The organism is Leptospira wolffii serovar Khorat str. Khorat-H2 (assembly GCF_000306115.2).
Lineage (GTDB): Bacteria > Spirochaetota > Leptospiria > Leptospirales > Leptospiraceae > Leptospira_B > Leptospira_B wolffii.
This window is the reverse complement of the sequence record NZ_AKWX02000004.1, coordinates 288,357-403,699: the sequence shown is the minus strand read 5'-3', so window position 1 is coordinate 403,699 and position 115,343 is coordinate 288,357. Positions and strand designations below refer to the sequence as shown.

The 115,343-nt window shown below is 46.4% G+C and carries 104 protein-coding genes and 2 tRNA genes (2 of these 106 cut by a window edge); 50 read left to right on the top strand and 56 right to left on the bottom strand.

Annotated elements, in window-relative coordinates:
* The 3 genes from LEP1GSC061_RS01895 to queG all read right to left on the bottom strand — a co-directional run.
* Positions 1-970 carry the 5' portion of a UbiD family decarboxylase gene (locus LEP1GSC061_RS01895; protein WP_016543962.1) on the bottom strand. 788 nt of this gene lie to the left of the window's left edge, so only the first 970 of its 1,758 coding nucleotides appear in the window; it begins with the start codon at positions 968-970; its stop codon lies beyond the left edge, outside the window.
* Positions 970-1,977 (bottom strand): A/G-specific adenine glycosylase, encoded by a 1,008-nt coding sequence (locus LEP1GSC061_RS01890; protein WP_232218344.1) that lies wholly within the window; start codon positions 1,975-1,977, stop codon positions 970-972. The genes LEP1GSC061_RS01895 and LEP1GSC061_RS01890 overlap by 1 nt, the downstream gene beginning before the upstream one ends.
* A gap of 224 nt (positions 1,978-2,201) precedes the next feature.
* Positions 2,202-3,134 carry a tRNA epoxyqueuosine(34) reductase QueG gene (gene queG / locus LEP1GSC061_RS01885; RefSeq protein ID WP_016543350.1) on the bottom strand — a complete coding sequence of 311 codons (933 nt, stop codon included), beginning with the start codon at positions 3,132-3,134 and terminating at the stop codon, positions 2,202-2,204.
* A 5-nt stretch (positions 3,135-3,139) separates the two neighbouring features.
* On the opposite strand from queG, the gene LEP1GSC061_RS01880 reads away from it, so the two are divergent.
* Positions 3,140-3,523, top strand: a complete 384-nt coding sequence (locus LEP1GSC061_RS01880) for an LIC_11502 family protein (protein ID WP_016543364.1) — start codon at positions 3,140-3,142, stop codon at positions 3,521-3,523.
* On the opposite strand, the gene LEP1GSC061_RS01875 is transcribed toward LEP1GSC061_RS01880, so the two are convergent.
* The 4 genes from LEP1GSC061_RS01875 to LEP1GSC061_RS01860 form a co-directional block, all read right to left on the bottom strand.
* Positions 3,524-4,447: a DUF350 domain-containing protein gene (locus LEP1GSC061_RS01875; RefSeq protein WP_016544133.1), complete on the bottom strand. Its 924-nt coding sequence runs from the start codon at positions 4,445-4,447 to the stop codon at positions 3,524-3,526.
* A 10-nt stretch (positions 4,448-4,457) separates the two neighbouring features.
* Positions 4,458-5,216, bottom strand: a complete 759-nt coding sequence (gene map, locus LEP1GSC061_RS01870) for a type I methionyl aminopeptidase (protein WP_016543436.1) — start codon at positions 5,214-5,216, stop codon at positions 4,458-4,460.
* A 7-nt stretch (positions 5,217-5,223) separates the two neighbouring features.
* Positions 5,224-5,457 carry a hypothetical protein gene (locus tag LEP1GSC061_RS01865; RefSeq protein WP_010419029.1) on the bottom strand — a complete coding sequence of 78 codons (234 nt, stop codon included), beginning with the start codon at positions 5,455-5,457 and terminating at the stop codon, positions 5,224-5,226.
* A gap of 237 nt (positions 5,458-5,694) precedes the next feature.
* Positions 5,695-9,123, bottom strand: coding sequence for a SpiroCoCo family coiled-coil protein (locus LEP1GSC061_RS01860; RefSeq protein ID WP_040507592.1), 3,429 nt, complete (start codon positions 9,121-9,123; stop codon positions 5,695-5,697).
* Positions 9,124-9,182: 59 nt separating this feature from the next.
* On the opposite strand from LEP1GSC061_RS01860, the gene LEP1GSC061_RS01855 reads away from it, so the two are divergent.
* The 7 genes from LEP1GSC061_RS01855 (at position 9,183) to lmtA (ending at position 15,613) form a co-directional block, all read left to right on the top strand.
* A complete protein-coding gene (locus LEP1GSC061_RS01855) occupies positions 9,183-9,968 on the top strand; it encodes a class I SAM-dependent DNA methyltransferase (RefSeq protein WP_016543946.1) in 786 nt (261 codons plus the stop codon).
* Between the two features lie 79 nt (positions 9,969-10,047).
* Positions 10,048-10,350 (top strand): STAS domain-containing protein, encoded by a 303-nt coding sequence (locus LEP1GSC061_RS01850; RefSeq protein WP_016543796.1) that lies wholly within the window; start codon positions 10,048-10,050, stop codon positions 10,348-10,350.
* A gap of 48 nt (positions 10,351-10,398) precedes the next feature.
* Positions 10,399-11,313: an ABC transporter ATP-binding protein gene (locus tag LEP1GSC061_RS01845; protein ID WP_016544130.1), complete on the top strand. Its 915-nt coding sequence runs from the start codon at positions 10,399-10,401 to the stop codon at positions 11,311-11,313.
* Positions 11,310-12,062 (top strand): ABC transporter permease, encoded by a 753-nt coding sequence (locus LEP1GSC061_RS01840; protein ID WP_016544041.1) that lies wholly within the window; start codon positions 11,310-11,312, stop codon positions 12,060-12,062. The genes LEP1GSC061_RS01845 and LEP1GSC061_RS01840 overlap by 4 nt, the downstream gene beginning before the upstream one ends.
* Positions 12,059-13,732 (top strand): GldG family protein, encoded by a 1,674-nt coding sequence (locus LEP1GSC061_RS01835; protein WP_016543910.1) that lies wholly within the window; start codon positions 12,059-12,061, stop codon positions 13,730-13,732. Before LEP1GSC061_RS01840 ends, LEP1GSC061_RS01835 begins: the two co-directional genes overlap by 4 nt.
* Positions 13,729-14,748, top strand: coding sequence for a DUF4340 domain-containing protein (locus tag LEP1GSC061_RS01830; RefSeq protein WP_016544050.1), 1,020 nt, complete (start codon positions 13,729-13,731; stop codon positions 14,746-14,748). The genes LEP1GSC061_RS01835 and LEP1GSC061_RS01830 overlap by 4 nt, the downstream gene beginning before the upstream one ends.
* Before the next feature lie 106 nt (positions 14,749-14,854).
* Positions 14,855-15,613 carry a lipid A Kdo2 1-phosphate O-methyltransferase gene (lmtA, locus tag LEP1GSC061_RS01825; protein WP_016544121.1) on the top strand — a complete coding sequence of 253 codons (759 nt, stop codon included), beginning with the start codon at positions 14,855-14,857 and terminating at the stop codon, positions 15,611-15,613.
* A gap of 34 nt (positions 15,614-15,647) precedes the next feature.
* Here the strand turns inward: lmtA and LEP1GSC061_RS01820 are convergent, their stop codons facing one another.
* Complete coding sequence (locus LEP1GSC061_RS01820; protein WP_016543837.1) at positions 15,648-16,361, bottom strand: LIC_11490 family protein; 714 nt, start codon at positions 16,359-16,361, stop codon at positions 15,648-15,650.
* A gap of 107 nt (positions 16,362-16,468) precedes the next feature.
* Here LEP1GSC061_RS01820 and LEP1GSC061_RS01815 point away from each other — a divergent pair, with 107 nt between their 5' ends.
* Positions 16,469-17,686 (top strand): hypothetical protein, encoded by a 1,218-nt coding sequence (locus tag LEP1GSC061_RS01815; RefSeq protein ID WP_016543892.1) that lies wholly within the window; start codon positions 16,469-16,471, stop codon positions 17,684-17,686.
* Positions 17,686-18,150, top strand: coding sequence for a chemotaxis protein CheX (locus tag LEP1GSC061_RS01810; protein ID WP_016543578.1), 465 nt, complete (start codon positions 17,686-17,688; stop codon positions 18,148-18,150). Before LEP1GSC061_RS01815 ends, LEP1GSC061_RS01810 begins: the two co-directional genes overlap by 1 nt.
* A 30-nt stretch (positions 18,151-18,180) precedes the next feature.
* On the opposite strand, the gene LEP1GSC061_RS01805 is transcribed toward LEP1GSC061_RS01810, so the two are convergent.
* Both LEP1GSC061_RS01805 and LEP1GSC061_RS01800 read right to left on the bottom strand, forming a co-directional pair.
* Positions 18,181-19,143, bottom strand: coding sequence for a tetratricopeptide repeat protein (locus LEP1GSC061_RS01805; RefSeq protein WP_016543782.1), 963 nt, complete (start codon positions 19,141-19,143; stop codon positions 18,181-18,183).
* Complete coding sequence (locus LEP1GSC061_RS01800; protein ID WP_016543379.1) at positions 19,140-19,745, bottom strand: LIC_11485 family protein; 606 nt, start codon at positions 19,743-19,745, stop codon at positions 19,140-19,142. Before LEP1GSC061_RS01800 ends, LEP1GSC061_RS01805 begins: the two co-directional genes overlap by 4 nt.
* Before the next feature lie 167 nt (positions 19,746-19,912).
* Between LEP1GSC061_RS01800 and LEP1GSC061_RS01795 the strand changes: the two genes are divergently transcribed.
* Positions 19,913-21,634 carry a DUF342 domain-containing protein gene (locus tag LEP1GSC061_RS01795; protein ID WP_016543376.1) on the top strand — a complete coding sequence of 574 codons (1,722 nt, stop codon included), beginning with the start codon at positions 19,913-19,915 and terminating at the stop codon, positions 21,632-21,634.
* Here LEP1GSC061_RS01795 and LEP1GSC061_RS01790 read toward each other — a convergent pair.
* The 3 genes from LEP1GSC061_RS01790 to xerD all read right to left on the bottom strand — a co-directional run bounded on the left by LEP1GSC061_RS01790 (position 21,631) and on the right by xerD (position 23,503).
* Entirely contained in the window at positions 21,631-22,032 is a 402-nt protein-coding gene (locus LEP1GSC061_RS01790; RefSeq protein ID WP_016543525.1) for an LA_2478/LA_2722/LA_4182 family protein, read from the bottom strand. The two genes, LEP1GSC061_RS01795 and LEP1GSC061_RS01790, sit on opposite strands and share 4 nt — an antisense overlap.
* Positions 22,033-22,163: 131 nt before the next feature.
* Positions 22,164-22,610, bottom strand: a complete 447-nt coding sequence (locus LEP1GSC061_RS01785) for an ATP-binding protein (protein ID WP_016543965.1) — start codon at positions 22,608-22,610, stop codon at positions 22,164-22,166.
* Positions 22,607-23,503 carry a site-specific tyrosine recombinase XerD gene (gene xerD, locus LEP1GSC061_RS01780; protein WP_040507921.1) on the bottom strand — a complete coding sequence of 299 codons (897 nt, stop codon included), beginning with the start codon at positions 23,501-23,503 and terminating at the stop codon, positions 22,607-22,609. Before xerD ends, LEP1GSC061_RS01785 begins: the two co-directional genes overlap by 4 nt.
* Before the next feature lie 178 nt (positions 23,504-23,681).
* On the opposite strand from xerD, the gene LEP1GSC061_RS01775 reads away from it, so the two are divergent.
* Both LEP1GSC061_RS01775 and LEP1GSC061_RS01770 read left to right on the top strand, forming a co-directional pair.
* Complete coding sequence (locus LEP1GSC061_RS01775; protein WP_016543406.1) at positions 23,682-24,224, top strand: tetratricopeptide repeat protein; 543 nt, start codon at positions 23,682-23,684, stop codon at positions 24,222-24,224.
* On the top strand, positions 24,221-25,273 hold the full coding sequence (locus LEP1GSC061_RS01770) for an LA_2486 family SGNH/GDSL-type esterase (protein WP_016544029.1): 1,053 nt from the start codon (positions 24,221-24,223) through the stop codon (positions 25,271-25,273). Before LEP1GSC061_RS01775 ends, LEP1GSC061_RS01770 begins: the two co-directional genes overlap by 4 nt.
* On the opposite strand, the gene LEP1GSC061_RS01765 is transcribed toward LEP1GSC061_RS01770, so the two are convergent.
* On the bottom strand, positions 25,270-26,703 hold the full coding sequence (locus LEP1GSC061_RS01765) for an MBOAT family O-acyltransferase (RefSeq protein ID WP_016544098.1): 1,434 nt from the start codon (positions 26,701-26,703) through the stop codon (positions 25,270-25,272). The genes LEP1GSC061_RS01770 and LEP1GSC061_RS01765 overlap by 4 nt on opposite strands.
* Complete coding sequence (locus tag LEP1GSC061_RS01760) at positions 26,693-28,006, bottom strand: LA_2490 family SGNH/GDSL-type esterase (protein ID WP_016543924.1); 1,314 nt, start codon at positions 28,004-28,006, stop codon at positions 26,693-26,695. Before LEP1GSC061_RS01760 ends, LEP1GSC061_RS01765 begins: the two co-directional genes overlap by 11 nt.
* Positions 28,007-28,172: 166 nt before the next feature.
* Between LEP1GSC061_RS01760 and trxB the strand changes: the two genes are divergently transcribed.
* Positions 28,173-29,117, top strand: coding sequence for a thioredoxin-disulfide reductase (gene trxB, locus LEP1GSC061_RS01755; RefSeq protein WP_040507586.1), 945 nt, complete (start codon positions 28,173-28,175; stop codon positions 29,115-29,117).
* A gap of 197 nt (positions 29,118-29,314) precedes the next feature.
* Here the strand turns inward: trxB and LEP1GSC061_RS01750 are convergent, their stop codons facing one another.
* Both LEP1GSC061_RS01750 and LEP1GSC061_RS01745 read right to left on the bottom strand, forming a co-directional pair.
* Positions 29,315-30,040 carry a hypothetical protein gene (locus LEP1GSC061_RS01750; RefSeq protein ID WP_016543347.1) on the bottom strand — a complete coding sequence of 242 codons (726 nt, stop codon included), beginning with the start codon at positions 30,038-30,040 and terminating at the stop codon, positions 29,315-29,317.
* 92 nt (positions 30,041-30,132) lie between these two features.
* Entirely contained in the window at positions 30,133-31,005 is an 873-nt protein-coding gene (locus tag LEP1GSC061_RS01745; RefSeq protein WP_016543676.1) for an early set domain-containing protein, read from the bottom strand.
* 128 nt (positions 31,006-31,133) lie between these two features.
* Here LEP1GSC061_RS01745 and LEP1GSC061_RS01740 point away from each other — a divergent pair, with 128 nt between their 5' ends.
* On the top strand, positions 31,134-34,844 hold the full coding sequence (locus tag LEP1GSC061_RS01740) for a tetratricopeptide repeat protein (protein WP_016543846.1): 3,711 nt from the start codon (positions 31,134-31,136) through the stop codon (positions 34,842-34,844).
* A 115-nt stretch (positions 34,845-34,959) separates the two neighbouring features.
* On the opposite strand, the gene LEP1GSC061_RS01735 is transcribed toward LEP1GSC061_RS01740, so the two are convergent.
* The 3 genes from LEP1GSC061_RS01735 to thiS all read right to left on the bottom strand — a co-directional run bounded on the left by LEP1GSC061_RS01735 (position 34,960) and on the right by thiS (position 36,769).
* Positions 34,960-35,790: a WecB/TagA/CpsF family glycosyltransferase gene (locus tag LEP1GSC061_RS01735; protein ID WP_040507918.1), complete on the bottom strand. Its 831-nt coding sequence runs from the start codon at positions 35,788-35,790 to the stop codon at positions 34,960-34,962.
* 77 nt (positions 35,791-35,867) lie between these two features.
* Positions 35,868-36,566: a thiamine phosphate synthase gene (locus LEP1GSC061_RS01730; protein ID WP_016543922.1), complete on the bottom strand. Its 699-nt coding sequence runs from the start codon at positions 36,564-36,566 to the stop codon at positions 35,868-35,870.
* Between the two features lie 2 nt (positions 36,567-36,568).
* Positions 36,569-36,769 carry a sulfur carrier protein ThiS gene (gene thiS / locus LEP1GSC061_RS01725; RefSeq protein WP_016543536.1) on the bottom strand — a complete coding sequence of 67 codons (201 nt, stop codon included), beginning with the start codon at positions 36,767-36,769 and terminating at the stop codon, positions 36,569-36,571.
* 103 nt (positions 36,770-36,872) lie between these two features.
* Between thiS and LEP1GSC061_RS01720 the strand changes: the two genes are divergently transcribed.
* Positions 36,873-37,211, top strand: a complete 339-nt coding sequence (locus LEP1GSC061_RS01720; protein WP_040507916.1) for a hypothetical protein — start codon at positions 36,873-36,875, stop codon at positions 37,209-37,211.
* A 7-nt stretch (positions 37,212-37,218) separates the two neighbouring features.
* Here LEP1GSC061_RS01720 and LEP1GSC061_RS01715 read toward each other — a convergent pair whose 3' ends face one another.
* From LEP1GSC061_RS01715 to guaB, 3 genes are read right to left on the bottom strand one after another with little or no spacing between them, the layout of a single operon-like run.
* Positions 37,219-37,917: a 16S rRNA (uracil(1498)-N(3))-methyltransferase gene (locus LEP1GSC061_RS01715; protein WP_016544157.1), complete on the bottom strand. Its 699-nt coding sequence runs from the start codon at positions 37,915-37,917 to the stop codon at positions 37,219-37,221.
* Position 37,918: 1 nt separating this feature from the next.
* Positions 37,919-38,707 carry an outer membrane lipoprotein-sorting protein gene (locus LEP1GSC061_RS01710; protein ID WP_016543785.1) on the bottom strand — a complete coding sequence of 263 codons (789 nt, stop codon included), beginning with the start codon at positions 38,705-38,707 and terminating at the stop codon, positions 37,919-37,921.
* 34 nt (positions 38,708-38,741) lie between these two features.
* The gene (guaB, locus tag LEP1GSC061_RS01705) at positions 38,742-40,268 is read right to left on the bottom strand and encodes an IMP dehydrogenase (protein WP_016543479.1); all 1,527 of its coding nucleotides are present in this window, start codon (positions 40,266-40,268) and stop codon (positions 38,742-38,744) included.
* Positions 40,269-40,356: 88 nt separating this feature from the next.
* On the opposite strand from guaB, the gene LEP1GSC061_RS01700 reads away from it, so the two are divergent.
* Both LEP1GSC061_RS01700 and LEP1GSC061_RS01695 read left to right on the top strand, forming a co-directional pair.
* The gene (locus tag LEP1GSC061_RS01700) at positions 40,357-41,523 is read left to right on the top strand and encodes a DUF1577 domain-containing protein (protein WP_016543411.1); all 1,167 of its coding nucleotides are present in this window, start codon (positions 40,357-40,359) and stop codon (positions 41,521-41,523) included.
* A 103-nt stretch (positions 41,524-41,626) separates the two neighbouring features.
* Complete coding sequence (locus LEP1GSC061_RS01695; RefSeq protein ID WP_040507583.1) at positions 41,627-41,947, top strand: hypothetical protein; 321 nt, start codon at positions 41,627-41,629, stop codon at positions 41,945-41,947.
* A 108-nt stretch (positions 41,948-42,055) separates the two neighbouring features.
* Here LEP1GSC061_RS01695 and LEP1GSC061_RS01690 read toward each other — a convergent pair whose 3' ends face one another.
* On the bottom strand, positions 42,056-43,348 hold the full coding sequence (locus LEP1GSC061_RS01690) for an EAL domain-containing protein (protein WP_040507581.1): 1,293 nt from the start codon (positions 43,346-43,348) through the stop codon (positions 42,056-42,058).
* 380 nt (positions 43,349-43,728) lie between these two features.
* Here LEP1GSC061_RS01690 and LEP1GSC061_RS01680 point away from each other — a divergent pair, with 380 nt between their 5' ends.
* Positions 43,729-45,258, top strand: a complete 1,530-nt coding sequence (locus tag LEP1GSC061_RS01680) for an LA_3751/LA_3752 family putative glycosyltransferase (protein WP_016543358.1) — start codon at positions 43,729-43,731, stop codon at positions 45,256-45,258.
* Between the two features lie 45 nt (positions 45,259-45,303).
* On the opposite strand, the gene LEP1GSC061_RS01675 is transcribed toward LEP1GSC061_RS01680, so the two are convergent.
* The 3 genes from LEP1GSC061_RS01675 to LEP1GSC061_RS01665 form a co-directional block, all read right to left on the bottom strand.
* Positions 45,304-46,794, bottom strand: a complete 1,491-nt coding sequence (locus LEP1GSC061_RS01675; protein WP_016543663.1) for an FAD-binding oxidoreductase — start codon at positions 46,792-46,794, stop codon at positions 45,304-45,306.
* Positions 46,795-46,807: 13 nt separating this feature from the next.
* On the bottom strand, positions 46,808-47,536 hold the full coding sequence (locus LEP1GSC061_RS01670) for an SDR family NAD(P)-dependent oxidoreductase (protein ID WP_016543585.1): 729 nt from the start codon (positions 47,534-47,536) through the stop codon (positions 46,808-46,810).
* A 76-nt stretch (positions 47,537-47,612) separates the two neighbouring features.
* Complete coding sequence (locus LEP1GSC061_RS01665) at positions 47,613-48,377, bottom strand: arginyltransferase (RefSeq protein WP_016543896.1); 765 nt, start codon at positions 48,375-48,377, stop codon at positions 47,613-47,615.
* Between the two features lie 197 nt (positions 48,378-48,574).
* On the opposite strand from LEP1GSC061_RS01665, the gene LEP1GSC061_RS01660 reads away from it, so the two are divergent.
* The 5 genes from LEP1GSC061_RS01660 to LEP1GSC061_RS01640 all read left to right on the top strand — a co-directional run bounded on the left by LEP1GSC061_RS01660 (position 48,575) and on the right by LEP1GSC061_RS01640 (position 52,872).
* Complete coding sequence (locus LEP1GSC061_RS01660) at positions 48,575-48,877, top strand: hypothetical protein (RefSeq protein ID WP_232218343.1); 303 nt, start codon at positions 48,575-48,577, stop codon at positions 48,875-48,877.
* Entirely contained in the window at positions 48,874-49,263 is a 390-nt protein-coding gene (locus LEP1GSC061_RS01655) for a ribonuclease HI family protein (protein ID WP_016543318.1), read from the top strand. The genes LEP1GSC061_RS01660 and LEP1GSC061_RS01655 overlap by 4 nt, the downstream gene beginning before the upstream one ends.
* Positions 49,264-49,329: 66 nt before the next feature.
* Positions 49,330-49,677, top strand: a complete 348-nt coding sequence (locus LEP1GSC061_RS01650; RefSeq protein WP_016543420.1) for a hypothetical protein — start codon at positions 49,330-49,332, stop codon at positions 49,675-49,677.
* Entirely contained in the window at positions 49,677-50,963 is a 1,287-nt protein-coding gene (locus LEP1GSC061_RS01645; RefSeq protein WP_016543909.1) for a CCA tRNA nucleotidyltransferase, read from the top strand. Before LEP1GSC061_RS01650 ends, LEP1GSC061_RS01645 begins: the two co-directional genes overlap by 1 nt.
* 298 nt (positions 50,964-51,261) lie before the next feature.
* Entirely contained in the window at positions 51,262-52,872 is a 1,611-nt protein-coding gene (locus LEP1GSC061_RS01640) for an outer membrane beta-barrel protein (protein ID WP_016544058.1), read from the top strand.
* 188 nt (positions 52,873-53,060) lie between these two features.
* Here the strand turns inward: LEP1GSC061_RS01640 and LEP1GSC061_RS21615 are convergent, their stop codons facing one another.
* The 11 genes from LEP1GSC061_RS21615 to LEP1GSC061_RS01590 all read right to left on the bottom strand — a co-directional run bounded on the left by LEP1GSC061_RS21615 (position 53,061) and on the right by LEP1GSC061_RS01590 (position 65,814).
* Positions 53,061-53,204, bottom strand: a complete 144-nt coding sequence (locus tag LEP1GSC061_RS21615) for a hypothetical protein (RefSeq protein WP_016543750.1) — start codon at positions 53,202-53,204, stop codon at positions 53,061-53,063.
* 416 nt (positions 53,205-53,620) lie between these two features.
* The gene (locus tag LEP1GSC061_RS01635) at positions 53,621-54,022 is read right to left on the bottom strand and encodes a hypothetical protein (protein WP_016544102.1); all 402 of its coding nucleotides are present in this window, start codon (positions 54,020-54,022) and stop codon (positions 53,621-53,623) included.
* Between the two features lie 156 nt (positions 54,023-54,178).
* Positions 54,179-57,475: an efflux RND transporter permease subunit gene (locus LEP1GSC061_RS01630; RefSeq protein ID WP_016544114.1), complete on the bottom strand. Its 3,297-nt coding sequence runs from the start codon at positions 57,473-57,475 to the stop codon at positions 54,179-54,181.
* Positions 57,472-58,233: a hypothetical protein gene (locus LEP1GSC061_RS01625; protein ID WP_016543326.1), complete on the bottom strand. Its 762-nt coding sequence runs from the start codon at positions 58,231-58,233 to the stop codon at positions 57,472-57,474. Before LEP1GSC061_RS01625 ends, LEP1GSC061_RS01630 begins: the two co-directional genes overlap by 4 nt.
* Positions 58,234-58,238: 5 nt before the next feature.
* Entirely contained in the window at positions 58,239-59,234 is a 996-nt protein-coding gene (locus LEP1GSC061_RS01620) for an efflux RND transporter periplasmic adaptor subunit (protein WP_016543328.1), read from the bottom strand.
* Complete coding sequence (locus LEP1GSC061_RS01615) at positions 59,231-60,646, bottom strand: TolC family protein (RefSeq protein ID WP_016543605.1); 1,416 nt, start codon at positions 60,644-60,646, stop codon at positions 59,231-59,233. Before LEP1GSC061_RS01615 ends, LEP1GSC061_RS01620 begins: the two co-directional genes overlap by 4 nt.
* A 112-nt stretch (positions 60,647-60,758) precedes the next feature.
* Entirely contained in the window at positions 60,759-61,067 is a 309-nt protein-coding gene (locus LEP1GSC061_RS01610; RefSeq protein ID WP_016543734.1) for a hypothetical protein, read from the bottom strand.
* 150 nt (positions 61,068-61,217) lie between these two features.
* Positions 61,218-61,697 carry a hypothetical protein gene (locus LEP1GSC061_RS01605; RefSeq protein ID WP_016543579.1) on the bottom strand — a complete coding sequence of 160 codons (480 nt, stop codon included), beginning with the start codon at positions 61,695-61,697 and terminating at the stop codon, positions 61,218-61,220.
* The gene (gene secA, locus LEP1GSC061_RS01600) at positions 61,694-64,411 is read right to left on the bottom strand and encodes a preprotein translocase subunit SecA (protein WP_016543703.1); all 2,718 of its coding nucleotides are present in this window, start codon (positions 64,409-64,411) and stop codon (positions 61,694-61,696) included. Before secA ends, LEP1GSC061_RS01605 begins: the two co-directional genes overlap by 4 nt.
* A gap of 72 nt (positions 64,412-64,483) precedes the next feature.
* Positions 64,484-65,179: a type 1 glutamine amidotransferase gene (locus tag LEP1GSC061_RS01595; RefSeq protein ID WP_016543382.1), complete on the bottom strand. Its 696-nt coding sequence runs from the start codon at positions 65,177-65,179 to the stop codon at positions 64,484-64,486.
* Positions 65,176-65,814, bottom strand: a complete 639-nt coding sequence (locus LEP1GSC061_RS01590; protein WP_016544135.1) for a TlpA family protein disulfide reductase — start codon at positions 65,812-65,814, stop codon at positions 65,176-65,178. Before LEP1GSC061_RS01590 ends, LEP1GSC061_RS01595 begins: the two co-directional genes overlap by 4 nt.
* Positions 65,815-65,944: 130 nt before the next feature.
* Between LEP1GSC061_RS01590 and LEP1GSC061_RS21610 the strand changes: the two genes are divergently transcribed.
* The 12 genes from LEP1GSC061_RS21610 (at position 65,945) to LEP1GSC061_RS01530 (ending at position 78,513) form a co-directional block, all read left to right on the top strand.
* Positions 65,945-66,442 (top strand): hypothetical protein, encoded by a 498-nt coding sequence (locus tag LEP1GSC061_RS21610; RefSeq protein WP_016543803.1) that lies wholly within the window; start codon positions 65,945-65,947, stop codon positions 66,440-66,442.
* 414 nt (positions 66,443-66,856) lie between these two features.
* Positions 66,857-67,831, top strand: coding sequence for a 6-hydroxymethylpterin diphosphokinase MptE-like protein (locus LEP1GSC061_RS01580; protein WP_232218342.1), 975 nt, complete (start codon positions 66,857-66,859; stop codon positions 67,829-67,831).
* Positions 67,832-67,927: 96 nt separating this feature from the next.
* Complete coding sequence (locus LEP1GSC061_RS01575) at positions 67,928-68,419, top strand: response regulator (RefSeq protein ID WP_040507570.1); 492 nt, start codon at positions 67,928-67,930, stop codon at positions 68,417-68,419.
* Positions 68,352-69,779 carry a HEAT repeat domain-containing protein gene (locus tag LEP1GSC061_RS01570; RefSeq protein WP_040507568.1) on the top strand — a complete coding sequence of 476 codons (1,428 nt, stop codon included), beginning with the start codon at positions 68,352-68,354 and terminating at the stop codon, positions 69,777-69,779. The genes LEP1GSC061_RS01575 and LEP1GSC061_RS01570 overlap by 68 nt, the downstream gene beginning before the upstream one ends.
* A gap of 3 nt (positions 69,780-69,782) precedes the next feature.
* Positions 69,783-70,277 (top strand): LIC_11959 family protein, encoded by a 495-nt coding sequence (locus LEP1GSC061_RS01565; protein WP_016543606.1) that lies wholly within the window; start codon positions 69,783-69,785, stop codon positions 70,275-70,277.
* Positions 70,274-70,771, top strand: a complete 498-nt coding sequence (locus LEP1GSC061_RS01560) for a hypothetical protein (RefSeq protein ID WP_016543560.1) — start codon at positions 70,274-70,276, stop codon at positions 70,769-70,771. The genes LEP1GSC061_RS01565 and LEP1GSC061_RS01560 overlap by 4 nt, the downstream gene beginning before the upstream one ends.
* Positions 70,772-70,815: 44 nt before the next feature.
* Positions 70,816-70,889, top strand: a tRNA-Ile gene (locus LEP1GSC061_RS01555).
* Between the two features lie 1,280 nt (positions 70,890-72,169).
* Positions 72,170-74,032 (top strand): PAS domain S-box protein, encoded by a 1,863-nt coding sequence (locus LEP1GSC061_RS01550; protein WP_016543828.1) that lies wholly within the window; start codon positions 72,170-72,172, stop codon positions 74,030-74,032.
* A gap of 110 nt (positions 74,033-74,142) precedes the next feature.
* Complete coding sequence (locus LEP1GSC061_RS01545) at positions 74,143-76,020, top strand: alpha/beta fold hydrolase (protein ID WP_016543918.1); 1,878 nt, start codon at positions 74,143-74,145, stop codon at positions 76,018-76,020.
* A 60-nt stretch (positions 76,021-76,080) separates the two neighbouring features.
* Positions 76,081-76,656 (top strand): bifunctional nuclease domain-containing protein, encoded by a 576-nt coding sequence (locus LEP1GSC061_RS01540; RefSeq protein ID WP_016544032.1) that lies wholly within the window; start codon positions 76,081-76,083, stop codon positions 76,654-76,656.
* Positions 76,657-76,773: 117 nt separating this feature from the next.
* Complete coding sequence (locus tag LEP1GSC061_RS01535) at positions 76,774-77,127, top strand: phasin-related domain-containing protein (protein WP_040507566.1); 354 nt, start codon at positions 76,774-76,776, stop codon at positions 77,125-77,127.
* Positions 77,128-77,205: 78 nt separating this feature from the next.
* Positions 77,206-78,513: an MFS transporter gene (locus LEP1GSC061_RS01530; protein ID WP_016544095.1), complete on the top strand. Its 1,308-nt coding sequence runs from the start codon at positions 77,206-77,208 to the stop codon at positions 78,511-78,513.
* Between the two features lie 109 nt (positions 78,514-78,622).
* Here the strand turns inward: LEP1GSC061_RS01530 and LEP1GSC061_RS01525 are convergent, their stop codons facing one another.
* From LEP1GSC061_RS01525 to LEP1GSC061_RS21605, 7 genes are all read right to left on the bottom strand, one after another.
* Positions 78,623-79,231: a hypothetical protein gene (locus LEP1GSC061_RS01525; RefSeq protein WP_016543467.1), complete on the bottom strand. Its 609-nt coding sequence runs from the start codon at positions 79,229-79,231 to the stop codon at positions 78,623-78,625.
* A gap of 141 nt (positions 79,232-79,372) precedes the next feature.
* Positions 79,373-80,590, bottom strand: coding sequence for an Lsa36 family surface (lipo)protein (locus tag LEP1GSC061_RS01520; RefSeq protein WP_052006465.1), 1,218 nt, complete (start codon positions 80,588-80,590; stop codon positions 79,373-79,375).
* A 34-nt stretch (positions 80,591-80,624) separates the two neighbouring features.
* Entirely contained in the window at positions 80,625-81,755 is a 1,131-nt protein-coding gene (locus tag LEP1GSC061_RS01515; RefSeq protein WP_016543564.1) for an acyl-CoA dehydrogenase family protein, read from the bottom strand.
* Between the two features lie 15 nt (positions 81,756-81,770).
* Complete coding sequence (locus LEP1GSC061_RS01510) at positions 81,771-83,924, bottom strand: cAMP/cGMP-dependent 3',5'-cyclic-AMP/GMP phosphodiesterase (RefSeq protein ID WP_016543544.1); 2,154 nt, start codon at positions 83,922-83,924, stop codon at positions 81,771-81,773.
* Positions 83,925-83,961: 37 nt separating this feature from the next.
* Positions 83,962-84,276 carry a thioredoxin gene (trxA, locus tag LEP1GSC061_RS01505; protein ID WP_040507564.1) on the bottom strand — a complete coding sequence of 105 codons (315 nt, stop codon included), beginning with the start codon at positions 84,274-84,276 and terminating at the stop codon, positions 83,962-83,964.
* A gap of 50 nt (positions 84,277-84,326) precedes the next feature.
* Positions 84,327-85,136, bottom strand: a complete 810-nt coding sequence (locus LEP1GSC061_RS01500; RefSeq protein ID WP_016543815.1) for a hypothetical protein — start codon at positions 85,134-85,136, stop codon at positions 84,327-84,329.
* A 4-nt stretch (positions 85,137-85,140) separates the two neighbouring features.
* The gene (locus LEP1GSC061_RS21605; RefSeq protein ID WP_016544127.1) at positions 85,141-85,305 is read right to left on the bottom strand and encodes a hypothetical protein; all 165 of its coding nucleotides are present in this window, start codon (positions 85,303-85,305) and stop codon (positions 85,141-85,143) included.
* A gap of 96 nt (positions 85,306-85,401) precedes the next feature.
* On the opposite strand from LEP1GSC061_RS21605, the gene LEP1GSC061_RS01495 reads away from it, so the two are divergent.
* The 4 genes from LEP1GSC061_RS01495 (at position 85,402) to LEP1GSC061_RS01480 (ending at position 88,875) form a co-directional block, all read left to right on the top strand.
* The gene (locus tag LEP1GSC061_RS01495) at positions 85,402-85,641 is read left to right on the top strand and encodes a Sec-independent protein translocase subunit TatA/TatB (protein ID WP_016544004.1); all 240 of its coding nucleotides are present in this window, start codon (positions 85,402-85,404) and stop codon (positions 85,639-85,641) included.
* Positions 85,642-85,704: 63 nt separating this feature from the next.
* Positions 85,705-86,505, top strand: coding sequence for a twin-arginine translocase subunit TatC (gene tatC / locus LEP1GSC061_RS01490; protein ID WP_016543414.1), 801 nt, complete (start codon positions 85,705-85,707; stop codon positions 86,503-86,505).
* A 2-nt stretch (positions 86,506-86,507) separates the two neighbouring features.
* Positions 86,508-87,611, top strand: coding sequence for an Arg-Lys translocation region protein phosphatase RktP (gene rktP, locus LEP1GSC061_RS01485; RefSeq protein WP_016543380.1), 1,104 nt, complete (start codon positions 86,508-86,510; stop codon positions 87,609-87,611).
* Between the two features lie 211 nt (positions 87,612-87,822).
* On the top strand, positions 87,823-88,875 hold the full coding sequence (locus LEP1GSC061_RS01480; RefSeq protein ID WP_016543784.1) for an NAD(P)-dependent alcohol dehydrogenase: 1,053 nt from the start codon (positions 87,823-87,825) through the stop codon (positions 88,873-88,875).
* 128 nt (positions 88,876-89,003) lie between these two features.
* Here LEP1GSC061_RS01480 and clpX read toward each other — a convergent pair whose 3' ends face one another.
* The 4 genes from clpX to LEP1GSC061_RS01460 form a co-directional block, all read right to left on the bottom strand.
* Entirely contained in the window at positions 89,004-90,275 is a 1,272-nt protein-coding gene (gene clpX / locus LEP1GSC061_RS01475; RefSeq protein ID WP_016543674.1) for an ATP-dependent Clp protease ATP-binding subunit ClpX, read from the bottom strand.
* A 9-nt stretch (positions 90,276-90,284) separates the two neighbouring features.
* Positions 90,285-90,878 (bottom strand): ATP-dependent Clp endopeptidase proteolytic subunit ClpP, encoded by a 594-nt coding sequence (gene clpP / locus LEP1GSC061_RS01470; protein ID WP_040507561.1) that lies wholly within the window; start codon positions 90,876-90,878, stop codon positions 90,285-90,287.
* Positions 90,869-92,260 (bottom strand): trigger factor, encoded by a 1,392-nt coding sequence (gene tig, locus LEP1GSC061_RS01465; protein WP_016544076.1) that lies wholly within the window; start codon positions 92,258-92,260, stop codon positions 90,869-90,871. Before tig ends, clpP begins: the two co-directional genes overlap by 10 nt.
* Positions 92,261-92,379: 119 nt before the next feature.
* A tRNA-Gly gene (locus LEP1GSC061_RS01460) sits at positions 92,380-92,451 on the bottom strand.
* Between the two features lie 224 nt (positions 92,452-92,675).
* Here LEP1GSC061_RS01460 and LEP1GSC061_RS01455 point away from each other — a divergent pair.
* Positions 92,676-92,936, top strand: coding sequence for a DUF6290 family protein (locus LEP1GSC061_RS01455; protein ID WP_040507902.1), 261 nt, complete (start codon positions 92,676-92,678; stop codon positions 92,934-92,936).
* Complete coding sequence (locus LEP1GSC061_RS01450) at positions 92,914-93,330, top strand: type II toxin-antitoxin system VapC family toxin (RefSeq protein ID WP_016544066.1); 417 nt, start codon at positions 92,914-92,916, stop codon at positions 93,328-93,330. The genes LEP1GSC061_RS01455 and LEP1GSC061_RS01450 overlap by 23 nt, the downstream gene beginning before the upstream one ends.
* A 42-nt stretch (positions 93,331-93,372) precedes the next feature.
* Here the strand turns inward: LEP1GSC061_RS01450 and LEP1GSC061_RS01445 are convergent, their stop codons facing one another.
* Positions 93,373-94,056 (bottom strand): arylesterase, encoded by a 684-nt coding sequence (locus tag LEP1GSC061_RS01445; protein WP_016543586.1) that lies wholly within the window; start codon positions 94,054-94,056, stop codon positions 93,373-93,375.
* A 98-nt stretch (positions 94,057-94,154) separates the two neighbouring features.
* On the opposite strand from LEP1GSC061_RS01445, the gene LEP1GSC061_RS01440 reads away from it, so the two are divergent.
* The gene (locus LEP1GSC061_RS01440; RefSeq protein WP_016543494.1) at positions 94,155-95,936 is read left to right on the top strand and encodes a glycoside hydrolase family 3 protein; all 1,782 of its coding nucleotides are present in this window, start codon (positions 94,155-94,157) and stop codon (positions 95,934-95,936) included.
* Positions 95,933-97,096: a radical SAM family heme chaperone HemW gene (hemW, locus tag LEP1GSC061_RS01435; RefSeq protein ID WP_016543862.1), complete on the top strand. Its 1,164-nt coding sequence runs from the start codon at positions 95,933-95,935 to the stop codon at positions 97,094-97,096. The genes LEP1GSC061_RS01440 and hemW overlap by 4 nt, the downstream gene beginning before the upstream one ends.
* A 29-nt stretch (positions 97,097-97,125) precedes the next feature.
* Here the strand turns inward: hemW and LEP1GSC061_RS01430 are convergent, their stop codons facing one another.
* The 4 genes from LEP1GSC061_RS01430 to ilvB form a co-directional block, all read right to left on the bottom strand.
* Positions 97,126-99,201 carry a methyl-accepting chemotaxis protein gene (locus LEP1GSC061_RS01430; protein WP_016543758.1) on the bottom strand — a complete coding sequence of 692 codons (2,076 nt, stop codon included), beginning with the start codon at positions 99,199-99,201 and terminating at the stop codon, positions 97,126-97,128.
* 134 nt (positions 99,202-99,335) lie between these two features.
* A complete protein-coding gene (locus LEP1GSC061_RS01425) occupies positions 99,336-101,411 on the bottom strand; it encodes a methyl-accepting chemotaxis protein (protein ID WP_016543890.1) in 2,076 nt (691 codons plus the stop codon).
* 235 nt (positions 101,412-101,646) lie between these two features.
* Positions 101,647-102,126: an acetolactate synthase small subunit gene (gene ilvN / locus LEP1GSC061_RS01420; protein ID WP_016543957.1), complete on the bottom strand. Its 480-nt coding sequence runs from the start codon at positions 102,124-102,126 to the stop codon at positions 101,647-101,649.
* Positions 102,123-103,832, bottom strand: a complete 1,710-nt coding sequence (ilvB, locus tag LEP1GSC061_RS01415) for a biosynthetic-type acetolactate synthase large subunit (protein WP_040507895.1) — start codon at positions 103,830-103,832, stop codon at positions 102,123-102,125. Before ilvB ends, ilvN begins: the two co-directional genes overlap by 4 nt.
* Positions 103,833-104,176: 344 nt before the next feature.
* Between ilvB and LEP1GSC061_RS01410 the strand changes: the two genes are divergently transcribed.
* Positions 104,177-105,295 carry a tetratricopeptide repeat protein gene (locus LEP1GSC061_RS01410; protein WP_016544099.1) on the top strand — a complete coding sequence of 373 codons (1,119 nt, stop codon included), beginning with the start codon at positions 104,177-104,179 and terminating at the stop codon, positions 105,293-105,295.
* A gap of 3 nt (positions 105,296-105,298) precedes the next feature.
* Here the strand turns inward: LEP1GSC061_RS01410 and LEP1GSC061_RS01405 are convergent, their stop codons facing one another.
* Positions 105,299-106,252 (bottom strand): metallophosphoesterase, encoded by a 954-nt coding sequence (locus LEP1GSC061_RS01405; protein WP_016544129.1) that lies wholly within the window; start codon positions 106,250-106,252, stop codon positions 105,299-105,301.
* 200 nt (positions 106,253-106,452) lie between these two features.
* Between LEP1GSC061_RS01405 and LEP1GSC061_RS01395 the strand changes: the two genes are divergently transcribed.
* The gene (locus tag LEP1GSC061_RS01395) at positions 106,453-108,999 is read left to right on the top strand and encodes a methyl-accepting chemotaxis protein (RefSeq protein WP_016543472.1); all 2,547 of its coding nucleotides are present in this window, start codon (positions 106,453-106,455) and stop codon (positions 108,997-108,999) included.
* A 95-nt stretch (positions 109,000-109,094) separates the two neighbouring features.
* Positions 109,095-109,367: a hypothetical protein gene (locus LEP1GSC061_RS01390; protein WP_040507892.1), complete on the top strand. Its 273-nt coding sequence runs from the start codon at positions 109,095-109,097 to the stop codon at positions 109,365-109,367.
* Positions 109,368-109,577: 210 nt separating this feature from the next.
* On the opposite strand, the gene LEP1GSC061_RS01385 is transcribed toward LEP1GSC061_RS01390, so the two are convergent.
* Entirely contained in the window at positions 109,578-111,581 is a 2,004-nt protein-coding gene (locus LEP1GSC061_RS01385) for a helicase (RefSeq protein ID WP_040507556.1), read from the bottom strand.
* 197 nt (positions 111,582-111,778) lie between these two features.
* On the opposite strand from LEP1GSC061_RS01385, the gene LEP1GSC061_RS01380 reads away from it, so the two are divergent.
* The 3 genes in view from LEP1GSC061_RS01380 to feoB are tightly spaced (at most 3 nt apart) and all read left to right on the top strand, a layout consistent with a single transcriptional unit that may run on beyond the window.
* On the top strand, positions 111,779-113,080 hold the full coding sequence (locus LEP1GSC061_RS01380) for an ABC1 kinase family protein (RefSeq protein ID WP_016543816.1): 1,302 nt from the start codon (positions 111,779-111,781) through the stop codon (positions 113,078-113,080).
* On the top strand, positions 113,077-113,313 hold the full coding sequence (locus LEP1GSC061_RS01375) for a FeoA family protein (RefSeq protein WP_016543542.1): 237 nt from the start codon (positions 113,077-113,079) through the stop codon (positions 113,311-113,313). Before LEP1GSC061_RS01380 ends, LEP1GSC061_RS01375 begins: the two co-directional genes overlap by 4 nt.
* Positions 113,314-113,316: 3 nt before the next feature.
* Positions 113,317-115,343 carry the 5' portion of a ferrous iron transport protein B gene (gene feoB, locus LEP1GSC061_RS01370; RefSeq protein WP_016544014.1) on the top strand. Its footprint extends 115 nt past the window's final position, so 2,027 of the gene's 2,142 nt are visible here — the first part of the coding sequence; it begins with the start codon at positions 113,317-113,319; the stop codon falls past the right edge of the window.

Sequence of the window (115,343 nt, the reverse complement as noted above, 5' to 3'; positions counted from 1 at the left end):
GGTATTCGGCGATCCAATGGTCTTCTTGGGGAGGACGACCGACTACCGTAGCCGGCCATATCGCGTCCTTGCGTGCGAAGATTTTTTCCACCTGAAAGACCGGATAATCGTGTTTCAAAGCGTAATATCCGTAATGATCTCCGAACGGTCCCTCCGGTCTGCGTATCTTAGGAGGAATTTTTCCTATCAAGGCGAAATCCGCGTCCGCTACGATGGGAAGAGGGCTTATATTCTTATTTTTGAATATTCTCAATCTCTCTCCCAGTAGGAGGGACGCGAGCAGAAATTCGCTGATCTCCTCCGGCAAAGGAGCAACGGCGGAGATGGTAAGTGCGGGAGGGCCGCCCACGTAAATATGCGCCGGCAGCGCCTGGCCTTTGGCTTCCGCCTCGGAATAATGAAATCCTCCCCCCCTATGGATTTGGATATGCATCCCGGTCAATTCCGGCTCATGGAATTGTATACGATACATTCCCAGGTTTCCTTTTCCGGTATTCGGACTCTCGGTGTAAACTAATGGAAGAGTGATGAATCTTCCCGCATCCCTAGGCCAGGATTTCAACGCGGGCAATTCTTCCGTGCTTTCCAATGTCCGAGAAAGAACTTCCGCAGTTCCCACTTTTCGCAATCCCACTCGGAAAGCAGTCCAGGCTAGGGACCTAGCCTCCCATATTTTTTGGAAAGAAGGAGGCGCTATATTCTTAGCCGTGAAAGCAAGTTTCTGAACGAAGCGGACTGGATCCTCACCGAAGGCGATGCGTATCCTGGATTCGGAACCGTATAAATTCGTGGCTACGGAAAACTTAGAACCCTTTACATTTGTGAATAAAAGTGCGGGTCCTCTTTTGGCGACCACTCTTCTTTGGATCTCTGCGATCTCCAGAATCGGATCTACTTCTTCTCCGATCTCTAAAAGTTCTCCCTTCCGGGCCAATTCTTTTACAAAATCTGCGGTGGATCGGATACTCATTAGGCTCCCCTATTCTGTTTTCCTTTTCGGTAGGATTTTTCCAAACCCGGCAATTCGCTTTCCCTTTTTGTAAACGCCTTCTTGATTTTTTGGGCCACGGAGGAAGGGAACTCGGTCTCCAGGGAATCCCAATCGCACCATTTGGTTTCCGAATTCGGATGGATCTTTTCTATTCTTTCGGAAACGTATTTTTCTCCGGAAGCATCCAGTCTAGTTTCGGATACTCTACCTACGATTTTATGATGGGTGATTGTATGCTTGAACTGAATTCCACAATCCCCTAAAGAATCGAATAGCTTCGCTATCGGATCCGGATCGTAAGGAGAATTTCCCTCCCAAGAATAAGGCAGAGAATAGATCGTCTTAAAGAAACGCCGTTGCGGATAACGTAAGAGTAGAATTCCCTTCTTTCCATGAACGATAAAAAAGCGGATCGTAAGCGGGACTTCCTTCGTCTTCTTCTCCGTTGGGGGAATGGATTCTTGGACTCCTTCTTTGTAAGCTGCGCAGTCCTCGCTCAAGGGACAATCCGAACAAAGGGGTCGCGGAAGACAGATCCTGGCCCCGAGCTCCATTATGGCTTCGTTATGTTCTCCAGGATATTTAGGATCCAAAAATCGATCGGCGATCTCTTGTAAGACGAGATCCGACTTGGCCCCGTTCTCCCTAAATAGGCTCAGACGGGAGAGAACTCGTTTCGCATTTCCGTCCAATACCGCAAATGGAAGTCCGTAAGAGATGGATAAGACGGCTCTCGCAGTATAGGGTCCGATTCCCGGAAGAGAAAGTGCGTTCTCCAAGCTACGGGGAAATTCTCCCCCGAAATCGCGAACCAGCTTTTGCACTCCCGCTCTGAGATTACGAGCGCGGGAATAATACCCTAAACCCTTCCAGTAGCGTAGTACCTCCTCCTCGTCTGCAAGGGCCAGAGCTTGGGGAGAAGGGAAGCGCTTCAAAAATGCATCGTACAAGGGTAACATAGCGCTTACTCTTGTCTGCTGGAGCATGATTTCGCTCACCCAGGTAGAATAAGGGCTACGGTTTCTCCTAAAGCTGAGGTCCCGCTTTTCTTTTCGAAACCAGTTTCTTAATTTTTCCCGGACTTTCGATTGAAGGATTCCTTCCTCGAACGGAGATTTCTGAGAAACTACCGGCATGTTCTGACTATCCAACCTTCTCCCAGGTCCCGGGAAAAGGAGTTTTTCCGAGAAAGAGGAAAGAAGCCAGGATCTTATTTTTCCCTTTTTACAGTATCCAAGTTTCGACGGAATTGGGAATAGGAGATCCTACTTACAGCCGAATCCCGGAACCGTTCCCTAAACTCCGATTCGTTTAGATTTTCCAATTTACCTTCTTCCTTAAAGATATCCCGGATCTTAAATTCTAAAATTTCGGTCTTCCGATCGTTTTTCTTGGCCTTGATTCGATTCCAGGGACATACTTCCTGGCAAATATCGCAACCGTAAGCCCAGCCATGCAATCCTGCGACTTCCTCCGAACGATCTTCAATGGTCTTATAAGAAATGCATTTTCTAGAATCGATGCGATAGGGTTCCAACGCATCGGTAGGGCAAGCATCGATGCAAGCGGTGCAAGTCCCGCATCTGTCCTTAGCGGGAAGATTCGCAATTTGCAAAGGAAGATCCGTAAATAGAACCGTTAAAAAGAAGAAGGATCCGAATTCTTCGTTCAATAGATTGGTATTCTTACCTACCCAGCCGATACCGGCCTCTCTCGCCAATACCTTCTCGGGAACCGGTAAGGAATCCACACCTTGTCGGAATCTGTTTCCGGGAAAGAGCGCCTTGAGACGATCGATTACCGCCGCACCTCTTTTTCTTAAAACGGAATGATAATCCTCACCCATAGCGTATCGGGAGAATCGAAAAGGAAGTCGCAAATTCTCGTATTCGGTATCCGAGTACAATGCTCCGAATACTAAAACCGTTTCCGGTTTAAAACCCAAGCCTTCCAACTCTAAGCGGAGAGGCATGTTTCTAGGATACCATTCCATACTCCCATGCCTTCCTTCTTCCACCCAAAGACGGATCTTTTCCTTATCGGATTCGGGAACGATGGCAGGAGCCGCTCCGAAAAGCTGGAAGCCTTCTCGACCCGCGATTTCCCGCAACTCAGTTAGAAGTTCTTTACTTTCGAAGACCATAATCTATGATTTTCAGTATGAAGGAAGGAGAAGAGGATTTCCTACAACCATTTTCGGGAGTTCCAGGAGGAATTCCATTGCAGGAACTCTTAACCGCTGCGAAGGAAGCAGGATTGGATCTCCCCCAGGAAAGGAGTCGCCCTTTGGGTAGGATACTTCTTGCAGGGATCTTAGGCGCTCTGAGGGGATTTTCCGAGAGAGGACTCTCTCCTTTTCTTCCCTTGCACAAACCGATCTTCAAGGAGATCTGCGACGATCTACGAGAAGCCTATTCCTTTCTGGCTCTGGAAGAGAATGAAAAGATGGTATTGCAAGAAGCGGCAGAGTTCGGTACCAAGAAAGTTTACCATTTAGAATGGAAACTCTATTCTTCTCAGGAACTCTTTTAACTATACCGCAAAGAAAATGATCGCTGAAAAAGAGACTAACACCACAGCCTCCAGCAAACCCGCTCCGAAATTTTGGTCTCTTTCGATTTCCTCTTTCAGAGTCGAACCGGGAAGAACCACCCAGTCCGCAAAGAAATGCAAAACGGGAATCAATAGGAACGCAAGACCTAGATCGAGTAAAAGCAGAATTCCGGTTTGAAGTAAGGACTCGAATTCTCTAAATAGGGCGCGGGTCAATAGTATGCCGATCGCAAGTAGAGCTCCGGCAAAAGCGGTGCCCGCCGCCAGATTTTGTTTGGATTCCAATTCGTTTCTCAATCGATAGGGAATCCAAAGCTTATAATAATAAGCGAAAAGAATCATACCTATCTGCCCCACCGCGAAAAAAATCACGGATAAAATGCAACCTATGATCGTCTTCTCAAGGATAGGCGATACGCCCAAATTCAAACCCCCGGGGAAAACTTTGGCGCCTATATCTCCGTTCAACGCGGCGGCGATAAAAAAGGAACTAGCGATGGTTCCTCCGAACAGAACCGATGCGACGGCTAGATTCTTTTTTTCGTAAATTTCTTCCTGGGCGTCTATCCCACCTAAAATCAAACCGTCGTTGATTTTCTGAGAAATCAAAAGTAGAAGGACTCCTAATATGGAGAAGGAAAACACTTGGATAAGATCGTTCAGAAACTGTCCTTCTTCTCCCGGATGAGAGACTACCGTGATGAAAAGAATGATGATCCCTAAATAATGCCCCGAAAGGGATAAGGCCAGGGCTCCGTTATCGGAACGGACCAATTCATGATCCAATTTACGGGGTTCCGTCCAATCCTTTACCTTCTTGCCGATGAAGAAAACGAGGAAGCCTAAACCGAAAAAGGCGAAATCCTTTCCTAGGACAGAAATATATTTCCAAACGAAATCCATGCCCACCAGATTACTCCGGTAGGGTTAAAATTTCATAGCCTTTTTCTGTAACGAGTATCGTATGTTCGAATTGAGCGGACCATTTGCCGTCTTTAGTATTTACGGTCCATCCGTCTTTTTTGGAGAAGATCACTTCCCAGGTTCCCAGATTCACCATGGGTTCTATCGTGAAAGTCATTCCTGGCTCGAGTTTTGCCAGTTTACGATTGGAGCGATAATGGGGAATCTGAGGTTCCTCATGGAAGCCCCTTCCGATACCGTGACCCATGAGATCTCGAACGATTCCGTATCCTTTAGGAGTCAGATAATCGTCGATCGCATTCGCGATATCGCTGACTCGATTGCCTGGTTTTACTTGTTCGATCCCGACCCACATGGCCCTTTCGGCGTCTTTTACGAGTCGTTCCACTTCGGGAGAAGTCTTTCCGCCTACTATGAAAGTACGGGAACTATCTCCGTGGTAGCCGTCCACAATGGGAGTTACATCCACATTTACGATATCCCCGTCTTTCAACACATCGGTCGCTTTGGGAATACCGTGACAGACAACGTCGTTAATGGAGGTACAAACGGATTTTGGAAATCCCTTGTATCCTAAAGGCGCAGACTTACCGCCTTTTTTTTTTGTGAATTCTTCGCAGAGATCGTTGATAACGAGAGTACTAACACCCGGCTTGATATAGCCGGATATATAGTCCAGAAGTGCGGCGGCTAGTTTGCCCGCCGCCCTCATTTTCTCGATTTCAGATTTGTTCTTGATGTAGATCAAGAATCTCTTAGAAGTCGGTTGGTCTTACCGTAGTGCGTTTGTTCGCCTCGGTACGTTTCAGTGCATCGTCGATCAGTGCGTAGAGCTTCTCATTCAAGCCGTCGACCGCATCTCCGGAAGTCATAAAGCCTTTGGACTTGATATAAGCTTTTACTTTGCTTGCGACGATGAGGGTATCCTTTTCAGCGCTTTGAGCCATGGAATTCTTCCTCTTAACAGTAGTTTTCTTTTTTTGTACCATACGAACGAGCTTTGGGGGCTTCTCCTTTTCCCATCCCGAAACTTTCCGGAACGTATCGAATTTATTAAGATACGTTTCCAGAGGGCTCGAAAAAAGGAATCATTTTCGAAAAAGCTCCTTATAATTTCATTGTTTTCTTAAAAACTAAGAAAGTACTCCTATGAAATTTATTACGTAACGTATAATACAAGTCGGAACGAGACATATTGGGGGAAAAGGTCGAGGTCAAGAAAAAAATCATCCCTTTTTCACCGTCTCACTCTGAATAATCGTTTGGACTAACGAAGTCTCTAGTCCTAATTTCTCCGCAATGGTCTCTGCAGACCAATGGAAGTTATGAAATAAATTAAGTACGGTCGCTCTCTTTCTAGCGACTAAAGGATTCTTCTCGGAAGACTTCCCGGCTTTGGAAAGTTCCGGCTTGGAAACAGTGGATTGAACCGCATCCATAAAGGCGGAAAGCTTCTCGAACGTATCGTCTGCTTCGGTTAACAAACCTTCCAACTCTTCCTTAACGGCTAAGGCACCGTCTTTCATATCGTCCAGTCTTTGCTGGAGGGTGCTGATCTGCTTATGCCTTTCTCCCAGCTCGCTCATCAGATCCTCGATCTTATCGAACTTAGCTTCCACGGAGAGAATCTCTTCTTTCCTTCCAGCCAAGGACTCCAGACGCTCGTCGGTTTTTCTAAGAGTCTCCGCGACTTCTTTCTCTCTGGCTTCCAAGATGGAGATTTCCTTTTCCATCTCACGGATTTTCTGGCCGACACGACCGGAAGTTTCCTTATGCAATTCCGACTCTTCGCTTAGGTGACGAAGTTCTTCACCTACGGTCGAGACTCTTCCCAAACGTTCTTCCAGATCCAGGAAGCGGTTCTCCATTTCGAAGGCCCTCTCTCCGGCCTCTACTAACTTGCGATGGGTGTCGTTCCATTGAGCGGACTCCTCCATCATCTTCTGGAATTCTTCCCGGAGAAGATCCGCTTTTTCTTGCACAGCGAGAATTTCCTCTTCTCTCTTTTCTACCGCCTCGATCCTGGATTCGAGTTGGTCCTGCAAGCCGCGTATACGATTCAAATTCTGATCCACATTCTCGTAGATCTTGTCTGTATGCTCCGCTTCTTCCAAAGCGTTGCGAACTTCGGATACGAAGTCCTCGGATTTTTGGATAAGTTCTCTGACTTCCAGGAATAATGTGGAACGTTTTTCCGCGTCTTCCATTCTTTCGGAAATTTGGTCCACGGAATTTCTGAGTTCTTCCGCCTCTTCTTCCAATTCCGCAAAAAGGGACTTCTTGGCCTCTCGGATTTCTTCTAAATCCTTGCGGAGATCCATTTGGAGCATACGGTATTCTTTTTGAGCGGTTTGGAATTCTTCTCTTCCCGTTCTTAGGAACTCTTCGGAAGAAGCTTCCGTTTCCTTCAGCAACGCTTTGACCTGGGTCTGGAATCTTTGCATCTGGCCTTCGCTTTCTTCCAAACCGGAGGAAAGCGCATCTTCCAGATTGCGCTTCACGTCCACCAAATGCTTGGCAATACGCTCTTCCAACTGGCCGAGTTGTACCTGTCCTTTGTCCAGAAGATTGGACAATTGCTTGTTGATCTTGGAATCGATGGTGCCATTCAGGCGGTCGATTTTCTCTTCCTGCCTTTCGAAGAATTCCTGACCGGATTCTTTCAATTTTTCTAATACTGCTTTGGCCTGATCCGCAGCCTTGTCCAATTGGGACTCTGTGGTGGTACGGATTCTATCCGCTTGCATTTCCAGAATTTTCTCGTTTTTACGTAGAAGGTTCTCGAATCTCTCGCCTACGGAGGAATATTCTTCTTTGATGGACTCCACTAAATTCTGGCCGTCCACTTTCATTTCCTTATAGCGTACCAGAAGTTCTTCTCGAACCTCTTCCCCGTCTTTACGGAAATTGGCCTTATATTTGGTTACGAATTCCTCAATCTTATCCTTCTGTTCCGCATAAGTCTTGGCGAATTCTTCCAGATACTCCGCGCCTTTGAAATGGATTTGGGAGAGTCTTTCTTCCAAACCGCGGATAGCTTCCATCGTATGATTTTTCTGGGAAACGACTTCGTCTTCCCAGGAGCGAGCGAAATGCTCCAGACGGCGATCCATTTTACGGAATTCCTCGTCTATGCTTGCGCCGATCTCACCGACCTTGGATTCCGTTTCTCCCAAAATCTCTCCCGCCGTCGCTTCCAAGGCTTCCCGGATATCCTTCACATAGGAATCCATTTCCTTCATGCGAGTGGAAACCTGCACATCGAATATTTTTACGTTTTCTCGGATACCGTCCCATTCGGCACGGAATCTCTCGGAATGAGAAGCGTGCAGAGCGGAAAGCTCTTCCTCTAATCCTAGGCGGATTTGCTCGATCCGATTTCTGGATTTTCTTTCTTCTTCGGAACGAGAAGTTTCCAGAGAAGAATGGAATTCTTTTAAACCCACCAGGATTTCTTTTCGCAGATCCTCGGCTTCGTTACGTAGCCCCGCGCTAATACGATTGAACTCGTCTTCGAAAGAATCGATCTGGCGTGTGAGTTCGGATTTTCTAGAATCGGCCTGCTTGAGTAGCTTATTCTCCGCTTCCAAATATTTCTCTTGGAAGATATTAATGGAATCGTTGATTCCTTCCGCTTGTCTGCGAGTTTCGTTTAGGATTTCGTCCCTGCGAGTCAGGGTCTCCAAACTCATCCCTTCTATCTCTTTGCGAATAGCTTCGATCTCGATCTTGACACCGTTCAGAAACGCTTCTTTAGAATGAACGACTTGTTCCAATATTTGATCGTATTTTTGTCTCAGAGAAGATTCGTTTCTCTGGAAGGTTTCTTCCAATTTACGATCCGCAAGTTCCGCTTTCTCTTCTACCCTTAGATCCAATCGATCCAATTTTTCGGAAACCGTAAGGAATGCGGTCTGGATACGATCCGTCTGAGCGTCCATATCCTCTTCTTTAGCCTGCATGGATTCCAGAAGCGACTTCACTTCTTCTCTGGCTTGGTCCACTTTTCCGACGGTGTCGTTCAGGATCGTTTTGGTCTGGCCCTCTAATTTCTGGCGATATGCTTCTCCCAATTCTTCCAAACCGGCTTCCACACGATCGGACTTGGCTTCTAAAAGGCCTTCCAATTCTACGATTTTAGATGCGAGGGATTGTAGTATATCATCGGACCGGAAATTCAATTTCTCCTGGAATGCATCCAATAGAATTTCCGCCTCGGAACGAAGCTCCTGGATTTTAGAACCGATGGCTTGGACTTCCCTTTTCCCCAATTCCAATTTGCCCAAACCTTCTTGGATGGACTGGGACTCTTGGCGGATATCGGAAGAAAGATGTACTACTTCCTTTAAATCCAGAGTGATTGCACTTAAGAAATCCCGATTGGATCGAATCGTATCCAAGAGCTGCCTGGATTCTTCGTTCAGACCCTTTACGTCTTCTGCGAGTTTTCGGGTCTGCTTGAGAGTGATTTCCAATTCGATTCCGGAATCCTTAACGGACTGGATCTTTTCTAGAGCAATCTCCTGCAATTCTTCCTGGAGTTTGCCGGTGTATCGTTTGATTTGACTGAGTTTATAATTCGACTTGTCCATCCTGCGAAGGAGGATAGTTATGCCTACACTGGCCAAAAAAGGTATAAAGAGTTCTAGGCCCATACTGTGAATGAATCAACGATTCTCGAAAAAAAACCTTTCTGAGAATTATGTCGCATCAAATGGATAGGAATACCCGCAACCAGGGGAATAAATCAAGAAATATTTCTCCAATCGCCCAAAAAAAGCCTTATACGGCATTTGCGGGCATTTATGACAGAGTGATGAGTCGGGCTCCTTACCGAGAATGGGCAGATATGATCCTCGAATCCTATCATCTTTCGGCCCCCGAAAATCCGCCCAAAAGGATCCTGGACCTAGGCTGCGGCACCTGTAAAATCTGGAAATACCTTCCCCCTAACGCGGAACTTTGGGGATTGGACTCCTCTTACGAAATGCTTCAAATCGCCGATTTGAGCCATATTAGAGGAAAACGAGTGCAAGGAGATCTTTTGAAACTACCCTCTCTGCCGGGCAAATTCGATCTTATATTTTCCGTTCACGATACCTTGAATTATCTCTTAGAAAGCGAGGAGATATTTAGGGTGTTTTCCTCCGTTCGCTCCTTATTGAGCGAAAAAGGAGTCTTTTTCTTCGATGTAAGCACAGAGAGAAATTTCCAAAAAAATTTCCAAGGCAAGGTCCTCAAAGAGACCCACGCGGACACGAAGCTTGTCTGGAGAAACGAATACGATCCCAAAACCAGGATCCTCCGTACCTCTTTGGAGTTTTCGGATAAGAATTCTTCCGTCCAGGAGGAGCATTTGCACAGGGCGTATCCTCTGGATCTTTGGAAGTCTCTTTTGACATCTTCCGGTCTGAAGATTCTCGCCCTAGGATCCGATTATGAAAGCTGGGAGTATTCTCCCAAAGCGAATTACTGGAATTTCGCCTGCGTTCCTTCTTAAATCGTTTTCGGAATTGAGGAATGATATGTTGGGTTGGAATTCTTTTTAGAGTCTCTTTACTTAGAAAGCCGGTGGAAACATGGCCAAATTAACGATACAGAATAAACAAGGAATCGTCCGCTTCGAGAATCAATTGATCGACGGGTATGAGAAAGTTTTTGACGAAATTTCGGAACAAGCTTCCAAAGCACATATCCAAAATCTGACTCTGGATCTGACTCCTACTAAAAAAATCACTTCCAGTGGGGTTGCGAAACTACTCACTCTTCGGAATCTTTTGGATCATTTCGGAGTGAAATTGGAAGTCATCAATCTGCAGCCTAATCTTCTGGACGTGCTCCGAAAATTCAAAGTGGACGCCATGCTCCGAATCAGAACCTAAGCCGGGAAAAACGATTGCCCGGGCTTAGGCTTATAAGAGCCTATTCCCGTGGGTTCCCTAAGAGCGGAAAATCTTTCTAAAATCTATTCGGGAAAGATCGCTCTCTCTCCAACCAACTTCGAAATTCCTAAAAATAGAATCACGGGTCTATTAGGTAGAAACGGCGCGGGAAAAACCACCGTACTTAGAATTCTTACCGGTTTTTTAAAACCGGATTCCGGAAACGTCTTCTGGAACGGGCTCCCTTTAGAAAACGATCCGATAGAATTCAAAAAGAATCTAGGATATCTTCCGGAATCGGCGCCTATCTATCCTGATATGACTGTCTACGAGACATTGGATTTCCTAGGCAAGGCCCGGGGCCTTGAGGGAGAGAATTTAAGAAGAAGAAGAAAGGAAGTCCTAGAAATCTGCGATCTACGCTCGGATCTGCATACCTTAGCGGGAGTTTTGTCCAGAGGAACCAGGCAAAGACTCGCACTCGCAGGCGCACTCATCCATGATCCGGAGATAATTGTGCTGGACGAACCCAGTTCCGGCCTGGATCCCCTGCAGGTATCCCAATTTAGATCCACAATTCGTAATTTAGCGAAAGATAAAATTCTTTTATTTTCCTCTCATATTCTATCCGAAGTGGAGGAACTCTGCGAACACGTTCTCGTTTTACATAATGGAAATCTGATAGCCGATCGTCCTGTTTCCGACTGGAAAGGAAAGGATGCGGTGCTTTTACGAGCCAGAACGGATATACGGACTCTGGAACGAAAGTTTACCGGAACCGATCTCAAAATTTCACTCGCTTCAGAATCCGATTCGGATCGGGAATTCAGATTGGAATCCGAATCCATGAAACCGGAAGAAATCTTCGAAATACTGAGATCCGGTTCCTTTTCGATCATAGAGTATAAAATCGCAAGGAAGAGTTTAGAATCCGCCTTCCAAGATTGGACGGGAAATCCATGATCCCTTTTTTATTTAGATTCTACGGAAATATCCGAACCGTTTTCCAAAAAGAATGGGAAGCGTATTTCAATACCCAGATCGGATATATATTCGCGGCGGCGTATTTACTCTTATCCTCTTTCCTATTCTTTTACGGCTTAGGAGAAGAATCCTTCTGGCAGAAAAAAATCGCGAGTATGGACGATTACTTCCTCTGGACTCCCCTGCTTTTCACAGCATTTCTTCCCACGCTTACCATGAGGCTTTGGTCCGAGGAAAAAAAATCTGGGACACTGGAGATACTAGTCACTCTTCCCTTTTTAAAATCGGAAATCGTTTTAGGAAAATTCCTAGCCGCTTGGGCCTACCTCGGTTTCGTTTTAATTCTCACTCTTCCGATTCCTTTTTCCGTCTGGGCCTTCGGAGACTTGGATTTAGGAATCGTATTTGCGGGTTATACCGGCTGTTATCTTTTAGGGGGGGCTTATATCAGCCTAGGAACCTTTCTATCGCTCTTCGGCAAGGACCAAATCGGTTCTTATATACTTTCCTTATTAGTCTGCTTATTTCTTTTTCTTTTGGGAACCCAACCCGTTTTGAAATTTTTCGGCGGAGGTTCCTTTTCCTTTGCCGGATTTCTTTCCCTCTCCTCGCATTTCGAATCTTTTAGAATGGGGATCCTGGACGGAAAAGATATATTCTATTATATCAGCTTTATCCTAGCGAATCTGTATGCGAATATCTTTCTTTTGGAGCGCAGATACAGATGAGGGAATTATTCGCTCCTCTATTCGAAATTTCGAATAAACCTTGGTTTATCTTCGCGAACGGAATCCTATTACTCCTGCTTTTAAACGGGATCGTTTCCACGGGTCGCTGTCGTGCGGACCTTTCCCGTTCGGGAAGATTCGGCCTTACCAAAAGCTCCCAAAAGGTCTTCTCGGATCTGGATTCCGTTCTTTATATAGATGCCTATTATTCTTCCCGTATACCCAGCGAATATTCTTCCCGATTGGAAATCTCTAAGGGCCTTTTACAAGAGATGGCGGCTATCGGTGGAGAAAAAGTCGCGCTCAGATTCCACCATCCGGACGAGTCGCCTGAGGCGGCAAGAAAAGCGCAGGAAGCGGGAATAGAACCCCAAATCCTGGAGAGAAGTTCCAGGGACTCGGCATCCGTCAAACAGGTGTATTTAGGAATCTCTCTTACATTAGGAAATCGGAATGAAGCACTTTCCTTGGCCTTCCTGCCGGAACAGATAGAATACCAAGTGTTAAGTTCCGTTCGAAAAATGTCCCGTGGAGACAGGGACTCCGGAATCGCCGTGCTTAGAACCTCCGGAAGTTTGACTCTTTCCGAATCCTCTCCTCCTAAAGACAGAGCAGGGATCTTCATTCGTCAGGTATTATCCTCCGAATACGGTCCCGTCTTGGAAATCGATTTAGAAAAGGATCCGATTCCGAGCGAGGTGGATCTGGTCTTTTGGATCGGAGCGGGTTCTCTCTCCGATACCGCTACGCTAAAACTGGACCGATTCCTTTTGGACGGCGGAAATCTGATCGTTCTCGCCGAATCCATGCAGTTCCAAATGGAATCTTCCGGATCCGGATTCGGGCTTTTAGCGGGGGAAATGGGCGCGGGTCTAGCCCAAAGGAATCCGAACGCATCGGATATGATTCGTATTTTAGAACATTATGGAATACGGATCCATTCGGATATCGTGTTGGATCCGGACGAGTCCCTTCCCATGGGGGCCGTTATAGAGCTGGAACCTGGGATCCTGGGAAGATATCCGTATCCTCCTTGGATCGTTACTTCCCGAAAGACGGAAAGCTTAAACTCCTCGAGCCCTTATACGAAGGACCAGGAAAATCTATTGCTTCCTTGGACTTCCAGCCTGGAAATCCTTTCCGAAAAACAGAAAAACGTCAAATATGAAGTTTTGGCAAAAAGCGGAACCGAGGCCGAATCCAGAGCGGAACCGATCTCTTTGGGGGAAAAGCAACTGCAATCCGTTCCGATTCGAGCGAACGGAGGTCCATTTTCTCTTGCGGTGATCGGCGAAGGAAGATTTCGTTCCTATTTTTCAGATCCGCAAATACGTTCTCAAAAAGGGACTCTACTCGACACTCCGGAATCCAAAACCAGCAGATTACTGGTAATCGGTACTCCTTATCTAGTCTCGGATCTTCTGGCTTATCCCGATTTTAGGGATATTCTTCGCAATTCGAATATTCCATTTTTCTTGAATATGATCGACCTGATGAGGGGCGAGGACGATTTGGTACTTGCCAGAACGAAAGATTCCGCAATCCTAAATCTGAAGGATCTGCCTTTCGGACTGGAGACCGGAATCTCCCTTTTCAACGTATTTGTAATACCGCTTTTACTCGGTCTATACGGATTTAGGAGACTGAGGTCCAGGAGCCTATCCCAATGAGTAAAATCGAGGATTTGCTTCGCTCCATGAAGGCTTCCGTTTTAAGATTTCCAGGACTTAGCCTTGCCTCTCTCAATGCGGCGCTTTTCGTATTATTCGTCTTACTCTCGGACCCGTTTGGACTTTTTAGACGGGATTACAAAAATGCGGATCCCATATTCGATGTTTCGGCAGACGGAGTAGGAACCATTCTTAGCGGAAGAAAAGGCCAGGAAACCAGGATGGAAAGAGACCTGGACGGCTGGGTCGTTAGATTGGACTCGAATCTTTCCGTGCCGGGAGATACCGCAAGGATCGAAGAACTTTTAGAGGGAATCCTTTCTCTTAGAAAATTTACCCTAGCTTCCGCTAAAGGAAATTCCTCCTCCGAATTCGGATTGAACGGAGACGAACCGATCTTGGAACTTTTGGATCCGTCCGGAAAGAGCATGGGGAAGATTATAGTGGGAGCCTTAGCGCCCAGATCCGCCGGTACCTACGTTCTAGACGAGGAGAATCGGATCTGGTTAGTTAAAGAAAACTTAAAGTTGCTCACCGGGGCCGGAAAAAGGGATCATTTTCTAACCCGTTCCCTTATTCCGGAATTTCCTAGTAGGGAAAAAGTATCCGAAATTTTCGTTTCTAGCGAAAGCAGAGGAGAAGAATTCCGATTAGATACAAATCTACAAGGAGAATGGATCCTACATTTCTCCGGTAGGGACCTACCCGCTTCCAAAGAAGAAGCTGAAAAATTTCTGGAATTCCTGAAAACGCTCCGAGCCGATGAGGTTCTCTTGGATTCCTCGGAAGAAATCAAGCCGGTTCCCAAAGGGCAGAATTTTCAAATCCGAATCCGTACCCAAACGGATCTGTTTACCGTCTCTCCGATAGGCACCACCAAACTAGGAAGCTTCGTCGTCCAGAGAAAGGGTATTCCTTATAAACTAGTCTTCGATACTTGGAATCTGGAAAGAATCCTGCAAAAGGATCTTTCCGAATTCCTAGTCTCCCCCGGAGCCTCTACCCAAAGTTTCTAAAAATTCTAGATTTAGAACGGCGTGGAATCCTTCGGAATCATTGATTGACACCTAAGGCGGGAAGAAGTTTGCTTCCCTAAGACCGCCCAAGGGCAAAGGATGATGTATGGCTCTAATCGAAGAATTGGATAAGCAGGGTAATTTCTTATTTCGTTGGAGATCCTACATCCCGGGCTTCATTCTTCTACTCTGCTTGTATTCTCTTTCGAATTATAAATTTCTGGAAGATTCCTACGAATTGAATTTATACTATGCTGCGGGCTGCTTCTTCGTGAGTCTTTTGGGACTGGCGGTACGCTGTTTCGTAATCGGATACGCCCCGGCCCGCACTTCCGGTAGAAATACCAAGGAACAGGTAGCCGACGTAGTAAACCAGGAAGGAATCTATTCCTTGGTCCGTCATCCTCTCTATCTCGGAAACTTTCTACTCTATCTGGGGCCCGTTCTGTATTTCCGGGATATTCCCCTTCTTCTTGTATTCGCTTTATTCTTCGGATTCTATTACGAAAGAATCATGTTCGCCGAGGAAAAATTCCTGAGAGATAAATTCGGAGAAGCCTACTTAAGCTGGGCGAATCGCATCCCCGCTTTTCTTCCGAAATTCTCCGGATACGTTCGTCCTAAACTTTCCTTTTCTTTCCGGAATATACTGAAACGCGAATATCCTAGCCTATTCGGAATCGTGGTGATTTTCGTTTTATTCGATTTCGGAGCGAGCTTCCTAAACGGTTTCCATTCTTGGCAAGAACCCTGGGAAGCGATCACACTTCCTCAAATCTGGGTCTTCGGAATCGGGGCCGGTTTCTATATCGTAACCAGAATCATCGTCAAGACTACGAAATTATTGCAGGTGGAAGGAAGATAAAACCTACACGGATCTCCCGGATGTCCGGGAGATCTCAACCTTTCGCGGTATAATCCAGGTAGGTCTTGAATTTTTCCGTCTCCTGGGTAAGGAAAACGGGAGTGGGATATTCTCTTTTCAAAGGCAGCAGAGCGAATCCCTGATCGTAAAAAACGATTTTTTCCACCTCATCCAATCTATAGCTGAATTCGGAATTCTTAGCCAGGAAACTAAAACCGCCGGGGATTTCCCGGATCCTTCCTTTACCCATTCTTCTAAACCCTTTCAAATTTTCGGGCCGGATTCTTTCCTGTAAGGATTCGTAGGGCAATCTGCCGGAAAGGTCCAGAAACAGAATTCCTTCCATGGACCATTCTTCTTCTTTCGGAGTTTCCTGCATCACGACTTCCTCTTTGATTTCCTTACGATTTCTATCTTCCTCATTTTCGCTCAAAGGATGAGTAACGATCTCTTCCATCGTCTCCTCCGGTTCTTCCGGAAATTCGAGGCGGGTTTTAGAAGAACCTACGAGAATCTTCCTTTCTTCGGCAAATACCTGGTCCATTTGAGAATGAGATTCGGATCGATTGGTTTTCCTTAAGGAAGCCAAAGCCTCTTGGGAATGCTTTCTTTCCCTCTGGGGGTAGGAGCTCCCATTCCCGCGTGCAAACCCGATACCTCCCGACTCCGTTTTGGGCCCGGCTTGGAAGGAAACATAAATAAAACAGAGAATGCCGACTAAAATCAGTGCTAAGGCAATATAGAGCATTATTATAAATATCTATCCTTTTGCTCTCTTTCTGAAGCGATTTTCGGACGGTTTTTCTCCTTTACAGATTCCCCGCACGGAAGAGTCTTTCTTGGAAGCGCAGTTTTATGACGAAACCAGACGGAATTACGATCAAAGATATTTTATTCAAAGTGGGAGCTACGGTTTTCTTAGGGATTCTAGTCCTTATGCTGATCATTATGCTCCTCAAACCGGATGTGGAACAAGCCGGAATGGACATGCTTACCGGCAAAGGCGGAATCAGCGCCGGAGAAATCGGAGGCAAAGACGTCCCCATGGACTTCTTTAACTCCGCAAGAAGACAATGCTATATGTATTTCGGAGGCCAAGGCTCCAACGGCCAGCTCGCCGACTGCGCCTTCATGATCCTCAAAAGATTTTACACGATAAACCGAATCGCAAAAGAAGTGGGATACACTTATACCGAAGAATCCCTTCGTTCTTCCCTATGGGAAGAGGCTCAAAAAGCCTCTAAAAATTCCATTCACGGTGCGGGATATTCCGAAGACGATATGAAAAAGCCGGAGCAGGTATATCGCCAACTACTGCAAGAAGCATCTATTCGTTTCCGGGTAGAGGCGACGATCCAGCAAAATATCCAACAAAACTTCCTACTTTCCGATCTCAGACGTACGGACGGAGAATTGGAAATCCAATCGGAAGCCTCGGGAGCCAAAGTTGATTTGGACGCGGTGATTTACACCGACGAAGATCTTTCCAAATTAGCGGAATTGAATCTGGAGCCGACGGATGCACAACTCATGGAACTCTATCAGAAAGAAAGTCTGGATCCAAATACTCCGAAAGGCAAAGACGGCAAGGCCATACCTTTCGAAGAACGAAAAGTCGTTCTTCGAGGAAAATACAAAGTAGAAGCGCGTAAAAACGCCCTCGAATCCGCCAAGGCAAAATTGGTCAGCCTCCAAAACGAACCGGACGGAATCCGTAAAATCGCCGGCTTATTAGGAAAAAATACCGTTTCCGTCAGGAACCGTTCTCTTTCCGAGCTCAAACAATTGAACGACGGAAAGAATAATTACTCACTGTTTGCGGACAAAAGATTCTTCCAAGACATTATCCTCCCCGATTCCATCCAAAAAAAGAATCTGGGACCCTACCGGGATATGGATAAATATGCGATAGTTTCCTTCTCCGGGTTGAAATTCGGAGCAACGGATCCGTCTTATTTAAGAGTGAGGGATGCGGCCGCTATCGTAGGCGGAATTTTGATGGAAATTCCGCAATCTTTGGAAGAAGAAACTACTGTAGAAAGAAAAGAGTCGAGATCCGCTTCGGAGGAATAATGCAAATCCGCGCCGAGTTAGTGAATCCGTTCCTGGAAGCCGCAACGATCGTCTTCCGGGACATACTGAATACGGATCTGATCCGTGGTAAGATCGGGATCAAAGATACTCCCGAAACTACTTTAGAATTAGCTATCATCATCGGCGTATTAGGTACGTTCAATGGCGAAGTCGTCTACGGACTGAATTATGACGCGGCTTACAAGATCGCGAAGAAATTGATGCCCGGTATGAGCGACGAAGATATCAAGAACGAATACAAGGATATCCTGGGTGAGATCGCGAACATGACCACAGGTAATGCGATGAATATTTTCGCGACCGCGGGCCAGTCCATAGAGATCACCGCTCCGAATATCGTGGACGCCAAAAACGAAACGATCAAGATCCCTAGAAAGCAAGCTCTGGGAATCAGTCTATTTTCCAAATTCGGAAAATTAGAAGTCAACGTTTCCTTAACTTAAAAAACCGAACGAAAGATCCTTTCTCGGTTTTTATAGATCGCTTTTGGAAAGAGTCTCCATTTCCGCCCGAAGTGGAGAATATCTTCCCGAAGATTCGGCGCCGCTTTTATCCAGATATTTTTTGAGAAAGCGCTTAGCCCATTCCCCTTCGCCCGCCTTATAGCTGGACTTGAACAAGAGATAGGCTCCTAATTCCTTTTCTTCCCTTTGGCTCTTGAATTCCTTGGAACCGGAATCCTCCGCGCTCGGATAATTCTTACCGAAACGATTCCAAAAATCCATCAAGTAGGATCTAGAATCCTGATACTTGCCCTGGCGAAACATCATGTCCCCGAGTTGCAACAAGGCTCTAGAACGGAATTCGTTTCCACCTTCCGTAGCCACCTTGAGAAGAATGGATTCCGCCTCGGAATTCTTACCCTGGGCCCTAAGGGACCTGGCTGTTTCCAGAGAAGTCTTCCATACGGAATCGTCGACTCCGGCATCCGATCCGGAATCGGGAGCCTTAGATTCTCCTAATTTAGATAATTCTAATTTTGCTTGGGAACTAGCTGTTCCTTCCGTAGAAGCTGCCTTGGAAAATTCCTCCTTGGCGGCTTCCTTTTGTCCGTTTCGTAGTCTCACTAGTCCCCTCTCATATGCGGCAAGACTAGGATCCTGAGCGTCCTTTTTCTTTGAGGACCTCTTCTCTTTTTTTTCTCCTAGATTCGGAAGCTTAGTGGAACGGGTCGCGATCTTTTTAGGAACTACGGTGTCTTCCTTGGGAGAGTTGGAGATTGCTTCTTCTGTTTGAGAAGATGCGACAGGTTCTGCGGAGATTTCCTTTTTCTCGGAATCCGCAAGCTTATCTTCCGAAGAAGTTTCCGCTTCCGAGGTGGTCGGATTTTCATCGGGAGAATCCGGAAAAGGCAAGGGTATATCCGCAAAGGAATTTCCGGTAAAAAATAGGAATAAAGCGAACCCGAAAAATAGAATGCGTAAGCGAGAATTCATTCGTTCGTCCTAAGCTTCTGTTCTTTTCTAGGAGGACGACTCAATCTGGATTCTCCTGCGTCGCCAGAAGATCCGGTGCCGGTCTTAGCCCCGGAATCCAATTGGGGAGAATTACCCGACGTACCCGGAGCCCCCAAATCTTCTTTAGGAGGGCGATCTTCGTCGTTCGGAAAGAATACTTTGGAATCCCCTTCTCTTCTCCGGGAATTTCGTATATTATCCGTTTCTTCCAATTCCGGCTTAGGAGACACGGGACCTTCCTTCGGCTTATCCAAAGAATACCTTTCTATATCCAAGGAGGAAGAACCGGAATCCGAGTAGGAGGGATCACTCCAATGGATTTCCTTGCGCTTTCTATTGTAGTCTCTTTCTATATCTTCTAAGAATAATGCCTTACGGTCTAGAACCTTGGCGCGATCCTCTTCTCCCGCCATCTCCAATCCTTTTTGGAAACTGAACCAGGACAGGGCGATCGCTATGAGTACCGCCAAGGCAAGACCCGCCATTGCGATCGTTTTTACGGTCTTAGGAGGTAGATTTCCCAAAATCCCGTCTATGGATTCCCGAATTTTAGTCAGAATGGAAAACGGATTGAAGGCCATAACAGTCTATTTAGATCATCGACCGAAATCCCGAATTTTCAAGGACATAATTTAGCAAAAAAGAACCAGGTTCTTCTCTTTTCCTCGAATCGAGCCTAAAGTCTTTTTCCAGGTTTTCGATTGTAAAAAACAGGATGGGAACCAGGCTCCAACAACGGCCCCTTAGAATGAGCGACTCTATCAGTAATTTTACGGAATCCTTTTTGAAAGATCTCGAAGAGAACGAGAACGGATTCTTCAAGGTCGAAAATCTGGACGGACTCGCATACCTAACCGTTTTCCCCGCAGGTAAAAAAGGGAAACCCGTCGAATACAAAGAAATTCTAAAACGATTGCAAGTCTTCAAGATCTCGGGAGTCTCCGAGGACGAAGTCAAACGCATCCTAAAATTAAAGGACACGGAACCCCATCTGGTCGGAAAATGGCCGGGCAAACCGGAACCTTGTAGCCTGGACCTAAAGATCTCCGAAGATCGTATGGTCGTCCACGGCATCCTTCATCCTCCCAAATTCGGGGGCAGACTACTCACCCAAGAAGAAATTTTATCGGAACTCGGGCGCCATGGAGTCGTTTTCGGAATCCAAGAAGATTCCATCCAAAAATTAGCCCAGGCCCAAGAATACGGAAAACGAATCCTAATCGCAGAAGGAGAACATCCTGTTCCCGGCAAAGACGGAGATATTCGTATCCTATTCCAACATCCAGGCGTCCCCACTCTGGAAGAAGACGAGTTCGGGAGAGTGGACTTTAAGAATATTCAGATCATACAAAGCGTAAAGAAGAACCAAAAACTGGCGGAGAAGGTTTCTCCCCAACCGGGAAAGCCTGGCAAGAACGTAAACGGTGACACCCTGGGTTTTGAAGAGGGTAAGATCGCAGAATGGAAGCTGGGACCGAACGTTAAGATTTCCGAAGACGGAAACGTAGTATCTTCTCTCATAGACGGACGCCCCTTAGTGGACCGGTACGGGGTGATCCGCGTAGACGAGGTCTGTTTATTGGAGAATGTGGATTTTTCCACGGGAAATATCAATTTTCCCGGAACCATCATCGTCGAGGAATCCATCGCGGATGGTTTCACATTGGAGACCGAAGGTTCCATTATAGTAAAAAAATCCGTGGGCAAGGTTTTTCTGAAAGCGGGAGGAGACATAGTACTCTCCGGAGGCTTTATGGGGAGAAACGGAGGACTCATCGAGTCCGGTTCCGATATCTACGCTAAATTCGTGGAACAGGGAAAGATCAGCGCCAAAAATTCCATTTTTATAGAAGAAGCCTCCATGCATTCCGAATTGGTAGCCGGAGAATCCGTGATCGTTAGAGGAGGACGGGGGGAAATCATAGGAGGCCAATGCGTGGCGGGTAAGAATATCACCTGCACGAAACTCGGCGCGGTCGTTGAAACAAAAACGGTACTCAGCTGCGGAATGCCTCCGGAGTTATTGGCCGAACTGGAAGAACTGAAATCCGAGATCCGTAAGAACCAGGATATATTAAAAAAAGTGGATACGAGTCTGCAAAAACTCGCAGACGATTCCCAGAGAAGACAACTTACCCAGGAAGAAAAAGACAGTCTTCCCAAGCTCCAGGCCATAAGACAAAAATACCATTCCATTCTGGAAAATCTTTACGCCCAGGAACAATCCGCACTACTCTCCTTTGATCCGGACCGAAATTCCTACGTGGAAGTAGAAAGAGAGATTTTTCCTGGAGTGGAAGTGAATCTAGGTAGGAACAAAAAATTCAGCGTAAAGCTCAAGGAAATTCCGGGACCTTCCTATCTGTATTTGGGAGGAGACGGTCAAATCGCCCATTCCAAAGTAAGACCTAAAAGATTAGGGATACTACAAGAAGAAGGCTCCGACTCGGGAACCTCGGAGTCCGCTTAATCTAAACTGCTATCTTCCGGAAATAGTTCCCTGCAGGAAGGAATTCCTCCGGATTGCTCCATCTGAGCACAGGGAGTCCGTAACAAATCGTCCATACACCGCTTTACCTTGGAGATCTGCTCGTCGGTTACCTTTTCGTATTCGTCGGGTAAAATGGAGATTTCATTCTGCTCCGCCATACATTGCTCCAAGGAGGAGAATCCGGACTTGGCGGCATCCTGCTCCTTTGCGGGCAAAGATTCCAAATATTCCGCAGAACATTCTAAATTCTTGTTACAGAGTTGCTTGATATAGGCCTGGCTCAGATTCTTGACCTCATCCTTGCTGATGGACGGTCCCTTCCGGCAGGAAAAACAAAAGGAAAGAATCAGAATCGTGGGAAAAAAAATGGATTTCATTTAGGACAATCGAGTTTAAGGGTATTTCGGATCGAAAAATTCCCGAACGGAACGATTCGTATATTAGGAGGAGACGAATTTTTCGCAACTCGTTAACACGCGAAAATCAGTATAAAGAAAGAAATTTCCGACTATTTGAGCTTAGTCAGAATAAGCCTGTTTCCCTTTCCGGACTGATCGATATAGAAATGATCCGTCAATTTTCTCACAAGAAAAAGACCGATCCCTTCTTCTCTATAATCTCCGGGGTCGTATCCTCGGATCTCGGACAGATTTTTCTGAACGCCGAAATCCCGGATTCGTATCTCCATCCTATTCTCCAAAAGGGAGACTTCCAAAAAAATGGGATAATTCGTTCGTCCGAGATAGGCGTGCTTAATCACGTTCAAGAGACATTCTCCCACCGCTAATTTCAAATCGGCGGCGTCGTACAGGGAGAATCCGCCTTCTCTAGCCAAATTATAAACGAAATTCCGCGCCACAGTTACGTAGCGCGGATGAGACGGAATTTGGATCCGAAATTGGTTGGAATAGTCGACTTGCTTCGGCTCGGCCAAAATACGATCCGAAAAGGTCATCCTCTCGGATGGAATTTCTTATGAACTTCCTTCAGGGTCTTGTTCGCCATATGAGTATAAATCTGCGTGGTGGAGATATCGATATGGCCCAAGAGTTCCTGAACGGATTTAAGATCCGCATGATTCTCGAGTAGATGAGTCGCGAAAGAGTGTCTCAAAGTGTGAGGAGTGACTTTCTTCTTGATGGAAGTGCGCTTGATATAATGGTTCAGAAGTCTCCAAACTGACTTGCGGTTGATGAAAGAACCTTTTTTGGAAACGAACAGATAGTCGCAGTTTCTATTTTTCAGAATATAGGGCCTGCTCTGCTTCAGATAACGATTCAGGATGTCCAAGGATTTTTCGCCGAACGGAACCAGTCTCTGGCGCCCGCCCTTTCCTTCCACAGTCAGGGTCATTCCGGACATATCCATGTCGGTCAATCTTAAATTGCATGCTTCGGAGATCCTCAACCCGGAGGAATAAAGAAGTTCGAAAATGCATTTGTCCCTGAGTTCGTAGAGGTTGTCTTCTTTGATTACGTTAAAGAGTTCCTCGATTTCCTCTTGAGTGAGGTAATCCGGGATGGATCTCATCACTTCCGGAGTTTCGATTTTCTCCGTAGGATTGGAATCCAGTTTCTTCTCGTCTTTTAAGAATTTATAAAATTGGCGGATGGCTACCACTTCTCTCGCGATCGTTTTCGCTGAGATTTTACGGTTCCTTTCCTCGTTCAGGAATCGAACTATGTCGTTCGCCTGGACTTCCAGGAAGTCGAGATGTTCTTTTTCGAGAAAGTTCTTGAACTTGTTGAGGTCGTATCCGTACGAGTAAATCGAATTGTCGCTCAGGCCCTTCTCAACAGAGAGGTATTCTTGAAAATTTTGCAGTAGATTCTTATGAGAAGATGTCACTTTCTTAGTCCCGCTTCCGATTATTACAGTACTAAATCCTTCGGACAAATTGTCCCATCAGGTTGAAACTTTTTTAAGATTGCGGTATGGGAAGGCCCGTAAATTGTACAAATTCGACGGCCGATTCTCGGCAAAAACCGCCCTTTTTCTTATCCCATAAGGGAAAAAAACTACGGAAATGAGACAGAAGCTCCGATACGCCACAATTATTTTTATGTCCCTATTAGCTGCAACTTGCGATTCCTCGGGGGAATTAGCATCGAAGGCGAGGGAAAAAGAGTCGCGGGGAAACATAGCCGAGGCGCTCTATTTTTACGATTTAGCTCTTCGAGAAAATCCGGAGAATTTTGCTGCGAATAAAAATTTAGGGATCCTTCTCGCGGAAAGCGGTCAAGCTCCCGGTTCGGCGGCGATGTATCTGGAAAAGGCACGCAAAAAAGAACCGAAGAATCCGGATATACTCTTATATCTCTTGGAAATTTATTTATTAGCGGGATCCAAAACGGAAGCGGACGCGGTTCTAAAAGGATTTTCGGAAGGCTGGGACAAGGACAGAGATAGCTTGGCTCAATTTTTGACCTCCTGCATTTTAGATGGTAAAAAGAATTCTCAGGAAAGAAAACGTTTCCGAGAGAATCGAATCCCCGAAGCGAATCCTGCATCTGCGAGACTTTTTCGTCTCTGCGAGGAGAAAGTCTTTCAGGATTCTCTTCTCAAATGAGAAATCCCAAACTCGGTCTACGGTTCCCGGGGAAATTCATTCGATTTCTATCATATTCTATCCTTTGCTTTTTATTTTTGGAAGGGGCTCTTAGACTTCCCTTCTTCCCTTCCGTAAGATTCCGGTTGGACGATAAGATACTCCATTGCATGGGGGAAAATTTTCTTGAGGGACTATTCTCCGATTCCATTCCTTGGATCCGTCTATGCCCGAATCGGGATATCGTTCTCTACCATCCTGAAAAGGATTCCAGATATAGAGTCAGAACGGATAGTTTAGGAGAGAGAATCTCTAAGGAAACTTCGGATACGCAAACTTACGGACAAGAAGTTTGGATCCTAGGAGATTCCGTGGCTATGGGATATTTAGTCTCGGATCCGGAAACGATTTCCTGGCAGATCCAATCCTGGGCGGATGGAAATGAAAAACGATTCAGAATAAGAAATCTAGGGGTGGATGCGGTCGGCTCGTTAGGAATCCGGGAAAGACTACAGGAAGTCGTAAAAGTCAGCTCTTCACCGATCGCGGCTTACTGGATCTATCACATCTCGGATCTGACGGATTCGTTTCGGGAAGAATCCTTACTATCGTCTTGGAAAAAAAGGATTCTTGTTAGAGCCGTATTTACTCTCTCCCGATACAGCGCATTATTCAATCTGAGTAAGATTCTATTCGAAAAATGGAAACCGGAAGCTGCGGAGAATCGGGTCCTGCCTTCGGAAGCGGGAATCTTAAGCCAGGACCACCCTCATAAAAAAGCGTTGCTCTCTTTGTTCGATTTTACGGAAAAGAATCGGATTCCTTTGACTTTAGTGTTTCTTCCGGAACCTACGGAAGAATACGAGCCGTTCGTGGATTCCGAATTGGTGAAAGAAGTCCGAAATATCGCGAAGGACTCGGGCGTCCGGGTCTTGGACCTGCAAGGCCCTATCCGGGAATTTTGGGAAAAAGAAAGGATTCCCGTTTTTATCCCTAAGGATGGACACCCGAATCCTAGATTGTATCGCTTCATTTCTTCCGAATTGGAAAAGGATCTGCAAAAATTCTAAAACTGGAAATATAGGAAAGGCTGACTGACCGTTACGCTGTATAGAATAAAACAGATCGAAACCAGGACTGCCGATACTCCGTAGACCCAAACCTTGTTTTCGAAAAGTTTCTCGGCCCATGGAGTTTCCTTTTCCATTAGATAATCTCCGAGCATAAGTATGAATACGGTTCCGATAAGAGAGAGAGGAACTCCTACGAAGATGCTTCCATCGACTCCTTGGAACATTCTACTCACCATTACCCAACCGACCTCCACACTATTACCGATCCCTTCCACGGGTCTCGCACGGAAGAAATACATGGACAATCCGAAAATGGTAAACGGATACGCGACTTTGATCCAGCTAGGAATCTTATCCCATACTGTTTTCACTTTCTCGAAAGAGAATGCGAATCTTTCTATCACCATGAGACTCGCATGTACAAATCCCCATACGATGAAATTCCAATCCGCTCCGTGCCAGATACCGCTCACGAAGGTGGTTAAAAATAAGTTCAGATAAGTGCGGGCGACTCCCTTCTTGTTTCCTCCCAGGAAAATATAAACGTATTCCTTGAGCCAGGAACTGAAGGAAATATGCCAGCGTCTCCAGAATTCGGAAACCGTCTGGGAAAGAAAAGGCTGACGGAAGTTGATAGGAATATGGAAGCCCATGATTCTTCCCGTCCCTATGGCCACGTCGGAATAACCGGAGAAATCGCAGTACATTTGTATAATATACAGGGAACCCGTAATCGCCAAGGAAAGCCAGTCGTATGGCATAGGGTTGCCGAATACCGGATCCACAACCGCGGCGATCGGATCGGCGACGAAGGTCTTTTTGAACAATCCCCAAGCGACTTGACGGATCCCGGGAAGCAGATTTTCCTTTTTAAAGGTATAGGTGTCCAAGAATTGGTGAAGCATATCTTGGGCCCGGATGATCGGTCCCGCTACCAATTGGGGAAAGAAACTCAAGAAAAGCCCGAATTGGAATAAGCTTTTGGCCTTTTCCACTTTTTTATGATACACGTCCACCGCATAGGCAATGGCCTGTAGTGTAAAAAAGGAAATCCCCATAGGGAGCAGTAAACCCGAGGCGTATACGTAATTCGGTTCGCAGGGCTCCAAACCGAAAATAGTATTCCAAACAACGATGGAAAAATCCAGATATTTAAAGAAATATAATAGAGCCAGGTTTCCCCAAATAGCGATATTCAGAAAAAATAATCTTCCGAATTTGGTAGAACTTTTTTCCATCCAAACCACCGAGAGATAAGTGATCACGATGGAATAGATGAGAAGAGCCACAAAGGGCACTCGAAAGATCGCGTAGAAATACAAGCTCGCCAAAAGAAGCCAAAGTTTCTGGAGTCTAGCCGGAATGATGAAATAGACTACGATTACGATCGGAGCGAAGAATAAATACTGCAGGGAATTAAAGAGCAAGATCCGGCTCCTTCAGTCTGTTTCGAACGGCCTTTGCCGCCCAGGCATTTCCCTTCTTGGTGAAATGCCCGTCTTCCGGAATATAATGATCCAAGACTCCGAAGCTTTTTCCGCTCGGATCGGTTCCGCACATGGAGGCGGTTTCCTTCTTAAATCTCAAGACCCGAACCCCTCTCTTTTCGAAAAAGGTAGAAGCCCTCCAGGCGTAATTTTCCAGAGGATGGTATTTTCCGTTATTGAAGCAGAAGATTTCCTCTATCTGAATAGGTAGAATCACCGGAATCAAGCGAAACCCTCTCTCTCTGGAAAGATCTATCATCTTTTGGTAATACGTTTGGGTGAGTTCCGGAAGTGGCTGCAACGAATCTATGGATGGCATACTATCCGTACATTGCACATGTGCGGGAATAGGCTCTGGACACATTCCCCGAATTTCGGAAAGGACCGGTTTTTCTCCGCAATCCGGTTTTTTCACTGGGCGATAAAAAGAGGACTTCAAGTAAGTGGTAATACTTCCCTCTAGAGCGGATCCCGCAGGGATTTTTCCTTCGGACAGATCCTTTTCCAGCCAAGAACGAGGGTATAGTCCCGCGGAAATCAACTCCTGCTTCACTGTGAGCCGGGTAAAAGCGTAGGTAACCAGGATCTGCTCCCATGCAAGTTTTAAGGCCTGGAGAGTATAAGAAATTCTTGTTAAATGAAATTGGAATTTAAAATTGCGGGCGTAATTGGGATCCTTTTCCCTAAGAGCGTCCGTTTGGTCGTCCGGTAGAATTCCCTTAGCCGCGAGAACTTCGGGCATATCGAAATCGTTGGGAGAAATGAAGAATAGGACCTCCTTCACATTATCCAAACGGGGAGCGATGTCCTTGAGTCTGTAATAGGATCCCCGGGAGCCGTAAGCATCCACACCTAGATTCAGGGCCTGCCTTTTTCCTCCCGAGAGTTCTATCCCGTCCAGTAACTGGCAGAAGGTATCCGAATCGGCCACCCCGAAGCCCATGACCAGGCTATCCCCCAAGCAAAGTAATTTAGGTTTTCCTTGGATCGGATCCTCGGTTCCCCTGAGACCCATGGAATTTACGGTAAATTGACCTTCCCATTTACCGGCAAAATGACGTACATAGATAGACTCGTTCGGTTCCAGAGCCACATAGTATTCCGGATGGAATGTATGCAGAACTTTCAAATCTCGATAATATTGGAGAGAAGGACTTCGGAGCAGATGCAATCCGAGTTCGGTTCCGAGGAAAACCAGTCCTAAAAAGAGGATGCCGAGGCCCGCCTTTTTAACTAAATCCATGAATACTGGAAAGCATTTGGATCCAGCCCAAGCTGGCAAGCGAATTCGCCAAAGGAGACAGGACCCAAAAAAAGAGTATAATCCTGGGAAAAAAAGATCTACTTTACATTTCGAGAGTCTAAAAATAAAATCAGTTTAGAATCATTCTAAACTCCTGAGGTAGATCATGCCCCACAAAGTAGTCATTATTGGATCCGGACCTGCCGGTCATACGGCGGCCATTTATGCAGCCAGAGCGAATTTGAACCCTGTTATGTACGAGGGTTTCATGGCGGGAGGAATCGCGGCCGGAGGACAATTGACGACCACTACGGAAGTGGAAAACTTTCCCGGCTTTCCGGAAGGAATCGACGGAACCAAACTCACTACTCTTTTCAGAGCCCAGTCCGAAAAATACGGTACTAAAATTTTCACCCAGACTATCACGAAAGTGGATTTTTCCAAAAGACCTTTTCGCATTTGGTCGGACGATGAACTCATAGAAGCGGAATCCGTGATCATAGCAACGGGAGCCACCGCTAAAAGAATGTTCATCCGAGGAGAAGATTCCTATTGGCAAAAAGGAATCTCCGCCTGCGCGGTATGCGACGGAGCCCTTCCTATTTATAGAAACAAAGAATTAGCAGTGATCGGAGGAGGAGATTCCGCGGTCGAAGAAGCGGCGCACCTCACTAAGTTCGCTTCCAAAGTTTATCTTATCCACAGAAGAGATAGTTTGCGTGCCTCCAAGATCATGCAAAAGCGTGCGACCACGCATCCTAAAATCGAGATTATCTGGAATACTACTGTAGAAGGTGCCGAAGGTAACGGAAACCAACTCACTTCCCTTTCGGTGAAGGATGTGACGAACGGCAAGACTCGGGATTTAGCGGTAGGCGGTCTATTCTACGCGATCGGCCATAAACCGAATACGGAAATCTTCGAAGGCCAATTGGATCTGGATGAGACCGGTTATATCAAAACCGTACCAGGTACTACAAAAACAAGCGTAGAAGGTGTGTTTGCAGCAGGAGACGTTCAGGACAAGACCTATCGCCAAGCGATTACTGCAGCTGGTTCCGGATGCATGGCGGCTCTCGAAGCCGAAAGATGGCTGGAAGCCCAGGAATGACCTATCGATACGCCCGCTTCGCGGGCTACTCGAGGCAGGCCTCTATTTTGTTATAGGTTCGAGGGTTGGTCGGGACAGCGCAGAGATTTCGTTTAAGTTAAGAGCAATATCCGCGGCCGGTTCTCGAGTGATTTTCCCGAAGGGAAAATTGTATCGAGAGAACCGGGCAAAAGAATCGTATTCTAAGGAACACCTCCTTAGGGTCTGTCTATGACCTGCCCTCTTTTCTGGACCGTATCATAAATAAATAATGTTGGAAGATTCGGTTTCTTTTTTCCGGGAGTCGATTCCTCTTCCTTTCTTACTATCATAACCAATTTATCTTGGGGAGAATCCGGAAGGATCTTCTCCAGATAATGCTTTTTAGGCAAAATAGGAAGTAGCTCGTCTATCATCGGATCGTAAACGAATACCTTTTTAGAATCCTTTTGGTTTAGATATCCGTCCTTATTCGTATCCTCGGGCATTCCTACGATTACGAATCTCTTTCCGGTCTTGAGACCTGTAAACGTATCCACCGAGTTAGAATCGTTATTCTCCGCATCCGAAACCGCCTTTCCGGAATCGGGGGCATAGAAATAATCCCAAATATAAACGCTCTTATGGAATACCTTTCGGATTCTTCCGGATTGTAGGTCCACGAATACCAGATTCTGCGCGTGGTTAAGAGTCTTACGAGGTCCGAAATTTTCTCGGTCCCGATTTAAACCCAAAGGATAATAGAGAAAACGTCCCCAAGCCACGGAGGAATATTCCATTAGATCGTCATCCGGCTCCACATAGACCGTCTCGGATTTGTTAGATGAAGCCTTGGAGATTTCGATCCCTCGATCGTACACCAACCAGCTCTTTAATAAGGCATAGACGATCAGAACGACGATGATTCCGATCAATAGGTAGACGGAGATGCGTAGCTTTTCCATAGAGCGGATCTAAAGAATCCGCTCAAGGGCTAGGGGGTCAATCTTCTTTTGGCGAAATTGGAAACCTAAAAAGTGAGATCCCTTATCCTAGCTCACTTCCTTTCCAATACCCCGGAACGATCCGGAACGAGAAGCGCTGAGGAAATTTCTCCCGTATCTTCCCGAAGCAACGTAAGGGGATTATAAGTATCTAAAGTAACTTTTCCATCCACCACGAAGTTGTATTGGTACTCACCCGGTTTCAACTTCTTCACGATACGAAAGACTCCGTTTCTTTCTTTTTCCAAAAAATCGGACTCGGGATCCCAATGATTGAAATTTCCGATCAGGCTAACCGATTCCGCCTGGGGTTGGTAGATGCGGAATTCCACGGTCCTAAATTCTTTTTCCTCATAAGGTGAATCCTCCAGAACCCGTGCGCTGGCTTGCTTATTCGGTCCCCCCTCTCGAAAGGAAATCCTGGAAACCAAGGAACCGCTGCCGTCTTCCACAGAATCCGGATTTTCAGGGTCATGAGAGAAAATCCCGTCTACCCGAAACTTATAATCGTAAGCCGGTTTGGCTTGATAAAGATCGTCCTGCACTAGTTCCACCACTCCGTAAAAGACTCCCTTATCGTTCTTTTGGAGCGGAATGCATTGCCAATGGTTGAATTCTCCGCAAACGCTTACCTCGTCGTTTTCGAGGCCCTCATAACTGAAAAGGACCCCTCGATTCAGTAACCTTCCGGTTCTCAAAGAGGACGCAGTGTCCACAAAACGGATGAATCTGGGCGGAACCGCCTTCCGAAGATTCTCCAATTGCCAGAAATAATAGATTTTCTCGGTAGGAAGAGCTTCTTCTCCCTCCTCGTAATCCACGGACCGGAAGGCCCCCATCCAATCTTCCGCCTCCTCGGCGGCTAGTGCAAAGGTCAGGATCAATGTGATTAAGGCGACTGTCTTGGCTTTATGTACCCGGATCATACTATAGCCATTGTCGAAGCTTTTCCCGGAAAGCCTAAGTGGATTTCCTAGGCCCCCCGACTACATCCGACATAAGGAAAAAATCTTTGATCTTTCCGGGTCCGGCCGATACTATTGGAAGGACCTTTATGGCAGAGCCTTCTTCTTCTAATTACTCGGACCAAGAACTAGAGCAAATCCGTTCTATTCTGGAACCCCTCAGTAAGAACCCGGAATCTTCGGAAGACTTAAATCCGATGCTTTCCTCATTTCGAGACAAGATGGGGTATTCCGTACCCATTTCCATAGGGGACGAAGACGAGGAGTCTTCCGATTCGGAGGATAGTTTCGATCTAGGGGACGAAGAAGAAGCGGCTCCATTAGAAAAACCGAAACCATTGTCCTTCTCAGATGATGACGATATCGATTTAGACGAATTACTTACTACGGAACCCTCCGCTCAGCAAAGCGAGCCGGAAACGGATGCTGGAGAAGATCCCTTCGGTGATTTCGATTCCACCCCAGACGCAGACGATTTCGGAGATTTCGGGACTCCCCAAGAACAAGCTTCCGAAGATCCTTTCGCGGAACAACCTGCCGGAGACGACTTCGGAGATTTCGGTGCCCCTGCGGATTCCGGCACGGATCCATTTGCTGATACGGGGGCGGGAGGAGACGATCCTTTTGCAAGTTTCGATCAAACCCCGGGACTAGATGCACCTTTAGAAGATTTCGGAACTCCTACGGATTCCGGTGCGGACCCGTTTGCAGATGCGGGAGCGGGAGGAGACGATCCTTTTGCGGATTTCGGAGCCGCGGATTCCCCTTCCGATTCTTTGGACGATTTCGGTGAAACACCTGCGGCTTCTTCCGAAGATCCGTTTGCAGGATTCGATGCGAGCGATATGGAAAATGCTCCCGGCGACGAATTCGGATTGGAAGAAGGAGATCCCTTCGCAGCTTCCCCAACAGCCGGCGATACTGATTTTGGAGACTTAGGATTCGATTCCGAGCCTTCCGGTGGAACCGGTCTGGAAGATTTTTCTTCCGAACCGACCCATGGAGATAGCGATCCTTTTGCGGACTTCGCACCCGTTGCTGGAGGAGGAGACGATCCATTTTCCGATTTATCCGGAGCCACTTCCATTCCCGAATCGGATCCGTTCGCAGACTTCTCCGCGGAACCCGCCGGAGATATGGAAATCGAGAGCGTTCCCGAGTCGGCGGACTTCACGAGTTTCTCTCCCGATTTGGATGCGGATGCGGATTCCGAGGATATGGGGACGCCTTCCTTCGAAGAAGATTTGCGTTCTCTAGGCGGAGAAGACAAGGACGAAATAGACAAGTCCCTTACTGACGAAGAATTAGCCATCATCCAAAAAGAAATACTACGTTATCCTCCCCTTCTCCGTAGGACGGTAATCGAATCCATCGTTCAGGATCGCCTTTCCAAAAAGGCGCAAAGAGATCTACTCGAACTCATTAAAGTGGAAAGTAGTCCGGAAGATGTTGCAGAATTCCTTTCTTCCGCTATAGGTGTAACCGTTTCCTTAACGGACAGAACCGGTGCCTATTCTGCGGACGGAGTTCCCATTATCTCCTCCGATCCGATCTACACGAGAGAAGGGCTCGCAGAGAGAAGAAAAAAACTTAAGAGAACATTCCTTACCGCGGCCGCGGCCGTCCTCCTCGTATTCGGCGGTTATTTCACATACAAACATATCATTCTTCCTAGACAAGCCGCGCAGAATTACGAGGCGGGATTAGAGCAAATCCGGGAGCTCGGAGCGAAACGATTCGCGGGAAGCCTAAAGGAGGAAGAGAGAAATAAACTGCTCATCAGCATAGAGGATTCCTACGACAAGGGTTCGGATATAGATCCTTACAATCTGAAATACATGAATCTCTACGGAGTGGAGTATAGTAGGGCCGGAGAATATGAAAGAGCCTTCGAGAAATTATTCGGAAGAATAGAACCTGACCTGGGATTTGCCGGTACGAACGAATCCTGGAACAGAAGAGAACAAGCTCCCCTCGTTCGCTTAGCTCAGGGAGAATCCTGGAACGATAAAAAGTTAAAATATAACTCCGCACTCAATAAAGGCGTAGAAGGAATTAAACTTCTATTGGATCAGGAAAAGACTCCGCGCAAAGTGGTGGTACCGGGGGCCTTCCTGGTCATGCGCCTAAAAGACAGAGAGCATCACAACGATACTTATCGTAACCTTGGATGGTTCCATTCCCAGATCATGCCGGATTTTGCGGAGCCTTCCGAAGGCAAAAAGGGTCGCTATAAGAATGATGCGCTCGCCGTGGATTATTATAGCAAGGTCTTCACGGACGGAGAAAGCCCTTACGACGAGTTATCCACTTCCGGAATCGCGAAAATCTATTATAACCGGAGAGAATTCGGAAAGGCGGCATCCTTCTATAATCGCATCGTGGAAGCGAATCCGAAAAGCTTGCCGGGACAATCAGGATTAGTTTCCACTTATATAGAAATGTGGAAGGAAAGCGGAGATCCCCAGTTCGTATTGAACCACCATAGACTTCTTAGAAATAATTTGGATATGGAGTCGGAACTCCCTTTCTACACCCAAGCCAAACTCGCATCCTTCTACGCCTCCATCGATCCGGAAGAATTGCGTATCAAATACAATATCAATCCAGTGGACCAGGTTTCCGGAATCGAGATTGAGGAAAGTGCGCTCCGCCTTTTGGATACAATCTACAGAAAATCCATGGAAGATGAAAGGACAGGGGTGGAAATCGAAGGTAAGGATTATGCGGAAGGATATTACCAAAGGGGCCAGTATTATCTGACCAAAAAGGAAAATATCCAGGCCAGAAGATTCTTCGAGAAGGCGGCGACCCTGGATCCCAAACATTGGTTGGCCGTTCTGGAACTCGCAGAACATTCCATCCGTGTCGGAAATTTCGAAGAGGCTAAAGATCTACTAAAAGAAGCCCAAAACCGTTACGATGCTTCCGAGCGTTGGTTCGGATCCAAGGACGAGGACGAGACACTATATGAAGGCAACCCGGCCAGAATCCATTTCGCCCTGGGAAAAATACGTTATCTGTTATCCGCAGGACTTTCGGATAAGGATTCTTTGAAAGAATTTCCGGGAAGAAAGATCTATCCTTTCCGCTCCCGTTCCGAAACGGACGGCAAGAGTCTTTCTGTGCTAAAAGAAGAAGAGGAAAAACGAAATCGTAGAAACGAACTCCGTAATTCTCTCCAAGAATTCGCACTTGTGGAATCCGAAGAGGCGAAATTCGATCTGATCCGTAAATGGAGAAGAGAACTTCCTCCAAGTCTGATAAGAGAGATGAAATTCTTCAAGGGCTGGGTAGAGTATATGGACTCCGATTTCGATAAGGCTCTCGTGGATTGGACCGGATTTGAAGATAAGGACGAGTATGATAACCCTACTCTTCTCATGGGAAAAGGAAACGCATTCTTCTATACAGGCCAGACGAAAACCGCTTTAGGTTATTTTCTGAGAGTAAAAGAGGATATGGAAGAAAAACTCTCCCAAATGGGATCGCCTAAAACGGACGATCCTTATCACCAGGAAGTTTTTCAAACTCTAACTGCCGCCTATAATAATATCGGGGCCTGCTATGAGAATCTTTCCAAAAAGGCAAACGCGCAGCAGTCCGAAAATTATACGGCCCAGGCCTTACAACATTATTGGAAAGCGATAGAAACCGCGAGAAAGATCAACGAGGCGAGTGAAATTTCCCTATCCAACAAAGATCTTCTCTTTAAGAAAGAAGCTCTGAAACGAGAGCCCTTATTGGAAGATTGGGTTTCTCCTACTTTGGATTCTATCAAAGACTTGGTTAGGAAATAGCCCCTCGATACAAAATTCGCTTAGCGAGTTTCACTCGGGACAAGCCCCTCTGACGAGCCTTAACTTTGCAATGGGGCCTGCCCCGAGTAGCCCGCGAAGCGGGCGTATCGAGGGGTCATTTAGGTTTTTTAACGAACCAGGATTTGACCCAGACCAAAACGAAGAATCCGATCATTCTACTTAGTCGCAGAAGCCTCCAAGGTCGAACAAGAATTCTCCAAAACCAAGTTAAGCCCTTTAGTTTGAAGTAGTTCGGCGCCTTTTTGACTTTTCCGGAGAGAATATCCATGGCTCCGCCGACGCCGATCACCACTGCGTGACCGAAAAATGCGGTATTGTTTTCGACCCAGATTTCCTGCTCCGGAAAATCCATTGCAAGAAATATAATATTCGGACTGGTTTTACGGATGGATTCCTTGACTAACAATTCTCTCTGGGTATTCAAATAGCCGGCATGTCTTCCAACGATTCTCACTCCTGGAAAATGTCGGGAAAGATTGAAGTAGACTTTCTCTACGATTTCCTCTTTGCCGCCTAAAAGAAAAATGGAATAATTTCTAAGTTCGCAGAGTCGGACCAGGTCCATCATAAGAGCGATGGTGGGGATTCTTTCTTTTAGTTCTCCACCCAGTTTTCTGGCTGCCCATTGCAATCCGGCCCCTTCTGCAAGAATGAGCCCGGCTTTTTGCGCGATCCGGTGCAACTTCTTACCTTTACGCAAGGCCATGGTCTTGATCGGATCCAAAAGAAGAACGTGGTGAAATTTATCCTTCTCCTCCATGAGATGATAAATCTTAGCAACCGCCTCATCCAAGCTAGCGTTGTCGAAAGGCACGCCTAGGATAGGAGTTCTCTCCAAATTTTCCACATTTAGGGTCTGGTAATCGAGAAGGTAATCCCGATCGTCCTTTGCGGAGAGATGGCGTATTTCCCCGGGTTGTTTCATACGGTTCATCTTATTGGACATAATTTAGGAGTCAATTGAAACTTAAGGGAAACCGGAATTAGAATCGGTCCTTCTATTTAGAAACCGTCCGTATTTCTATCCGTCCGGGTTCGGAATTTGCGTAGTACCTCCACGCATTCCGAAAACGCCTCCTCTTCCGAAGCGGAAGCGATCATTGCAAACAGAAAGGGAGAAATGTTTACAATGCCTTTGATTTCCTTAGGACCGATTCCTCCGATGGGAGTGATGGGAAGGTCCGGCAGAATCTCCAAAGCCCGGGAAAGAATGGACTCTCCCGTAGGAACGTCTTCGGTTTCTTTGGATCCCGTTACAAAGATCGGACCGAGTCCGGTGTAATCCCATTCTCCCGGGACCAGATGAGAGAGATCCTCTAAGGTATGGCAGGAGGTTCCGAGATATAGAGAACTGGAATGCAGACTGGTTTTCTCGGATTCGGTTAAGGTTTGGTAATCTTCCTTTCCTATATGTAATCCGAAAGCTTCCCAATCCAAAGCTTCTTTCCAATAATCATTGAGTATAAGAGGAAAATCCGGAAAATTGAGAATCAAGGATCCGTAAACTTCCCGGACCTCTCTTAATTCGGCCTTCTTAGCTCGGAGTTGGTAAAAAGGAATTACGTCCTTATGACGATTCCAAAGAGACACCAATTGCAAAGGATTCTTTCCGTATTTGGAACAGTATTCCAAATCCAGAATGGGATAAATTCCAGAAGATTTCCAGAATCCGGTTCTGGGCCTCCGGACAGATGGATTCAAGATCAACCGCCTCCTACGAATTTTAGGATTTCGATCCGGTCCTCTTCCTTAAGAGAAATTTCTTCCCAGATTCCTCTCTTTAGAATTTCACCGTTCCTTTGGATGGCCACGGTTTCCGGTTTCAATTTCAGGCTTTGTAATAATGCGGAAACGCTTGGAGAAGAAAGTTCCCCAACCGAAAGTTCTTTCCCGTTTACCTTCATTCCTATGCACCCCGGTCTAGAATGATTCGATTCCAATCTTTCGCTCGTGAACGTCGAATGTTTTTTAGTTTACCATTCCATCCCCGGCGAAAACGATTTACTTATGACCCGTTTCGTTTGCGTTTTTTCACTCATTTTTTTGCTCGGTCTTTCGGCCTGTAGCCAACATGAACGGGACGTTAAGGGAACCGCACTCGCAAACTTTGCGGCGGGTTGTACCGGCGGAAGTTACCCTGCTTGCAAAGCCGGTTGCGAAGATAAATACGGCACCGCGGTTACTACCACGAATTTAGTGGCCTTAAATAGTTGCCTAACCGGATGCAATACGAGCTGCAATGTCACCACTCTATGCGTTCAATTACAGCAGTCCTGTAAAAGCAATTGCAGCGATTATTACAATAATTGCGTATTGATTCTGGGCGCTGCCGGCGTCGGCCAATAAGAATCGCTTAACGAATCGATCCCAAACGAAATAAGGAAGCAGCATACAAACAGGCCGTTTCTATGCGCAAAATCGATTCTCCGATTCGAAATCTTCCTTCGGAAGCGGCTTCTATTTCGGCGATTTCCTCGCTTCGAAATCCTCCCTCCGGGCCCACGATCACCGTCTTTCCGAAAATCGTATCCGCCCCCAAACTCTCATTCGCCCTAGGATCCAAAAGAATCAGCTTCTCAGGAGAGGCCTTCACCTTCTGTAGGAACTCCTCCAAGCGGAAAGGCCCTTCTATCTCAGGAACGAAATCCTGCTTGGATTGGGCGCATGCCTCGGCGGCCACTTTCCAGAGTCTCTCCGGATTCAGATCCTTTCTGTCGGAATGAGCGAAGACTAAAAAAGTGAATTTGGTAATTCCGAGTTCGGTCCCTTTTTGGATCAGCCATTCCAAACGATTTCCTTTGGGTATCGCGGTGGCAAGTTTCGCTTCGTTAGAAGGCCTCTCCTTCTTCTCCGTGCGAATCAATTCTCCGTTTTTAGAGGAAGCGGGAACTTTATAATAGAAAGAATTCGCTCTCCCGTCCTTGATCACGACTATCTTGTCCTCGCCGAAGGAACGCAAAGCCTTTAGATGGGAAATTTCTTCTCCTTCCAACTTCAGGTTCGGAGAATAGGAAGCGTCCTCGCGGAAAAAAACGATTTCTTCGTCGGACATCTTAGAGACGATTTAAATTATCCAATTCGAAAAGGGAAGGATCCGGTTTTACGTCCCGATCCACTTCGGTATATTCCAAAACACTAATGGCACCGGTATTCAGATCCAACATTTCCAATCGGCTCGCCATATCCTCTTTGCCCACCTTTTGCTTTGCCTTCACTTTGACGGGACCGTATTTTATGTTCATGGTCTTGTAAAGAACCCCGTCTTTATCATGAAAGTCCAAGCGCACCGGACGAAGAGTATCCGATTCCAAAAGAAGAATCAGCTTGGAATAAAAATAAGGAACGATGGGACGTAGGGCCACTCTCTTCATCTTCTTTCCACCCACATCCAAATCGCTCTGCACGATAGGATTATAATTGGCTTGGTAGGAAGTGCCCGCCAGATCCACGAAGCTGAATCCGGTATTCAGATGATTCTCGTATTTTTCTTCGTCGTTCTTACGGAATATTTTTCTGGAAAGAGCATTGAATGCGTAGATCAATTCTCCGTCTTCTTTGAATAGAATCTTATATTCCAATCCCCTTCCCTTGCTTTCAAAAAGGGAAAGGGAATCTTCTCCCTTACGGAAAACGCTCATATCCCAGGTCCAGGAATCTCCCGTTCTTTTGATAAGAATGAGATTCGCTTTTACGAGACCGTCGGCTTTCAGTAAGGATTGGTCGAGTCTAGCCACCAATTCCTGGGCAACTCTCGCCTTTTCCGGAGCCTGGGCATGCGTGACCCCGCCGGAGAGGAGCGCCGGAAATAATAAGATGACTAAAATCGATCGTAAATTTCCCAAAACGCTCTTTCCCAGAATCTAGGACCTACCTATTTTACTCCGCTCTTAGGGTCGGCGCGCTGTAAGAGTAAAGGCTATGTACGGAACCTTGGGCTTGAGCGGATTCACTTCTCCTCTCGAACCTAAGTTTTCCTTCTCTCAATCCCGCATGTAGTTCCTGAACGGTACGGAAACCCATGTCCTGGAAAGAAAGTCTTAAGCCTTGGCTTAGATAAGGAATGAAGTTCAGAATGGATCCTCTGTCTACGACGGATCCGCTCACTCCTTGGGCCACTTTTACTTTTTGTCCTTCGTTAAAATAACGTTTATCACCGCCGGCCTTCATGGCCTCGATGCTCGCCATTCCCCTATACTTCTTGAGACGAATTCCATTCTCATAAAAATACTCCCCGGGGGCCTCGGAAGTTCCGGCAAACATAAATCCCATCATACACGCGGAGGCTCCGATCGCCAGAGCGTTTGCGATATCTCCGATATTGGAAATCCCGCCGTCGGCGATCACCGGCACATCGTATTTTGCCGCATGAGCCGCAGTTTGGTAGACCGCGGTAGCCTGGGCTCGACCCACGGCCATGGTGTCCTGGGTAATACAAATGGACCCCGGTCCCATACCGATTCGAAGTCCGTCTGCACCCGCCTGGATCAGATTCTCCGCCTGGGCTCTGGTTACCACGTTACCGCCGACCACTTCCAGGCCTTTGAAATTGGCCTTGATGAATTTCAGCATTTCTATCTGGTAAATCGAATTTCCCTGCGCGGAATCGATGATGATCACGTCGACTCCCGCTTCGTAAAGAGCGGCAACCCTGTCTCTGGATTCGATCAAAGTGGAAACCGCAGCGCCTACCCGGAGCCTCTTGTGCTCGTCCTTGGAAGAATCGGGGAAGTCCTTATTCTTTTTAAGATCGGAGCGGCTTACCAAAGATACGAGTTTTCCGTCCTTGTCTATGATCGGAAGTTTTCCGATTTTCTCTTTCTTGATAACGTCATTCGCCTCTTTCAAGGTGATCCCCGCCTTACCCGTAATGACGTCGGTCGTCATGACTTTTTCCAGAGGAACGGATCTATCTCGTTCGAAATCTATATCCCGATTGGTAACGATACCGATTAGTTTAGAATTGCGGGTTCCGTCCTGCGTGATAGGAATTCCGGTAAAACCTTGGGTTTCCTTGATTCGATCCAGATCGGAGATCGTGTTTTTCGGTCCGAGTACCACAGGATCCGAAATGAATCCGTTCTCGAATCTTTTTACCTTGCTCACCTCGGAGACCTGTTCGTCGATCGTGTTATTATAATGGATGATCCCGATCCCTCCCATAAGGGCCTGAGCGATGGCCATCGCAGACTCGGTCACCGTATCCATGGGAGAACTCACGAAGGGTCTTTTGAGTCTGATGTTTTTAGTGAAACGAGTATCCAATTCCACTTCGGAAGGATGAAAGTCGATAAAACCGGGCAGGACCAGAAAGTCCCGGTAAGTCAGCCCGATTTGCATATTGAAAAGATCTTCGCCTGAGAGGCCGTCTAAAAATTGGGAGTTGCGGTAAGATTGGTTTGACATTAATGTACCTTACCTATTACATCAAAACGAAGCTAAAGGCTGGAATCAAGAGAATTTTCCGCCCCAATCCGATTCGCTTAGGAATTTAATGGAAAAGGTCCAGAGGAAACAAAGAGACAAAGAATTCATTACCGAACCGGAGAAAAAGCTCCATATCATCGGAAAATTTCTACTCAAAACCGATCTACTCGTAAGGGATACGGAAGCCCACGATTCCGTCCAACTACTCTCCGTAAGTAAGGATGCCACAAAGATCCTAGTCCAAGGTCGAATGGCCGAACAATTCAAACTCAATTCTCATGTAGTTCTATACAAGCTCTTGGCTAGATATGTGGAATTGGAATGCGAGATTCTCGAAGAAAAGCCCAATAATCAGTATGTAATGCTGGTTGAAAATGTTTCGATCGCAAGTAGAGAAAGAAAGTTTCCAAGAATCAAGCCGCCGGATGGCAGCGTTTGGATCACAAATCTCCGCACTAGTAGGACTACGATAGATGCGAATTTGTTCAACATTCCCACGTCGGTTAAGGTAAATTTTGCGGATACGGAAAGGACTCTAAAACCCAAGTACGATATCGTTAAAATAGACGTGTTCAATTCCATAGGTGATAAGTTCGATCTAGTCAAGAAGACGGGAAAGATTCTGTTCATTCCGAATACCCAAAAACCGGATAGTTATAAAAGCATCGATCCGAGCGGTTTCATAGACTACGAACACGAACTAGGAGACGAGGACGACGTCCGTAAGAAAATCATCGAATACGCGAACCAAAAGATTCGCTCCGAGTTAATCGTTCCGATCATCTACGTCAACCACGACGAACAGGCGATTCCGATCGGATACGTTCAGGCTCAAAACCGTAATCGGGAAATCGATCTTCTAGAAGTTACGGAAATTAAGACGCTGACATTCGAGATGGTGGATCGGATTCGAGAATCCAATACAATTTTAGTGAAGGAAAGATTTCCGGTCATAGACCTCTCTACGGGAGGCCTAAGAGTTAAGATCAATCATCCGGATCTGAATAACGAGATTCCTAGACGGGTGGGATTTACATTCGATATTTTCTTTAAAATGCAGTCTCCTCTTACTGCATACGGTGTGGTTCGCTCCGTAGCCAAAGACACGGACGGGAATCTTTATATAGGAGTTTCCTTAGAGGGCAACTCGGCGAGACCGGGGGAGAAGAAACGTTATATAGACAACGTAAACCGTCTCTTGGCGGATGCGGGAATCAAGGTGAATCCGAATTAGGGCAAAGGCTACTTTTCAAATCAAGATCGGAATACGGAGCTTTCAGAATTCGTTGATTTGACAAGCACGCGGTAGATTCCGAATCCTAACGGAGAAATATAAAATGTCACCCATCCAGCCCAATTCCAAACGAAAGTTTTTTCACTCCTTCCTTTCTTCCAAGATCGGTAGGTTTCTCATCTTTTTGCTTGTCTCGTTACTTACGGATTGTGCGACAGTGTTCATCAATGCAATTAAATGTGCCAACCATGGAGGCTGCGACACCCGGCCGATGAATATCCCTTTTGAAGCTGTTACACTTTCCATTGACGGAGCAATTGCCAACGCAATGGCATTAGGCGCCACAGCTCCTTCCTTCGGATGGATCTATGGCGGAACGGCCTTATTGATTTTTATAATATCCACTATTTCGAATCTGAAATAGGAACATAGCCTGCATTTCCTTCTCCGCTTAGCGGACCAAGGTTAAATACGGAAACGGATTAGGGCGCTCTTGTGAGAGCGATTTTTCAGACCATGAAAGGATTAGCTATTACGGGAAATCCCACATCCGAACGTCTACGAAAAGTACATTATCTTCGGAGAATCGTTTAGAATAAGTCACAAGCAACAAATTACTTTCTAAATCGTAGTAAGGATTGCTTGCGATCCAGGTCTGGGAGGGATTTTTGGCGTTCTTATAGAATTGCTCCAGAAAATAAGGTCTCCAGCTCCAATTTCTTCCCACAAAAGCGTCGTCCTCCAACATACCCGCATCGGAAATACTGGAATAATTGGGAGACAATTGTCTTCCTTCCGTGTCGGTTACGTACATCCTAAAGACAGATTTTTCCAGAAGATAAGGATTTCGGATACGGATCCTTATCCTATCCGTATCGTCGGCCCCGGAAAGAACTTCGATCCCGGAAGAATCCAATCTATCCTCCAATTCTCTTTCCTTTTTGATCCTTCGGAGTAATTGGTATTTCTTATAATTGAAGAATAACTCGTGTAATTGGGAGAATCGTATACTTAAGCCGGAGATATCCACCGGTTCGGGTGCGGGTTCGGCAAAATAGAATCCCTGCAAATACCTGGCGCCGTAAGTCAGAGCGTTGTATAATTCCGTTTCCGTTTCGATTCCTTCGAACAAAAGCGCACATCCTAGGCTTTCCGCGAGTCTAGAAAGAGTATATAATATTTCCTGAAAATTCCTGGATGCCACCGAACTGCGGATCAATCCTAGATCCACCTTGATGATATCGGGATGTAATGCCCCGATGCGATCCAGATTGGAGGATTTGGATCCCAGATCGTCTATGGCGACCAAGAATCCGGAACGTTTGTACAGATTGATCAACGGTTTAAGCTGCTCGATCTCCCCGGAAAAATGTTCCTCTACTATCTCTACCACGATTTTCTTCGGGTCCAAACCCAATTCTTTGGCCGCACGAAGGGTAAAAGGATCCTCCTCGGTTTTGGAATCCAGGTATTCCTGCATGAACGCGGGAGAGATATTTAGAAAGAGTTTGGCGTCCGGATCGAGTCGGGAATCCTTGCGGATCTTTTCCAGCGCCTTACGACGGATTAGGCGATCGATTTCTAATTTAAGAATTTTGAAATCTTCCCTTTCCTCTTTGCTTAAAGAATGAGGGATATCCGCAAGAAAGAAAGGGCCTAGGCTATGGATCGTCCCTCTCTTGTCCACGAAACGGGCCAGGGCTTCGTAGCCGAATATGGAATCCTTTTCGACTGATAGAATGGGCTGGAAGTGAGGAACAAGCTCTCCTTCGGAGAACCATTCTCTCCATTTAACGGCGTTCCAAGCAACTCTACCTTCGCTCATTCTTAACAACAAAATGAAACGCCTATTTCAAGGATCAAGAAAATTTAATCCAGGGCGTCGAATCCTTCCGAAAACCCATTAGGTAAAAATGATTACGTATACTTAAAGAGTCGATGCCTCGGCGACTCTTCTTCCTCCCTCTAGGAAAGAAAAAGCGGAATCCGATTCTTTTAGGAATTTGAGGGTGAAACCGGAATAGTTTCAATTCGATTAACAAATACAACTAGCTATGAGGAAAATATAAGACTTTCTTGCCTAGGATATGTCCACGAAATGAGAGCGATATCATTCTACAAAATTTCCGAATCCGGAACTCGCCTAGACGATGGGACAAACGAAAACTGATTGACCCCTATCGTTTTGGAAAGTTTCTAACTATCATGTTTTTCGCTTTCCTACGTAGAGTCTCGGCTCTTTCGAACAAGTCCTGGGGCTTCGTTCTCTTAGGAGGCGTTTTTTTAGGAATTTTCCTGAGTTGGCAATACCAGACCGGAATTCGAGTCGGAGACGGTGCCATCAAACAGCAGCAAATCGCGGATTTAATCCGTAAGGGATTTCCCGACTTTTCCTGCTCGTACGCGGGATCGGAAATCGATCCTAATTTCCTCTTCCTTCCGTTGGATATGAAGAGAGGGGCCACGATGGCTCATATTTTCCAAGGAAAATGCTATTACGTCTTCCCCTTTTACTACAGTTCGATCCAACTTCCCTTCGCACTTTTTTTCGGAAGATTCGGTAGCTTCCTACTTTCCTTCTTATTCGGATTGGGAACTCTTTACGTATCCTTTCTACTCTCCGTTCGTTTGGGATTCAAGGAACGGACAAGAGCGGGGTTTCTCGCTTTTCTTTTACTCGGTTCCGCATTCAGTTTATTCTCCACGGATCTTTCGGAAACCATTCTCTCAATTTTCGGAGTCACTTTAGGGGCGTATTTTCTCCTCCGAGAAGAGGATTCGGAAATTTCCAGTCTCGTTATGGCGGGCATCTCCTTCGGATTCGCTTCTTTGTTTCGCCAGGAAGTCATTCTTTTAGCAGGCTCCATCGCGATCTTCCAGGTTCCCGAATTCCTAAAAAGACCCAAACTCACTACATTCTCCTTTAGCTTCGGCTTGCTTCTCCTAGGACAAATGGTATTGAACGGAGTCGTAGTAGGACATCCTCTCGGATCCAGAGGATACCTGCAGGCATCAGGAACCGAAAATTTCGATCTTGCCCAACAATTCCGGTATTTGGGCGAACTCTTGGTCTATGGAAAAGGTTCCTACGGACTCTTCGGAGCCTATCCTTTTCTATTGGTTCTGTTTCGTTGGAAAAAAGAACCTTCTTCCGTAACTCGAATCTTATTCTCTTGCGTACTATTCATACTGATTTCGGCCCTACTTACCTCTTCCCGGTTTTGGCAGGGAGTCATGTTCGGTCCTAGATTCCTAATGACCATCCTTCCATTGTCCCTATTATTCGGATTTCATATCTTGGAAAAGCATTGGGATTCGGATCCCAAATGGCTAAGGGCGATTCTTCTCTTAGCTCTCGCCTATTCCGTATTCGGCGCTTTGAGATTCGACCTTCTCTATCGTAAATTCACCCGCTCCGTGATAGGAGAACAGGTCGCCTTAAGCGCGTTCTGCGAGAAGACCGTGGTTTATAGGAAAGATTCCGTATTTCTTCCTCCGGATTCCTTCGATAAGCAAAGAGACGTTTATGAATTGTACGAAGAGAAGGATTTCGATTCCCTTCTGGAGACTCTGGAAAAGGGAAGAATCGGCCGCATCACCGTGGTAGGTTTTAAGGATAGATACCCTAAGGAAGTCTTAGTTCCTCATTCCGAAAAATTTAAATTCGTGAATCGTAATTTTCTCCAGAGCCAATCCATCAATATGGAGACTCTGGAATTCGAAAGAATCCGATAAAAACCGAATCTCCCGAGTTTTCCTCGGGAGAGATTGCAAAAAATTTTATTTAGCCCAAACTCTTCTGTAGAGATCGGATTCGATCAGATTTTTGGGATCCAGTTTTTTCTTCAAGGCTCTGAATTTATCCAGACTCGCCTTAGGAAGATAACGTTTCAGTATTTCCGGACGGAGAGTGCTATCTTTTGCGAAATAGAATCTACCTCCGTTCTTTACTACGATCTCGTCCATCTCCCTAGCCATAGCCCAGAGTTTTTCCTTATTTCCCTTGGTGACCGGGAAATCCATGGCCATGGAGTAACCGTCCAAAGCGTGAGTGAGTAGGAATTTATCCGGTCTATGTTTCTTGAAGACCGCAAGCCAGGTAACGATTCCGCGTTTTTGGCAAAGGCTAAGAATCTCTTCGAAGCCTTTCACCGCATTCTCCTTAGGAATAAAACTTTGGTATTGGATCATAGCACCGGGTTTGTACATGAATTTCCAATTCGGAACGTAATCCAAAAGGAAGGCGTATTCGGCGTGTCCTTGTAGATAAGGTTTGCTAGATAAGAATCCGGAGATCCATTTTCCGAAGTTCACAAAACGCATTCCCAAATTATTGCTGAAAGGATACATGAAGATCCACATCCAGGATTTGGGAATCAATCCCAGAAATGTGCTAGGAAGAATTTGATTTTCCAATTTGCAATTTTCCGGATAACCGGGATCCTCTCCCGCTTTCAAGTTCACAGCCTTATGAATTTGTCCTCTTCCTAGGCCTTTGCCGGAACCGAAACCGTCCACCCATCCGACTAGATAGTCGGAGTTCTTGTATTCCCTCTCGAAATAATCGTACATCTCTTGCAAGTTGGAAGTGTTCACCGGCCAAACTTTCATTTTTCCGGCATAGATTTTCTTCATCTTGATGGTGACGGTTAAAAAGGCCCCGAGCATTCCGAAACCGGAGATGGCAGAATAAAAGACATCGGCGTTCTTTTTAGGACTACATGCGATCTCTTTTCCATCCGTGGTCAGGAAAGTGAATTCTTGTACATGATCTCCGATCGGGCCCACCGCGAAATTATTCTTTCCGTGAATATTCATGGAAAGCGCTCCGCCTAACGTGGGAAACATAGTCCCGCTGACTACGGGAGGCCAGTATCCCTTTTCGATTCCGAATTCCCATAATTGCTTGATGGTAACTCCTGATTCCGCGGTAAGAATTCCCGTCTTGGAATCGAAGGAAAGAATCTTATTGAAATTTCGGATATCTACTACGACTCCTTTTTCGTTGGTAGCTGCATCTCCGTAACTGCAACCGCCACCTCTAAAGGTGACCTTGGTTCCAGTCGCGTTCGCATATTGGAATAGATCCTTGAAATCCTGAACGGATTCTGGTAAAAAGACCCTGCTATTAGAATAATGATTCATCCCCCAGGCTTCCACCTTTTGGGGAGAAGAAAGCCTAGTTTCAAAATCGGAAGCGGAGATCTTAGATACCGCCTTTTTCTTAGGAGCGGTCGTTTTGGATGATTTCTTTTTAGAAGCGGTCGCCATTGGATAACCTCCGTTAGATGGAAAGTCTTCTGAAAATAAAGGAAGGAATCATTCGAATAATGAAGGAAACCAGCGCCCAACGAGCGGGAACATAGAATTCTTCCTTACCCGCGTTCACTTTGGATAGAATGACTTGGGCAGCCTCTTTTGCGGTGATAAGCCACATGAGTCCTTGGAGACCGTCCGTCATTGGAGTCTGGATCATTCCCGGTTTTACGGTGACCACTTGGATTCCTTGAATCGCGAGTCTATTTCTAAGAGCCTCTAGGTAAGTGGAGACCCCCGCCTTAGAGGCGTTATATACGGGGTTTCCCCTTCTCCCTCTGTCTCCTGCTATGGAAGAAATGCCTATAATCTTTCCTGCTTTCTTTTCCTGGAAATAAGTCGCCGCACAATCCAACCAGGCCACGCAACCTAGGAGATTGACTTCCAGCATCTCTATGTCTTTAGGAACCGAGAACTCTTCCGGTCCGACTCTATGCATCACTCCGGAGGCATAGTAGATCTCGTCTAGTCCGCCGAGCGCCTTGACTGCTTTTGCAAATTCTCCCGGAACTTTGGAATATTCCGTTACGTCATGTTTGATGAATAGATTCTGTTTGGATTTGGAAGAACCGAGTTTCTTCAGTTCCTTTTCTCTACGTGCGAAGGCCGCCACTTGGTGCCCCTCTTCCAGTAATTGAGTCGCGATTTCCTTTCCGATACCGCTAGAAGCGCCTACGACGATGATCTTTTTAGCCATACCTACCTTTTTGGGACGGGGATCCGGTATGACAAGTCTGATTTGGCGGCTTTCCCTTGTCTCTTGTTGCCAAGAATCAAGTCGGAGAATGGGTCCCCGGACGAAAATCCTCTAGAAACTCCTCGGAATCCAACCATAGACCGGAAGACTTATCTAGAATTTCCGCGGGTTTCCACTTCGCTTTGTAATCCATCTTAGGATGACCGGGTAAATACAGACCCAAATGATAATTTTTAAATCCGTTCTCTTTGGCCCAAAGAATGGAACCTAATACCAAGAAATTTCCAAGTCCTCTTTCCTTTCGTTCCGGATCGAAAACCGAATAGACCGCTGATACGTTTTCTTCTCCCAAATCCAAAAGAATCCAACCGATCAATTTTTCCGAATCCAGAATTCGGATCTCACCGGAAGAATCGGCACCCTCGTACATTTGGAAACGCATGGTTTCCAAAATTTCCTCGGAAGAGTTGCCATAACTTCCGGTATGTCTGGATCTTTGGTAACGTAGATACAATTCTTCTTTTTCGGAATCGATCTTAGGGGCGCCGAATTCGATTCTCAAGTCCCTATTCTTTTTTAAGAGTCTCCGATCCTTTGCATGGATCTCGAACTTCGACAACCGGATTCTGTAGCTCAAGCAGTCGGAACAAGCTTGGCAAACCGTTCTATAGAAAAAATTTCCTGCTCTACGAAAACCGAAATCCAAAAGTCGATCCAATACGATAGGAGTCGGGGCCTGGGTAAGGGAGAAGCCGCGGATCCGGGACATTCTCTCCGGATAATAAGAGCATCCGGATTCGGGGGACAAGGGCAAGGAACGCATAAATTCGTCATAGTCCATACGATTCCTTCCTACTTACGCATACGGTCCCTTCTTCTCATGGAACCGTAAATCAACTTCGGATAAAAGATACAAAGGAGCAACCTTAATCGAAAGTGAAAATCGAATCGCTTGCCTCCTTTTATATTTTCCCAATTTTTCCATTGCCAAGGTACTTGCTCCGAGGGATAGGACTTAAGATGGTATTCCGATTATTTATGGATCAATTCGCTCGTTGGAACGCATACAGACTGGCATTCGGCTTTGCCGCCTTCAGCTACCTATTCTATTTTCTCGCCCTTCCTTGGGCCTTATTCGCGTTTCTTTTATTGGGATTCCTTTGTTTGCTAGGAGGGATTTTCTTTCCTATGGAGTTCGACCGAGCGTTTAGAAGCGGCCAATCCTTTTTACTCGGGATCCTTTCTTTTATCGTATCCTTATTCATTCTTTTAGGTTATATCTTGGTTTGGAAACCTATATCCCTCCTATTCCCCCAAGGAACCGAAAAAGGAAAAAATTGAAATCGTTTCGAATCTATTGCGACGGGGCGTCCAAGGGGAACCCGGGCCCCTCTTCTATCGGAGTCTCCATCCTTGACGGAGAAGAGGAAATCCATACGATCTCGGAAAGAATTCCGGACGGCACCAATAATACTGCGGAATGGGCGGCCTTAGAGGCAGGGCTCAAATATTGTTTGGACGCGGGAGCGACGGAAGTGCATGCGTTCCTGGATTCGGAATTGGTGGTAAAACAATTCCGAGGAGAATACAAAGTCAAATCCCCCCATCTGCAAATTGCCAAGGATAAAATCCGAGCCTTAAGTTCCAAATTAAAGTCCTTTAGGATCGAACACGTTCCCCGAGAAAAAAACAAAAGGGCGGATAAACTCGCCAATATGGCTTTTTAAGACCCGGACCTGAAAGAACCAAAAAATGGTTTCCACTTCCGCTTCTTCGTCCGAATCTCTTTTTAGATGCGACCCTCTCATACGATCGTCTTACTTTCGGTTCTAGGATTTTTGGCGGGATCCTGTAAGGGAAATATTCTCGGCCAGATGGAGAACTTGAAAAAGGAAGGTAAGTTCTTGGAGCTTGCGCTTCTTTGCCAGGAACACCCGGAATCGGAATACAAAGAAATTTGCGGAGAAGCTTGGTCTCAGGCTTCCGATCAAATCGATCGGATTTTATCCGAGCAAGCTAGTCTTCCTTTCTTAAGAGTATCCGTAGACGAAGCCACTCGGAAAAAAGTGGAAGACCTTCTTTCTAAAAATCCGGAACTTAAGGAGAAATACCTTCCCCTCTGGAAGAAATTCGTCCAATAATGCATCCCGAAAAACTGATCTCCTCCATTCCTTCTACTTCCTTAGAAGACCTTCTGCAAATTTCCAATATAGTCTCCGAAAAAGGAGGAAACGCTTACTTAGTAGGAGGTTCCGTACGGGATTTGATCCTAGGCAAGATTCCTCATGAATATGATCTAGCGGTTTCCCTCTTACCGGAAATCGTCCAAAAGTCGTTCCCCCGTACTGTTCCTACCGGAATCAAACATGGAACGATTACCGTTCTAATGAAGGACAGAAGCTATGAGCTCACCACTTTTCGGAAAGACGAGGATTATGTGGATGGACGCAGACCCGAAACCGTGCATTTCGGAGTGAGTCTGAGCGAGGATCTGAGAAGAAGGGACTTTACGGTGAACGCGATCGCCTTGGATCTATTAAAGAAAGAGCTTATAGACGAACACGAAGGCCAGGAGGATATCCGAAAAAAAATCATCCGAACCATCGGGGATCCGATCGCTCGATTTACGGAGGACGGCCTTAGACCCGTGAGAGGGATCCGATTCGTTTCTAGCCTAGGCTTCCGACTCGAAGAAAAAACCGCGGAAGCGATCCTTACTTGCAAACCGATCACCGCCAAGGTTTCTCCGGAAAGAATCCATGACGAATTCCTGAAAATCCTAAAGAGCCCGAACCCCGCTCCTTCTCTAGAATTGCTAAAGGAGTTCGGAATTCTGGAATTATTCACACCTGCGAAATTGTACCCGTTCTCTTCGAAAGAATGGGCCTGGGACAGGGACGCATTCTCCGGATTGCCTTCCGAGCCGGACCGGATCCGGTTGGCATTCTTCCTACATTCCGCATTCGAAAGAAGCCATATAGAAACGGAGACGCTTACATTCTTTAAGAACCTGAAATTCTCCAATCAAAGAACCAAAGAATCCCTATTCTTGATAAAAACATTATATTCTCTTTTGGAAAAAGAGGAAGAATTGAGACTTAGATCCGAACTCAGAAGACTTCTATTACATCCGATCGCACAATTTGCTGGAAAAAAGGAAATCCGGGTTTGGTACAACGAGTTAGCGATTCTCTGGAAGGCGATCCAAGGCAAGGAAGCGTTCTGGCTTCCCTCTGCGGAAGAAGAATGGAAATCCGATCCTCCCCTTGTGTTGGCAGATCTAGCGATAAACGGAAACATTCTAAAAGAGAAGAGACCGAATCTCCCCCCTAAGCAACTAGGAGAAGTCTTAAAGACCTGCCTAAATGCGGTCTTAGAGGATCCTAGCCGGAACACCCAAGAATCTCTCCTGTTGCTTATCCCCTAAACCGCTAAAGTACTTCTAGATTCTTCCGTAAGAGGTACTACAATATTCCACCCTAGCCCTTTCTATATAAAATCGAGCCTTAAATCCTCTATCCTGCCTAAATTCTAAGCATACCGAAATATGCCTATTTTATAAACAATCTGTCCATTCAGAAAATTTATACATTCTCAAGCACCTAAAACAGGCATTCTAATTTGGATTTAGAATCGTTTTTAAGCCATATTTTGTCTCTTTGCTGATTTTTAGCAACCTGGCACGCTAGTTGCATATATACGGGCATAGGAGATTTAGGAGAATGATGAGAAAAAATACAGTCAGCCTCATTGCCGCCCTAGCCCTGGTATCCGCTTCATCGGCTTTTGCCCAAGCCAATAAAGCCCCAGCTAAGGATGTGCAAGTACCGCCGGCGGCGAAACCGGCGGCTGCACCGGATCCGGTGGACAAAAATTGGTACGAAGCAGTTGAGTTTTCGGGTTTTGTGGATGTGTACTATATGTACAATAACAACCCTCTGCAAAGTAACGATGTGGACGCAACCCGTTCCTTCGAGACCAGCAACAAGAACTTTGCGGTAAACGCAGCTGCTTTAGCGATCCAAAAGACCGCTGAAAAAGGAAGTCCTTGGGGTTTCCGCGTTGATTTCCAAAACGGACAAAACAACGCATTCCAAGAAGCGCCTTACGCTAGCACCAACAACATCTTCAATACGAACATGCTGAAACAAGCTTATATCAGTATGTATTTCCCTGTTTTGAAGGGAATGACTCTGGATGTGGGAAAAATGGCTACACATATCGGTTACGAGGTTTTGGAATCCTTCAACAACCCGAACTACTCGATAGGGGCCATCTTCCAAAATACAATCCCGTTCATTCACACCGGTGCTCGCTTAACCACTCAATTTACAGACAAATGGACAGGAACCTTTTATCTGTATAACAGTGGTGGTGGTACCGGTTACGTTACGCCGAACTATACGTTCGGGTATGATGCTACTACTCCTGCGAACTCCACAGTTACTTCCAGCTTAGCAAACACCGGGAAAAGCAGCTTCTACGAAGCGGCTACCCAGCACAAAGCGATTGGAACTCAGGTTAAAGGAACCATCATCGAAGACAAACTCTCCGTTACTTGGAACACTTTGTATTCCCAAGACGGAGCTTCCGGCGTAGTGGATCCTACCCAAGCTTACCTGGCTAATCAATTGGGAGCTCCAGCTCCTACCGCTCCTAGAGCGAAATACACCCAGGACTATTGGTTCATGAACCACGCCATCGTGTCCATCTCTCCTACCGATCGAATCACCATCGACCTCGATTATACTTGGAGTGAGAAACAAGGTGGAGCTGCAGTAGGAAACAAACAAGCTTCTCTTGTAAACGCTGACGGTTCCGATCCTTACTCCCTGGAAAAAATCCTGGGCGGCGCGGTAACTACCAAAGACACCAAGTCTTCTTATAGAGCTTACGGATCTTGGATTAAGGTTAAATTGAACGACGAGTGGGGTGTTAACTTCCGTTTCGAGTATCTGGATGACAGACACAATAACGGTCAGTTGACTACTTTCAACCCGTTCAGGAACGCAAACACTTACCTGAGCCCTGCTCAGCAACAACTCGATGCAGAATTGGCTGCAGCAGTAAAAGCTGCCGCACCTCAATTAGCAGGCCTTACCGACACGGAAGTTCTGCAATTCCTGAAGCCGAAAGATTATACGAACTACGGAAACACCAACTACGGTTCTTATAAGACTTTCACCGTGACTCCTATCTGGAACTTTACGGAAAACCTGTTAATCAAGCTCGATCTTAGAAGAGACTGGGCGAACGGTTACCAATTCGTAAACGCTCAAGGAGAGAAGAGCAAAGACCAATACGGTCTGACTTTGGGTATTGTAGCTAAGTTCTAATCGAACTTTTCGCTCCAACACACATTTGGTATGGGAAGGGCGCCCGAAAGGGCGCTCTTTTTATTTTGGCCGCGTCCCTTGGAAAGTTTCTCGGGTCCGGAAACCTTTTGATCTTAGATAGGGCCATCGAAGCGAGACAGGAAAATAACTAGTACTAAAATAAATCCCCAAAGTCTGGGGATTGCGTATCAAAAGTCCAGATCGGATTGACCGGACATGGCGACTAATTGCCTTCTCAAACCGTGAGGCAAAATTTCCCAACAATTCAATAGGAATCTTTTCCAGATTCCCCTTCTCCCTTGCCGGGCCTTGGATTTTAGATCCTCGCTCATGTCGCTTCGTCCCCTTTCTAATTTGAGACGAAAGAAAGACTTTTGCCCTTTCCGGAAAACCTATACCTTATTTGGAAACTTTGCAAAGAAACCCCGTATCGACTCGTAATATCGGGGTTAGGTTTTTCGTCCTATTGCAATTGAATCGGATTTTCTAGGCAAGCTCTAACAATAATTTATCGAGTTATAGACAGAGCGCCGTCCGCCGCACCCGCCTCGAGTTCTCGCATTTCTGCCGAAGAGCATTTGCTTAGGTCCGCAAGACATACGGGTATTTGCCGCCGACTTTCAGATCATTCTCCAAAGTATCAAAGGAACAACCTTCCGGACCGGTTAACCAACCGCACATCAGCACCGGCTTTGTAAAACAATCGAATACCCATTGACTCGGTCCCACGAAATGAAGAGATCGCTTCTTAAGCGGAGAATACTCCGTAAACGATGATCCCTACTCCTCCCACATTCGCGAGAACCCCTAAAAGCCCTAGGATTTTTCCTAGAGGAGGCTTTTCCTGGAACTCGTCCTTGACGGATTGCAACCAATTGGCCGTATCCTTTAATGCAAGTAGAGCGGAAGAAGCGGCAAATAAGGAAGCTCCGACTAATTCCAGAAAATCGGATAGAGGAGCGAAACGGAAAGCGAGTATGAGTCCGAGGAGCATAGGCCCTTGCATCAAAGGTCCAATATGCGCCGCTTGCAAATACCTAGAGGGAAACTCCGCCTTGCCTCTAGCCAAAGCATAAGCGAATCCTGTAAGACTCCCATACGCTAGATTCAAAACTCCTGCTATAACGAGAATTTTTTCGGGGTAGTTCATGTCATCCACCTGTGTTTAAATGAGGGTTAGTGGATAATCTCAGATTTCTCTCTGTCACTCCTTTTTCGTAAGGCTCGATTATCTCACCGAAGAATAAAAAAGCCGCTCCTTACGGAGCGGCTCTTCTTTATTGAGGGGTAAGAGGTTTAAATAACCTTACTTCTTACCCTTCTTCTTGGAAGCGGAAGTTTTGGACTTCCTTCCATTTTTGGAAACGGTATCCTCTTCCAGATCATCGTAAAGAGAAACATAGGCTTCCGGATGAAGGGCCAAGGATTTTTCCGCCCCGGAAGTGCCGAGTTGTTTTCTTTCGCCTACAACGATCAGATAGAGAGAAGGCAGAATAGTCAAAACGAGTAGCATCGCGGAGAATAATCCACCTACGATTACCGTGGCCAACGGCCTTTGCACGTCGGAACCGACCCCGGAAGCGAGCGTTGCAGGAATTAGACCGAGCAAAGCGAGCAATATGGTCATGAGCATAGGACGCAATTGAATCACCGCCGCCTTACTCACCGCTTCTCTCGTAGTTAAGGTAGGCTCTTCTAAAAGCAGGTGGTTCGTCCTAGAAACGAATAATACCCCCGACATGGTCGCGATCCCGAAAAGGGAAATGAACCCCACCCCGCTCGATACGTTGAAATAATATCCTCTGAGCAGAAGCGCATAAATCCCGCCCACCAAGGAAAGAGGGAGGCAGGCCAAGGCCACATAAACATACTTTAAATTTCTATAAAGTAAGAATAAGACTCCGAAAATGATAGCTACGGTGATCGGGATTACGATAGCGAGCTTCTTACCGACCCTCGCTAAGTTTTCGTATTGCCCTCCGTATCGGACCTCGTAACCTTCGGGGAGTTTGATTTTCTGTTGCACTTTCTTACGCAACTCGTTTACGAATCCTCCCTGGTCTCGACCTCGAACGTTCGTACGAACCGTAATCGTCCTTCTACCTTCCTGGCGGAAAATCATTGTAGGACCGTCTTCCAGAGTGATCTTAGCCAATTGGGATAGAGGAATTCTTTCTCCCTTAGGAGAAATGATCGGCATATCTTCGATGGAACGCTTCGAGGCTCTATAATCTTTGGAAAAGCGAACCACAATTCCGAATCTGGCCGGAGTCTTAGGAGGAATATCCGACGGCCCCTCGTAAAGCGTGCTGATTCTTTGCATTCCGATAGCGGCTTCCACCATCTGCTGCACATCGCTTACGTTGATTCCGTATCTCGCCGCCGCCTCCCGATCTATCCGAACGGTCAATTGCGGGCTATCCGCTTCCTGCTCGATTCCGAATTCACTGGCCCCGGGCATGTCCTTTACGATTTCTAAAATCTCTTCGGCAAGGCCCCGCATGATTTTCAAATCCTGCCCGGAAACGAATACGGCCAAATCCGCGATCGTCCCCATAATGGCTTCCGAAAGGTTATCCATGATCGGCTGCGAGAAACTGATCCTTGCTCCGGGTAACGTGGCTTCCAGGTCGTTTTTCATTCGGAGAAGGAGTTCTTGCTTGGTAATCCTTTCCTTCCAGTCGTCGTAATCCTTGAGACTGACGAGGACCTCCAAACGGTTAGGCGGTAAAGGATCCGTTCCGTCGTCGTTTCTTCCCAACTGAGAAAGAACCACACTTACTTGTTCGTTCTTATAGATAGTTTCCCGAATCTTAGGCATGAATTTTCGCGCCTCAGGAAGGGAAATCCCCACTGGAAAGAAGATCCTTAAATTGAATCCGCCTTCGTCCATCTCGGGCAAGAACTCCGTTCCGAGCTTATATCCCCCGATTCCTAAAAGTAGAATAACGACCGTAAAGGAATAGACTACCACCCTCTTGGATCTATCCACAAGGAATTCTATCAGTTTTTTATAACGTTCTTCCGCCCATCCGTAGAACGGGTTATGCCAAGCGATCGGACCGGGAGTTGCGGATTCGAAGTATCCGCGGAAAAGATATGTCATCATTACCGGAACCACGGTCATGGAGAATATCAAAGCCCCGAAGATGGCGAAAGAAATCGTAAAGGCCATCGGTTTAAAGAGGCGACCTTCGATTCTCTCAAAAGAGAAAATCGGTAAATATGCGAGAATGATGATCAAAATAGAGAAGAGAATTTCCGTCCCTACCTCTCCCGCGGATTCCGCGGTAAGCTTTACAATCCCCCGGCTCTTCTCGGCCGGGGTTGCGTCCCGGTATCTTCTCATGATATTTTCCACCATGATCACGGCCCCGTCCACGACGATACCGAAGTCGATGGCTCCGAGTGAAAGAAGACTCGCGGGAATCCCGGTCATATTCATGAGCAAGAAGGCGAAGAGTAACGCAAATGGAATGGTTGCGACGACTACAAGAGACGCCTTGGCGCTTCCTATGAAGAAAATAAGAACCAAACTCACGACCATCACGCCTTCCAAAAGGGTGCGGCCTATTGTGCGTAACGTATAATTGACAAGATCGCTGCGATCGTAAGTGGTGCGAAGTTGAACACCCTGCGGTAAATAATTCTCGTTAATTTCCTTAACCTTGGCTCGAATCCGGTCCCCCATCTCATTTGGGTCCCCCCAACGACGCATCGCTACGAGTCCTTGGACGGAGGAATCCACGTCGATCAACCCTTCTCGATCGTTTTGAATGGTATATCCTAAGACACCGCTGGGAATCGGATGGGAAACTTCCACCGTCGCCAGGTCCCGAACGAATACCGGAACCCCGTTTACGGTCTTAACCACGATATTCTCGATATGCTCAGGACTACGAATCGCGCCTAACGAGCGGATAGGAAAACCCTGCTCCCCCTGGAGTAGAAGGTTTCCTCCGGTATTCAGGTTATTTGCCTGGATCGCCGAGATAACGTCGTTGATAGTAAGTTTGTATCGAATCAATTTGTCCGGCGAAGTTACCACGTGGAATTGTTTAGGTAAACCGCCGAATGTTACTACGTCCGCTATGCCGGGAATGGATAGCATCTTAGGCATGACCACCCAGTCCTGGATGGTACGCAGTTCCATCTGAGTATGGTTCTGGGAAGATTCCACTACGTAACGGAAAATTTCCCCGACCGGAGAACTCATGGGACCGAGAGCGGGCTGCACTTCTTCCGGAATATCCGCGTCGGCCACTCTCTCCATAAGTCGCATACGAGCGAAATAATCATCCGTTCCGTCTTCGAAAACGAATTGGAACACTACGAGTCCGTTGATCGTACGGGAACGGCGAACCGCTACTTTAGGAATCGCATTTAACACCCTTTCTATCGGTAGAGTCACCCTTTCCTCTACTTCGACTGCGGCTTTTCCAGGGAATTTGGCAATCAGACGTACCTGGGTATCGGCGATATCCGAGTATGCTTCCTTCCGAATGTCCGTCCAGGCCCAAATCCCGAGAATAACGATAAAAATGGCGGACATGAGCGTTGGAATTCTGAATCTGAGAACAGATTCGATAAGGCGATTGATCATTGGCTGGACCTCGTATCGAAGAAGTATCCGAGTTGGATAAGGAGTTGAGGATTCTTATAATCCCCGCTGCCGATTCCTCCGCCTACCTGCAGATAGAAATTTCCCATGAGAATATCGTAGGTAAGGCCGATGTATCGCTGACCTAAGACTACTCTTTGCTTTTCTCTACTCTGGTATTCGAAAATCGCAGCCAGAGTCGGATTCTGCTCCGAGATATAAGAACGTATGATCAAATCCTCATACGTCGGGTCCCTATGCTGGTATCCTGGTATATCGGAACCGGTTCTATATGATGTTTGCCCGCCTCGCCCCAATTCAGGAGCGAAAGGATCCACTTGGAATTGTCCGAGTACGACGGAAACGCTGTGAGCGATCACAGGTGTTTTCCAGAAACTGATCCCCAAGTCCAATTGCCAGCCCCACCAATGAGGACTCCAATGCCCTCCGGAGCCTCTGATTACGATGTCCTTGTAATAATACCCTAGGTTGAAGTTGATGCTTCCGGGAGATCCGATACTTGCTCCGTATACCAAAAAGTTCGTGGACTTAGGTAAAGGCTTGGTAGCGAGTTGGTCCTTCTCCTCTTTCTCTTCGCGAAACCTAGTTTTGCGATCCGGATCGGGACTCCAGTCCGGAGAGATATTCGAGGATTTCTGATCCTTCTTCTCCTTATTTTCCTTCGAATAATCCTCGGAATACGCCGAGTTTGCGAAAGAAAATAAGAATATTATAACAATAAAACTTAATATTCTTTTCATAGGGATTAAAATCCGAAGCTGAGTCCTTTTAGGAGAATCGCGCCTTCGACAACGACCCTATCCCCTTTAGTGAGGCCTTCCAGAACGTTCACTCTCTCACGGGTGGAGATGCCTAATACCACCTCGCGTCTAAAGAAATCTCCCGGGCTCTCCTCAACAAAAACATAATTCTTGCCTTCGATAGTCACAACGGAGGTGAATGGAATCACCACCGAGTTACCTCCGGTCTCTTCCGGAAAGCGAACCACGGCGAACATTCCCGGTTTCAGTCTGTATCCTTCGTTCTTAATCGCGATACGCACCTTTACCGTTCTCGTATAGGGATCCACGTTGTCCCCCAGGGCCTCCGCGGTTCCGTTCCATTCGTTATTCGGGAAGGAGGAGAATACTACCTTGACTCTTTTTCCTTTTTGAAGATTGGAAAGCTGGGATTCCGGAACGTCTGAAATGATCCAGGCGGTTTGGCTGGCGGCTTTCGCAAGCAGAGCCGGATTCAAACCGACCGCTCTCAATTTACCTTCGAACTCGGCGAATTCGGCTTCGTCGTTATTTACTTCTGTTTCCGCCTCGACCAGATCTTTCTCCGTGGCGACCCGATGTTTGAACATATCCTTGATACGATCCAAATTCTTGCGGGAACGATTTAAGCTGTTCTTTGCGTGCACGTAACCTACATAGAGATCGTTCAGTTCAGCGGATTCGAATAAAACGATCTGATCCCCGTTGGATACGGAAGGAGCGGTAGTTGCGATAAGTCTAGCAGGCGCCTCTACGTTTACGAACTCACCCTGCTTTCCGATTTCGGCCGACTTGATGATCTCCAAACCCGGACTATTCTCCTTGAACTCGATCCTTTCTCCCTTGTCGTGGACGATCGCCTTTTGAGGACGGGCAGCGGTCTTCTTGGCGCTTTTATTGAATCCAAGCGAAACAATGGAGGCTGAAATTGCGGCAACCGCGACTATCAGTACGATTCTTAATTTTTTAGAGGATGGTATCATTTCGAGCCTCCTTCCGTTTTACCGGACTCTCCTGAATTTTTTGGGGCAGGAACGATTAGCCCCGTTCCCACAGAGTAATTTACGCCTTCGATCGCTTCCATGCGATCGGTTTGCAAACGCAGCATTTCTACGATACTGGATCTATACGTTTCAAAGAAATCGGCGAATTCTAAAATCGATATATAACGTTTTTCGTAACTAAGTATCATGTCCTGGGCGAGATCGGAATAATCCTTCGTATATGTGTTCCTGAATTTGCGATAGAGACCGTCTTTGGCTCTTGCGGTGGCAAGCGCCACGTTCACTTCGTTCTCCACTTCCAGGATTAGATTTTTCAATTCCTGCTTTTTGACTAGAATCGCTTTTTCGGCAGCCTTGATATTCCCTTGGTTCCTATCGAATATGGGAATATTCAACTGGGCAGTGATCCCCCAATAGTTCTGGAAGGCGGTTCCTCCCCTATTGTACATGGGACCGATCGCCACGTCAGGAATCGCGTTCGCGTGTTGCAATTCCAGATTCGCTTCCTCGTAACGCAAAGCCTGGACCGCTTTTTTCAAGTCCGGACGATATTCCCTGGCCTTAGCGAGCATCTGGTCCAATTTCAATCCGTCTATGGTGATGTTCTCGATGAAATCCACGTTCAGGATGGGAACGATAGCTACCTCTTGGTTGAGATAGGCTTCCTCGTTCAGAAGAACCCGAAGATCCGCTTCTTTCTCCAAAACCTTGATCCGTAAATCCTCTCTTTCTTTTCTTAAGAAGAAGAGAAGCGCTTTCAAACGAAGCACTTCGGATTGTAAAACGGCCCTTCTCTTATAAGCCAAGTCCGCGGAGGAAACCGTCTTCTCCAGAGCGATCAAGCTTCCGTCGTAAAAAGCGATCGCTTCCCTGTAATAATGAATGAAATAGAATGTCCTTCTCAACTTTGTAAGAAGTGCTCGAGCCAGATCGTAGAACTCCTGTTCTCCCATCTTGGCGTTCAATTCCGCCACTCGAACTCTCTTATCGATCTTGCCGCCGAGTAGGAAAAGTTGTTGGATCTGAACGACGGTTTGTCCGGAACGGGTAAAGTCGAAATAACGTTGCGTAGGCTCGGCGTAAATACTCTGATCCACGAATATGTTCGGATTCGCGTAGAGTCCCGCCTGTTCGATTCCCGCCTTACGGGCGTCTATATCGAATTTGGAAGCGAGGAGTAGGAGGTTATTGCGCCAAAGTAGCTCTTCGGCTTTTTCCAAATCCAGACTGATCTGAACTCTTTCCTCCCCTCGGACGGAAACCGGGGCCTTCCCTTCCGGAAAAAGAGTCCCTTCCCCCGAATTATTATTGGGGGAAGAACCCGTTCCTTGGGGAACCGATTCGCTCGCTAATAAAACCAGTAGTAAAATTACTAGTATTTTCTTATTCATAAGTGTACAAAATCACCCGAAAGTTTAACTTCTTCGCTTAAAGTATGGGGATCCTAGGACGGACTTAGATTGCGGGTATAGCAATGCTAGGAAATCCGAGGATTATGTCGGACTAGACGATTGCTGGTGGGGGGAGATCGGTCAGGAGTAAGGAAACAATTAATTTCCGAGGGCTTTCCGGACCTAAGAAGAGCTTTGTTACGAGAAAAACAAGAGGAGTCCAAGGAGAATCCGAGATTTCCTCCGCTATAAATTCCAGCGGACGACTATCTCTCTCTCGAGCCTGGGTATAGAATAGACCCTCGGTATCCTTAAGATCCGATTCTATGAACGTGGCTACTTGCTTTTTGGAAGAATGGGCGAGAATCAGGGCATGCGTTGCGTCTTCCTTCTCCAACCATTCCAATGAAGAAGTGAACATCACCAAGCTTACTTGGAGAAAAATGAGCAGAATGTAAGCTATGCGCCGCACTAAATGTCAAATGCTAGCAGAGGTATTTTTCGTCAAGTTTTTGGGTAAATTATACCGGATTTGGGAACTTAAATCGGGAACTCCGGTCCGATTTACCCCTTAACGAATCGGATCCGGGGGTGTATAAAGTACCTTTAATACGGCTCCCCTTTGGAAACGGATTCGAATTTCCTTATCCGGCCTGGACCCTTCCGCAAATTTAGAAATCGGCCTATAATATACCCATTCTTCCATCCCGGGAGACCAATTATTGATGGTCTTCTCTTCGTCCGGATTTCCTAAAAGATTTCTTACATAGAGTTTATTTTGGGTTTGGAGAGATTTGATCAGATTGGCTCTAATTAAGAGTTTCTGGCCTTCTTCCGAACTGGGAGCCTGTTCTCCCAATAAGTTCGGATCAGCGTCCGGAATGGATTTTAACACGAATTCCTTACACTTGGAATCATCCGAGAAGGTGGACATACATTCCGCGTACAACTCTTTCGGAGTCTTTGTTTCCCTACCGGGATTACCGAAGAAATAAGCGCATTGGGACAGGGTGAGAATGGACGCACCCGCTAAAATCCATTTGGAATTCATTTCTTTTTCCTCCGGCTTGTCTTACGTTCGGACCCGCCCCCTCCGGAAGCCACAGGAAGAGCTTCGCCAGCCGCGTTCTTAGGACGATTGGATTGCAATGCTTGGAAACCTCCGGTCAACTCCTCTCCTACCTTTTTGTATTCCTTTTTTTCTTCGGGGAGTTGGGTCTTTTCGGTCACTTCCACTCGGATGAGGAAGCTTACGATTTCTACCTTCATATTCTCGATGGCTTGATCGAATATTCTGAAACCTTGGAGTTTGTATTCTACGAGAGGATTCTTTTCACCGTATCCTACGGTCCAGATCCCTTCTCTTAAATGGTCCATGGAATAGAGATGTTCCTTCCAGCGATGGTCCAAAATATCCAGGAAGATGTTTCTTTCTAGAAGCTTCCAGACATCCGGTCCGATACGATCCGCCTTTTCTTGGTAGAACTTCTGGGCGGTTTCGTTTAAGAATTCAAAAATCGCTAATTGAGCATTCTTTGATTTTTTAATTTCCTCCATATCGACTTCCCAAGGAAGACCGATTCCGGTATACCACTCCTTTAAGGCTTCCAGTTCCCAAGCGTTGGGATTTCCACCTTCGCAGGTAAGCACGACCTGGGCCTCTATAATCTCGTCTAAGAATTCCTTGACGAGCGTGGTTACGTCTTTTCCTTCCAGGACCTCGTTTCTCATCTTATAGATGACGATCCTTTGGCGGTTCATGACGTCATCGTATTCCAACAAATGCTTTCTGATATCGAAGTTATGACCTTCCACCCGCTTCTGGGCGCGAGCGATAGCATTAGACACCATTGGATGTTCTATCTCCTGACCCTCCGGCATCTTGAGTCTTTCCATAATACCCGCGATCCGATCCGAACCGAAGATTCTCATCAAATCGTCCTGCAAGGAAAGATAGAATCGGGAAGAACCCGGATCCCCTTGTCTTCCGGAACGTCCTCGAAGCTGGTTGTCGATCCGTCTCGCTTCGTGTCTCTCCGTTCCCAGAATATGCAAGCCTCCTGCTTCCAGAACCTCGTCGTGGTTCTTTTTCCAGATCTTGGCGTTACCTAAGATTTCGTTTGCTTTGGATTTCTTGGCCTGGGTATCCAATCGATTCACGACGGATTCCGCTTTTTCGAAATTCGAACGAAGAGTAGCTTCCTTGAATTCCACAACGACAGGATCCGAATCGGTCCAGGATTCCAGGGATTCCTTAAATAACTGGGCCCCTCCCAAAACGATGTCCGTTCCCCTACCCGCCATGTTCGTCGCGATAGTGACAGCGGAAGGTTTACCGGCGTTAGCGATGATTTCGGCCTCTTTCTCGTGGAATTTGGCGTTCAATACGTTATGGGGGATTCCTGCCTGATTCAGTAGTTTGGATAATGTTTCCGATTTCTCGATGGAAATCGTTCCCACGAGTACAGGTTGTTTGGAAGTTCTGCAATCCTTGATTTCGTTTAGAATCGCGTTGAATTTTTCCTTCTCCGTTCTATAGACTCTGTCGGCGGCATCCTTCCTTTGTACGGGAACGTTAGGAGGAATTACGATCACGTCCAGATGATAGATCTTGTGGAATTCCTCCGCTTCAGTATCGGCGGTTCCCGTCATACCGGATAGTTTATCGTACAGACGGAAATAATTCTGGAAGGTAATACTCGCAAGAGTCTGGGACTCTCTGGCGATCGTAACGTTTTCCTTGGCTTCCAACGCCTGGTGGAGTCCGTCGGAATACCTTCTACCCGCCATCAAACGACCGGTGAATTCGTCCACGATGATGACTTCTCCGCCTTGGACCACGTAATCCACATCTCTTTGGAAAATCTTATGAGCCTTGAGCGCCTGGTGAACGTGGTGAACTAAATCCACGTTTTGAGGAGCGTATAGGTTATCTATACTCAGAATTTCTTCCACATGAGCGACACCCTTCTCGGTGAGTAAAACGTTCTTAGCCTTTTCGTCCTTTTCGTAATCCTCGCCTTCGATCAGTCTAGGAATGATTTTATCGATGCGGGTGTATTTGTCCGTGGATTCGTCGGAAGGTCCGGAGATAATGAGAGGAGTACGTGCCTCGTCGATGAGAATGGAGTCCACCTCGTCCACGATCGCGAAGAAATGGCCTCTCTGAACCTTATGGTCTATATGAGAGACCATATTGTCCCTTAGATAATCGAATCCGTATTCGTTGTTGGTTCCGTAAGTGATATCGGATCCGTAAGCTCTCTTACGATCGTCATGCTCCATATCGTGTTGGATGATTCCTACGCTTAAATCCAGGAAATCGTAGATGGGCCTCATCCAGTTGGCGTCCCTTCTCGCTAGGTAGTCGTTCACCGTAACCAAATGAACGCCTTTTCCTGCGAGAGCGTTCAGATACACCGCCAATGTGGAAGTAAGGGTCTTACCTTCGCCGGTCTTCATCTCGGAGATATTTCCCCAATGAAGAGCGATACCTCCCATCATCTGCACGTCGAAATGGCGCATCCCCAGTTTACGAAGAGAGGCTTCCCTAACCGTAGCAAAGGCCTCGGGCAGAATATCGTCCAAGGTTTCCCCGGCTGCAAGCCTCTCCTTGAATTTTCTAGTCTGGGCGGAAAGTTCCGAATCGCTTAGAGCGTGAATGGATTCCTCTAAGTCGTTGATTTTTAGGACAATCGGAGTGAGTCGTTTCAGGTCTCTCTCGTATTTACTTCCGAAGAGTACCCTTAAAATTTTCTGTATCATGTATGCACCATCAATCGTTTCAATTCTATAATGACAAAGTCCCGAAAAACGTCCCGGGAACTCGCGGAAATATTATAAATCCAGAATTCCTTCGAACAAGGCTCGTCCGGATTCTTCCATTTGAGACCTCAGATTCTCCGTTTCCGGTCCAGGAATCCATCCAGCCTTGGAGATAAACTCCGAGTGAACCTTTTTCCAGACTTCCAACATCGGACCCGTGACTTCCAAATGGCATTGGATCCCGAAGATACGATTCTCGAACCCGAACATCTGATTCGGATAGAAGGATCCTTCTAAAAGAATATTCGCATTTTCGGGAATATCGAAAACATCCTCGTGCAGATGGAATGCGGGAAAGGATTTCTTTTCGTTCAGTTTGGAAAACACAGGAAGAGAAGAATCCGAAATTTTCACATCTGAGAATCCTACTTCGGGTCCCTTCGTACCGGTGTAAACATTCGACCCCAAGGCTTTAGCAAGAATCTGGGATCCCAGACAGATTCCGATCACCTTCTTATTTTTCATTCTTACCAAATGAGAGGCCAATTGCAGCCAAGGCTTGAAGAATTCGGACTGGGAAGGATCATGAACCGTTTGAGGACCTCCCAGAAATACGAAAAGATCGAACATCTGGTGAGCATCCGGCATGAGCTGGATCTTAGAATCGTACGCGTTATGATAGGTTATCTTGTATTTTCTAGATTGCAAAGAATCTAATAGAGTTCCCGGACCCTCGCAATCCTTGAATCGAACGATCAAACATCTCATGATTGACCAGCCATACGTTTGAAAAACAGCACCTTTTTATCCTGAGGAATCTTGGTCGGATCCGCCTCTTCGCTGATCGGACCGATGAAATTATAATATAAAACCAAGGGCTTATTCTTAAATAAAAGAGTTTCCGGAGTTCCCGTCACGAGTCCGTCCGTTCTGGAAATCCGAAAGGAATTCTTCATGATAAGTACGGGAAGTTTGATCCCGTATTTACGGATCTCTTCCTTCATTTTGACGGACGCCTCTCGGATCAGTTCGTCCTCGTTCATATTCTCCGGATTATCGAAGAATAAAGTAGGGTCCACGACCATATAGAGTTTGATATGAGGATCCTTTTGGAGTTCGGAATACAGATAATTCAGAACGGGAACTTCCTTCACACAAGGAAGGCAGTTCGGACCGTAGACGTTCAATGCGATTCTCTCGGCTTTTATATCCGAGATGCGAACCGTTTCCCCTTCTAGGGAAATTCCCTCGAAGGACTGGACCCCGAGATTGGATTGCTCGGAAGGCGCACAGACTCCTAACAGAGAGACGAGAACGAGGACCGAAATGAGTTGTAGGCGGAAGAGACTCCCCAGAAAACGGGGGAAACTAGGCCTGGAATCGGAGTTACACTGAGAATCCATTGGCGATTACCAAAATCGTAGCTTCCCCCTGGAATTCAAGGAATAAACAAGGATATAAGGGATTGACAGAGTACGTAAATCGAGAATGATGGTAGTTTCTAAGGCCTCTATCCCCTCGCAGGAAGACAAAATGACCCAAAACCAGAATTCAGAATTCGATATTGTAACATTAATCGAGCTGGCCAAAAAAAACAAGTATGAAAGAGCCGTAGCTGGCTTCCAAATTCTGGATAGAATCGACAGACTAGAACTCCCTAAAAAAATCAAAGGAAGAAAACTCGCCGTTCAGGCCATGTTTGCACTTTCCAACGAAGAAGTTCAGTACAAATACGTAACCAAGGAAGAAAGAGCTGCCATCGAGCAAGAGGCTCAGAATTCCGGAGCAAATTATTCCCAATTCAACGGGCTCTTCGAAGCTCCCCAAGCCCCGATCGCAGAAGAGGATATGGAAGAAGACTTCATTCCGGAAGAGACTCCCAAACCTCTCATGGATATGGAAGACGGAGAAGAAGGCGAAAGTTCCTACGATGACGAAGACGATTCGGACGACGATGAAGATGAAGACGAGGATGATTCGGACGACGATGAGGACGAGGACGAAGATACCGAGGAAGACGACGAGGAGTAGTCTATCTTTCTTTTAGTCCGGCAATCCGACGGCAGTTTCAATATCAAGGAGGAGAATTCCTCCTCCTTTCTCCATTCTACCCATGATCCTCGAAAAGAAGGAGAGAGAATTTCCTCCTCTTTCCCCCAAAATCTCCCTACAGACGAACTATTTATCCTAGTAGGAGTCGGTTGCGGATACCATGTTTCTTCTTACCTAAAAACGAAAAATCCGGCGACTTCCCTGCTACTACTCGAGCCGTTCGGAGAAATAGAGTCCCTTCTCCCCGAATCCTGCAAAGAAGAATGGAAAGGCCATATTCCCTTCTTCGGTTGGAAGAATTTTCAAAATCTCAAACAAGAAGCCTGGCTTCCGCCGGGAATCCGAAGCCTTAGAGTTATCATCCATCCCAATTACCTAAGAAGGTATCCCGAGTTGAGCCGAGAGATTCTGGATTTTTTTCAGAATCGAAGATTGGACCGCCAGAATATCCTCGCAAAGAACGAATACGGAAGACTTTGGGTGAGAAATTTTTTCCGGCATTTGGAAATCACGAGTCGGAACAAAGACAAGTATAGAATTCTTGCTAAGAAACAAAGTACGAGCCCCGATCGGATCGGTTGCTTTTTAGGAGCCTCTCCCGAATTAGAATCCGAAATTCCCTGGATTCGGAAGCATAGAAAAAATGTATTCCTTCTTTCCTCGGATACGTCTTTGGGATTTCTATTGGAGAATGGGATTCGTCCGGATGCCATTCTATCCATAGACAGCGGTCTTGGGACTTCCTACCATTTTCCGGAAAAGATCCCGAAAGAGATTCCCATACTGACCTGGCTAGGCGGATCCACAAAAATTTTTGATTTAGAAAATCCGAAAATTCTGTATCTATCCACACATCCTTTGGACCAGATCTTAGGTTCCAGGTATTATCCCGGGGCCCCCATCCTAGAAAATCCTATCCTGAACGTGGCGGGACTAGCGGTCTCCGCATTGCAGGCCTTGGGAGCCGGAGCGGTTTGTATGAAAGGAGTCGGATTTACCCGAGAAGCGGGAAAGACTCATTGCAAGTCTAGCGGTTACGAAAGATACGATCGATTTTTTTTGAATCGAAAAAGGAGTCTCTATTCAGCGAGATATTCCCCGGAATCCCGTTGGAAAACGAGAACGGTCGTACTGGATTCTTTGCATTCTTGGAGCCCCATCCCAATTCTTTCTTCGATCCGAGAGAATGCGCAAGGTCTCTCCGGCTGGGAAAATTCTTTGGTAAAGTTAGGTTCCGAATTTCCGGGAACGATTCCGGAATGGAGGAATTGGATCCGGGAGATCCCGGAAATTCCACAAGATATACGAGACCTGGTTCCCAGGGAAGTCAGGCAACTAGAACGGGTCCAGGATCGGGAACGGACCTAGCCCTGAGAGTTCCGTATTCTTACTACTTGACATTCTTGGAGAAATCTCCAAAGTCTCTAGTTCCGGGAGCCAGACGGCCGAATCGGTCTTAGGATTATGAATAAAGGTTATATTATTTGTGTCGATGATGAAGTGTCGGTACTGGAAACACTCCAGGAGCAACTTCATAACGAGTTCGGAAAAACGCACGAAATCGAAACTGCCCGGAGCGCCGAAGAGGCCTTGGCCCTACTGGATGAGATCCAGGCATCCGGATTCGTGATCGAAGTCATCATTACCGACCAGGTAATGCCCGGGATGAAAGGTGCCGAGTTCCTAGAATCGGTACATAAACGTTCTCCCGATTCGATCAAGATACTGCTCACCGGACAGGCAGGCTTAGATTCGGCGATTCACGCCATAAATTTCGGCGGATTGAGCCGATACGTGGAAAAACCTTGGAATATAGAGGATCTAACGAACGATATCCGATCCCTGATCGAAAAGTTCCGGCAGAACCTGGAGAATCAACACTTAATCAATGAACTTAACAGAAGAATCAAGGACCTCGAAGAAGAAAACCGGAAGCTGCAACAAAGCGGAGAGTAAGTCCATTACTCTAAACGATCGCCTCGGTCTTTCTGGAAAGAATCGTCTAAAATCCCGATCCGCTCTATCCTTTTCCCAATCCGTTCGACTGTTTGCCGGAATCTGTCTGGTTACCGGTATAATAATCGGAACCTCCTTGGGCGCTAAGGAAGCACCGCCCAAACCGAAATACACCGAAGAGCAGATTAAAAAGAAAAAGGAAGTTCTTGCGAAAATTCTAAAATACGGAACCACCAAGGAAAGAGCCTCGGCCATCCGCGAATTAGAGGATTTCCCCAAGGAAGAAGCGGGAGAATTATACGATCAGATCGGAGTGATTCTTTCCAGGGATCCGGACTGGTCCATGCGGATTTACGCTCTTAGAATCTCCGGGATTTTAGGACTCAATAAATTCGAGGATAAAATCGTAGCGCTACTGAAACACGACCAACAGGATGTGCAAAAGGAAGCGGTCTATGTGATCCGAAAGCTGAAACTCGAATCCGGAGTGGCTCCGATGACGGATCTACTCAAATCCCAGGATTTCACCAAGAATTCCAATTTCCTAGTCGCACTCATAGACGCACTGTCCGAATTTCCGAACGCAAGCGAAGCCTCTTCGATTTTAGAAGCGAGGTTCCAGGAAAAATTCAATGACCCCGAAGTAAGGGCTCAAATTGCATTATATTTCGGTAAAGTGAAGAACAAATCCGTGGAGGACCTGCTCATCGCGACGGTAAAAGACGAAAAGGAACCGATTACGATTCGAGCCTATTCCGTGAACGCTTTAGGTAAGATCAAATCCTCAGCGGCCGTTTCTCCTCTTCGGGAACTACTCGATAAGATCCGTAATCTAAAATCCAAAAACGATATCCAGGATTACCAGGCGCTAAAGATACACACGATTACCGCACTCGTCTCTCTGGGAGATAAGGAAATCATAGAGGAATTATATTCCTTCGCGAGAGACGACGACGCGATGGTGAGACTCCGGGCCATCAAGCATTTGGCGGAAACGGAAGATCCGGCGGTGATCGAAATTTTAGAATACAAGGCCCAAAGGGATCCGAGTGAGAAGGTGAAGCGTGCGGCCCAGAACGCGCTGGACCAGTTGCGCAAAAAATTGGATCCGAATTTCGTTCCGCCGAGTGCGGATCCGAAAGCGTCCGATTCTTCCTCCAAGGGAGGAATTCGAAAATCGGGAGGTTCCAGAAGATCCCGCCCTAGTAGCGATGGAGAAGGTTCTTCCAACAATCCGGTTCCTTTAAGCGGAAGCGGATCCTCGTCTGGAGGAGGAGAAGGTCCTAGCTCCGGTGGAGGCGGAAGCGGTGGCGGTGGAAAACCTTCCGGACCGGAATCCGAGGACCTGGAAAACGACTAAGTCATGTTCGTCGGTCGTTTCCAAATCCTGGCTTTATTAGCGATTCTAATCTTAAGCTGGACCGGAACCGTCCTAGGAGAACCTGCGGGAAATACCTACAGAGGAACGATTCCTCTCAAGGAAGCTCGCACCCTGGACATCAAAGAAGGACTTACCCAATCTAAGCCCGATTTTCCGGAAAATCTGAAGTTATTCTACCAAGGTATCCAAGGAAATTATGCCGTGTTCTATGATTGGAACGGGCATATGGTATATTATAAATATAGGGAGAATAAATTCGATAGACGGTTGAGGAAATATGTTTCCAGACTCGCCGGAGGGGCGCCCTACGAAGTAAGCGGGGAATACTTGGGCCTTCTGATTTTTGAGAATAATACGATCCAAAAATTTAAGAAAAAGGGAGAAGAAACTCTGGAAGAGAAGAAAGGTAAACAATCCGTTCCGGTCTTCCAGCTCAAGCAATACAAGGAGTTGATTTTAGAGGAAATTCTACTTTGATCCGTTTTTCTGGGACATTCTTCCCGATTCTCATTCTTATAACCTACTCAGCATTCTCGGTTCCTTTGGATCCGGACCAGAAAGTCTACCAGGTGGGGGAAAAATTCAAAGAGAACTTCCTACAAATCGATTTTCCGGAAAAGGCGCTTGTTCGAACCGAATCCAGAAAGAGGTGGAGAGCGGTTCCTCTCAAAGACAGACCCTGGATGGTGGTCTGGAGAAAACTAGACCGGGCCGGGGACGAGGAAACCGGCAACAAGTCCTTAGAAGCAGTATTTCCGGAAAAAGCGCCGGAAAAATTTTCCTCCGACGAGATCGAAATCTGGAGGTGGACCAAGGAAGATGTCTCCGGTGGAAACCCCTTACAAATCATCTTTTATCTACTCCGGAAGAGGGACCAAGCTTACACAGTCTACATCGCCTATTACAAAGAACGCCAAGATCTGCGTACCTGGTTCTACGACTACACCCGATACTTGAACCCCAATCCATAAAATCCGCTTGAAACCCGACCCACCCGTAAAAAACTGGAGCCTCCGGGCCTATAGCTCAGTTGGTTAGAGCGGCAGACTCATAATCTGCGGGTCGAAGGTTCAAGTCCTTCTGGGCCCAAGAAAGAATTCCCAAAAATCAAAAACAAAGTCCAGAAGGACTTGAAGCTTTTGTGCGAAAGCATTTGCAGCGATCCGTAGAGAGCGTCGCAAATGCGCCGCGAGCCAGGGATGGTGAAGCGCGCACAAAAGACGCCGTGGAGCCAAGTTTGCCAGGATGGCAAACTGCGTAACGGCAAGTCCATTCATCGCTATAAACCCATTGTCTTCCAGGTCGAAGGTTCAAGTCCTTCACACATTGACCTATGGTCAGCGACTCTAACGGTCGCTTTCTCGCTCCTAAAGTCGCTGCGAAACCCAAGAAAGAATTCCCAAAAATCAAAAACAAAGTCCAGAAGGACTTGAAGCTTTTGTGCGAAAGCATTTGCAGCGATCCGTGACGACTCTGTTGGTGTCTAACAGAGTGCATGGAGTTTGCCATCCTTCGGATGTCACCGACTCACCTACGGTGGTCGTTTCCTCGCTTCTAGGGTCGCTGCGGAAGAGAGCGTCGCCAAAGACGCCGTGGAGCCAAGTTTGCCAGGATGGCAAACTGCGTAACGGCAACTCGTCGTATGATAACTCTCGGACACATAATCTCTGCCGGTGAAAACTTTCGAGGCCCTCTTATAGCCAGTTCATTGCGGTAGGTTAAAATTTCCCTATTGCGGTTCCCTTCGCTCCACCATAAAAGTTCCTACATATAAAATCCCCCCGCCCGGGTGGGGGGCGGGCTTGCGGGAAAATTTTTGAAAAAGTTACGTATCACCGAATGATCTACTTTTCGAGTCGTTTCAAAGAAAGCCGACTTTTTTTGAAGATATTTACGTATTACCTCAAGATCTTAAATATAAGCTCCATTCTTTCATCCCCGGATAGAATTTAGAATTTCGTGATGAGATTCGGTTCACTAGGAATCGATTTCCATTTTCGATTCTATCACTAACTCTCAATATTGCAGCCCGCGGAAGAGATCGAAGCGGAAATCCTGGGGCGCCTTGCGGCCCAGATTGGAGCGAAGAGCTCGGTTCTCGCTTTTACGAGAATCCGCCCTAAACCGTGATCTGAAACGAAGCCGTCCGCCCTCTATCTCGATGGGGATGTAGTACCTCCTTCTTTTTTTGCGACATAAAAAGTTTATAAAGCACTAAAACAAGGCGCTTGCCTCCTAGTTTCTGGCAGCTCCCTCGCTAATTTAATTATAGCGGTCAGTTTTGCTTGCCTAGTCCTTCTTCCATGGCAAAATGTGTCAAAATAATTCATATTAGACAATTTAATGACATAATATTTTCGAGAAAAAGAATGATCCAGAGTGAAGCACATATTCTATTACCTGATTTTTTGGAAAAAGGTAGCGGTAGGAAGACCATCCTCCTCGTGGAAGACGAGGCGATCATCGCTCTTTCCGAATCGCAAAGGCTCGAGAAATGCGGCTTTCGAGTTCTTACCGCCTATTCCGCAAAGGAAGCGACGGATCTGGCCTTAAATGATTATTCGATAAACTTAATACTCATGGATATCGATTTGCGGGGAGAAGAGGACGGAACCCAAGCTGCATTAAAAATTTTGCAAGTCCGGGATATTCCGATCGTTTTTCTTTCCAGTCATACGGAACCGGAAGTCGTGGCTAAGACGGAAAAAATCACATCCTACGGTTACGTAGTCAAGGATTCCGGGGAGAATGTACTACTCGCATCCATCAAGATGGCGTTCCAACTCTATGAATCCCACCTAAGATTGAAAAGAAGCGAAGAATCACTGAAAGAAAATCAGGAACTACTGGAGGCAACTCTAAGATCCATCGGCGACGGAGTCATTTCCACGGACGAGCTAGGAAATATTACGAATATGAATTACGTGGCGGAGTCCTTAACTGGCTGGAATCTCCATGATGCGATCGGCGAACCGATCGAAAAAGTCTTTAAAGTCTTCAATACCCGAACAGGTAGACGGCTTCGCAACCCGATCGACGCCGCCCGCCCTTCCAAGCGACTGATCGGATTGGATCGGGAAACGCTTCTCTATTCCAAAAACGGACAGGAATATTTCATTTCCGACACCTCCGCTCCGATTCGTTCGGAAAGAGGCTTCGTCGTCGGTTCCGTACTCGTTTTTCGGGACATCACAAAAGAACAAAGGCTTTTAAGGAATATTAGAGAAAGCGAAACTAGATTCAGAAGAGTCGCCAATGCGGCTCCGGTCATGATTTGGATGGCCGGTCTGGATAAAAAATGCGACTGGTTCAACCAGACCTGGCTGGAGTTCACAGGGAGAAGCATGCAAGAAGAAATGGGAGACGGCTGGGCGCAAGGAGTCCACCCGGAAGATTTAGAAGAATGCATCCAGATCTACCACGAGCATTTCGAAGCGAGACTCCCCTTCCAGATGAGTTATCGCCTTCGGAATCGAAAAGGAGAATGGAGATGGATCCAGGACAACGGGCTTCCTATCCAGGACGAAAGCGGGGTTTTTACCGGTTTCATAGGCTCCTGTGTGGATATCACCGAGGTGAAACTGGCGGTAGAAACATTGTCCCAAGATCTGGAAGAACGGGAATCTCTGTTTAAAGAGCTCCAGCATAGAGTGAAAAACAGCATCAATATGATCGCAAGCATCGTGGAAATCTCCGGGAATAAATCCAAAAACGAAGTGGTAGAAACCACCCTGGATAGCATAGTGAATCGAATCCATTCCATAGGGAGTCTTTACGACCAGCTCTATACCTCCGGAAGTTCGAATCGTATCCGCCTAGACGAATATATCGAGAAAATCATCTCTACCCTTTTCAAGGCCTTCTTAGTGGATCCGGAAAGGATTTTATTACGGCAAAGATTGGAGTTCCTAAAAATCGAAGCGAAAAGCGCGGTCCCCATCGGCCTAATCGTCAACGAATTGATTACGAATATATTGAAATACGGATTCCCCTCCGACCAAACCGGGAGCGTTTATGCGGATCTATATAAGGAAAATGGAATTATCTACCTCTCTATCTGGGACGACGGACTTCCTTTTCCGGAGGGTTTCCATCCGGATTCCTCCGAAGGATCCGGCTTGCAACTCGTTCAACTTTTGGTTCAGCAATTAAAGGGCACGATACAGTGGAATCGGAAAGAAGGAAAAAAACTGAGCATTAGATTTCCCGCAAAGAACCATGAAATCGACTGATCCGGGACCGAAAAATAAGGATTCGGTTCCGCCCTCCTGCCTATTTTTTGAGCATCCCTGACTTATAATTCCCGATTGCCATTCAGAAGGGTCGATTGGAAAGTTATTTTATGGACCAGACCCTACCTCGAAAGGTCAACCCCAAGGCTCGTAGAAAAGGCGGAGCCTATTCCGTCGGATCGGAAGATATATATATTTTTCCGCTCTCGGACGCCACCAATCTCTTCCTACAAAAAGTATGGAACGCTTTCGTAAACAAGATGGTGGCCATGGCGCTTCCGAACGGAAAGCCGGTCTTTCAATATTCTGTTTTCGAAGCCATCCAGGGAAAGAATCTGAAAATCGTCGCCTCCTCCACCCATTTTCGGATGAAGGAAGTCGCGAATCGGATCGGTCTGCAAAGCATAGAAGAATTCATCCGCAATACTATCCCCATTTCCATCCAGGATCCGGACAATCTCTCCGCAAAATATCTAAGAGAAGCCATTCTTTCCGTGGAAAAGAAATCCAGACCGGAAGTGTACTTTCATAGTCTCGACGACGAAAGAGTACATCCCAATCTCAAGCAACTTCTGACCAAAACCATGAATTACGCCGCGGGTATCCCGCTCTTCGTGAAGGGCTTTCCGATCGGAATGCTTTGGGGAATCCGCAGGGACAATATGACCCCGGAGCAGGAAGAAGAAGTTAGGCAACAACTGTACAGCTTATACGACGTGGTGGACTTCGTCATCTCCAAGGAAATGGGAGTCAAAGGGGATCCTTACTACGCCCGTAAGAACATAGAAAAATCGGATCTTCATTCTAGAGCCAAACATCTCTTTTATACCCGAGGTTTCGGTCAAAGCGAACCCGTGACCACAATCGTATTCGATTCCCATACCTACCAAAGATCCTACAGATTGGATGCGAGTTATCTCATTCCTTCCGGAGACGGTTTTTCGGTAAGTATCAAGAGATTCGAACCCAAAGAAAGAAACAATACCGGCAAAAATCTACTACTGATTCCAGGATTCTTCTGTAGACGTTCGGTCATGGATAAGGTAGCTCGGGAACTCTGCCTGAAACACGGCTATCGAGTATTCTCTATGGACATGAGAGGCAGGTCCAGAAGGACCCTGCCCACTTTCGGAATCCGGGAAGGATGGACGGTAGACGATTTTATCCAAGAGGATTTTCCTGCGGTTCTCGCCTGGTTAAGGGATAATTTTCCCAACGAAAAATTAGTAGTCGTAGGTCATAGTATGGGGGGAATGATTCCTAGATTCTATTCCTCCGCATATGAGGAAATTCTAAAGCAGAAACCCAATTCTCCGGTTCCTTTGCCTCGTCCGGACGATTATATCTCCGGAATCGTCTCTATTACTTCTCCCAATTTCATCCGGCTCCAGGCGCAGATTCCCGGATTGGACGTTCTAAAGATGGGATTGAAACTTCTTCCCTCTAAGACGATCTCGGATTTTCTATTCGATCTGACTTCTTTCTCTCTCCAAACTACTCTTCCTACCGTGGATCTGAATAAATTCTTCAAATTCCTTTTAGGATTACATTCCTCTCTTAGAGCGGTCTCCTTCGATCTTCATGCAAAAGTCGTAAACCTGAGAGATTTCGTCGGATACAAACAAATCTCCCCTCCGGAATGGTATTTTCTAATCGAGGATATTTTCTGCGAAGAATCCACCAAAGTGGTTCTGCAATTTCTACGCTCCCAACTGGGTCAGGATCTTTCCTTCCTCTCCTACGACGGGACATTGGATTACACCGCGTTACAAAAAAATCTGAAGATCCCTCTTCTATCCGTTCTGGGTTCTTTGGATAAAGTGGTTCCTAGTGAAACCATTCAGGAAGATCTCGCGGCACTCCCTCATAAAAAAAATAAGATTATTTCTTACGAACAGGGACATTTAGGAATCGTTTTCCATATGCCTGTCGTCCGGGAAATGTGTTCGGAAATCGACGGATGGATTCGAGGATTAGACTCGACTTGAGTCCCAGGTTTAGAAGGCTTGACATTTCTGGAAACGAAAGATAGGTTCTAAAACTAGGAAATGGATCTCGTAGAAGCGACTATTTACAATATTTCACTGACCAACGTCGGTTTTGCGGTATTCCTGAAGGCGAAAGACGAATCGGACCAAAGAGTCGTACCGATTTTTATCGGGCCTCTAGAAACTCATTCCATTACCTCCGTCTTGGAAGGAACCAAACCTCCTCGACCGATGACTCACGATCTCATGACTATTCTGCTCACCACTCTGGGAGTGCAGATCGTGAAAATCGCTATCGAAGAAATCATAGATAACACGTTCTACGCCAAAATCACTCTCCGCAAGGACGAGGAATTGATCGTGTTAGATGCTCGTCCTAGCGACTCGATCGCACTCGCTCTTCGCGCCAACGCTCCCATCTATCTCGCTAAAAAGGTGATCGAGGAGGCGGGCATCGTCATGAAAGACGATGAAATTCCGGGCGAGACCATCGGAAAGGAAAAGATCTCTCAGCTTCCCAAATCCCAGCTGGAGATCCTACAAGATTCTCTGGATAATGCCCTCAAGGCGGAAGATTATGAAACTGCCGCGAAAATCAGGGATCAAATCCGTAAACTTTTGGAAAATCCTTCCTAAATTCCGACCGGATTTTCCTCTCAAAAAAACTTCCACTTTCTCATCCCACTTAGGCTTAACGGACTGGACCTTTCCGATCGTCTAGGCTAATCTTGGTCCCCTATCGGGAGCTCAAGAATGGAAAAAACGCTGATGGATATCTTAAACGCCGGCATAGCCGTCTTCCAATCGGGAGAAGGGAAACTGAAACAGACCCTCTCCGACTTGGAAAAAGTATACGAAGAATTGAAGGTAAAAGGATCTCAGGACCAATCCGAGCAGGCCAATCGTCTTCGGGACCTACTACAGAAAACGGTTTGGGACGCTCAGGAAAAACTGAAAAACGCCAATGAAAATTCCAGGGTCGTGGTCCAGCAGCTAAAGGATAATTTCGAAAAGATCTCTAGCCAGGTGGACGAGATGCTACCGCCTGACCTGAAAGCCAAGGCAAAAGCCGCCCTGGATGAACTTAAGAAACTGACTCGAAGCTAAGGATTTCTCATCCGTAAGGGCGGAGAAAAATTCGGGACAAAGGAACCCGGTTCCGTATCTTAGGTATTCTATCCGCCCATGAGGAAACATACATTCATACTCGTCCTAACCGTCTTCATAGACATGATGGGATTTTCTCTTATCTTTCCCGTTTTTCCGGAAACACTGAATCATTTTCTCGCCCAAGCCGGAGATCCCGTCCTGGATCTAATCGCCGGTTGGACTTCCAGACTCTTGGAAGGCAATTCAGGAGATTGGAAACTCTTCGTGGCTCTTTTCGGCGGGATCGTAGCCAGCCTATATTCCATCCTCCAATTTCTATTCTCCCCGATCTGGGGAAAATTATCGGATAAGACCGGGCGCCGTCCGGTTCTAGTCTTTACCTGCACTGGTAGTTTCGCAGGATATCTGGTTTGGTTATTCTCCGGAAGTTTTTCCCTGTTCGTTCTTTCCAGAATCATCACCGGACTCATGGGTGGAAATATTTCCGTAGCGACCGCCGCTATGGCCGATTCGACTTCCGAGCAGGACAGATCCAAAGGAATGGGAATGATAGGAGCAGGAATCGGACTAGGATTTATCGCAGGCCCTTCTTTGGGAGGAATCCTCGCACACACGGATCCTTCCCACCTACTTCCTTTTTTGCCCTGGGAAAAGATGACTATTTTTCCTTCCGTAGCCTTGGTTGCAGCTTCCGCTTCCCTTTTAAATCTAGTATTTGTTCTTCTTAGATTCCACGAGACTCTTCCTCACCAGTTGAGAAACAAATCTTCCGAAGGAAAAGTTCACCCTATTCTGGGAGTCTTCGAATTGGGGTCCCGTGAAATTCTATATGTGAGTTTTCTAAACTTATTTTTGCTCTTATTCTTTTCCGGTTTCGAATTCTCCCTGAATTTCTATCTGGATCAATTCTTGGGATTCTCTCCCATGCATATAGGATACACCTTCGTATATATAGGATTGATCATCGTATTTGTACAGGGGGGAATCATCCGTAGGCTGAGCGGAAAAGTGGAGGAAAAGAAGGTGGCCCTTTTGGCCTGCGTTTTCCTCGTATTAGGTTTTCTTTTTCTTACTCTTTCCGATCCGAACTCCGATTCCAAGTTCCAGCTATTTTTAGCTTTGACCTTTCTTGCACTCGGAAGTGCTTTCATCAATCCGTCGATCTCCGCAATCGTTAGTCTTTCTTCTCCCGCAAACGAACAAGGAAAGAATTTAGGAATACTAAGAAGTCTGGGTTCTTTCGGTAGAGGAATTTCTCCGATTCTTTTCAGTATCGTCTATTCCCAGAAAGGACCCCATTTTTCCTTTTTGATTTCGGGGGTCATGAGCGTAATCTTTTTAGGGCTATTTCTCTACGTGAAGCAACCTAAGGTTTCCACTTAAGGAAAAAGCATCGTATTAGTCGGTGCGATATCTTAGGAATCGAGGCGAAAAAAAAGGGATCTAATCCCGAAAAAGACTCTCTCTTAAGAAATCCGCGAAAGAAGGATACTTAAAGAACCGCGCCTAACGCTTCTTTCAATCGGAAAAAATGCAGATTCTCATCCAATTTAGAACCGCTTTCCAGGCGCAAAAGAAACGTATCTCGGACCTGACCGGAATCCGTTACGGCCTTAAAGGAAAGTATATCCACTCCGAACAAAAATAGAATTTGGGAAATCTCGAAAAGAATACCCGGACGGTCCTCCATTCTTAAATCCATTACCGTCGAATCACTGATCTCGGAATTGAAGAGAAAGATCTCCGGCGTGGATTCTGCCTTATCTCTTAAGGTGTTCATTTTCTCGGGATGGCCGGAAAGATAGTTCATCACGGACATTCCCCCGTAAAAAAGCTCCTTAAGATCGGCGTGGATCGCATTTAGATGTTCGTCCGTCATCGGAGCGCCGTCCACCCTCTTCACGATGAATATATCCTGGATATACCCGTCGGTGGAAGTCTCCGCAATCGCCTCTTCGATATTCCAACCGTGAACGTATAGAACAGCCGTGACCCGATAGATGATACCTATTTCATTCTTGGAAATATTCACCTTCAGGGCATAGGCCTCGCCCCTGGGAATGCAGGAAAGATGTAAGGGTTTGCCCGGCGTGCTGATCATGATCCACCTTGGATGCTATTTGCTGAATTCCTATACAATAATTCGAGAATTCAGACTCAATTTTGCATTCTACGCATAAGATTGCAAAAGGCGTACCTTTTTCTATCTTTGTAATAAAAATTTCGGTTATCCGAACATTCCTTACAAAGCGAATTTCACGCCCACGTTGGCAGAATATACCTTATCGTCGGTGGCCACCGCTTCCGCCAAAATCTTAAACATTAGTACGTTGATTTCGAAGCCTCCGATGAGATAATTCATCTGAGTTCTTACGTTCGCGGAGCCTCCGGTTCGCAAAGAAAGCGTTCCCCCGGCGTTTCCGTTCATCTGAGAAATCAATTCTGGAGGAAGACTGGAAGCGTTCGGATCCAAAGCCAGGTACAAAGGCCCGGAAGCGTGCAAATTCAGTTTGGTGTAACCCGAATTACTAGTGATCCCCGCTCCGGCAAAAACGGTAAGTATATAAAATAATCTTACCCCGGTACGTATATCGATAGGTACGGATTGTACTTTGGATTGATAAGAGAAGTCCACTTCCTGCTCCCATTTACCCGTGGCGGGCCCGAATGCCACTTTGATCGCATTCGCCGTGCTGGGATGATAACTCAAAGTCACTTCTTCCCATTTTCTATGGAAACCGATCCCTAAACTAATACCGGTAAATCCGAAAAAATCCAGGCGAGTATAACGTTCCCTAGCGATTTGGAATCGAATGGTCGCGCCGAAAGAATTGATGTTTCCTCCCACATCCAAGTCATTGGAAGCGGTATTACTTACCTTACGCAAATCCCCTGGACCGATATTTCCCTGGAACCCGTGCGCATATATATTGATCCTATGTAAGAAGGATCTTTGAGAAGAAGGGTCCGAAGATTGATCGGGTTGATCGGAAGGTCCCCTACCTAGTAGCCAGCCCAAATTCACACCCACCATCGCTCCGGGGTTGATAGAGGCTCCCACATTCGGAAATTTAGGAAGAGATATATCGCTGTACTGGATATTTACGTCGTCCTTTTTCACTCCTCCCAAACTGATACCGCCTCCTATCTGGAACCGATTTACCGTTCCCGGCCCCATCATCGAAGAGTTGATATTAGCAAGAACGGAAGCGTCCGCCATGGACTTGGTTAATTCGTTCAAATACTGGGTCCGGATCGTTTGTTCTAAGCCGTTAAACTCGGCGTAGGTGGAAGCAGGAATAAAGCTACAGACGTTGTTTCCGGAAACAGGCGGTGTACAGGTGATTTGCGCTTCGGTCGACTGCGAGGGTAGAAAATATAGGGCAAAGGGCAAAATAATAAAGGCGGCGCCCTTTATGCACCGCCCGAAAAAACTCATAGTAGGAGCCATTCGATCCATTTTATCCTTGGACGAGGGCTAAGTCGAGATTCTTTCAGAGACCCAGACTGCTACCAATAATTTCTTTCATGATCTCGGTGGTCCCCGCGTAGATCGTTTGGATTCTTGCATCCAAATAAGCCCTTGCGATCGGATACTCCATCATATAACCGTAACCCCCGAAAAACTGGAGGCAAAGGTCCGTATGACGCTTTTGCATTTCGGTGGAATAATATTTAGCCATGGAAGCCTCCACGGTCAATTTTTTTCCTACCATATGTTCCGAAACCACTTTGTCAACGAAGGTGCGGCACATTTCCAATTCGGTCGCCATCTCCGCCATCTGAAACTTGATATGCTGGAAACTTCCGATTTTTTTCCCGAAAGCCATCCTCTCTTTAATGTATTTTAAAGTCATCCTGTGAACCAATGCGGTCGCTTCGACGGCCGCAATCGCGAGTACAAGACGCTCTTGAGCGAGTTTCATCATCAAATAGCGGAAACCTTGGCCGTCCTTTCCGATGACGTTCTCTTTAGGAACTTTGACGTCGTTGAAGTACAATTCCGAAGTATCCTGAGCCTTTAACCCGATCTTTTCGAGATTGCGACCTCTTTCGAAGCCTTTCATTCCCTCTTCTATCATAACAAGTGAAATCGTCCCGTTTTCATGCTTCACCGCGGTAATTACGAGATTTGCAAGTTGTCCGTTGGAAATAAATGTTTTTTGACCGTTGACTAAATAATGGTCTCCCTTGTCTACGGCGCTGGTTCTGATGTTTTTCAGGTCGGAACCGGCCCCGGGCTCGGTCATAGCGACCGCTAAAATGCTATCCCCACTACAGCAACCGGGCAACCATCTCTTTTTTTGCTCTTCGTTTGCGTATGCGGAAATGTAAGGAGCGATCACGTCGTTATGGAGAGAAACGAAAAAGCCGCTATTTCCGGAACGGGAAGATTCCTCTATTACGACAACGTTATATAAGAAGTCCGCTCCGGATCCGCCGAATTCCTCGGGGACATCGGGACAGAGTAGCCCGCTCGCTCCCGCCTTTTTCCAAAGCTCTTTCGGAACCTTTCCGACTTTTTCCCACTCGTGGTGATTCGGAATGACTTCCGTTTCGAAAAATTTGCGCGCCATATCCCGGAAAGCTTCATGCTCTTCGGTAAATTGTAGGACTCTATCCATGTATCTCCCCCGCTTTCAGTAGACGGTATTCATTCTCATGTAAACGCCTGGGTTTCGTTTAATGTACTGGATCAGATCGTTCTGGGTAATGGAAAACAATTCCGTTTCCGATTCCGCTTTGAACGTATAACTGGAGGCCAGCTTCTTCGAAATCGCGTAGATCTCGCCTACGAAATCCCCGTCCGTAAGTTCGGCTAATTTCTTGCCTCCCTGGTGGACGCTTACTTTTCCATGACGAATGATATAGGCCTCATGGTAAAACGCTTTTTCCTCGATGAGTATTGAACCGCCGTTCACCTTGGAAAGTCGCATAATCATCTCAAGTTGGGTGACTTGGTGACTGGTTAAACCTTTGAAGTGACGCGAATCGATCAATGTCTTCCAGGAATTGCTATCCCGAATGCTGTTCAGTCGAATCAAGTTCTGGCGAAGATCCGTATTTCGGATAAATTGTAGGAACTTATTCTTATCGATGGTCAATGCGACCACGTCCGTTTCCGCGAAGACGTCCGCCGCACGGGGAAGATCCAAAACCAAGGAAGCCTCTCCGAAATATTCGTATTGGCCGTATCTTTTGATAGGACCTATATCGGAATGACCGGCGAGTAATCCCTCGAACTTCACGTTTCCGGAAGCGATGATATAGAATTTGTCGCCCGGGGTCCCTTTCTTGATGATCTGGTCCCCTCTCCTGTATTTTTCCTCCCGAACGATCAGAAGGAACTCCTTCGCTTTTTCGATCGGAAAACCGCTGAAGATATCGATCTGGCTCAAGATATCGAGTAAGTTATAAGCCTCGATATGCTTAGGAGGAGTGATTTCCGGATAAACGGTATTCTCGATTCCGAACCTGGCTAATTTAAGTCTGGTATCGGAAGGCATATCGCTTCTCGCGATATGGTATACAGTGATCTTTTCCTGGATTTCGGGAGGGAGGCTCGCCAGATAACTGACTCTGGTGTGAAGAGGAGGAATCCCCGCCTCATGATAAATGATACGTCTGTCCCAAGGGAATTCCTTCAGGAATTTCCAGCGAGACTCGGGAAGGACGCCTTTTTGGAACATCTTCTCGTGCACTTCCGGCTCGTTCAAATGATCGGAAGTATAAACGAAGGACTGGTCCTGGAAGAAGAATTCGAATCCTACGGAAGGAATGGAATGCAATGCATAATGAAAATTGAATTCTCCTCCGTTGATCATTAACGGCCTACCGATGATAATAGGCTGAAAATGAAAGAGCTCCAATAGTTCCTTGCGGGGAATCTTGGTTAATGCGGAATACTTGCGGATAAAACTCTCCATCACTGTCGCTGTGGCGTGGATGGTGATCTTATTCTCCTCCATGATTTTTTGGAAGGTTCCCGCATCGTGGTCCGCGTGACAATGAGTGAGAATAACGTGATTGATCAGCTTAGGATTCACATTGGAACTGCGTAGCCACTCGGTAGAATTTACGGGAGGATCCACCATGATTCCCTGGTGGTTCAACCAAATAATGAATCCGGAAGTATTGTCTTCGGGGTCGAATCCGTGAGAAGGTCCGAGACAAGTGATTCCTAAGATAGGCGCTTGAAAAGGTTCCTCCAAACGGTGACCGATTTCATATTTAATATTGAAGCCGACTTCTCCCGGTATTTCGGTTTCCTTCGATCCGTCGGTGATTCTAAAATCCCCGGAAGGAAGTTTACGAACCAGAACCTTTCCGAGATTCACCATATTCTCCGAATCGAATACCAAGAACTCCACTACGTCGTTTAGTCCTTTGTATCCTCGGAAATATCCCATCTCCGCTTTCATATCCGGAAACCCGAAAGATTCGGCTCCGTTCAAATACTCGGATTCCAGGTTAATTTCTTCCGGACCCATTAAGGATTCCTTAAGAACGGTGATAAGCTGGTCTTTCTGTTCGTTCGTACAAATGATAGTGGTCTTCTTCTGTCTTAAGAAGAAGTTGAAGTAGATGGGGAATTCCAGCTCTGCGGTGCTGATTCCCTTTTCGACATGGAAGAATTTATTAGGAAGAATGAATACCAGGGGAGTCTTCTTTTCCGCCATCGTATCCTTGATGGTTTCGGGAGGAGACCCGATTTGAAAGTATCCCTCGCTCGTCTCTACGAGATAGCCTCCCCTCGGAAGCTCTATAAATCCCCTGGTTTGCTCTTTTAGCATGGAAAATTCCGCAGCAGTTTCTTTTTAGAAGCGTATCTTATTTATGTCTTTCGATGAAGCTTTTGATTTGCGCCTTCGGTAGTGCGCCGATGATCTTATCCACCAATTGTCCGTCCTTGAACAGAAGAAGAGTCGGCAAGGATTGGATATTCAATTTTTGAGCGGTGTCTTGGTTATCGTCCACGTTTAATTTTTTGATTTTTAGGACTTCGTTCAATTCGGAAGAAAGTTCTTCCAATACCGGGGAAACCATTCTACAGGGTCCGCACCATTCTGCCCAGCAGTCTACTAGGACCATTCCTCCTGAGATTTCCGTGCTGAATGTAGCGTCGTTTATTTCGGTCAATGCCATGGGCTAGATTTTCTCCTTTTTTCCCACTCTCTATAACAAATAGGACGGGTCTATTTCTTCTTTTTCTTCTTTTCCTTCTCGGCTTCTATAGATTCCACCTTTTCTTTTAGGGATTCTATCAAGGTTTTGGTTTTGCCCAAGTCCTCGGTTTCCCCCGTGGTCTGTAGAATTTTCCGGTTCACTTCCAAAAGCGAGATGGATTTCTTGAGATCCCCCGCGTCCTGGGTGGATAAGTCGAATTTGGCCCGGTATTCCTGGGCGGCAAAGTTACAGAGTTCCAGGATTAGATTGTAGTGCTCCTGTCTAGGATAATAGTAAGGATTCTCCAAGTCTCTTTCCTTCTCGAAAGCCCGGAAGTCAAAAAGATTCTTACTAAGTATGGCGATTTTGAAATGGATTTCGGGAAAGCTCCATTTCCATTTGGAATTGGACCCGAACGCCTCTATCGTATTGACGGTGCATAGCCTAAGTCCCTTTACATAATTGAGTCTTTGGAGGGGATTGAATTCGGGTATTTTCGCGAGTAGGTCCTTATTCTCCCCGAGGCCCGCCTCGAAATCGGTGCCCACGACTTTTTCCATAAAGGAAATCGCGCTATAGACTTCCTTTCTACCCTGATTGAGGTAGGTATCCGATTTTAAGTCCAAAATCGCGACGGAGATCTCGTTAATCAAGAGACAGGTATTGATGTTTTTGATAGAATTCAAAGAAAGGGCGATATTGAAATAAGGCTCCATTTTCGGATCCTTACGGGACTGGGCCTTGAGTAGGTTTCCCTCTTTTTTTAAATCCTCCAGGAAAGCTCGAAAATCTACGAGCTTCTCTTGGAATTCCTGCTTTTGTTCCTTGGTCAGAGCCATTCTTCTATACCTGCACGTTAATCAGACTACCGACGGAAAGGGCATACATATAATCGGAATTAGGAGTATTTTCCTCCTTCTTCCTCTCGGCCTGCCCTTCTTCCCGGCCCGGTTCTTGGATCGGAACCTGCACCGATAAAGGTTCAAAGGATGATGCTTCTATTCTCATACCGAATCCCGAGTCTTAGTAGAATTATCGGCTCTTTTCCTACTAACTATTTGACATATATTGTGGACGCGAAATCTTAACAAAGGAGGAAGATCCATGTATTCACCCCTTGCATTCATTGGAAACCTAGGTTGGCCGGAAATCCTCATAATTCTGTTTGTAGCCTTACTTATATTCGGAGGCAAGCGACTTCCCACTTTGGCCAAAGATTTAGGAGACGGAATCCGTTCTTTCCGAAAATCTCTTTCCGGCGAGTCCGACTCGGAATCGGCTAAAATCGAAGAGCCCGAGACCAAATCGGCCCCAACTAATAAGAAATCAAAAAAATCCGCTTAAAGATTGCTTTCCGGTCGGTCCTTAAAACCCGACCTGAAGCGGATGAATTTGTATTCTTAATCTATGCCCTCAAAAACAAAAACCCAGGTAAAATCGGAAGAACTGCCTAAAATCGATTCCGATCCGAATTCTCTCACTCACGACAGGGAAAAATTCATGACCCTGGGGGAACATTTGGAGGATCTCCGAAAAGTCCTAATCCGTACATTACTAGTCTTTTCGGTTTTCTTTATCGCGTCCCTATTTTTCGGCGAAGAGATTCATAAGATTTTTACTAGACCCTACAAGAACGTCTTGGGAGAAGGCGCCACCTTTTACCAGATCAAACTCATGGCCCCGTTCATGGTCTATCTCAGAACCGGGTTTATGGTCTCGGTATTATTTAGTTTTCCGTTCACCCTCATGTTTCTCTGGGGATTTGTAGCACCCGCTTTAGAGCCCAAGACGGCGAGACTCGGAAAAGGATTAATCCTATTTTCCACCGTACTTTTTTGGTTGGGTATCTGGCTTTGCTGGACGGAGGCTTTCGAGAATTTTTTAAGAATCTTTCTAGTTACGTTTCGCCCTTTGGATATCGAAACGAAACTTCCGATCGACGAGTACTACGACGTATTCTTTAATATCCATCTGATCTTCGGACTCGCGTTCCAATTGCCGGTACTCATGGTGCTTTTTGCAGCGATCGGAATTCTAAAATTATCCTTCTTATTGCGTTATTGGAGGGAGTCGATTTTAGGTCTTGCGATCGCCGCGGCAGTCCTTTCTCCCGGTCCGGATGCGATGTCCATGCTCATGCTATTCATTCCTCTTACGGTACTTTTCGCGATTTCTCTCCTTCTCATATTCTTCATAGAGAGGAAATAGTCATGTCGGATAATGTTCAGTCCAAACAGAAACTGTCCATAATCGCCTTCACCGTCGCCTTCGTATTCTTCCTTTTATTCATTCTTCTAGACGATTTTCTTTTCGGAGAAGATATCAGAAAAGTACTCAGAACCCTGGTCTGGATCCGTCTTTCGGTGGGATTTCTGTTTTCCGCCTTGATCAGTCTTCTCACCTACCATCTTTTGCAGACCACATTCCGTTCCTTAAAGAGCCTCTCCACTTTACTCCAAAGCTGGACACAGGATGTTTACGAGGACTCGGGAGAAGAGCAAAGAGACGATGAGATCGGAGAACTCGCGAGACATTTCCGAATCGCTCTTTACCAAAAAAAGGCGAGAGAGGAACACTCGTCCGAAGAATCCTTCGTGAGAAAAGAAAGAGAACTCTCGGATAAGATCCAGGGATTCTTCCATAAGATCCGATTGAATAAGATCAAGAATCTGGATATTACGGTCTATCCAAGAAATTCCGTCCAAGGCGAAACGGATTACGGAAACATAATACCTACGGCGGACGGTTGCTTGGGAATCCTTGCCGGTTTTCCGAACGAGGGAGTTCTGGAATCCGCCATGAAAGCGAGAATCGAAGGAATGATTTCTCTAGCTCAGGAAACGACCGGACTTAGGGGAGAGGATCTTCTCTATAAGATAGATCGTGCCCTTCGCTCCACTCCTATTTCCTATTTGAATCTGGCTTTATTTTCTCTCGAGACACGAAACGGTGACCTTGGCATTTTACAATACCAAAAGCTCCCCGCTTTAGTGCATAGGAACGGGAAGACGACTCCTTTACAAAATTCCCAGCACGTATTCTTCGATTTCAAATCCAATCCCAGAGATGTAAAAAAGCTATCTCTCAAACCGGGAGAATTCCTGATTCTGCTTAGCGACAGGCTCACGGAATTATCCGGATCCCATAATGCCTCTCAGATTCTCTCCGAACTGCAAGCCTGGAGCGCCGGAAAGGATTATAAGAATTCTAGAGACTTGGTCCTGGATTTCGGAAGATTCCTAGAATCCATCTTCGGCAAAAAGGCTTTATCCAAGGCTTCCTTACTCGCGGTGGGTAGAGTCCGAGAATCTTAATATCGAGGCTCTTTCTGAATGGGATCGGTTTGATTTTTTCGACCGACCTTGGTTCTATCGAAAATTAGCATCCGAGTAAAAAATCGACCTACTATTTTTCGTTTTGCCGTCTAAGTTCAGTGAAATTCTTCTGAAAGAGTTCGGATCTCGAATTTCTCTCCTTCGGTTTTTTCCAAAATCTGAAACAATAACATCCAAAGAGGATCCCACCATGATTCCAGTTAAATCTTTTGCGGCCGCTACCGCTAAATCGCCCTTAGCTCCTTTCGCCTTAGAGAGAAGGGAACCTAAGGACAAAGACGTTCTCATCGATATCCGTTACTGCGGCATCTGCCATTCGGATATCCACCAAGCCAGAGACGAATGGGGAGGCTCCATTTTTCCCATGGTTCCAGGTCATGAAATCACCGGAGTCGTTTCCAAAGTCGGCCAAGGAGTCACCAAGTTCAAGGTGGGAGACAAGGTAGGCGTAGGTTGTTTCGTGGATTCCTGTAGAGATTGCGAGCAATGCAAAAAAGGTCTGGAGCAATTCTGCGAGAAAGGAATGAGCGCCACCTATAACGGAAGGGAGCAGGACAAAAAGACTCCGACTTACGGAGGATATTCCAGCCGGATCGTAGTGGATGAGAATTACGTACTTAGAATTCCGGATAATCTTCCTTTGGATGCTACGGCTCCCCTTCTCTGTGCTGGCATCACTCTCTATTCTCCTCTGGTGCATTGGAAAGCGGGACCAGGAAAAAAGGTGGCCATCATAGGTCTCGGAGGTTTAGGACATATGGGAGTGAAAATCGCACACGCACTTGGTGCGGAAGTAACCGTTCTTAGCCAATCCAATAAGAAGGAAGCGGATGCAAAACGTTTGGGTGCGGACCATTTCTATGCGACTTCCGATCCCAAGACGTTCGTGAAGTTGAGAAATCGTTTCGACCTGATCGTGAATACCGTCTCTATGCCAATGGATTGGAACCAATACTTAGGCCTCTTGAACGTGGACGGAACCATGGTAGTCGTAGGGATTCCGGAGAACCAAGTTCCCATCGGAGCATTCTCTCTCATCGGAGGTAGACGAAGCCTCGCAGGTTCCTTAATCGGCGGAATCCAAGAGACCCAGGAAATGTTGGATTTCTGCGGAAAGCACGGCATCACGAGCGACATAGAGCTGATTCCGATCCAAAAAGTAAACGAGGCTTACGAGCGAGTGATCAAAAGCGACGTGCGCTATCGTTTTGTGATCGATATAGAAAGTTTAAACGCAGCTTAACGCCCCTTCGATACAACGCTTCGAATCGCTCAGGGACCACCCTTCGACACGACTAAGTACAAGTCCCGAGTGATTCGAGCGAAGCGAGATTTATATCGCTTGCGAAGCTTCACGAAGTTGCGAAAAACTTAAGCTATCTTAGGCTCTTTTTTCAGAACCAGATTGGGAGGCTTAATTCCTAGTACGGATTCTTCCGTGATAATCACCTCTTCCACATCTTTGCGGGAAGGGATCTCATACATCAGATCCAACATGAGATTTTCCACGATCGCACGAAGTCCTCGGGCTCCGGATTCTCTTTCGATAGCGAGCTGGGCGATTTTGTCGATCGCAGACTCTTCGAAGGAGAGTTTCACGTTTTCCATCTCAAGAATCTTGGTGTACTGGCGAAGAATGGAATTTTTAGGTTCACGGAAAATGCGTTTAAGCATGTCCACGCTCAAATCCTGGAGAGTAGCGATCACAGGCATACGACCGATAAACTCGGGAATCAGTCCGAATTTCATCAAGTCCTCCGGAATCACACGAGCCAGAATTTCTCCCTTGGACTCGTCTCGAAGAATCTTACCTTCTTTTTCTCCGCTACCGAACCCGATGGTTTTCACTCCGGTTCTGGTCTTGATGATATTGTCCAAATCCACAAAGGCTCCGCCCAGAATGAAGAGGATATTCTTGGTATCCACTTGCAGATATTCCTGGTGAGGATGCTTCCTTCCTCCTTGAGGAGGAACGTTTGCAACCGTGCCTTCTATGATCTTTAATAAAGCCTGTTGTACGCCTTCTCCGCTCACGTCTCTAGTGATGGAAGCACTATCCGATTTACGGGCGATCTTATCCACTTCGTCGATATAAATGATACCGATTTCGGCCTTCTTGATATCGTTGTCCGCGTTTTGGATGAGTTTGAGGATGATATTTTCCACATCCTCTCCCACATACCCTGCTTCGGTGAGAGCGGTAGCATCCACGATTGCGAAAGGAACCTTGATGATTCTCGCCAGGGTTTGTGCCAGAAGGGTTTTTCCGGAACCTGTGGGACCGATAAGAAGAATATTCGATTTTTCTAATTCGATATCAGACTTTTTATCTTTTAGATAGATTCGTTTATAGTGGTTGTATACGGCTACGGAGAGAGCTTTTTTGGCGTGATCCTGACCGATCACATATTGGTCCAAAATGGATTTAATGGCCGCGGGATTCGGAACCTCGCCCAAAAGCTCGGTTCTTTCCTTTTCCTGCTCCGGTTCTTCCGCGATGATTTCGTTGCAAAGAGAAATACACTCGTCGCAGATATAAACGCCGGGACCGGCGACCAATCTTTTTACGGAATCCTGTTCTTTTCCGCAAAACGAACAAAATAATTTTTGCTTATTATTGGTTCCGGTCGGTTTTTTGGCCACGGGATCCCCCTAGTTCTTTTGGCGTTCGATAGAAATCACGGAATCGATGATACCGTAACTTTGCGCTTCTTCCGGAGTCATGTAAAGGTCCCTTTCGGTATCCTTTTGCACTTCTTCCACTGTTTTGCCGGTGTGCTTGGCATATAAGCCGTTCAGCACCTGCTTTAACTTCAGAACTTCTTTGGCCTGGATGGCGATATCGGATGCTTGTCCGGTAGCTCCGCCGGTAGGCTGGTGCATCATGATTCTGGAATGAGGAAGGGCGGATCTTTTCCCTTTTGCTCCTCCGGCCAAAAGCAAAGCAGCCATAGAGGATGCCTGGCCGATGCAAAGAGTTCTTACGTCCGCCTTAATATACTGCATAGTGTCGTAAATGGCAAGCCCGGAAGATACGTATCCCCCCGGAGAATTGATATAAAGGTAAATATCCCGGTCCGGATTCTCCGCGTCCAAGAATAGGAGCTGAGCGATGATTACGTTCGCATAATCGTCCGAAATAGCGTCGCCTAGAAAAATGATCCGGTCCTTGAGTAGGCGGGAAAATACGTCATACCGCATCTCGCCTCTTCCGGTCTGTTCGATAACTGTAGGGATTATTGCCATACTTCTCCAGTTTCCTTATTCGAAAGGAATTCCTTTAGCTGACGGATACTCATCTTCTCGTTGTATTTCTTTTCTACAAGCTGGAAGAGCGTATCGTCTATCTTTTTTGCTAAAAAATTGTCCCGGTAAGTTTCCAGAAGTTTACCTTTTTCCAATTCTTTTTTAAAATCGGCTTCCTGCATCCCGTATCTTGAGGCAAGAGATGCGATTTCCTTTTGGAAATCCTCCTCGGAGAGAGTGATATTTTCGCTCGCCGCCAATTTCTGGCGGGCGAAATAGCCCTTGAGTCTGTTTTCGGCGATGGTTTTGAAGGAATTCCGGATCTCTTCCAGAGGTTTGCCTACCATTTCGGCATATTTCTCTATACTTGGAATATGTTCGGGAGAGATTCTTCCCCCCTGTCCTCTTCCTAAAATATCCTGCATCATGTTTTGATAAACATGCTCGGACTCCTCGTTGATGAAGGAATCCGGGAATACGAATTTGGAGTCCTCTACGAGTTCCTTATAGACTTCTTCCAATTTTTTGGATTTCACGCCTTCGGTATAATTCTTAGTCAAGGCGTCCTTGATCTTGTCCTTTAATTCCTGTAAAGAAGCGGATCCGTCGTATTCGCTGGCCAGATCGTCGTCCGCATCCGGAAGCACTTCCTTATAGATTGCTTTGAGAGTCATGTCGAACTGCACCGTCTTACCGGCCAGATCCTCTCTTCCGTAATCGTTAGGATAGGTATAAGAGAATGGCTTGGTCTCTCCGGTTTTGATTCCGTAGAGATGGTCGTCGAATCCGGGAAGATTATTCGGTTCTCCCAATTTATAATCGCTGGAACCGTTCTTAGCGTTTTTCGCTTCTTGCCCTTCTTCTTTTACTTCGAATTCCATGTCCACGATATCGCCGGCTTCCGCGCCTTCGCCTGGTTCTCTCAGAAGTTTTCTGGCTAATTGTTTACGGATGGTAAGAAGCTCGTCTTGGAGATCCTCTTCCGTGATTTGGACTTCTGGGAGCTTGATTTTGATCTTCTTATATTTTCCTAAAGTGACTTCGGGTTCGGAATCGTAGACCGCGGTAGCCACAAGGCTTTTGCCCGGCACATAATCTTCTACGGTGAACTTAGGAAAGCGAACCATCTTGTACTCGAGTTTACTGGATAATTCGCTGATGGAATCCACCAGTAGAAGGTTGATCGCATCGTTGGCGACCGAGTCTCCCAGGTGTCTTTTTACCATCTCTAAAGGAGCCTTGCCGGGACGGAAGCCCGGGACCTTTAGATTTTTCTGTTTTTCGAGATAAGCCTTATCAAAGGCTTTTTCTAGATCATTCTTATCGAAGGTAAGTTTTAATTCTACGGATGCGTTTTGATTTTTTTTTGTCTTGAATTCCATGGCTGCAGGGGGCGAAGAACTGGCTTCAAAAGATTATGATCCGGTTATCGGTTGCGGAATCCGGCAAAAGCCGTTCGGTTTCGCCTCCGAGCCGAGATACGGAAACCGTGCTAAGCAAAAGCGGGAAACGGGATTCGAACCCGCGACCCCCTCCTTGGCAAGGAGGTGCTCTACCACTGAGCTATTCCCGCACGGTTGGTAGAACCATGATTTCTTTCGAAGACCGTCTGTAAATCGGTTTTTGCCTGAAAACTAAAGGAAAGCCCCGGAGGCCGGCCTCCCTTATGATTCTTTATGAATAGAAGAAAAGATTCCCTCCGTTTCAAATCTCGAATAAGGTCAAAAGGAAGCGCTTTCGATTTTCAATGTCTCAAAAAGGCCTTGCTGTAATACAAAATTGTGATACAATATGGGTATGATTAGCCTCCGTTTGTCCCCCGATCTGGAAAGAAAATTGGATTCCCTAGCTAAGTCGAAAGGCAAAAGTCGTTCGGAAATCGTAAAGGAATCCATTCTGGAATATATGGAGAATCATAGTTCGGAAAAATCTTGCTTCCAATTGGGAGAGGATCTTTTCGGTAAACATTCTTCCGAAAACATCGGTTTATCTAAAAACAGAAAGAAAATCCTTGCGGATCTTTTGAAGGGGAAAGATGACAAGCGTCGCTCTCATTGATTCCGGTCCTATGATCGCTCTATTCAATGCGTCGGACGAATATCACAAGTCCGTTTTCAAGTTTTTGAAATCGTATAAAGGAAGTTTAAAAACTACCTGGCCCGTGATTACAGAAGTAGTTTATCTACTCTCTTTTTCCGTCTCCGCTCAGTCCGATTTTTTAGAATGGATAGAAAGAGGAGGCGTTCAAATATCCGAAATTGCTGTCAGAGATTTAAAATATATTAAAAATAGAATGCAGAAATATTCGGACCTACCGATGGATTTGACGTATGCTTCCCTCATGTGCTTGGCGGAACGTGAGGAAATCTCCAAAATCGTCAGCATCGATTCGGATTTTTCCATTTATAGAACGATAAAAGGAAAATATTTAACGAATCTATTGAAGGATTAACAGTCGGCTCAGACCCGCAAGCAACTCCTTCCAAATCGGCGTCTATCGAATCAATTTCTCCACATAAGGCAGAACATTCTTAGCCACTATCTTATGACCTTTAGCGGTCGGGTGGATTCCGTCGCTTTGGTTTAGGCTTCGGTCCCCCGCTACACCTACCAAAAGGAAAGGCATGAGATCCACCTTTTCCGATTTAGCCACTCGAGGAAATATCGCCCGAAACTCCTTCACATATTTGGGCCCCATATTCGGAAAGGTCTGCATCCCGATTAAAAGAATCTTAATGGAAGGATATTTAGCCCTCACTCTACGTATGATTTCCCTTAAATTCTCTTCCGTAACTTGAGTGGATACTCCTCTCATGGAATCGTTTGCGCCCAATTCCAAAACGAACGCATCGAATCTGCCGTTCAATACCCAATCTAACCTGGCGAGCCCTCCGGATGTGGTGTCCCCGCTCACTCCCGCGTTTACGTATTCCAGATCGGGCACCTTCTTCTTTAGTTCTTCAGATACCAAGGAAACGAATCCCTCTTCCGGACCGTCCAGTCCGTAACCCGCGGTCAGACTATCTCCCAAATACAGGATCCTTTTTCCGCCCTTCTCCGTTTCGGACTGATTCAAGTTTCCCTCCTTGGGTTTCTTTTCCTCCTCCCCGCATTGTAGGAGAAAAATACAAAGAAGAATAAAGGCAAGTTCGGGGATTCGGCGAATATAAAGGTTCATAATCTCCTCTTAGAACTCCCGCAAACCCTAAGGGTCCTAGAAATTCCGGGCTCTAAGTTCTGCTTTACGGATCCGCATACGACTAGGAAGTAGTACGTATGTTTAAACGGCTTCTTCTTATCGCCTTTCTAATCGTTTTCGGTCTATTCTCTTTCCATTGGCTTACGCATTACAGAAGCGAACTCCAGGCCCAGGAAATCCAGGACGGAATGCTTCGTCAAGCCGAGGAGATTACCGCGAAATTGAGTCCGGAAGAATTGGTCGGACAGGTCATCCATGTGGCGATTCCGGGAACCGTCTTAGATCCGATCGCGGCAAAAGAAATCGATACGATCAAACCGGGCGGAGTGATTCTATTCGGTAGAAATCTGGGATCCGCCTCCGAAATCAAGAGTCTGAACGATTCAATGCAAAATCGCAGTTTGGAAGTCGCCGGGCTTCCCCTTCTCATCTCTGTGGACCAAGAAGGAGGAAGAGTCATTCGGGTAAAAGACGGAGTCACTCAATTTCCGGGAGCCATGGCCTTAGGGCAAACCAAGGATGCCGATTTGGCGAGAAAGGTGGGTTTCGTTACTTCCTACCAACTTCGTAAGCTAGGATTGAATTTTCTGTTCGCTCCCGATCTGGACATCAATAATAATCCGGATAATCCTGTCATCAATACCCGTTCTCTAGGAAGCAATTTGGAAACCGTCTTGAATGCGGGGATCGCTTACGAAGAAGGAGCGAGAGCCGGAGGTTCTATCCCCGTTATCAAACATTTCCCAGGTCACGGGGATACGAACGTGGATAGTCATTTAGGACTTCCTAAAATAGAGAAAACCCTGGAAGAATTGAAAGAATTCGAACTCATTCCGTTTCGTAAAGCCATAGAAAACGGAGCCGATGCGGTTATGAGCGCGCATATCGTGTATCCTAAAATCGATCCTAACTTTCCGGCTACTCTTTCTCCTCGTATTCTCCAGGATATCCTACGTAAGGATTTGCAATATAAGGGGCTTATCGTCACCGACGCGATGGAAATGGACGCCATCGACGAACATTATCAAAAGGACGATCCAGGAGTTCTCGCATTATTAGCGGGAGCGGATATTATCCTTATGACTAGCTGGGGCAAGACGACCGAGTCCATGAAAGATCAAATTTTGGCCGCTTACAAAAAAGGAACATTACAAAGAGACGGCAAGGACGTCCTTAAAGAAGCCGTCAAGCGCCAAATCCTTCATAAACTCAAGTACGGAATCGTATGGGAATTCGTCTCGACCGATAAGAAAGGAAGAGCTGCAACCGCATTCCCTAAGGAAATCCCTGAGTCTTTAAAAGAATATTATAATAATCAAGACAAGCAGAGAGACGTCCGATTTGCGGAATGGAATATCGATACCTTAAACGAACAGGTAAGTCGCAAGGCCGTTGTCGCTTTTCCCCAGAGTTTCCGGACGGATGCTATTGGAGCTAAAGATACTCTATTTGCTTTAAAAGGACCCGAGTTTACGGAAGAATTGCGCAAACGATCCATTACGAATCTGGAATTGACGGAGCTTCGAAAAAAATTGGATAAGAAAGAAGGAAAGCGCGTGGTCCTAAGCTCTCTTACTCAATTGGAGCTGGACTTAGGTGCTTCCCTTGCCAGAAAATATCCGAATATCGAGTTCGTTCTTTTGCATTACGGAACCCCTTTTCTGCAACTCTCCCACTTGGAAAATCTGAAAATCCTATTCTCTTTTTCCCCCACCTTAGAATCCAAAAGAGCCTTGGTGTATTCGGTTCTGGAGAGAAAGGAAGAGATTCCGTTCGTAGACCTGATTCTGAAACCGCTGCAACATAAGGCCGCGACAATCGAATCGGACAAAACCGCACAAAGCGGAAAGGTCGATTGAGCCAAAACCCTCATATTGTTCGAAAGACTAATACGGGTGGTATTTACGTACATTATCCTTTTTGCGTACATAAATGCAGCTATTGCGATTTCTATTCGGAGGGAATCGGTCTAGAGCCTTCTCCTCTGGAAGGGAAATTATTCTCCAGATATAAGGAAGAATTTTCCGCGAGATTGGGAGCCTTTCCCGAATTAAAAAGGAAGGAATTCGATACGATCTTTTTCGGAGGAGGCACTCCTTCCAAGGCCTCGCCCGAAAGATATGCGGATTTGATTCGATTCTTAAAATCGAATATTCTATTTTCGGAAAATTCGGAAATCAGTCTAGAATGCAACCCGGAGGACATTACCGAAGACTATCTGACTTCCTTATACCAGGCGGGAGTGAATCGGGTCCATGTGGGAATCCAATCCTTTCTTCCTAGAAATCTGAAATTCCTGGATCGGTATTACGATCCGGATACTTATCCCAGAATCCTCGAAACTCTTTCCCACTCACCCATACGCAATTTCGGTGCCGATCTGATCTTCGGGCTTCCCGGGCAGAATGAATCTGAATTTTACGAAGACGCAGAATCCGTATTGAAAGCGGGTGTCTCGCATATCAGCATCTATGCCTTAACCGTGGAAAAGGGAACCGAATACAGCCGCAAAGTATCTTCCGGAATCTCCCAAGCTCCTTCCGAGGAAATGCAGGAGTCCGTTCTGAAGAATTTACCTTCTTTTCTGGAATCCAAAGGTTTCGAACAATACGAGGTGTCCAATTATTCCAAACCCGGAATGTTCTCGCGTCATAATATGAAATACTGGACCTACGAATATTATATGGGAATCGGCCCGGGAGCTCACGGCTTTTTGCCGGGAGGAAGATATTCCAACCCCAGAAACACTTCGACATATTTAAAAAGATTGGAGACGGAAAAATATGAAACTTCCGACCCTTTCGAAGAACTCTTAGTTTCCCTGTTTAGAATCTTCCTTCCCGTGGATCTAAGCGGTTTTTTTGATATATTAGGCGATCGTAAAGAAGGCCTGATGGGCAAATTGAGAAAAAAATCCGAAGAAGGGAAATGCTCCATGGACGGGACCATATTCCGCTGGAACAAGGAGTCAGTCCTTTTTCTGGACTCCGAGATCCTGGATCTGGCTACGGAAGAGTAAAAAGTCCCCCCCTTTTGTATTTTAGAGATTCAATCTATTCTAAACTTTTCGATCAGACGAGAAAGTTGCTCGGAAAGACTCAGCATCTCTTCGGAGAATGACGTAAGATCGTCCGCTCCTCCAGCTATATCCTGAGTTCCTTCCGAGATACTCACGATGGTTTTCGTGATTTCGTTCGTGGCATTCTTCTGCTCCGCGACCGCTTCGGAGATCTGCATACTGAAGTTCATCAGAGTAGTGGAACTTTTTCCGATCCTTCCGGTATTCTCTTCTTGTTCCTTAACTGAAATTAGGACCTTGTTTGCGGAAGTCTCGAATTCGTTTACACTATGCCTGAGGCGCTTCAGTATCTGAGCCGCCTCCTGAACCTTGGCGTTTCCATTCATCACCGCATCGTTAGTGGAATCCACGAGTCCGCCGATTTCCTGAACGCTCGTGGAAGTTTGAGAAGCAAGTTTTCCGATTTCTTCCGCGACAACCGCAAAGCCTTTTCCCGCCTCACCCGCTCTCGCGGCCTCGATAGCCGCATTCAATGCGAGCAAATTGGTCTTTTCGGAAATTTCGGTAATGATGGAGAGAATCTCGGTAATCCTGGATGCGCTTTCTCCGATTTCTCCCATCGCGGAAGTGGAAGCTTCCATGGCGCCTTCTCCCGTTATCGCTTGCTTCTTGGATTCCACCGCAAGATTTACGAGACCTTGCATTTCTCCATTGATATTCACGATTTGTTCCCGCAATCTGACCACGTTTCCGTCGATTTCTCTCGTATTCTCCACGGCTTGTTCCATGGATTTTCCCACATTCTGAGCTGAAGCGGCCAATTCTTCCACTGCTGCGGAGGATTCTTCCGCGGCGGATGCTTGGGTTTGGGCGACGTCCGAAAAATTCCGGGAAGAAACCGCCATCTCTTCCGATTTGGAGCTCAATCGTTTAGAGGAGGAACGCATCTCGGTAACGACGCCTAAAATATTGGATCTCATCTGATCCATCGAGGATAATAAGGTTCCGATCTCATCCTGATTCGCGTAATCGCTTTTGACCAGGAGATTTCCCTTCGCGATTTCATCGGAAAAACCGATCGCTTTCAAAAGACCAGAGCTTACCAATCGATCGAAAATAAGATTCAAGGCGATCAAAACCAAAGCCAAGGTAATCAAGGCGGAAACCGCGGATTGAAGAATGATGCTTCCTATATTTTCATAATATACGGAATTGGGAATGGATACGAGAAGGGTCCAAAACTTAGGATCCTTTCCTATATGGAATGGAAAGTAAAAATTCGTATGACCGTCGGATTCGAGAACGAATCTCTTGCCAGCTTTGCTGAATTCCAGATATTTTTTCAACTCCGCTTCGTCCGGAATTTTCTTACCTAATAATTCGTGATTGTTTCCGTTGATCGCATACAGACCGTCCGGAGAGATAAAGGCTAGAAATCCCTTGCCTCGAAAAGGTTTCTTGCTTCCTAATTTTTCCTGCAAGGATTTGAGATCTATATCCAAACCCGCAGCTCCGTAGAATTTCTTATCCAGGCTGATAGGAGTGACGAGAGAAATCATGAGCGTATCCTTTCCGCTCGCAACATAATTGATAGGACCCACCACCGCCATTTGGTTGGTCCTTTTTGCGACTTGATAATAATCCCCGGAACCATCCGTATTATCGAAATCCCGTAAAGGTTCCAATTCTATCTTATCAATTGCCTTGGCCCTATTCAGATAAGGGATGAATCTACCACTCGCGTCATGTCCCCTTGTATTCCGATATGCGTAATCCTTTCCGTCGTACGCGTTCGGTTCGTAGCAGACCCACATAGCGAAATAGTCCTGGTTTCTCTTCAGAATTTCCTCGATGGTCTGAATCACCTGTTCTCTAGGAGGAGAAGCGTACATCAAAGGAAATCTGAATCCCCGGATCAAACCCATTAGAGTATTGAGCTGCTCCATGATTTCATAGGACCAACGTTCGGCCGTAACGTCGGAACTCTGCTCCACTTCTTCCCTTAGATTGCTATAGGATGAATAGGAATTGAAAGCCGCGAGTACGGAAAACGCGGCGAATAGTATCAAGGAGATATACAGGGAAATCCTGAACCGAATACTCATTTTGCAAACTTAGGCAAGAGTCGGTTTTTGGTAAAAACTTTTTGAAAAAACGAGCTCCGGAAACCGAATCTTTCGAATCCGATTATGTTACCTAATTCGAAAAAATTCGGGAAAGATTTCGGTCGAAAAGCTCGTCATCCTACCTTGAATTTTCCGATCAGATTGGCGAGCTGTTCCGATTGTCCGTGCATATCGCCGGAGAAGCTAGTAAGATCGTTCGCTCCTCCCGCAATCTCCTGGGTTCCTTCGGAAATGCTCACGATGGTTTTCGTGATTTCCTCCGTCGCCCTACGTTGCTCGCCTACGGCCTCTTCTATCTGCAAACTGAAAGTCATAAGACTATTTGCGTTTTGCGCTATTTCTCTCGTATTATCCTCTTGGGTTCGAACGGAAACGAGTACTGCCTTGGCGGATCGATCGAATTCGTCCACTCTATCCTTAATCCTTTTCAATACCTCGGAAGCCTCTCCCATTTTGGTATTTCCGTCGAGGACAGCGTTGTTCGTGGAATTTACAAGACCGGAGATTTCTTGTACGCTCGTGGAAGTCTGAGAGGCAAGTTTTCCGATCTCTTCGGCCACAACCGCAAACCCTTTACCCGCCTCGCCCGCTCTCGCCGCCTCGATAGCTGCATTCAATGCCAGGAGGTTCGTTTTCTCCGAAATCTCGGTAATCAAGGAAAGTATCTCGTTGATTCTGGAAGCGCTATCTCCGATCGCTCCCATCGCTTGGTTGGAAGTGCTCATTGCGGTTTCTCCCGTAACGGCCTCATCCTTCGAGGCGACTGCAAGACTTACCAATCCTTGCATCTCGTCGTTGATACTTGCGATTTGTTCCTTCAATCTTACAACGTTACCGTCGATTTCTCTCATACTAGAAACCGCCTTTTCCATGGATTTTCCCACGTTCTGGGCAGAGGCGGCTAATTCTTCTACCGCTGCGGAACATTCTTCCGCGGCGGAAGCCTGAGTTTGGGCCACGTCGGAAAAATTCTGGGAAGAAACCGCCATCTTTTCGGCGGTTCCCGTAAGCTGGGATGTCGAAACCCCTATTTCGCGGACCACATTAAATAAATGTTCTCTCATCGTATTCATGGCGGAGAGTAACGCACCGATCTCGTCTTTTCTTCGGTAGTCTGCGGAGGCCAAAAGATTTCCTTTCGCAATCTCTTCGGAGAAGCCGATAGCGGTGAGAAGTCCCGCTGAAATCAATCTTTGGAAAATAAAATGCAATACTACTACGATCATAAGCACAATAACTAAGGAAGAAATCGCATTTTGTCCTACAACTCCGAGCAATTCATCCGCGAAAATCTTATCCGGAATGCTTATCTGCATCACCCATTGTTTTTGGCCCTTGCCAATCTTAAAAGGGAAGAAATGATGGGTAAAACCTTCGGACTCGTATGTGAATCTTTCGCTTCCCTCCGCTTTTTCCAGGACAAGCTTCCATTCATTCTCGTCCGGAATCTTCTTACCTACAAGATTCGGATTACCTCCGTTTGCCGCATAGAGGCCCTTAGGAGAAATCAAAGCCAGATAACCCTGCCCTCGAAACGGTTTGATCCCGCCTAGACTTTCCTGCAATTGCGCGGTGGTGATATCCATACCGAGTACACCCCAGAATTTTCCGTGGTTACTTACGGGAACGCAAAGAGAGATCATTTGAACGATCTTTCCTCCCGCCGGATAATCGTAAGGATCCGTCACTAGAGGCTCCATTGTCTTCTTGGGTACCTGATAGAAATCGGCGGAGCTATCCGTGTTTTCGTAATTGATGGAGGGCTCGATTACCGCCTCTCCGTTTTCCTTTACGGAATGTACATAAGTCACGAATCTCCCTGTCGCATCGTGACCCTTAGTATTTCTATATTGGGCATCCGCTCCGTCGAAAGCATCGGGTTCGTATACTGTCCACATGCCGAACCATTTCGGATTCCTGCGTAGAATCTCCTGCATCGTATCGACGACTTCCTGTCTTTTCGGATTCGAGAAAATCAGAAGCATACGGAATCCGCGGGTCATCCCCATCGCATTATCCAAATAATCCTTTACTTCGAATGTGTAACGTTCCGCGCTTAGAGCTGAGCCGACTTCTATCTCCGAATGAAGGCTTCGGTACGACAGAACGGAATTGATGGCAGTCAGAACCGTAAAACCTAAGAATAAGACCAAGGAAAGATAAAGTGAAATTCTCGTTCGAATACTCATAGGCCGAGAATTTAAATCGAGAATAGGGAATTTAGGAACAAAAAAAAGTTCTTCGAAACAGAAATGTAAGAATCTACTCACAGAAACGCGTAACTTACTTTCTTTTCCGCCCCAAACTTTCCAAAAATGGGAACGTTCTGTAACCTAAATGTAATAATTAATTTATAAATATGGAAAGGCCCTTGAAAATGAAAAGGACCCTGAGTAGACATAAGAAATTCGTTTACAAAACGGTTTAAACGGATCTATATCGGAGAGCGATCTGACCGGTACGAGCGATCTCCAAGATTCCGTATTTTTGCATCATCTCTATGAAATGATTCACCTGTCTCGTATTTCCGGAGAATTCGATAGTCAGGGAAGTTTTGGTCAAATCCGCGATTCTCGCCTCGAAAACGTCGCAAATAGAAATGATTTCGGTGCGGTTTACGTCGTCGCTTTTTACCACGACTAGAATCAATTCTCTGCTGATGCAGTCGTGATAAGCTAAATCTTCTACCTCGATTACGTCCGGCAATTTTAGAAGCTGGCGTTTTACCTGCTCTACCACTCCGTCGTCCCCTTTGACGACTATAACCATGCTGGAAACTTCCGCGTTATCGGTTACTCCAACCGCGATAGAATCTATATTATAGCTACGTCTCGTAAAGAGTCCCGATACATGGCTCATGACCCCGGGATGGTTATTTACTAAAATCTTAAGTATATGTTTCATTTTTTACCGGCCCGGATTGCGTCGGAAAATTCGATCATGTCTTTCTGGGACTTGCCTGCAGGAATCATCGGGAAAACTTTCTCTTCCGCAGGGATCATCACTTCCAATAATCTGGCTTCGTCATTTTCCAAAAAGGCGTCGATAGCCGCGTCCACTTCTCCCTTGCTGGAAATCCTCTGTCCTTTGATGGAATAGGCTTCCGCCAATTTCACGAAATCAGGATTATAATTCCATTCCGATTCGGAGAATCTTTCCTCGTAGAAAAGTTCCTGCCACTGGCGAACCATACCTAAAAAGTTATTATTGAAGATAAGTACCTTAACTCCCTTCTTATACATTGCAATCGTAGCGAGTTCCTGTATATTCATCTGAATGGAACCGTCTCCGGAAACGCAGATCACCGTATCCTTGGGATTTCCGAATTTAGCTCCGATCGCAGCAGGCAAGCCGTATCCCATCGTTCCTAGTCCCCCGGAAGTCAACCAACGATTAGGTTCGTCGAAAAGATAATATTGCGCGGCCCACATCTGATGTTGACCCACATCCGTGGATACGATCGCCTTTCCTTTACTTTTTTCGAATAATCTTTTCAGGAAAGCCTGGGGTTTGATAGTATCCGTATTGTCGTCGAAGTCCAGCGGATGGGATTTCTTTAGGCCGTCCAGTAGGGAGACCCATTCCTTGCGATCCGCCGGCTTCACTTTAGGGATTAGAGCCTGCAATACTTGCTTCAGATCTCCGTGCAATAGATGATCCACGGAAACTCTCTTATTGAACTCCGCGGTATCTATATCTATATGAGCGCGAACGGCATTCTCCGCGAATTCTCCCGGTTTAGCGACCCGATCGTCGAATCTAGCACCTAAATTTAGAATATAATCACATTCTAATACTGCTTTGTTGGCATAGGCGGTTCCGTGCATACCCAACATTCCCACGGAAAGAGGATGAGTTCCCGGAAAACTACCGATCCCCATAAGAGTGGTCGTCACGGGAATATTTCCCTTCTCGGCTAACTCTTTGATTTCCTTGGCGGCATTCGCGTTTATCGCACCTCCCCCTACATATAGTAAGGGACGCTTCGCTTGGTTTAGAGCCGCGGCAAAGGATTCCAGATCTCCACCGATCTTCGGCTTTTCGTAATGTCTAGGATTGATTTTCAGCTGACCCGCTTTTCTAACGTCCGTGAGTTCCGTTTGCACGTCCTTGGGAAAATCCAGAAGCACAGGTCCCGGTCTCCCTCCCAAAGCGATCAGAGTCGCTTCTTGAAAATGACGGGCTAAATCGTCGGCGGATTTGATAAGTGCATTGTATTTGGTGATAGGTATGGTGATACCGTAAATATCCGCCTCTTGGAAAGCGTCCGTGCCGATCGTGTTCGTAGCCACCTGACCGGTAATGGCAAGGATCGGGACCGAATCCAATTTGGCATCGGTTAGACCGGTAACGAGGTTGGTAGCTCCCGGGCCGGAAGTCGCAATGCAAACTCCCAGTTTTCCTGTCGAACGAGCGTAACCTTCCGCCATGTGAATGGCACCTTGTTCGTGTCTGACTAGGATATGTTTGATCTTCTTACTTTTGTATAATTCGTCGTAAAATGGCAGAATGGCGCCGCCCGGATACCCGAATACGATGTCGACCCCGTATTCTTCCAGGAGTTCGACCATCAACCTAGCACCGGTTATTTTTCCTTCGCTTTTCGACATCTTTCCCTCGTTCAGAATCCATTCCATGCGGCCTAAACGACCTGTCAAGGAGGTTCCCCGTGTAGGAACTCCAACCAAAGATGCGGTTCGTCCCTAAAAATATCATAGTGCTCTGCCTCGAAACTTCCTCTCCTACACCTTGGTCTAGGATCTTAAGATACAACCTTCTGGTTAGGGGAAGGGTTACCATAATATAAGAGCTCTTTTTTTACGATTTCAAATTTTCTTTACGGAATTAGTAACAAGGAAAACCTTTACTCATCCGTCAAAATAGTATTAAATAAAAAATTGAGTAAGAGTCTCTAAGATTCTTTCCCATAAATTTAAAAGGAACCCTCGGTCCCATGAGCGAACCCATTGAAAAAACACAAACCGGAAAGGAAGAGGAAGATTCCCACTTCGCGCAAATCAAGAGTTTAGCGAAAGAAGCCTACCGTTATCTCGATAGCAGACAATGGGATAAGGCGGAATCCAAACTGAAGGAGCTTTTGGCCAAGGAACCCACTAATACTTACGGGTTAGTCGGCATGGGGGATCTCCACTTCAAGCGCAAGGAATTCCGACAGGCACTGGACTTTTATAATCGATGCATCAAAGAGGATTCATCCAATAAATTTTCCCTGATGGGACTCATGAACTGCTACCGAGAAATGAACCTACTCAATCGGGTCATCGAGGTCGCGGAAGAATACAGACATATCACGATTACGGACGCTTCCATTCTAAGTCGAGTGGCGGATGCACATCGCAAACTGAAGAATTTCAAAGAGTCCGAAGTGTATTACATGCAAGCCTTGCAGATCAATCCTAAGGATCAGTATGTGATCGTCGGATTAGGGCATTTATTCTTCGCGTGCCAAAGATACAAGGACGCGATCAGCTGGTGGGAGAAACTTTTAGTCATCCAGCCGGATAACATCAAGATCCTGACCGAAATAGGAAACAGTTATCGTAAGATTAAAGACTTCGACGAGGCGATTCGTTATTATAGAAGAGCCGCCGATCTAGATCCGCGCAATTTCTTCGCGTTATACGGACTAGCCGAATCCTATCGAGGCAAAAAGGATTTCCGCAAGGCCAACGAGTTTTGGGAAAGAATCCTGGAGTTCGATCCGGATAATAAACTCATCATCAATAGGTACGCGGATAGCTTGCGAGGTATGGGAGAATTCGACAAGGCGTTGGAATGCTTCAACCGTATTCTATCCGAAGGAGAGGACTACTTCGCTCTGTTAGGAAAAGCCTCTTCCCTTAAGATGAAAGGTGCGAGAGACAAGGCCGAAGAGATTTATTTGGATCTGTACAGAAAATTCCCTATGGACCCTCGTCCGGTTGTGGAACTGTCGGAACTATATTACGATATGGGCAAGAAAGACGACGCGCTCAAGCTATTGAACGAATTTCACAGAAAGCAGCCTTTGAACGAGGAAGTAAAACAGAAGCTGGAAGCCTTTTCCGAGTAATTCTTACTCCTCTTGTATGCTTGCCTTTTCCCTCTCCAGGAATTCCGGGAGAGGGAAAACTTCCTCCCTCCCATTCTTTAGAAAAATCGCATCTGCGTCCCAAATTCCGTTCCGTCTGACCAAAGCGACGTGATGATGCCAGATGTTTCCGTTCGGATCAGTGAAGATTCTGGGAACTCGAGCCGGATTTACGTATAGAATTCCATCCTTTCTTTTTTTCCATACGCGTGTCTTCTGTTTCCCCTTTCGAGAAGAATGGTGCATATGACCCGCAACCACAACTTTGGGAGCCCGGTTCCTTAGGACGGATTCTAGAATGAAATCGCCCAGGTCGCCGTCCCCAAAATCCCCCTCTTCTTTTCTAAAATCGCAGCCCCATATGTCCTTGGCCCTCGCACCGAGTCCCGATGGTCCGTTATGAGCAAGTACCAAAAGGTCTTTTTGCGAATCGGTGTCTGCGAGTAAGGATAAAAGCCGTTGCGAGGATTCTTCCATCGTACCGATTCCGTGGAAATATTTTAAGAAAGGAATAAAATTCAATCTTCCTCCCATGGAAAGGGGCCTTGCACCTAATAGTGAATAGTCGGAACTTTCCGAAAATAGATTATAGCGGCAGACTCTTATATCCCCTAAGTCGTGTAGGAACTTTTTCCATCTCAAAAGATGCAGCGGAAAGGAAAGATTTCCCAGTTTAGGGGAGAATCCGAAAAGCTCTACCGCTAATTGAAAAAACGATGTGCTGTCGTGGTTTCCGGGAATTAGGTATTTAGGCTTAGGAATCTTTGCGATTTCTTTTGCGATTCGATTGGCATTTCCGGGACGGTTGTTCCCCAAATCCCCCGTAAAGAAAATGCTCCCGTAGGAACTCCTACCGAAATATTCCGTATCGACCATCGTCCAGAACCCGTGGATATCACCTACCAATGCGATTCGAATTTCGGTGGAATCATTTGTCATTGGTTCATCCTAAAAAAACTACTTTCGGCTTCCGATACTATAGAAACTTCTTTTATCTGTATCAGGTCAAAAGAGAATTCAACTATAAAATCCGCCTTGCCAGTCCGCGGCGGAAGCGAATCTTCTTCAGGGAAGAAAAACCCGTACTAAAGACAAAAATTCGATCGGGAAATTCTCCGAATCGGAACTAGGAATCGCCTATGAGAAACATAAATCAAGAAATCGGCACATTCATTCGTAACTTCCTGATACTCACCGAAGCTCTCGCCTATCTCGTCGGAATCCCGGTCGCCTTCGTGTTTCTGGATTACTTCCTAGAATTGGATTTTATGGCGGTCCCGGGACTGCCCATGGCGATCGGGTTCGTGATCCTTGCCGGAATCTTCACAAGCCTACTCGCGGCAAAATTCAAATTAAAACCCCTTCAAGAATATGCCCGTCAATTCAAGGTTGGTGCCGTGGACAGGGAAACCGTAATGAAGGCCCAAAAGTCTTTGTTCCGGCTTCCGATTCTTCACGGTGTGGATATCCTGATCAGGATTTTCATCGGAGGGGGAATTCTAGTCGCAGTTATCGAATTCTTAGTCCCCGTCAGTAAGACGGATTATTATAATTTCTTCGGAGTGATCATATTCGCTTCTTTCGCGAGCGGAACTTATTTCTACCTCATCACGGATTGGCTTAAAGATAACCTAAGCCGTACAGATCTGTTCGGATCCATTTCGGTGGATTCTCTCGTTAAAATCAGCCTGAACAAGGCTCTTGCTTTGATCTTCTTCACCATCGTTTTCGTCTTGGCGATCGGGGTCTCCGCAATCGTTTATAAACTAAATTACGAATCCTTAAAGAAGGCGTATATAGGCCAAATGAAGAACGCGGCCAGAACCTTGGATCTGCTTACCCAAGGAATCTACGAGGAGACGGAAGTAGAGGCCGGATTTTTGGTCAGAAGCAAATCCTTGCCCGAACTCGTGGCCCAAAATAAGGTCCGGGATTTGGAGATCCAACTTTTAGGATTCGCACAGACCCAGGATAAATTCGACGGGATCGGAATCTGGACGGAATCGGAAGGAAAATTTCGTTACCTGATCGGAACCGGAAGCCTCTCCGGAAATAAAATGGAAGAATGGATCACCAATTTCCAAATGCCTTCCGTTTCGGAAATCATGGCACTGCCTTCTTCGGAAAAATCCTTCTTTAGCGAGCCGGTTCCCTCCGTTGAAGATAAGTCTCCCGTGATATTATATATCCGTAAATTCGATGTCCAGAACCGGGAACCTGCGTTTTTAGTTTTTGCGTTAAGAATCGGGGCGCTAACCGACAATATTCTCGCATCCATAAAGATCGGACAAACGGGTTATCCGGGGTTAATGAGCGGCAAAATGACTTTCATTAACCATGTCAGTCCGGAACTAAAGCTAAAGAAAATGAAGGATCTGCCTTTCGCGTCCGCCTTTGAAAACGCTCAGGACAACGTTCCGATCCGTTACATTATGGACGATTCCTATAAGTATCTCATAATGCATACGAACCAAAAATACGGATTCCGATCTTTCGCGGCGATCATCAACGAGGAAATCGCGGAAGAAGCGATGAATACGGCAGTGATCATGGTGATCTTCTCCTTCTTCGGACTATTCTTGATAGGTTTCGTAATTTATCTCATTCTTACCAAGAGCCTTCGTCCTTTGAAAGAAAGCCAGGACTTGATCGAGAGAATGTCGGAGGGAGATCTTACAAGCAGACTGGTCGTACTCGCCCGGGACGAAATCGGAGAGATGGCGATCAGTATCAATCTGTTCAATCAAAGAGTCAAAGGAGTCCTCCAAAAGATCTCCGACGCTTCGCATAGCCTGGCGAGTTCGTCGGAGGAAATGTCTAATACTTTACGTACTATTTCGGATAACGCGCAAAGCCAAGCGGCGGCCTCTGAGGAAATTTCCGCCTCTATCGAGGAAATATCCGCGGGAATGGATTCCGTCTCTCATAGAACCAAGGAACAGGTCCTTCTCTTGAATCTTTTGGATACGGAGATGTCTGAACTTTCCGCTTCCGTGGAAAATACATCCTCCAATCTGAACCAAACTTTGTCTCAAGTAAAGGAAATCACCGTAGAGGCCCGGAAGGGTGGAAAATCCTTGGAACTCACGGACCAAAGTATCCGCAAGATTTCCCAGAGTTCCGAGCAGATCTCGGGTGTGATAGAAATCATCACTACGATCTCCGAGCAGATCCACCTTTTGGCTTTGAACGCCGCCATAGAAGCCGCGAGAGCGGGTGCCGCCGGAAAAGGATTTGCCGTGGTTGCGGACGAGATTTCCAAACTTGCGGACAAAACCTCCGAGAGCATCAAGGAAATCGACGCGATCATCCAGGCGAACGAATCCGAGATAGGGGCCGGTGTGGGGAATATTCGCGACACCGTTCTCGTCATAGGAGGGATTATCCAGAGAATCGAGACGATCAATACCAGCATGTCCGAAGTGGCTTCCTTTACGAGCGAACAATTGAGAAGAAACCAAGCGGTGAATCTAAAAGGCCGCGAGGTCAAAGAGAGATCCGAAAGCATCCAGGCGGCGATCCAAGAACAGAAAATCGCCATCGAAGAAATCTCCAAGACGATCTCCGGTATCAACGATCTCACTCAGTCCAACGCTTCCTCCACGGAAGAGTTGAGTTCCGGCTCCGTCGGCCTTGCTCATTTATCGGAGGACTTGAAAAGACAAGCCGAGTATTTCCATTTTTGATTCCCTAAGTTTTCCCCAGATCCGGAAAATCTAGGGAAAACAAAAGAATCGGAAACTAGTTGCTTTTTAGAGAATTTATTCTAATTTGCGCTTATATGGAATGGGAAAAGATTTTACGGGACTCGGTAAAAGACGGTTCGATCAAGGAACTGTATCTCAGGAGAGTCCCGACCCTGAAAACTTGTGACGATTGGAATAAGGTAAAGGAAATCGGTCTCATTGATCATAAAACCAAATACGCACATTATAAAGGCGGCTTGGTCAAATTCGGAGAAGGTCTATTTTTCGTTAGCGAAGAGAGGCTACAGGCCTTAGCCCCATTCCGCAAATGGGAGTTCAAAGCCAAAATCAAAGTCACTCCCGAGTAGCGTTAAGACGACGCGCGGCCTCGTTCCGCGATGCAATTTCGGTCCTCGAAAATCACTCGGGGACCATCCTCCTCAATTTCCTCTTCCAAACCCGGCTCAAAAAACGAGTCTTTTAATTGAAACTTAAAAGCAAAGCCTAGTTCTTGCATCGAGACCCGATGACGCGACATCCCATGCGTGATATGAACTTCCTCTAGAGGAAAACCGGTCTTAGCGGGTTAGGTTGATGATCAGGTTGAGTTTTTCGGCAACGGTAATCACATCCTGAACTCTAGTCTTATCCACGAGCACCGCCGTGGGTCCGATTTCATCCAGAACGATTTTCTTGCCCTTGATCTGTCCCAGTAGGAGCTCCATCACATTCTGATCCTTGGTACGGACAAGAACGCAATCCTCGGCGATCTCCACGACCGGAAGATTACCGCCCCAATCCTCCAAGAGGAATAGAAGGTTTTGAGCGAGCTCCGCACGACTGGAAGCCTTGAGGAAGTCCACGAATTCGGCGGTCTTGTATCCCAATAGAATTCCTAACTGGTAGGCTTCCTTGGTGAGGACAAACGTATAGACCCGATCGTAATCCTTTAATTCCGTAAAAGCCTTTAGGAGATGGATTCCGTAGATGGAAACTTTCTCAGGGAAGGCAATCACCGAGAAGTCAGGGTTGATCGTGATTCCGCCCTTCTCGGTTGCATTGGATAATTCTCCGGTTTGGAAGAAATATTCTCCCAATTTGGAAAGAGTGAGAAAACGATTCGGATACTCCACTTCTAGTAGTCCGAAAAGATGCAGATAGAAGATGGCACTCATGATCTCCTTGCGAAGATCTGCGAGATCCGTTTGCAGATTTTTTGTCCGAAAGCCCGGGCTAAAGATCAAATGATCCCGGATGATATTGGAGAATATGACGGAAAGATGGATTCTCTTGGACTTGATGATTAGATTCACGCATTTGTCCAGGATCATCTTATCGTAAAAAGGCATTTCCGTAGGCTGGAACACTTCGGGAGGATTCACCCGTTTCATCCTTGCCTCGTTGACTTCATGGATCACGATCTTCATGATCTCGAAGATATCCTTGCTCAGGAATCCGTCCAGATCCCCGCGTAGGATGATATTCTCCCCTTTGATATCCACCAGATTCAAAAGTTTCAGAATGGGAAGAATCAACTCCATCTGATAGATCTGGCTTTTTTCCGGGAAGATGCTGATATCCGGATTTAAAAGTTCCTGCTCGGTTCTCTTATGGTCCGCCTGTTTGACCTTTCCCGATTTGGCGAGCACCAGCCCCTTTCTACTGATATAAGAAAGAAGCTTTTTGGTGTTTAGGAAGAAATCCAACTCGTTAGTCGCGAGTTTTTCCTGTCTCTGGCGGGTCCCCTTCTTAACGGAAGGTAGAATCGGATTATGTTGGATGTATTTCAGTAACTCTTCGGGCAATGCGAAGATACGAACGAATTTTTCCTCTACGAAACAAACGTCCGCAATGAGCCCTTTTTCCACTAGCGCTGGAATGATGGTCTCGTATTTTCCCCGACTCATCACGATGAAACTTCTGATATCATCCGCATCCGCGGCTCCACCGCTCAGATAAATGCGAACGATGGTATCCCTTTCCAATTCGGATAACGCCAGGATGGAAGCCTCGTACGCCTCCGCGGAGGTCGCGTGAGTGATGAATTTGCGGATACTGTCGATCTTAGCGGGAGCCTTGACCGCTTTTTTCCATTCTGCGGAAATATCGGTAAGCTTCTTACGATCTAAGAGTTTTTCGACGGAGACTTTGTATTTGTCTCCTTTTATGTTCTGGTCCAGAGAAACCAGGGAGGCCAATTCCTCGTATGCATGATATTTATCAAGGTTATTGGTTAATCGTTCCCGATTCTTTCTCTGGTAAACGAGATGATACTTACGTAAAAGATTAAGTTCCATCTCCACGTTGATAGGAGGAATGTTCACCTTACGGGAAATCTCTCCTAAAGTAAGAACATTTTTGTTCTTTAGAATGGAAGTATAGATATTGACTTGAAGGACTGTAAGTTTTTCGAGAACCCACTTGAGGTAGAACTCGTCCAGGAAACTATCGTAAAGGAACTTAACGTTCTTATTCTTTTCCTTGAACGGGAGCTTGGAAATATTCCATAGAGCGGCGGTCTTCTTTAGGTCGTTCAGTTCGAGTTTTTCTAATTCTTGCAATAAAACTGATTCGCCGCTCATACCACACTGACCGAATATATCGTTCGAAAGCCATCCTGTAATTCTCACCGCTCCCGTAAACCAAAATACGGTTTCCGGGGCCGAGGCTTCTAAATAGACCCAAGCAGTCTGTCGGTCGGTTCCCGGGGAAAAATAGGTTCCAATACGATCCCGATTTGGATTGTCCTCCTTTCTTGCCCTGTTAATCTGGAGTTCGGATGTCCGGATTTCTAGAACAACTCAAGCAAGGAATCAACGGGGTGACTCGAGTCGTCACTAGTAGCGTTGTATTCTCTACCAAGACCCTACTTCTACTCAAAGACTTGGCGGTGGGAGGCAAGAGTTCCGAGAATCTACCCATCCGTTTGAGAGAAGCCTTTGAGGAGTTAGGCGCAACGTACATTAAATTAGGCCAATTTATCGCTTCGGCCCCTTCTCTCTTTCCGGAAGAAATCGTTTCCGAAATGCAAAAATGTTTGGATTCCGTACGACCACTTCCCTTCAAAGATGTGCAAGGCGTTTTAAAAAAAGAATTAGGCCCGAAATACAAGGATCTATTCCAAAGCATAGATCCTGTTCCCATGGCCTCTGCCTCCATCGCCCAGGTGCATTCTGCGGTGACCAAGGACGGCCTAGACGTAGTTCTAAAAGTCCAAAGACCGGATATAGAAGCGGCCCTAGGAGCGGATTTAAATCTACTGTATCTAGCTTCCAAATTATTCGAAATTTTCGTGCCGGGACTGAACCGATCCGGCCTATCCGATATGATCGGTATGTTTCAATCCTCCATTTTAGAAGAGATAGATTTCCACAAGGAAGCCAAGAATATAGAGGAATTCGAATCCCATCTTTTATCGGTCGGCGAAAGCAGAGCCAGAGTTCCGAAAGTATACAAGAATCTAAGCACAAAAAGAGTCTTAGTCATGGAAAGATTCTACGGGGCTCCGATTACGGACGAAGTCTCTCTTAGAAAATTCTCAAATAATCCCTCCAGAACTCTATCCGACGCGTTGGAAATCTGGTTTTCCACTCTTTCTCGATCCGGCTTTTTCCACGCGGACGTGCATGCAGGAAACTTAATGATCCTTAGGGACGGAACCGTAGGATTCATCGATTTCGGAATTGTAGGAAGGATCTCTTCCAAAGTATGGGAAGGCCTCATGATTTTTCTGGAAGGCTTGGCCTTGAATCGTACGGACAGAATCGCAAGTGGGCTTGTTCAAATGGACGGAACGGCCCAGGGAGTCGATGAAAGAAAACTTGCTGCCGACCTCGAAAACGTATTCCAGCAGATGAATCGAATGGTGGCAAATATCCAAATGGGAGAATTGGAAGCCTTCGACGAACAAAAATTAAACGCGCTTCTATTCGAATTTAGGGAGATCGCAGACCGAAACGGTTTAAAGATTCCTAAAGAATTTGGGCTTCTGATCAAACAAATTCTGTACTTCGATCGATACATAAAAACATTCGCTCCCGAATTGGATTTGATTCGGGATAGGGAAAAATTCATACGATGAAAGATTCTTCACTCTTCGGCTTGGAGCCCGGGCAATCCGGAATCCTTTCCCGACTCAAGCAAGTATCCGGCAAGAAAGGACTCTTACGAAACCTGTTGGATATGGGCTTTCTCCCCGGAACGAAAATCACCGTCCTGGAAAAATATCCGAAACAAGAAAAGCTGATCGTGGAAGTCGGCTTGGTGAAATTAGCGCTTCGTAAGTCGGAAGCGGAACTGTTAGAACTGGAATAAAGAATGAAAACTCTCTCGCCTCCCGTAAAAGATCCAGCAAACGCATCCCGATCAGCTCGAATTCTTCTGACAGGAAATCCGAATTGCGGAAAGTCCACTCTATTCAATCAACTTACAGGCTTAAGACAAAAGACCGGAAACTTTCCCGGAGTCACCGTAGAAAGAGCCGAGGGTGAAATTCATTCGGAGCACGGCTCCTTATCCCTCATCGACCTGCCGGGTACATATAGCTTAGGCGGAGAGTCGGAAGACAAAAGAGTTACGACTAAAATACTATTATCCAGAAATCCGGAAGACCGTCTATTATTCGTGTTGGACGCGGTCGCAATCGAAAGAGGGTTGCAGTTCCTTTTGCAAATTGCCTCGCTCAAGATTCCCATGTTCGTAGCCGTCACGATGAAAGACGCATTAGGGAAGAAGGGAGTGAGTCTGGATTTGGGTGTTCTCTCCAAAACATTCGGAGTTCCTTTTTATTTCGTGAACCCGAAGTCGGGGGAAGGTGTGGATGCGATCCGCAAGGCGATCTCGGAAGAATCCTCCTACAAAATTCCGAACCCGGATTTTCGCTGGGATAAAAAGAGAACCGCGCTCATCGATTCGATCATGGATAAGCTCTCCTCCTTCGATCCTATTTCTCTGCGTTTCGTGGTCGAAAACACCTTAAAAGAATTAAGCGGAGAAACCTTACAAAAGGATCTGCCCGCCTCCTCTTTTCTTCCTCCGGACGCATCGGAACTGGTACGAAAGGAATGGGAGAAATCCAAGCTCGAGTTTTCCTACGGAGAAGAACTGGTACAACGTTCTATCTGGATCAAAAAGGTACTCTCCAAATCTCTTTCCGGAATTGCGGTTTCAGAAAGCGGAATATTAGGATTTGCTGATAAAATTCTACTCCATCCCGTTTGGGGAGTTCTGGTCTTTCTAGGACTTATGGCCCTGGTCTTCCAGACTCTATTCGCATGGTCCGAGGTCCCCATGGACTGGATCGAATCCAGAATCGCCGATTTGGCGGAATGGACCGGAACCTTCTTACCGGACGGCCCGATCCGATCCCTGATCCAAGAAGGAGTGATAGGAGGAGTCGGAGCCGTACTCGTTTTCATTCCCCAGATCAGTTTTCTTTTTCTATTCATAGGAATCATGGAGGAAAGCGGATATATCGCCAGGGCATCCTTCCTCATGGACCGATTCATGGGCAAATTCGGGCTCTCCGGGAAATCCTTTATCCCTCTTTTGTCCAGCGCCGCCTGTGCCGTTCCCGCGATTATGGGAACTAGAACGATAGAAAATAAGGCGGACAGACTGACTACAATTCTTGTCTCTCCTCTGATCACCTGCTCGGCCAGATACCCGGTCTATATCCTTGTCATAGGTACCGTATTCTCTTCGAATCCGATCCTAGGTGTGTTTTCTCCCAAGGCTACGGCTCTTTTCGGACTCTTTCTACTCGGTATGCTCGGTTCCATGACCATGGCGTTCCTATTCAAGAAGACATTCTTTAAATCCGAGCCTTCCTATTTTCTGTTGGAACTCCCACGTTACCAATTGCCTTCGGTTCGTAGTCTTTTCTTTACGGTGTACAAGAAGATTAAGACTTTCCTAATGAACGCGGGCCAGGTCATTCTATTCGTCTCCATCTTACTCTGGTTCTTGGCGAATTATCCCAGGGTAGAATCGTCCAGGACCGTGAATCTAAGCCCGGCTCAGGCAAAATCCCTGCAGATTTCGGAGTCCTACGCGGGAAGAATGGGAAAATCGATGGAACCGGTGCTCTCTCCCATAGGCTTCGGTTGGAAAATGGGCTTAGGAATCATCACTTCTTTTGCTGCGAGAGAAGTCATGGTATCCACTCTTTCCATCGTATACGGAATCCAAGGAGAAGATTCCGAAGACGAAAATCTGAGATCCGCGCTTAGAAAAGATAAGGATCCGGAAACGGGAAGACCCGTATGGACTGTCGCGAGCGCGCTTAGTTTGCTCGTATTTTTCGCCTTTGCCTGCCAATGTATGTCCACGCTGGCGGTGGTGGG

Bases quoted from the DNA above. Each gene is read 5' to 3' on its own strand.
- LEP1GSC061_RS01890 (WP_232218344.1), bottom strand. From the start codon at position 1,977: ATGCTCCAGCAGACAAGAGTAAGCGCTATGTTACCCTTGTACGATGCA.
- queG (WP_016543350.1), bottom strand. From the start codon at position 3,134: ATGGTCTTCGAAAGTAAAGAACTTCTAACTGAGTTGCGGGAAATCGCG.
- LEP1GSC061_RS01880 (WP_016543364.1), top strand. From the start codon at position 3,140: ATGATTTTCAGTATGAAGGAAGGAGAAGAGGATTTCCTACAACCATTT.
- LEP1GSC061_RS01875 (WP_016544133.1), bottom strand. From the start codon at position 4,447: ATGGATTTCGTTTGGAAATATATTTCTGTCCTAGGAAAGGATTTCGCC.
- LEP1GSC061_RS01865 (WP_010419029.1), bottom strand. From the start codon at position 5,457: ATGGTACAAAAAAAGAAAACTACTGTTAAGAGGAAGAATTCCATGGCT.
- LEP1GSC061_RS01860 (WP_040507592.1), bottom strand. From the start codon at position 9,123: ATGGGCCTAGAACTCTTTATACCTTTTTTGGCCAGTGTAGGCATAACT.
- LEP1GSC061_RS01855 (WP_016543946.1), top strand. From the start codon at position 9,183: ATGGATAGGAATACCCGCAACCAGGGGAATAAATCAAGAAATATTTCT.
- LEP1GSC061_RS01850 (WP_016543796.1), top strand. From the start codon at position 10,048: ATGGCCAAATTAACGATACAGAATAAACAAGGAATCGTCCGCTTCGAG.
- LEP1GSC061_RS01840 (WP_016544041.1), top strand. From the start codon at position 11,310: ATGATCCCTTTTTTATTTAGATTCTACGGAAATATCCGAACCGTTTTC.
- LEP1GSC061_RS01835 (WP_016543910.1), top strand. From the start codon at position 12,059: ATGAGGGAATTATTCGCTCCTCTATTCGAAATTTCGAATAAACCTTGG.
- LEP1GSC061_RS01830 (WP_016544050.1), top strand. From the start codon at position 13,729: ATGAGTAAAATCGAGGATTTGCTTCGCTCCATGAAGGCTTCCGTTTTA.
- lmtA (WP_016544121.1), top strand. From the start codon at position 14,855: ATGGCTCTAATCGAAGAATTGGATAAGCAGGGTAATTTCTTATTTCGT.
- LEP1GSC061_RS01820 (WP_016543837.1), bottom strand. From the start codon at position 16,361: ATGCTCTATATTGCCTTAGCACTGATTTTAGTCGGCATTCTCTGTTTT.
- LEP1GSC061_RS01815 (WP_016543892.1), top strand. From the start codon at position 16,469: ATGACGAAACCAGACGGAATTACGATCAAAGATATTTTATTCAAAGTG.
- LEP1GSC061_RS01810 (WP_016543578.1), top strand. From the start codon at position 17,686: ATGCAAATCCGCGCCGAGTTAGTGAATCCGTTCCTGGAAGCCGCAACG.
- LEP1GSC061_RS01805 (WP_016543782.1), bottom strand. From the start codon at position 19,143: ATGAATTCTCGCTTACGCATTCTATTTTTCGGGTTCGCTTTATTCCTA.
- LEP1GSC061_RS01800 (WP_016543379.1), bottom strand. From the start codon at position 19,745: ATGGCCTTCAATCCGTTTTCCATTCTGACTAAAATTCGGGAATCCATA.
- LEP1GSC061_RS01795 (WP_016543376.1), top strand. From the start codon at position 19,913: ATGAGCGACTCTATCAGTAATTTTACGGAATCCTTTTTGAAAGATCTC.
- LEP1GSC061_RS01790 (WP_016543525.1), bottom strand. From the start codon at position 22,032: ATGAAATCCATTTTTTTTCCCACGATTCTGATTCTTTCCTTTTGTTTT.
- LEP1GSC061_RS01785 (WP_016543965.1), bottom strand. From the start codon at position 22,610: ATGACCTTTTCGGATCGTATTTTGGCCGAGCCGAAGCAAGTCGACTAT.
- LEP1GSC061_RS01775 (WP_016543406.1), top strand. From the start codon at position 23,682: ATGAGACAGAAGCTCCGATACGCCACAATTATTTTTATGTCCCTATTA.
- LEP1GSC061_RS01770 (WP_016544029.1), top strand. From the start codon at position 24,221: ATGAGAAATCCCAAACTCGGTCTACGGTTCCCGGGGAAATTCATTCGA.
- LEP1GSC061_RS01760 (WP_016543924.1), bottom strand. From the start codon at position 28,006: ATGGATTTAGTTAAAAAGGCGGGCCTCGGCATCCTCTTTTTAGGACTG.
- trxB (WP_040507586.1), top strand. From the start codon at position 28,173: ATGCCCCACAAAGTAGTCATTATTGGATCCGGACCTGCCGGTCATACG.
- LEP1GSC061_RS01750 (WP_016543347.1), bottom strand. From the start codon at position 30,040: ATGGAAAAGCTACGCATCTCCGTCTACCTATTGATCGGAATCATCGTC.
- LEP1GSC061_RS01745 (WP_016543676.1), bottom strand. From the start codon at position 31,005: ATGATCCGGGTACATAAAGCCAAGACAGTCGCCTTAATCACATTGATC.
- LEP1GSC061_RS01740 (WP_016543846.1), top strand. From the start codon at position 31,134: ATGGCAGAGCCTTCTTCTTCTAATTACTCGGACCAAGAACTAGAGCAA.
- LEP1GSC061_RS01735 (WP_040507918.1), bottom strand. From the start codon at position 35,790: ATGAAACAACCCGGGGAAATACGCCATCTCTCCGCAAAGGACGATCGG.
- thiS (WP_016543536.1), bottom strand. From the start codon at position 36,769: ATGAAGGTAAACGGGAAAGAACTTTCGGTTGGGGAACTTTCTTCTCCA.
- LEP1GSC061_RS01720 (WP_040507916.1), top strand. From the start codon at position 36,873: ATGACCCGTTTCGTTTGCGTTTTTTCACTCATTTTTTTGCTCGGTCTT.
- LEP1GSC061_RS01715 (WP_016544157.1), bottom strand. From the start codon at position 37,917: ATGTCCGACGAAGAAATCGTTTTTTTCCGCGAGGACGCTTCCTATTCT.
- guaB (WP_016543479.1), bottom strand. From the start codon at position 40,268: ATGTCAAACCAATCTTACCGCAACTCCCAATTTTTAGACGGCCTCTCA.
- LEP1GSC061_RS01700 (WP_016543411.1), top strand. From the start codon at position 40,357: ATGGAAAAGGTCCAGAGGAAACAAAGAGACAAAGAATTCATTACCGAA.
- LEP1GSC061_RS01695 (WP_040507583.1), top strand. From the start codon at position 41,627: ATGTCACCCATCCAGCCCAATTCCAAACGAAAGTTTTTTCACTCCTTC.
- LEP1GSC061_RS01690 (WP_040507581.1), bottom strand. From the start codon at position 43,348: ATGAGCGAAGGTAGAGTTGCTTGGAACGCCGTTAAATGGAGAGAATGG.
- LEP1GSC061_RS01680 (WP_016543358.1), top strand. From the start codon at position 43,729: ATGTTTTTCGCTTTCCTACGTAGAGTCTCGGCTCTTTCGAACAAGTCC.
- LEP1GSC061_RS01675 (WP_016543663.1), bottom strand. From the start codon at position 46,794: ATGGCGACCGCTTCTAAAAAGAAATCATCCAAAACGACCGCTCCTAAG.
- LEP1GSC061_RS01670 (WP_016543585.1), bottom strand. From the start codon at position 47,536: ATGGCTAAAAAGATCATCGTCGTAGGCGCTTCTAGCGGTATCGGAAAG.
- LEP1GSC061_RS01665 (WP_016543896.1), bottom strand. From the start codon at position 48,377: ATGGACTATGACGAATTTATGCGTTCCTTGCCCTTGTCCCCCGAATCC.
- LEP1GSC061_RS01660 (WP_232218343.1), top strand. From the start codon at position 48,575: ATGGATCAATTCGCTCGTTGGAACGCATACAGACTGGCATTCGGCTTT.
- LEP1GSC061_RS01650 (WP_016543420.1), top strand. From the start codon at position 49,330: ATGCGACCCTCTCATACGATCGTCTTACTTTCGGTTCTAGGATTTTTG.
- LEP1GSC061_RS01645 (WP_016543909.1), top strand. From the start codon at position 49,677: ATGCATCCCGAAAAACTGATCTCCTCCATTCCTTCTACTTCCTTAGAA.
- LEP1GSC061_RS01640 (WP_016544058.1), top strand. From the start codon at position 51,262: ATGAGAAAAAATACAGTCAGCCTCATTGCCGCCCTAGCCCTGGTATCC.
- LEP1GSC061_RS21615 (WP_016543750.1), bottom strand. From the start codon at position 53,204: ATGAGCGAGGATCTAAAATCCAAGGCCCGGCAAGGGAGAAGGGGAATC.
- LEP1GSC061_RS01635 (WP_016544102.1), bottom strand. From the start codon at position 54,022: ATGAACTACCCCGAAAAAATTCTCGTTATAGCAGGAGTTTTGAATCTA.
- LEP1GSC061_RS01630 (WP_016544114.1), bottom strand. From the start codon at position 57,475: ATGATCAATCGCCTTATCGAATCTGTTCTCAGATTCAGAATTCCAACG.
- LEP1GSC061_RS01625 (WP_016543326.1), bottom strand. From the start codon at position 58,233: ATGAAAAGAATATTAAGTTTTATTGTTATAATATTCTTATTTTCTTTC.
- LEP1GSC061_RS01620 (WP_016543328.1), bottom strand. From the start codon at position 59,234: ATGATACCATCCTCTAAAAAATTAAGAATCGTACTGATAGTCGCGGTT.
- LEP1GSC061_RS01615 (WP_016543605.1), bottom strand. From the start codon at position 60,646: ATGAATAAGAAAATACTAGTAATTTTACTACTGGTTTTATTAGCGAGC.
- LEP1GSC061_RS01610 (WP_016543734.1), bottom strand. From the start codon at position 61,067: ATGTTCACTTCTTCATTGGAATGGTTGGAGAAGGAAGACGCAACGCAT.
- LEP1GSC061_RS01605 (WP_016543579.1), bottom strand. From the start codon at position 61,697: ATGAATTCCAAATGGATTTTAGCGGGTGCGTCCATTCTCACCCTGTCC.
- secA (WP_016543703.1), bottom strand. From the start codon at position 64,411: ATGATACAGAAAATTTTAAGGGTACTCTTCGGAAGTAAATACGAGAGA.
- LEP1GSC061_RS01595 (WP_016543382.1), bottom strand. From the start codon at position 65,179: ATGAGATGTTTGATCGTTCGATTCAAGGATTGCGAGGGTCCGGGAACT.
- LEP1GSC061_RS01590 (WP_016544135.1), bottom strand. From the start codon at position 65,814: ATGGATTCTCAGTGTAACTCCGATTCCAGGCCTAGTTTCCCCCGTTTT.
- LEP1GSC061_RS21610 (WP_016543803.1), top strand. From the start codon at position 65,945: ATGACCCAAAACCAGAATTCAGAATTCGATATTGTAACATTAATCGAG.
- LEP1GSC061_RS01575 (WP_040507570.1), top strand. From the start codon at position 67,928: ATGAATAAAGGTTATATTATTTGTGTCGATGATGAAGTGTCGGTACTG.
- LEP1GSC061_RS01570 (WP_040507568.1), top strand. From the start codon at position 68,352: ATGAACTTAACAGAAGAATCAAGGACCTCGAAGAAGAAAACCGGAAGC.
- LEP1GSC061_RS01565 (WP_016543606.1), top strand. From the start codon at position 69,783: ATGTTCGTCGGTCGTTTCCAAATCCTGGCTTTATTAGCGATTCTAATC.
- LEP1GSC061_RS01550 (WP_016543828.1), top strand. From the start codon at position 72,170: ATGATCCAGAGTGAAGCACATATTCTATTACCTGATTTTTTGGAAAAA.
- LEP1GSC061_RS01545 (WP_016543918.1), top strand. From the start codon at position 74,143: ATGGACCAGACCCTACCTCGAAAGGTCAACCCCAAGGCTCGTAGAAAA.
- LEP1GSC061_RS01540 (WP_016544032.1), top strand. From the start codon at position 76,081: ATGGATCTCGTAGAAGCGACTATTTACAATATTTCACTGACCAACGTC.
- LEP1GSC061_RS01535 (WP_040507566.1), top strand. From the start codon at position 76,774: ATGGAAAAAACGCTGATGGATATCTTAAACGCCGGCATAGCCGTCTTC.
- LEP1GSC061_RS01530 (WP_016544095.1), top strand. From the start codon at position 77,206: ATGAGGAAACATACATTCATACTCGTCCTAACCGTCTTCATAGACATG.
- LEP1GSC061_RS01525 (WP_016543467.1), bottom strand. From the start codon at position 79,231: ATGATCAGCACGCCGGGCAAACCCTTACATCTTTCCTGCATTCCCAGG.
- LEP1GSC061_RS01520 (WP_052006465.1), bottom strand. From the start codon at position 80,590: ATGGATCGAATGGCTCCTACTATGAGTTTTTTCGGGCGGTGCATAAAG.
- LEP1GSC061_RS01515 (WP_016543564.1), bottom strand. From the start codon at position 81,755: ATGGATAGAGTCCTACAATTTACCGAAGAGCATGAAGCTTTCCGGGAT.
- LEP1GSC061_RS01510 (WP_016543544.1), bottom strand. From the start codon at position 83,924: ATGCTAAAAGAGCAAACCAGGGGATTTATAGAGCTTCCGAGGGGAGGC.
- trxA (WP_040507564.1), bottom strand. From the start codon at position 84,276: ATGGCATTGACCGAAATAAACGACGCTACATTCAGCACGGAAATCTCA.
- LEP1GSC061_RS01500 (WP_016543815.1), bottom strand. From the start codon at position 85,136: ATGGCTCTGACCAAGGAACAAAAGCAGGAATTCCAAGAGAAGCTCGTA.
- LEP1GSC061_RS21605 (WP_016544127.1), bottom strand. From the start codon at position 85,305: ATGAGAATAGAAGCATCATCCTTTGAACCTTTATCGGTGCAGGTTCCG.
- LEP1GSC061_RS01495 (WP_016544004.1), top strand. From the start codon at position 85,402: ATGTATTCACCCCTTGCATTCATTGGAAACCTAGGTTGGCCGGAAATC.
- tatC (WP_016543414.1), top strand. From the start codon at position 85,705: ATGCCCTCAAAAACAAAAACCCAGGTAAAATCGGAAGAACTGCCTAAA.
- rktP (WP_016543380.1), top strand. From the start codon at position 86,508: ATGTCGGATAATGTTCAGTCCAAACAGAAACTGTCCATAATCGCCTTC.
- LEP1GSC061_RS01480 (WP_016543784.1), top strand. From the start codon at position 87,823: ATGATTCCAGTTAAATCTTTTGCGGCCGCTACCGCTAAATCGCCCTTA.
- clpP (WP_040507561.1), bottom strand. From the start codon at position 90,878: ATGGCAATAATCCCTACAGTTATCGAACAGACCGGAAGAGGCGAGATG.
- tig (WP_016544076.1), bottom strand. From the start codon at position 92,260: ATGGAATTCAAGACAAAAAAAAATCAAAACGCATCCGTAGAATTAAAA.
- LEP1GSC061_RS01455 (WP_040507902.1), top strand. From the start codon at position 92,676: ATGATTAGCCTCCGTTTGTCCCCCGATCTGGAAAGAAAATTGGATTCC.
- LEP1GSC061_RS01450 (WP_016544066.1), top strand. From the start codon at position 92,914: ATGACAAGCGTCGCTCTCATTGATTCCGGTCCTATGATCGCTCTATTC.
- LEP1GSC061_RS01445 (WP_016543586.1), bottom strand. From the start codon at position 94,056: ATGAACCTTTATATTCGCCGAATCCCCGAACTTGCCTTTATTCTTCTT.
- LEP1GSC061_RS01440 (WP_016543494.1), top strand. From the start codon at position 94,155: ATGTTTAAACGGCTTCTTCTTATCGCCTTTCTAATCGTTTTCGGTCTA.
- LEP1GSC061_RS01430 (WP_016543758.1), bottom strand. From the start codon at position 99,201: ATGAGTATTCGGTTCAGGATTTCCCTGTATATCTCCTTGATACTATTC.
- LEP1GSC061_RS01425 (WP_016543890.1), bottom strand. From the start codon at position 101,411: ATGAGTATTCGAACGAGAATTTCACTTTATCTTTCCTTGGTCTTATTC.
- ilvN (WP_016543957.1), bottom strand. From the start codon at position 102,126: ATGAAACATATACTTAAGATTTTAGTAAATAACCATCCCGGGGTCATG.
- ilvB (WP_040507895.1), bottom strand. From the start codon at position 103,832: ATGTCGAAAAGCGAAGGAAAAATAACCGGTGCTAGGTTGATGGTCGAA.
- LEP1GSC061_RS01410 (WP_016544099.1), top strand. From the start codon at position 104,177: ATGAGCGAACCCATTGAAAAAACACAAACCGGAAAGGAAGAGGAAGAT.
- LEP1GSC061_RS01405 (WP_016544129.1), bottom strand. From the start codon at position 106,252: ATGACAAATGATTCCACCGAAATTCGAATCGCATTGGTAGGTGATATC.
- LEP1GSC061_RS01395 (WP_016543472.1), top strand. From the start codon at position 106,453: ATGAGAAACATAAATCAAGAAATCGGCACATTCATTCGTAACTTCCTG.
- LEP1GSC061_RS01390 (WP_040507892.1), top strand. From the start codon at position 109,095: ATGGAATGGGAAAAGATTTTACGGGACTCGGTAAAAGACGGTTCGATC.
- LEP1GSC061_RS01385 (WP_040507556.1), bottom strand. From the start codon at position 111,581: ATGAGCGGCGAATCAGTTTTATTGCAAGAATTAGAAAAACTCGAACTG.
- LEP1GSC061_RS01380 (WP_016543816.1), top strand. From the start codon at position 111,779: ATGTCCGGATTTCTAGAACAACTCAAGCAAGGAATCAACGGGGTGACT.
- LEP1GSC061_RS01375 (WP_016543542.1), top strand. From the start codon at position 113,077: ATGAAAGATTCTTCACTCTTCGGCTTGGAGCCCGGGCAATCCGGAATC.